The sequence below is a fragment of the Shewanella sp. AC91-MNA-CIBAN-0169 genome (assembly GCF_040310165.1).
Taxonomy (GTDB): Bacteria; Pseudomonadota; Gammaproteobacteria; order Enterobacterales; family Shewanellaceae; genus Shewanella.
Genome location: NZ_JBEOPM010000016.1, coordinates 1 through 115,343, shown reverse-complemented (window position 1 = coordinate 115,343; position 115,343 = coordinate 1). Strand labels below are relative to the sequence as shown.

Sequence of the window (115,343 nt, the reverse complement as noted above, 5' to 3'; positions counted from 1 at the left end):
TATCGGTACCCGGTATTTACGCCAAAGTTGACCGTGCAGAATTTGTCACCTTAAAAGCGCTAGATCGTCACGGTAAAGAGTTTACTGTTGAAGCTGATGAGTTGTTTGCTATTTGTATTCAACACGAAATGGATCACCTTAAAGGTAAGCTATTTGTCGATTATTTATCGCCTCTAAAACGTCAACGCATTAAAACTAAGCTTGAAAAAGAAGCTCGTTTAGATGCTAGAGAAGCATAGGAAAAAATTTGAAACCGTTAAAAATTATCTTTGCCGGTACTCCGGATTTCGCAGCTCGACACTTACAAGCACTCATCGACTCTGAACACGATGTGATTGCGACTTATACTCAACCAGATAGGCCTGCTGGTCGAGGTAAGAAACTCACCGCAAGCCCAGTAAAAGCGTTGGCTTTAGAGCATGCTATTCCGGTATTTCAGCCTGCATCATTACGTAATGAAGAGGCACAAGCGGCATTAGCAGCTCTTAATGCAGATATTATGATTGTTGTGGCTTACGGGTTGATTTTGCCAAAGGTAGTGCTTGATACCCCACGTTTAGGCTGTATCAATGTGCACGGTTCAATTTTACCTCGCTGGCGTGGAGCGGCCCCAATACAGCGCGCTTTATGGGCCGGTGATACCGAAACCGGTGTCACCATTATGCAGATGGATATTGGCCTAGATACTGGCGACATGCTGCTCAAAACGCACTTACCGATAGAAGCTACGGATACCTCGGCTAGCCTTTATGAAAAGCTGGCAGAACAAGGGCCAACAGCCCTAGTACAAGCGCTGATTGGTTTAAGTGATGGAAGCCTCAAAGCACAAAAGCAAGATGAAACGCTGGCTAACTACGCTGAAAAACTGTCCAAAGAAGAGGCTCGTCTTGATTGGAATAAAAGCGCGAAACAGCTTTGGCAAGACATTCGCGCCTTCAATCCATGGCCAGTAAGTTATTTTGAACACCAACAAAGCGTGATTAAAGTGTGGCAAGCCGATTACAGCGCAGAACTCTGCTCACAGGCCCCAGGGACCATTATTGCCGCGACCAAGCAAGGTATTGAAATTGCCACCGCCGACGGCAAGTTAATGATTAAAACCATGCAACTGCCCAACAAAAAGCCGCTTGATGTGGCCGATATTCTTAATGCTCGTGGTGATTGGTTTACCGCAGGTGTGTGTTTAAACCAAGAGGCTAACTAGCATGAATGTTCGCGCACTGGCAGCTAAAGCGATATATGAAGTCCTTGAAAAAGGCATTTCGTTATCGGTGGCTTTACCCGATCAACAGCAACACTTACAAAATGGCAAAGACAAAGCCTTATTAGCTGAATTATGTTACGGCGTTATGCGTCAATTACCACAACTAGACAAGTGCGTGAGTGACTGCTTAGCAAAACCGTTTAAAGGTAAACAGCGTATATTGCATCAATTGCTGATCGTAGGTTGTTACCAACTCTACTTTACTCGTATTCCAGCGCATGCGGCGATTTCAGAAACGGCAGAAGCTTGCAGACAATTACGTTTTGATGGTTTGGTGAAAGTGGTCAATGGCGTATTGCGTAATATTCAGCGCCAAGACAGTGCATTAAATACTGACTCAGACACGCTACGTTTTAATACTCCAGCTTGGTTTATTAAGCGTTTACAACAAGCGTATCCAGATAACTGGCAAGACATTATTGAGCAGAGCCACCAGCGTCCACCTATGTGGCTTCGAAATAATCAGCAATCGCAAACTCGTGATGCTTATTTAGCGGCACTAGCTCAACACGATATTCCAGCCCAAGCCGGTTCAAGCCAAGATGCTATATTGCTCGAAAGCGCAAAAGATGTCGCAGCATTACCCAACTTTATGGAAGGAGCTGCATCGGTGCAAGATGGCGCGGCGCAATGGGCTGCTACCTTACTTGCTCCTGCAGCAGATGAACTCGTTTTAGACGCTTGCGCCGCACCTGGCGGAAAAAGTTGCCATTTACTAGAGCTTGCTCCCACTATCAACTTAGTCGCTGTCGACTTTGATCAAAAACGCCTTGCTCGAGTACAACAAAACCTGGACAGGTTGCATTTAAAAGCGCAACTTATTCACGGCGATGCGGCAGATATTCCATCATGGTGGCAAGGGCAACAATTTGATCGAATCTTGCTTGATGCGCCTTGTTCTGCAACTGGGGTCATTCGCCGTCATCCAGACATAAAATGGTTACGCAAAAATAGCGATATTGAAGAGTTAGCCAACTTACAAAAACAAATATTGGATCATTGTTGGCAATGGCTTAAACCGGGTGGCACCTTATTATATGCAACCTGCTCTATTTTACCGCAGGAAAACAGCCAACAAGTTGAACAGTTTCTAGCACGGACACCCGATGCGAGTTTAGTACCGATAGAGCAACAAGCTCATATCAGTGATATCGGTTGGCAAATTTTGTCTGGGCAAGACAACATGGACGGCTTCTATTACGCGCGCCTAGTTAAAGCAATTTAAGGATGTACCTCAAGCCATGAAAATTATTATTTTAGGGGCTGGGCAAGTAGGCGGCACGTTAGCTGAAAACTTAGTCGGTGAAAATAACGACATCACACTCGTCGACAGTGATCGCGCTCGGCTAAGGCTATTGCAAGACAAGTTTGACTTACGTGTTGTTGTCGGTCATGGCGCTCATCCGAGTGTATTAAAAGAAGCGGGTGCAGAAGATGCTGACATGCTCATTGCGGTAACCAATAGCGATGAATGTAACATGGCAGCTTGTCAAATTGCTTACAGCTTATTTGGTACACCAACAAAAATTGCTCGTATTCGCTCAGAAGCTTATTTGGAGCTGCAAGATAAACTGTTTATCAGTAGTGAAATTAAAAGCGGTGACGCTAAGCCTCGGGGCGGTTTTATTATTGATGAGCTGATTGCACCAGAGCAGTTAGTGACCGCTTACATACAAAGATTAGTAGAATACCCCGGCGCACTCCAAGTACTTGAATTTGCTAAAGGTAAACTAAGCCTCGTTGCGGTTAAAGCTTATTATGGCGGCCCATTAGTGGGTAACGCATTAGCCACATTACGTGAGCACATGCCCAATATTGATACCCGCGTTGCCGCTATTTTTAGGCAAGGCCGGCCTATCATGCCGCGCGGCACGACCATTATCGAAGCCGATGATGAGGTGTTTTTCGTTGCCGATAGTCGTCATATTCGTGCAGTAATGAGTGAGATGCAAAAACTGGATAATTCGTACCGCAATATCATGATTGCGGGTGGCGGTAATATTGGTTTTGGTCTTGCGCAAAAGTTGCAACGTACTCATTCGGTTAAGTTAATTGAACACCGTCAAGAACGCGCGGAGTTACTTTCAGAAAAACTGGAAAAAACCACTGTGTTTTGTGGCGATGCTTCAGACCAAGAATTATTGTTGGAAGAAAACATCGATCAAACCGATGTGTTTATCGCTGTCACCAATGATGACGAAGCCAATATTATGTCTGCCCTGCTTGCCAAACGCATGGGGGCGAAAAAGGTCATGGTACTTATTCAACGTGAAGCCTATGTTGATATTGTGCAAGAAGCTAACATTGATATTGCCATATCTCCGCAGCAAGCCACTATTTCGGCGTTACTGACTCATATTCGCCAAGGTGATATATGTAATGTTTACTCATTACGCCGTGGTGCAGCAGAAGCTATTGAAGCGATTGCCCATGGCGACTCAAGCACGTCAAAAGTTGTCGGTAAACAGATTGGCAACATTAAACTCCCGCCAGGCACGACTATTGGCGCCATTGTACGTAATGATGAAGTGTTAATGGGCCACGATAAAACGGTAATCGAACAGGGTGACCATGTTATTTTATTCTTAGTGAATAAGAAGTTCATCGGTGACGTAGAGAAATTGTTTCAACCAAGTGCTTTTTTCTTTTAATTTTCTATGTTTAACGTCAAACAAATCATTTTTATCCTCGGTATTTTTCTCTCAATACTGACAGGATTTATGTTAGTTCCAATGGCTTTTGCGCTATTTTATGGCGAAGAAACCATTGGTGACTTTATGATGTCCGGTTTATTTGCCGGCTTTATTGCTATTTTGTGCATTCAAAATGGTCGCAACCATCATTTTAGTCTTAATATTCGCGATATGTTTATGCTGACCAGTATCACTTGGTTTGTCGTGAGCTTATTCGCCGCGCTGCCCTTCACGCTTTATCACGGTATTAATTATACCGACGCTTTTTTTGAAACCATGTCAGGCATAACCACCACCGGTTCAACGGTATTATCCGGATTAGACAATATGGACCATAGCATTTTAGTCTGGCGTTCATTATTGCAATGGCTTGGCGGCATTGGTTTCATTGTGATGGCAGTAGCAATCCTGCCATTTTTGAACGTGGGGGGAATGCGCTTATTTAGAACTGAATCATCAGACTGGAGCGACAAAACGATTCCTCGCACCCAGCACATGGCCAAACATTTATTCCTGATTTATGTAGTCTTAACACTACTGTGCACATTGTCCTATCACCTTGCGGGCATGCATTGGTTTGAAGCTATCAACCATGCCATGACCACATTATCAACGGGTGGATATTCCACTTCAGACAGTTCAATGGCGGCCTTTTCACACGAGACACATTGGGTTGGTATTGTGTTTATGTTAGCGGGTGGATTACCGTTACTAATGTTTGTGCAAACCATACAACAACGCAGCTTACGCTTATGGAATGATCAACAAGTGATAGGCTTTTTACGCTTTGTGTTACTGGTGTCATTCTCATTAGCCTTTTGGCTGTGGCAACATCAGCAAATAGACTTTTTAGATGCATTAAGACTTGCTAGCTTCAATGTTATTTCTGTCATCACCACAACCGGTTACGGTCTAACAGATTATCAATCTTGGGGCTCTGTCGCCAGTGTCGTATTTCTGTTTTTAATGTTTATTGGTAGCTGTTCAGGCTCAACATCTGGTGGCATAAAAATATTTCGTTTTCAAATCGCATTCTCAATTATGCGTCAGCAGATTAAACAGCAATTCCATCCCAATGGCGTGTTTAAAGACAAATACAATGGCCACCGCATTCAAGATGACATTGTCCGTTCAATAATGGCTTTTTTTATGCTGATGATAGTGGTGATATTATTACTGTCGATCACACTCGTACTGACCGGATTAGATCCAATGACCAGCTTTACCGGAGCAATAACCGCAGTGGCAAACGTAGGACCAGGCCTTGGTCCTATTATTGGTCCTGCAGGAAACTTTTCCTCACTTCCCGACGTCGCTAAGTGGGCTTTGGCAATAGGAATGTTATTAGGGCGTTTAGAAATACTGACAGTCGCAGTGTTGTTTCACCCTAAATTTTGGCGTTTTTAATACAGGCTGAGTCGATGGTTAACTTAGCGATGGTTAACTTAGCTTAACCATCTGTTGGGTATAATCACTACGCAGGCACGACAGTCGCTAGTTTGGCAATATGATCAGCATAAACCTTCACATCATTCCAATCGGTATAATCAATAATGGCTGTTGGGTCGGTGGGGCCATCGGTCATTTTCATAATAAGGCGGATCATCAAGCTGTCATACCAAGGCCAAGAAGGGTAATCGACTTTACCGGCAATAATTTTCACATCTTGCGGTTGCCACTCAGATAAAGTTAAAAACTTCTGTAGATATTTATTGTTTTCAGGAATGCGTTTTTCAGGATTACGAGCCACAACGTTGACGCAAAAAAAGCTGTTTGGCAGTTGCGATAAATGCTGCTGATTTTCACGCACAAACTCAAACACCGATTTATGATACGAGCCATATAATACACAAGCCCCTAACGCAACAGCTTGGTATTTAGACCATTCAATTGGCGCTTTATCTTGAAGATTAACCACATCACAATGATCGCCTTTAGATTGAATTTGTTCTGCTATTGCACGGCTAATATGTGCAGTATGGCCACCTCGGGAATAATATAACACTAAAATATTGGCCATTTTGCGATTCTCATTGTTGGATTATTTGCCTCAGTTTGGCAAAAAAAGCCTTTTTAAACCTCTGCAATGATCACAAATTAGAAATAGCTCATATATTTAATAGTTAAAATTGAGATCTCCATGATGCAGAAGTATGATAATGAACAAAACACAGCAAAATCCAACCAGATCGTAATTTAAGGTTATATAAGGACACTCATGAAGCAAGATATCGATGTCGCAACCATGCTTAATAATGCAGAAACGGCAGCACAATGGCTAAAAGCCATTGCGAATCCTTACCGCTTAATGATTTTATGTTTATTGTTAGAACAAGAACTAAGTGTCACAGAGCTAAATGAGACTGTGCCTTTGAGCCAATCAGCTTTGTCACAGCATTTAGCGGTACTGCGCACCCAAGATTTGGTCAACACTCGTAAGAGCTCACAAGTGGTTTACTACACGCTTAAAAATGAGCAAGTCACCGAAGTGATCTCGATACTACATCGACGCTATTGTGCCTAAACAGCTATTATGGCTAAGCAACAACTGTGACTAAACAACATAGGATTTAAACATCATAGGCGCTTAAGTCACACTGAGAATAAATGGCGTTTCCAATAAGGTATATTAAGCACGCTATTGGGTTTATGAGGCTATTTTTGCGCTGCTATTTGTTTAGCATAGTCATCTACTTTACCCCAATCAGTAAACTCAAACGTTCCCTGAGTATCTGTCGGTCCCTTAGTCATCCACATGATAAATCGGATCATAAACTTATCGAAAAATCGGTAACGAGGGTAATCAATCTTACCGGCAAAAACGCCTAATAACTGAGGTTTCCAGGCAGATAAATTTGAAAATTTCTGCATATATGGGTTGGTTTCAGGGGTGTTTTTTTCAGGCTTTCTTGCCACTACGTTTACGCTAAAAAAACTGTTGAGCTTGGTGTCGAGCAGTGCTTGGTGTTGCTCAACAAACTTGAATAATTCTGGTCGATGTTTGCCATATCGAATACTGGCACCAATAACGACTTTATCAACACTCGCTAAATCATCAGCCTGAGCTTCAGCGAGATTAACCACATTAACTTGCTCACCCTGTTCAACTAATATTTGCTTAATTTTCTGACAAATTGCCAATGTTTGCCCATCGATCGTTGAATATAAAATCACAGTATTTAACATTAATTCTTCCAAAATGTGGGGGTAAATAGCACCAATAAGGTGAACACTTCTAACCGACCAAATAGCATTGCCATCACGAGTACCCACTTAGCACCGTCTGAAATACTGGCATAATTTGATGCCACATCGCCCAAACCTGGGCCTAAGTTATTTAAGCTGGCTGCCGTTGCACTAAATGCGGTAATGGCGTCCATGTCCATTGCCATTAAAATCACCATACACACCACAAACACTAAAGCATAAGCAGAGAAGAATCCCCATACCGCATCAATAATTCTGTCGGGTAATGCCGTAGAGCCAATTCTAATGGAATACATAGCTTTAGGATGAACAAGTCGTTTCAGTTCACGCGACCCTTGTAGTACTAATAGTATTAAACGAATTACCTTCATGCCGCCGCCTGTCGAGCCAGCACAACCACCAATAAAGCTTGAGAATATTAATAGAATAGGTAAAAACAGCGGCCAAGAATGGAAGCTTTCTGTACCGAAACCTGCCGTTGTTGAAATCGAGACCACTTGAAAGAAGGCGTAATCGAGTGTTTTCTCTGGAGAGTCGTATATTCCAGATTGATACAAGGTAGCGAAACAAATTGCGGTCAATACTACCTGTACAGCGATAAGCACCTTAAATTCTGCGTCTTTTAAATATACTTTGACGTTAATGCCACGACGAGTAAATGCGGCAAAGTGTAAGCTAAAATTGACTGCCGCAATCAACAAGAAAAATGCACAAATCACATTAATCAGCGGGCTTTGAAAGTAACCAATACTGGCATCATGAGTCGAAAAACCACCAATAGCAATAGTCGAAAACGAATGGCAAATAGCATCAAATGCATCCATACCGGCAAAGTAAAATGCCAATGCACAAGCAGTAGTAAGTAAAAAGTAAATGTACCATAAGGCTTTGGCCGTTTCGGCTATACGAGGAGTCACTTTAGTGTCTTTAACCGGACCAGGCACTTCAGCTTTGTATAGCTGCATACCACCAATACCGAGTAGAGGTAAAATGGCCACTGCGAGTACGATGATACCCATACCGCCCATCCACTGCAGTAAATGGCGATAAAACAATATTGACTTAGGCAAGTCATCTAGCCCGACTATCACGGTCGCACCTGTAGTCGTTAAGGCCGAAAACGATTCAAAAAAACTATCGGTCCAACTTAAATCAGGGTTATTAGAAAAAATAAATGGCAGTGCACCTATCGATCCAAGCACCGTCCAGAACAACACCACAATCAAAAAGCCTTCACGCGTTCGTAGATCACCTTTTTGATGACGGTTGGGATACCATAATAAAAAGCCTAGAAAAATACTGACAAAAAAGGCCTGAATAAATGCAGTACCACCACCATCTTTATACAAGATAGCCACCAATGCTGACGGCAGCATGGTGATTGAAAATAATCCCATCAGCAAACCGGTGATTCTAATAATTGTTTTATATTGCATTAAGGGTTCTGTTTAAGTTGTGCTGCGTCGAATTTAACAATTGAGTGACATTTTGGCATAAGTTCGTCATAGCTCAAACAGTAAACTTTACTTGTAGCTGACCCTGCGTCTGGGTAGCTAATGCTTGATTAAAAGCCTGATGGTGCGATTTAGCCAGTTCAAAGTGTATTTCAACTTTTTCGGTAAACTCTTTATCCATCACCACACCATCATATTGAGCAATTAAATACTCAACATCTGTGAGTTGAGCATAATGACATACCAAGCGTGCAGGATACCTTAAATGCTTAACCTGAGTCTGTATTTGCGTTAACCCTTGCTTTATACCCGAAGTATAAGCACGCACTAAACCGCCCACACCCAATTTAGTGCCACCAAAATAACGCACTACAATAACCCCTAGCTCACCAATGTTTGCGCCTTGTAAGCATGCTAGCATGGGTTTGCCGGCGCTACCTGACGGTTCGCCATCATCGCTAGCGCCCATATCAATGGTATTTTCTGGGCTGCCGGCTACAAATGCATAGCAATAATGGTTGGCTCCTGGATATTGTTGCTTTACGTCAGTAAGCGCTAACTTCATATTATTAGGATGTGGGCAATGAAATAACAAAGAGATAAAGCGGCTATGCTTTATCTCTTCTTCTATCAGTACGTTAGCTTGTGGTATTAAATATGACTCAATCAACTAGACCAAACTCTCTCGTCATATTTTCTACTCGGTCTTGATGCACAATGACGTTATCTTCAATGCGAATGCCTCCAAATGGACGCATCTCATCAACCGTAGTCCAATTAATAGCTTGCTTAGCGGTAGCAGATAACTGATTAAGTAAGGTATCGATAATATAAAAGCCTGGCTCAATAGTCAGTACCTGATTAGCGGCTAATACTCTTGTACAGCGTAAAAAAGGATGCGCCTCAGGTGCAGCAATATGGGTTCCGCGCTCATCGTGGGAATAACCGCCCATATCATGAACTTGTAACCCCAACATATGCCCTAACCCATGCGGGAAAAAGGCACTCGTTACGCCTTGGGCAACTAACTGTTCAGCAGTGCCATTAGCCAAGCCAAAATCAATCAGTAACTGACCTATATAATGGTGTGTCGCGATGTGCAGATCGACGTACTTAACCCCTGGCTTCATCTGCTCAATAATGGCTAATTGCACTTTATCCAAGGCGACGATTAATTCGTAAAAACGATTTTTCTCGAATGAGTAAGTACGGGTAATATCTGCGGCATAGCCATGATAACTGGCCCCAGCATCAATCAGAAAAGATAAACGCTGCGCAGGCTTAACATGTTCTAAAGCGGTGTAATGTAAAATAGCGGCATTTTGATTTAATGCCACGATATTGCCGTAAGGCACTTCATTTTCGCCTTGGCCAATTTCGAGCAAATAACGTTGCTGAATTTCAAACTCACTGGCACCATCATAAAACGCATTTTTGGCAGCCAAATGTCCTTTTACCGCAATTTGGTTGGCTCTGCGCATGCACTCAAGTTCATACTGAGTTTTGTCTGCACGATGATAATGTAGATAGTTCATTACTGCATCAGGGTTACGAGCCGCAAAGCCCAATACATCAGCCACATCTAAGTGTTCACCAATATACGCCCACGAGGCTAAGTCTTTAGGTAAAAAATCAGCAATTCGATCTGGCTTGGTCAGTAATTGAATATCGAAATGCTCAGTCCAGAAGGCTTGCGGTACATCATTCACCTTATGCCAAAAATCAACTGGGCGATAAAACACTAAAGTAGGCTTATCTTGACCATTAGCGATAACCCAACAATTTGGCGTATCTAAAATAGGTAACCACGCTTTAAATTGCGGGTTCACTTTAAAGGGATAGTTAAGGTCATCTAAAAACTGTCGATGAGGTTGTCCCGAGTGAATCACTAAACCCGAAAGATTTTCACGCTGACAAATTTCGCCTACTCGGCGATTTAATTCCGCCATGTGCGCATGATACAGATGTGCTAACTGATCCATTGACTATCCCTTTGCATGAGTTTTAACCCAATAAGTCTATCACAAACAGAAAAAGACCTCGCTAGATGATAAAAAATTAAACGGCCGTTTAAATTGGGTGTTGTAATTTATCTCATTTAGTCGCACACTGAGAATTAGCTGGTCAATAGATGGCCGAAACTGCTGTGATTCAAGCTTGATAACTGCACAGTAAATAAGATGTGGAAGTCGCTTTTAAGCAATAAGGAAGCAAGCAATGATTTACCAAAGCCCTACCATTCAGGTTGAGTTACTTGAAGATAATATTGCCAAACTGTGTTTTAACGCACAAGGTTCGGTAAATAAATTCGACAGAGAAACAATAGCCTCTCTTGATGCCGCCCTAGACAGCATCAAACAAAATACCAATATTAAAGCCTTGCTGCTGACATCAGCAAAAAGCACCTTTATTGTTGGCGCAGACATTACCGAATTCTTAACGCTATTTCAGCAAGACGATGCCACGTTGCTAGCTTGGGTTGAACAAGCCAACGCAGTATTCAATAAGCTAGAAGACTTGCCGTTTCCGACAGCATCAGCAATTAACGGTTTTGCGTTAGGCGGTGGTTTCGAAACCATTTTAGCGACTGACTTACGCGTTGCTGATACCAATGCTCGCATCGGTTTACCAGAAACCAAATTAGGTCTTATTCCTGGTTTTGGTGGCACTGTGCGTTTACCTCGAGTAATCGGTGCAGATAATGCACTTGAGTGGATTACCACAGCTAAAGACCAACGCCCAGAAGATGCGTTAAAAGTAGGCGCTATTGATGCCGTTGTCGCACCAGAAAACCTAGAAGCTGCTGCGATTCAAATGTTGCATGATGCCCTTAATGGTAGCCTTGATTGGCAAGCTCGTCGCACCAAAAAGCAATCACCATTACAGTTACCAAAACTTGAAGCCATGATGTCTTTTGCAACCGCAAAAGGGATGGTGTTCTCAGTTGCAGGCAAGCATTATCCAGCGCCAATGGCCGCTGTGAATGTTGTCGAACAAGCAGCTGGTTTGGATCGTGATGGCGCATTAAAAGTAGAAGCACAGGCGTTCATTAAATTAGCTAAAACAGATGTAGCCCAAGCGCTAATTGGTATTTTCTTAAATGACCAGTTCGTTAAAGGTAAAGCAAAGAAAGCCGGTAAACTCGCTAAAGATGTTAACCAAGCAGCAGTATTGGGTGCAGGTATTATGGGCGGCGGCATTGCTTACCAAAGCGCCAGCAAAGGCACACCAATTGTAATGAAAGACATCGCTCAGCCAGCATTAGAGTTAGGCTTGAACGAAGCGGCTAAAATTCTGACAACACAAGTTGCGCGCGGTCGCTCTACGCCAGAAAAAATGGCTAAAATATTAAACAACATCACCCCTTCTCTAGATTATGCCGCTATCAAAAATAGCGACATCGTTGTAGAAGCGGTTGTTGAACATCCAAAAGTTAAGGCCACTGTACTAGCTGAAGTAGAAGGTTACGTATCAGAAGATGCCATTATTGCATCAAATACCTCGACTATCTCAATCAACTTACTGGCTAAAAGCCTTAAGAAACCTGAACGTTTCTGCGGTATGCACTTCTTTAACCCTGTGCACAAAATGCCATTAGTTGAAATTATCCGTGGTGAGCACAGCTCTGAAGAAACCATCGCAACGGTAGTGGCTTACGCCAGCAAAATGGGTAAAACCCCAATCGTAGTGAATGATTGCCCAGGCTTCTTTGTTAACCGTGTATTGTTTCCATACTTTGCTGGCTTTAGTGGTCTACTTGCTGAAGGTGCTGACTTTGCCGCTGTCGATAAAGTCATGGAAAAGCAGTTCGGTTGGCCAATGGGCCCAGCCTACTTACTTGACGTAGTCGGTTTAGATACCGGTCATCACGCTCAAGCAGTAATGGCTGAAGGCTTCCCAGAGCGCATGGGTAAAAATGGCAAAGACGCTATCGACATTATGTTTGAAAACAAACGTCTAGGTCAGAAGAACACTAAAGGATTCTATGCCTATTCAGTTGACCGTCGTGGTAAGCCGAAAAAAGACATTGATCCAACTAGCTATGAATTATTAAGCGCTGAGTTTGGTGAATTAAAGGCATTCGAGTCTGATGACATCATCGCTCGCTGTATGATCCCTATGATCATCGAAACGGTTCGTTGTTTAGAAGAAGGCATTATTGCATCACCTGCTGAAGGCGACATGGGTCTAGTTTACGGTATTGGTTTCCCTCCATTCCGTGGCGGTGTATTCCGTTACTTAGACACCATGGGCGTAGCAAACTTTGTTGCCCTAGCAGACAAATACGCACATCTTGGTGGCTTATATCAAGTTACTGATGCAATGCGTGCACTTGCAGCCAACAACGGTAGTTACTACCAAGCCTAATTAGTGGGAAAGGAATTAAATCATGAAACAAGCTGTTATCGTAGACTGCATTCGTACCCCAATGGGCCGTTCTAAGGCTGGGGTATTTAGAAATGTACGTGCAGAAACATTGTCTGCAGAATTAATGAAAGCACTGATGTTGCGCAATCCACAATTAGACCCTAACGACATTGAAGATGTGATTTGGGGTTGTGTGCAGCAAACACTAGAGCAAGGTTTTAACATTGCCCGTAATGCATCATTGTTAGCTGGCATTCCTAAATCGGCTGGCGCAGTAACGGTAAACCGTTTATGTGGTTCGTCAATGGACGCCCTTCATCAAGCGGCTCGTGCCATTATGACTGGCCAAGGCGACACCTTTATTATTGGTGGTGTTGAGCACATGGGTCACGTACCAATGAACCACGGGGTTGATTTTCACCCTGGCTTGGCAAACCGCGTAGCTAAAGCATCTGGCATGATGGGCTTAACTGCTGAAATGTTAGGTAAAATGCACGGTATTACTCGCGAACAACAAGATGCGTTTGCGGTACGTTCTCATCAACGTGCACATGCAGCAACTATCGAAGGTCGTTTTGCCAAAGAGATTTGGGGCATTGAAGGCCACGATGTAAATGGCGCACTGATCAAAGTGATGACTGACGAAGTTATCCGTCCAGAAACAACACTAGAGTCACTTGCCGGTTTACGTCCAGCATTCGACCCAGTTAACGGTACTGTGACTGCCGGTACATCATCTGCATTATCAGACGGTGCTTCTGCAATGTTGGTGATGGAAGAATCTAAAGCTCGCGCTTTAGGTTTAACCATCCGCGCACGTATTCGTTCAATGGCCGTTGCCGGTTGTGATCCTGCAATTATGGGTTATGGTCCAGTACCAGCAACCAAAAAAGCATTAGCACGCGCTGGCTTATCTGTTGCCGATTTAGATCTTATCGAATTAAACGAAGCGTTCGCGGCACAATCATTACCTTGTGTTAAAGATCTTGGCTTACAAGATGTTGTCGATGAAAAGATTAACCTTAACGGTGGTGCAATTGCATTGGGTCACCCACTAGGTTGTTCTGGCGCACGTATCTCGACAACATTGATCAACTTGATGGAAGAAAAAGATGCAACGCTTGGTCTTGCCACTATGTGTATCGGTTTAGGTCAAGGTATCGCAACTGTATTCGAACGCGTTTAATCGTTCTCATACCAAGCTGATACTTTTCAGTTGTATCAAGTGAGTTGTAAAAACGAGCCAAATTGGCTCGTTTTTTTTATTTTAAAATTTTCCTACTTTGGCTAATGTTCCACGTGAAACATGTTTTATGAAAATTAAAAAATAATAAAAAAACTCAATATAACTTTAAAACCAAGCAAACTTGGCAAGCTTAAATGACAAGAGTAACATTAGCGCTAATTAGATAGGTAAACATAGACAGCATTTCATGAACAATATTTATACCCAAGCACAACACCAACTCGATGCTCTTGGTCTTCGATGCCCAGAACCTGTAATGATGATTCGAAAAACAGTACGCAAAATGGCAGAAGGTGAAACCTTATTAGTCATTGCAGATGATCCTGCCACCACTCGTGATATTCCAAGTTTTTGTGAATTTATGGATCACACGTTAATTGCCAGTGATATCAGCAAGACTCCTTACCACTATTTACTCAAAAAAGGACTGTAATGAATGACCATCACATTGGAAGCCATCGCGTATAAAACAGCAAAACGCGGCATAATGAAGTCAGCCTTTTGTGCCAATGTGACCTTAGAGCGAGGCGTCGAAAACGATATTTTTGGCAGACCAGGAAAACGTCAAGTAACCGTCATGTCTAAACAGCAGTGGCACACAGCCTGCCAAAAAATTAATGCCGATTTAGACTGGTTAACTCGAAGAGCTAATTTATTGATCAGCGGCTATGAATTTAGCGCAGCAGATGTCGGTAAAACGATCACCATAGGTACTGAGCTTAAACTACAAATCACAGGTGAAACCGATCCATGTAAGAAAATGCAACAAGCATATTCAGGTCTAGAGCAGGCATTAACGCCCGACTGGCGTGGCGGAGTCACCTGCCGCGTGATTCAAACTGGATTAATACAACTAGATGACTCAGTAAAAATAGATTAGTAAAACCGATAAATCATTTTCGTTTAAGCCTTTCATAATAAAATCTAACGCTATAGCACTCATTGTCTATTAATCGATAACAGACATATGTGTTAACGTCTGTCATTAATTGATACAGATTTGTTGTACACCTTATCGGTAATTTATGCGATAAAGGAACTATTCAAACCGACAAACGCAGTAAAGCCAAATACTCATTAGGTCATCTAATCATGCAAAATGACATTTCCTAAACGGGTATTGGGCTTGATTAAATCCACTGAAAATAAAAACGACAACGGATAATCTACTCTATGTTGACTCAAAAACTCACTCCACTTTACACCGCAATGGCACTTACTCTAGGTATATCTAGCTTTGCCTATGCCGAAGATGACAAAGTAAAATGGCACGTAAATGCTCCAGAAAATGCGCCATTAAGTAAAATTGATATCAATGTAACCGAAGGCACATGGATGAACGTCAATGTATCGCCAGATGGTGAACACATTGTATTTGATTTATTAGGTGATATTTATCAAATACCGATAGCAGGAGGCGAAGCCAAACCACTGGCACAAGGTATCGCTTGGCAAATGCAGCCAGTATATAGCCCTGACGGTAAGTATATCGCTTTCACCTCTGATGAAGATGGTGGCGACAATATCTGGATAATGAATGCCGATGGTACCAATCCACACGCTATCACTACTGAAACATTTCGTTTACTCAACAGCCCTGCCTGGAGTCCTGATTCACAATACCTAGTAGCACGTAAACATTTTACCGGCACCCGCAGCCTCGGAGCGGGTGAAGTGTGGATGTTTCACGTTGCTGGTGGCGAAGGCGTTAAACTAACAGAGCGCCCTAACGAACAAAAAGATTTGGGTGAACCGGCCTACTCGCCAGATGGACGCTATATCTACTTTAGCCAAGATGCGACCCCAGGCAAGACCTTTCATTACTCAAAAGATTCGGTCAAAGGTATTTATAAAATTAAGCGCTATGACACCCAAACGGGAGATATTGAAGTATTAATTGAAGGAACTGGTGGTGCTATCCGCCCAACACCAAGCCCTGATGGCAAAACGCTTGCTTACATCAAACGCGATGGATTCCAATCGACACTATATTCACTGGATTTAAAGTCTGGTGAAGAAACTAAGCTGTATGACAAACTCGATCGTGATATGCAAGAAACATGGGCAATTCATGGCGTGTATCCAACAATGTCTTGGACCAAAGACAATAAGCACATCGTATTTTGGGCTAAAGGTAAAATTAATAAACTTGATGTCGACAGTAAAAAAATATCTGACATTCCATTCAGTGTTAAATCTCAAAGAGATATTCAGCCATCGGTCCGCTTTACTCAAAACTTAGATCAAGATGAATTTGATGTAAAAATGCTGCGTATGGCACAAGTGTCACCGGACGGCGAAAAAGTGGTATTTGAAGCCTTAGGTAAAATTTGGATTCGTGATATTAAAGATGGTAAACATAAACGATTAACCCGTTTAGATGATGACATCAATGAGCTGTTTCCACAGTGGTCACGTGACGGTAAAGACATCGTATTCACCACTTGGAACGACCAACAGCAAGGCACCGTCAGTGTGGTTAGCGCCAGAGGTGGTAAAGCCAAGGTGTTGACCAACGAGCCAGGCAAATATGTCGAGCCAACCTTCTCGCCTGATGGCGAATATGTTGTTTATCGAAAGGCTCGCGGCGGTTACATGACACCACGAACTTGGTCACAAGAACCGGGTTTATATAAAGTCGATATCAAAGGAAAGCAAAGCACTAAACTAACCGCCAGTGGCCATCAGCCACAATTCGGTGACGACTCAGACCGAGTTTACTTTATGGATTCAGGTGAGACACCAGAGTTTGCATCAATCGGCATGAACGGTTTTGAAAAGCGTACCCATTACACTAGCGACCATGCTACCGAGTTTCGTTTATCACCAAACGGTGAGCACTTGGCTTTTGCTGAGCGTTTTAGAGTGTACGTTACTCCTTTTGCTAAACACGGTGAAACCATTGCGATTGGGCCTAAAGCAACCAACTTACCCATTACTCAACTGAGTGCTCGTGCAGGTGAAAGCATTAGCTGGAACGGTAAAAATAACCAACTGTATTGGACATTGGGCCCTGATTTATATCAAGCCGATGTAGACACTCAATATGTAAAAGCAGAAACCAAGGTCGATCCTAAAATAACCTCTATTGGCTTTAAAGATAAAGCCGATGTTCCACGTGGAACAGTAGTCTTTACTGGCGGTAAAGTGATCACCATGGAAAATGATCAGGTGATAGATAATGGTGTTGTTATCGTTAAAGACAATAAAATTGTCACTGTCGGTGATGCCAACACGTTGATCCCAAAAAATGCCCAGATTATCGATATTAGTGGTAAAACCATTATGCCGGGCTTATTTGATGCTCACGCCCACGGAGGACAAGCGGATGATGAAATTATTCCACAACAAAACTGGGCCTTATATTCTGGGCTGTCACTTGGGGTAACGGCTATTCACGACCCATCGAATGACACTACCGAAATTTTTGCTGCTTCTGAACAACAAAAAGCAGGCAATATTGTTGGCCCTCGTATTTTCTCAACGGGGACTATTTTATACGGAGCCAACTTACCAGGCTATACCTCGCATGTAGATTCACTTGATGACGCAAAGTTCCACTTAGAGCGCCTTAAAAAAGTCGGTGCATTTAGTGTTAAGAGTTACAACCAACCACGCCGGGATCAACGCCAGCAAATTATTGCTGCTGCACGAGAGCTCGAAATGATGGTAGTACCTGAAGGTGGCAGTTTGCTGCAACACAATTTATCGATGATAGCGGATGGCCACACCACGGTAGAACATTCGTTACCAGCAGCATCTATATACAATGACATCAAACAATTCTGGAGCCAAACTGAAGTACACTACACACCGACCTTAGTTGTCGCTTATGGTGGTATTTCTGGCGAGCATTACTGGTATGACAAAACAGACGTTTGGGCTCACCCTCGTCTAAGCATGTATGTTCCGCATGATATTCTTGATGCCCGTTCAATGCGCCGCACTACCGCGCCAGATGAACATTACAACCACTTTAATGTTGCCCGCGTAGCCAATGAGTTAAACAACATCGGCGTTAAACCTAATATTGGTGCTCATGGTCAACGAGAAGGATTAGCTGCACATTGGGAAATGTGGATGTTTGCTCAAGGCGGCATGAGTAATATGGAAGTATTAAAAACCGCGACAATCAATCCGGCGACAACCTTTGGTATGGACCATCAACTAGGTTCTATTAAAGTGGGTAAATTGGCTGACTTAATAGTGATTGATGGCGATCCATTAGCCGATATCAGAACGACGGATAAAGTCACTTACACTATGGTTAATGGTAAGCTGTTTAATTCAGAAACCATGAATCAACTCAATGGTGATAAACATAAACGTAAGCCTTTTTTCTTTGAAAAAATCTAACGATTAAATTAATCCAATAAAAAGGGTGTTCCACGTGGAACACCCTTTTTTTATATAAATATCAAAATCAATACTGGCTGTAACAATGACAGTCAGTCGTGTGGTCATTCACCATGCCTACCGCTTGCATAAAAGCATAACAAATTGTTGGGCCAACAAAGTTAAAACCAAGCTTTTTTAACGCTTTAGACATAGCTTCAGATTCTGGTGTTTGCGCAGGAACTTGGCTTGATGAACTGAAGTTGTTTGCTCTCGGTTCACCGCCGACAAAACTCCATAAAAACTTAGAGAAATCATCACCCTGCTCCACAAATGCTAAATAAGCTTTAGCATTTCTGATGATCGAGTTTATTTTAAGACGATTACGTACAATACCTGGTTCAAGCATTAACGCTTCCACTTTAGCTTGATCGTACTGAGCAATAATACTCGGCTCAAAATTAGCAAACAGTTGTTGGTAGTTTTGTTGCTTTTTAAGAATCGTAATCCAAGATAATCCAGCTTGTTGACCATCAAGACAAAGCTTAGTAAAAAGCTGTTTGGCATCAAACTCAGGACGTCCCCATACTGTATCGTGGTAATGCTGATATAAAGGGTCTTCACTTACCCAGCCACATCGGTTAACTTGCATGGTATGGTTCCATTAACGTTTTTAGTAGTACGTTAAAAAATAACCTACATCTGCCTTGCTCTACAAGGTATAATCATTAACATTTTCTATTAATAGCCTGACAGTAGTAGACATGACGACGAAACACGACGTAAAGACATTTCAGGGTTTCATCCTAACCCTTCAGGAATATTGGGCGCAGCAAGGTTGCGCAATTGTTCAACCTCTAGATATGGAAGTTGGCGCTGGTACTTTCCACCCGCAGACGTTCTTACGTTCATTAGGCCCGGAGCCAATGAGCAGTGCATACGTGCAACCGTCTCGCCGTCCTACTGATGGACGTTATGGTGAAAACCCAAACCGCCTGCAACATTACTACCAATTTCAAGTAGTGCTAAAGCCATCTCCAGATAATATTCAAGAGCTATATTTGGGCTCACTTGAAGCACTTGGCATCGACACCAAAGTACATGACATTCGCTTTGTTGAAGATAACTGGGAGTCACCAACATTAGGTGCTTGGGGTTTAGGCTGGGAAATTTGGCTTAATGGTATGGAAGTCACTCAGTTCACCTACTTCCAACAAGTTGGCGGAATTGAATGTAGCCCTGTTACAGGTGAAATCACTTACGGGCTTGAGCGTTTAGCCATGTACATTCAAGAAGTTGATAGCGTATACGATCTTGTTTGGACTGACGGACCACTTGGTCGTGTCACTTATGGTGACATTTTCCATCAGAACGAAGTAGAACAGTCTACCTATAACTTCGAACATGCCGATGTCGATTTTATGTTCACCCTATTCGATCAATGTGAAAAGATGTGCATGCACTTATTATCACTAGAAAAGCCATTACCACTACCTGCTTACGAGCAAGTAATGAAAGCATCACACGCTTTTAACTTACTTGATGCTCGCCATGCTATATCAGTCACTGAACGTCAGCGTTATATCCTTCGCGTTCGTACTATGGCAAAAGGTGTTGCAGAATCTTATTATCAAGCACGTGAAGCTCTTGGCTTCCCAATGTGTAAGTAGAGGTAACGAATGAATTTTGAAAACTTACTCATTGAAGTTGGTACCGAAGAATTACCACCAAAAGCGCTGCGCACGTTAGCTGAATCATTTTTAACGAGCTTTACAGATGAATTAACTAAAGCTGATTTACCTTTTGAGTCTGCAGTTTGGTATGCCGCCCCTCGCCGTTTAGCGATTAATGTGTTGGGTCTTGTATTAGCACAAGCTGATAAAGTCGTTGAAAAACGCGGCCCCGCAATTAGCTCGGCATTTGATGCCGACGGTAACCCAACTAAAGCAGCACAAGGCTGGGCTCGTGGTAACGGTATTACGGTTGAGCAAGCAGAGCGATTAGTCACCGATAAAGGTGAATGGTTAGTCCATCAAGCTAAAGTGGTTGGCGTTGAAACTAAAAGCTTAATAGCTGACATGGCACAACGCGCACTAGATAAATTACCGATCCCTAAACCAATGCGTTGGGGTAACAACAAAACTCAGTTTATTCGCCCGGTTCACACGGTGACTATGCTATTAGGTAGCGAATTAGTTGCAGGTGAATTGCTTGGTATTAAATCTGACCGCATTATTCGTGGCCACCGCTTTATGGGTAAAGCCAGCTTTGAGTTAGATCATGCCGACAATTATTTAGCCGCGCTAAAAGAGCAAGGTAAAGTCCTAGCAGATTATGAATTACGTAAATCGCTAATCAAAGCTGATGCTGAAGCAGCTGCAGCAAAATTAGGTGGTATTGCCGATATTCAAGATGGACTACTTGAAGAAGTGGCTTCACTGGTTGAATGGCCAATAGTGTTAACAGCTAGCTTTGAAGAAAAGTTTTTAAATGTGCCTTCAGAAGCCTTAGTTTACACCATGAAAGGTGATCAAAAATACTTCCCAGTATTTGATAAAGCCGGCAAATTATTGCCTAACTTTATCTTTGTTACTAATATCGAATCTAAAGATCCGCAGCAGATTATTTCAGGCAACGAAAAAGTGGTTCGCCCACGTCTTGCTGATGCGGAGTTTTTCTTTAACACCGATAAAAAGCAAACATTAGCATCTCGTATTGCCAGCTTAGAAACCGTGGTGTTTCAAAAACAATTAGGCACATTGAAAGCGCGTGTTGAACGTATTTCGGAACTTGCAGGTTTCATTGCTACGCAAATGAACAACAACGGTGTTGAAACCAACAATGTAGATGCTAGTCGCGCCGGTTTATTGTCTAAAGCAGACCTTATGACCAACATGGTCATGGAATTTACTGATACTCAAGGCACTATGGGCATGCACTACGCCCGCTTAGATGGCGAAACAGAAGCTGTTGCTATCGCACTTGAAGAGCAGTACAAACCTAAATTCTCGGGTGATACAGTACCAACAGCCAGCGTTTCATGTGCGGTTGCTTTAGCTGAAAAGTTAGATACGCTTGTGGGTATTTTTGGCATTGGCCAAGCACCAAAAGGTGCCGCCGACCCATTTGCACTTCGCCGTGCAGCCATTGGTATTTTGCGCGTTATCGTAGAAAACAAACTGCCACTGGACTTAGTTGAGTTAATTGCTAAAGCACAAGCTTTACATGCGACTAATATCACTAACACTAATACTAGTGAAGATGTACTTGAGTTTCTTCTCGCACGTTTCCGCGCTTGGTACCAAGATAAAGGCATTCAAGTTGACGTTATTTTAGCTGTACTAGCTCGTCGTCCAACCAAACCTGCTGATTTTGACAGTCGTGTTAAAGCTGTATCGCATTTCCGTAGCTTAGAAGCTTCTACAGCGCTAGCAGCTGCAAATAAGCGTGTTTCTAATATACTGGCTAAAGTTGAAGGCGAATTACCCGCAACCATCAATTCAGCTCTATTAACAGAACCAGCAGAAAAAGCGCTAGCTGATAAGCTTGTACAATTACAACCACAGTTAGCCCCGCTGTTTGCTGATGGCGATTACCAACAAGCATTAACGCTATTGGCTGACTTACGCGAAAACGTCGATCAGTTCTTTGAAGATGTGATGGTAATGGCAGATGATGAAGCATTGAAAAATAACCGTTTAGCGTTATTAACCAATCTTCGTGAGCAGTTCTTGCACGTTGCAGACATTTCGTTGCTGCAATAATGTAAATTAGCTGTAGTTGAGATAAAAGCGCCGCAAGGCGCTTTTTTTATGGATTACTTCTTATGACTTACTTTTTATGGCTTAAGAGTATCAGCCACAACGTGGGGCTATAAAAGGTTAAGGCAGACACCTTACCCGCATTGATATCAATTTAAAACTGGATAAGCTTTTGATGCAAAACGATAAAATCTTCTTCACTACACTCAACCTGAGCTAACAACACGGCTAGTGCTGGTTGAGGCAATTTGTCGACTTGCTGCAACATTGAACACTCACTAATAATATTGGCTTTCCAAATAAGCAGTGTCATGCCATCAGTAGGTTTAATATTGGTATTGGCCAATAACGTTAACGGTGTTTCAAAGTGCAGTGGTAATTGCCAACAGCGCGCTAACAGTGCACTTAAGGTCAACGATTTTGTGGTCATCACCTGCTTAAATAGTATTGAATTAGGCTGCTCTCCAGGTTCTGCTTGATAAAAAGCATCCACCAGCATTTTAAAAATCGCAATTTTACCTACATCATGCAGTAAGCCCACTAAAAAAGCGCTGTCTCGTTGCTCGGGGCTCGCTAACTCGCTGGCCAAAAAAGCAACTTGCATAGAATGACGCCAGATTACAGCCCCAAAGCGTCTAAAATAAATAGGCTTTATATCAATTAACTCACGGGCTAAGCTCGCGGTAATAAATTGCCTTAATTGTTGTCGCCCCACTTGTACTAGCGCTTGTTGAATACTGCTAACATCATTCTCAGCTCGTTTAAAAGCAGGCGAATTACATAACTTAAGTACTTCAACACACAACAGAGGGTCTTGTTCAATAAGTTGTATTAGTTCTTGGGTTTCAATACTGTCGTCGGCTAGTTTTTTATCTAGCTCGAGTATTTTGCTGGGCAGCTTTAATACATTTTCCGCAATCGACTGAGGTGAGCTTAATGCCAGTTCAATATTGTGCATCACGCTTCGCTCTAAATTATTCGCTATTCCTGTTGTTGTAGTTTGTTGGTTTGCAAATAATAAACTGTAAAATAAAGCCGACAGATCTAACTGCGATTCAACAGCTTGATGTTGCGTAACCTCTATTGCAGGTACTGGTGCTTTGGATTTGGTTTGCTGACGTTTCTCTGCAGTGCTAATGCCAGTGAATTTGGCCTGCTCATTGCGGTCTCGAACATTAAACAATTTTTTAAAGAAACCAATAACCACTGTAAATAGCCTTATTAAATGTTAAGTAAATACTATTATAACCATAGCACTAAAAACAAAAATGGGTGCCAAAGGCACCCATTTATACACTAAAATTTTGTTATACGTCTAAGTTGGCCACATTAAGCGCGTTAGTTTCGATAAACTCACGACGCGGCTCAACTTGGTCACCCATCAAACATGTAAATAGCTGATCAGCAGCAACCGCATCTTCAATAGTAACGCGTAACATACGACGTGATTCTGGATCCATTGTAGTTTCCCACAATTGTTCAGGGTTCATTTCACCCAATCCTTTATAACGTTGAATATATAGGCCGCGTTTAGCTTCACTGATGGTCCAATCTAACGCTTCTAAGAAGCTTTCAACTTCTTTAACACGTTCGCCACGTTGTACATAACCACCTTCTTCAATCATACCCTCTAATGCAGCACCTAGCTTAGCGATACGCTGATAATCAGATGATGTGAAGAAGTCATAACCAAATAGATAGTTAGTATCAATACCGTGCTTGCGGATTGTCACGCTAGGAGTGTAAACCTTGCGCTCAGGGTCAAGCATTACATTAGCTGTAAAAATAATACCGCTACTTTCACGTTCAACTAGATCTGCAATGAAGCCATTACACCATGCCGTCATTTGCGCTTCGTCACTTAACACTGCAGTAGTCACTTCTGGGTGATACAACATACGGTCAAGTAGGTTAGTTGGGTAGCGTTTTTCTAAGCGCTTAATAATGCGCTCAACTTCACGATACTGCGCCACTAAACGCTCTAATGGCTCACCAGACATACCAAAAGCACCTGGGCTTGGATAAATATTGGTGCCATCGAGTGCTTGAGTGGTTAAATACTCAGTTAATGCTGGCTCATCTTTCAAATACTGTTCTTGCTTACCTTTTTTCACTTTGAAAAGTGGTGGTTGAGCAATATAAATATAGCCACGTTGGATCAATTCTGGCATTTGACGGAAGAAGAAGGTCAACAGCAAAGTACGAATGTGTGAGCCGTCGACGTCAGCATCGGTCATGATGATGATGTTGTGATAACGAGTCTTATCTGGGTTGTATTCATCGCGGCCAATACCACAACCTAATGCAGTAATCAGCGTTGCCACTTCTTGTGAAGATAACATCTTGTCAAAACGCGCTTTTTCTACGTTTAAGATCTTACCTTTTAGTGGAAGAATTGCTTGGTTTTTACGATTACGTCCCTGCTTGGCTGATCCGCCAGCAGAGTCCCCTTCCACTATGTATATTTCAGAAAGACCAGGATCTTTCTCTTGGCAGTCAGCTAACTTACCTGGCAAACCACCTAAATCTAGTGCGCCTTTACGACGAGTCATTTCACGGGCTTTACGCGCCGCTTCACGAGCACGTGCTGCATCAACAATTTTACCCACAATTAATTTGGCATCTGCTGGGTTTTCTAATAGATAATCGTTTAACTGCTCACCCATTGTTTGTTCAACAGCGCTTTTCACTTCACTAGACACAAGTTTGTCTTTAGTTTGCGAGCTAAACTTTGGATCAGGTACTTTTACTGAAATAACGGCAGTTAAGCCTTCGCGCGCGTCGTCACCTGTCGCGTTAGTTTTGCCTTTTTTGTTAAAACCTTCACGTTCCATGTAGTTGTTCAAGTTACGTGTTAAAGCGCCACGGAAACCGGCTAAGTGAGTACCACCATCACGCTGAGGAATATTATTAGTAAAACAGAAAATATTCTCTTGATAACCATCGTTCCACTGCATCGCAACTTCAACGGTGATACCATCTTCGCGCTCATGAGAAAAATGGAAAACATCTTTGTTAATCGGCGTTTTATTACGGTTTAAGTAATCAACAAAAGCACTAATACCGCCTTCATACTTAAAGAACTCATCTTTACCGTCGCGCTCGTCAACTAAACGAATGCCGACACCAGAGTTCAAGAACGATAGTTCACGTACGCGTTTGGCTAAAATTTCAAAATGAAATTCAACATTGGTAAACGTGTCACCACTTGGCCAAAAGCGGAGTTCGGTACCGGTTTTAACCGCATCACCAATTTCTTTGATAGGCGCATCGGGTACACCATGAGTATAGAACTGCTCATAGACTTTACCTGCTCTACGAATGGTTAACTGTAGTTTTTTCGATAACGCATTAACGACCGAAACACCCACACCGTGCAGACCACCAGAGACTTTATAAGAGTTATCATCAAACTTACCGCCAGCATGAAGTACGGTCATAATAACTTCAGCGGCAGAGATACCCTCTTCTTCATGTATCGAAACAGGAATACCACGACCATCGTCTTTTACTGAGACTGAACCATCTGAATGAATGCTAATGGTGATATCACTACAATGGCCTGCTAAAGCTTCATCGATAGAGTTATCGACCACTTCGAATACCATGTGATGAAGACCTGTGCCATCATCAGTATCACCAATGTACATACCAGGTCTCTTACGGACTGCATCAAGGCCTTTTAATACCTTGATACTCGAAGAATCGTAACTATTCTCTGACATATTTATCTCTCGTTGTTATTCAATAACCGTTACCAACCCTTGTTCCACATGAAACATCCTGTTTGGAGGGCTAGATAACGAATCGACTATTGCTTGCGGTTCGATCGCAGTGACAAAAATTTGTGCACCGGTTTCGGTTAACTGCTGTAGCAATAGCTGCCTATGCTGTGCATCCAACTCCGACGGTAAATCGTCGACTAGATAAATACTGTTTTTATCTAGTTGTTGTTTGAGCAACTTTCCCTGTGCAATACGCAGTGCACAGACTAATAATTTTAATTGTCCACGGGACAACGCATCCTGCGCCGGTAAATTACCCACGCGCAAACGTAAATCTGCTTTGTGGGGGCCGCTGCCCGTATTTCCAGCGGCTAAATCTCTTGAGTATTGGTTTTCAAGTAATTGGGCAAAATCCGTTTTACTGTCCCATCCTCGAGTAAAAGAAACCTTAATATCAATCTGAGGTAAAAACACTCCGATTATACCCTTTAGTAGCACATTTAACGAGTCTACATATTGATTTCGTATATCGGTAACCTGTTCAGCATACCGCACCAACTCCTTATCCCAAAACTGTATTTGGTTATAGGGAGAGTGATTTCTAAGTAATTGGTTTCGTTGCTTTAATACCTTTCTAGTATTCACCCAAGCTTGATAAAAATGTGGGTCAGAATGAAATGCACCCCAATCAATAAATTGACGGCGGGCTTTAGGTCCCTCGAACAACAAAGAAAAACTTTCGGGAGTAATAACTTGAATGGGTAACGTTTCGGCCAGGGTTGATAAACGCTTTACTTTCTCGCCATCAATTTTTACTTCGATCTCACCGCTTCGATGACGACGTAAGCCAATTTTACAATCTCTGTCAGCATCAATTAAATGCGCAAACAAAGTCAGTTTATCGTCATCATGGTTGATCACACGTTGGGATAAATGGCTTCTAAACGAACGGCCCATACCCAAAAAATAAATAGCTTCGAGAATACTGGTTTTGCCACTGCCATTTTGACCGTAAATCAAATTTAAGCCATCACCCGGTTGTAATGATGCTGAGGTAATATTACGAAATGAACCTATGGTAATACGCGATAAACTCATGAAGACCTATTGTGATAACCCAATAAAACGGTAGAAACAAAGAAGGTGCTTTGCAGCACCTTTCATATAGCAATAACACAATAACGCATTACAGACGCATTGGCATCACGACATACATAGAATCTTCTTCTTTGTGGTTCTCAATCAAGGCACTTGAATTGCCATCAATTAAAGTAATTCGTACTTCATCACTGGCTAAGTTATTTAACACATCAAGTAGATAACTGACGTTAAAACCAATTTCTAGCTTGTCAGAGTCATATTCAACATCGATGATCTCTTCAGCTTCTTCTTGTTCAGGATTATTGGCAGTAATTTTCAATAAGCCAGATTCAAGCTGAATACGTACTCCACGGAATTTCTCATTCGAAAGAATAGACGCACGAGTTAACGCTTGTTTTAATTGGTTACGACTGGCGATAACCACCTTATTGCCACCCTTAGGTAACACTCGGCGGTAATCAGGGAAACGGCCATCGACAAGCTTACTGGTAAATACCGCGGAACTGGTAATCGCTCTAATGGCATTATCACCAATGGCAATGGTAATGTCCTGGTCGTCACTGTCGAGCAAGCGCGCCATTTCAACCACCCCTTTACGAGGCACAATCACTTGTTTTTCGGGTAATGAAACATCAAGCGTACGATGACTTAAGGCTAAACGGTGTCCGTCGGTGGCAATAGCACGTAATACATTACCTTCAGTTTCAAATAACAAACCATTGAGGTAGTAACGTACATCTTGGTTAGCCATTGAAAACTGAGTTGAATCAATAATCGACTTCAACACGCCTTGCTTTAAGCTAAATTCGATATCCGCTTGGAATTCTTCAACGTTGGGATAATCTTCGGCGGGTAATGTTGCCAATGAAAAACGGCTGCGACCTGAACGCAATAACCATTTATTATCTTGTTGCTCGACCTTTAATTCGCTCTGCTCTGGTAATGACTTAACAATATCCAGTAACTTTTTAGCCGGAACCGTCGTACGACCGATATCAATGTCACCATGAATAGCCGCTTGGCCCACCAACTCAACCTCTAAATCAGTGCCTGTTAGCTTAAGTGATGACTCACTAACTTCAACTAATAAGTTGGCTAAAATAGGTAAGTTGTGTCTGCGTTCTACCGCGCCGCACACTAGCTGCAACGGCTTTAATAGGGCATCCCTATCAATTGAAAATTTCATCGTGTCAACATTCCCTGAATTAAGAAGACAAAGTTCTAATCAAGTTAGCATAATCTTCTTTAATATCATGACTTTCTTCGCGCAATTGGGCGATTTTACGACAAGCATGTAATACTGTCGTATGGTCACGACCACCAAAAGCATCACCAATTTCCGGTAAACTTTGGTTAGTAAGTTCTTTAGATAGCGCCATCGCCACTTGTCTAGGCCTTGCCACACTGCGAGAACGGCGTTTAGACAGCATATCTGCCATTTTTATTTTGTAGTATTCAGCAACAGTCTTCTGAATATTATCTATAGTGACTAATTTTTCTTGTAGTGCCAAGAGATCTCTTAATGCTTCACGCACAAAGTCGATAGTGATTGGGCGGCCAGTAAAGTTAGCATTAGCAATCACGCGGTTTAGTGCTCCTTCTAATTCACGTACGTTTGAACGTAAACGCTTGGCAATAAAGAATGCCACTTCATCAGGTAGGTTTATTCCGCTCTCTTGTGCTTTACGCATTAAAATCGCTACGCGGGTTTCTAATTCAGGTGGCTCAATAGCAACCGTTAAGCCCCAACCAAAGCGAGATTTTAAGCGATCCTCTACCCCGTCGATCTCTTTCGGATAACGGTCTGAGGTTAAAATAATTTGATGATTACCTTCTAACAATGCATTAAAGGTATGGAAAAACTCTTCTTGTGAACGATCTTTATTGGCAAAAAATTGAATGTCATCAATAAATAGCGCATCAACACTACGGTAATAACGCTTAAATTCTTCGATCGCGTTATTTTGCAGCGCTTTAACCATGTCCTGAACAAAACGCTCAGAATGCATATACACCACTTTGGCATTGGGATTATTTTTAATAATGCCATTACCTACAGCGTGTAAAAGGTGAGTTTTACCTAAACCAGTGCCGCCATATAAAAATAACGGATTATAAGCACCACCAGGATTTTCAGAAACTTGCAATGCAGCAGCTTTACCTAACTGGTTTGATTTACCTTCAACGAAGTTATCAAATTGGTAAGTAGGATTAATATTGCTGCGATGATTAGGGTTAATAATCGGTTCAGCCTGGGTATTAAAGGACGTGGTTCCTACCTGGGCTTTAGTTTGGCGATTAACAGGCTTAGCCGCTACAGGAGCTGGCGCAACCGGACGAGCTGAAGGACGGCTACCAATATCAAAACGTAACTTAGGTGCATTACTGCCCATTTGTTCAGTAAAAAATTGATTAATGATATTGATGTATTTATCGCGTACCCAATCCAGCACAAAACGATTTGGCGCATACAAAACCAAAGTATCACCATCCATTTCAGCCTGTAACGGACGGATCCACATACTGAACTGCTGTGCTGATAACTCGTCTTGCAGTCTGCCGATACATTGTTGCCAAAGTGAAACCGCCACTTATTTATCCCCAAATATCTTTAATCAAAGGAGGTGTATTCTATAGGGAGATCACAATGATCGCTATCCTTTAAAGAAGAATTATCCCCAGCGGGATCATTCTGTGTATATATCTGAGATCAGCGAAGATCAAAATCGATCCATTAATTGCAAGATTCAAGCAAATCCAGCTTTATTAACCGATCCACCTTGATCTATAATAGCATTTCTTTGATCTACTGAAACAACGAAAGATCCACAAGATATAGTGTCTGTACACAGACTTATCCACATCTTCTGGTGCTTAATCGATAGTAGCTTCAAATAAAGATTGGCAGAAATTTGTCATATAAGTACTTTCGTTATTGACGAGGCTACTTAAAGTGATTACAATTCGGCCTCTTTTTTGCCCTTACCTCTAATGTTGGAGATAAGGTAAATTCACTAACAAAGACGGATTGCCATCATGAGTAAACGTACTTTTCAACCTAGCAACCTGAAGCGCAAGCGTTCTCACGGCTTCCGCGCTCGTATGGCTACTGTAGGCGGCCGTAAGGTCCTTGCACGTCGCCGTGCGAAAGGTCGCGCTCGTTTATCTGCGTAAGTAGATAACTAGGTGACTAGCTATACCTTTTCGCGGGAGTTACGTTTGTTAACTCCCGCGCAATTTAAATCTGTATTCTCCAATCCAATCAAAGCATCCTCTGCTGAAATAACTCTGCTCGCAATTCCAAATTCAGAGCAACATCCTCGTTTAGGATTAACTGTGGCCAAACGTTTTGTTAAACGTGCAAACCAACGTAATCGTATTAAACGTGTGATAAGAGATAGTTTTCGTTTACATCAACACGACATCCCAGATATAGATATCGTTGTATTAGTCAGAAATGGCGTGATGGAAATGGAAAATGCAGAACTACACAAATTAATAGAAAAGCTATGGCGCAAACTCAGTCGCCGTTACAATGGCTAGCAACTACGGTTATCCGTGGTTACCAAATTCTTATCAGCCCTTTATTGGGACCGCGGTGTCGGTTCAATCCAACTTGTTCTTATTATGCTATCGAAGCAATAAAAACACATGGAACAGTGAAAGGTAGTTGGTTTGCAATGAAACGCATATTAAAATGTCACCCTTTACATCCCGGCGGTAGTGATCCCGTCCCCCCTAAAAATGACAGGTGTAATAAATAGGCTATGGAATCTCAACGCAATATATTGCTAATCGGTCTGCTGTTTGTCAGCTTTTTAATGTGGCAACAATGGCAAACAGATAAAGCACCAAAACCGGCAACAGCTCAAACTGTTAGCCAAACTAACGCCGCCTCACAACACAGTGCTGACGTTCCAGAAGCAGATATCTCTGGGGAACCAATAGAATTACCTGCAAATAAAAACCTTATTAGCGTTAAAACTGATCAGCTTGATATTAAAATCAGCCCGATTGGTGGTGACATAGTTTATGCCGCATTAGTGGAACATAAACGCGAAATTGACAGTAGTGACCCATTTGTCATTTTAGAACAAAAGAACAATTTCACTTATATCGCCCAAAGCGGACTTATTGGACGTGATGGTATTGATAGTAGTGCCAATGGTCGAGCTGCTTATAGTGTTCAAACCAATTCATATTCTTTAGCTGAGGGTAAAGACACATTAACCGTGCCATTTACTTATACAGCAGACAACGGTGTCACCTACGTAAAAACCTTTACGTTCACCCGTGGTCAATATGATGTCGGCGTAGATTACAGCATCAACAATACTTCGGCTGCACCGTTACAAGTGCAAATGTATGGTCAAATTAAGCAAACGATTAAAGAATCTGAAAGCAGCATGATGATGCCAACCTATCGTGGTGGTGCTTTCTCGGCTCAAGATACTCGTTATGAGAAATATAACTTTGACGATATGGCTGACAAAAATCTTGCTAAAGTAACACAGGGTGGTTGGGCAGCAATGCTACAACATTACTTTGTGTCAGCTTGGGTGCCGCCAGCAACAGATTCAAACACCATTTTCTCAAGTATGAGTGCTGGTGGAATGGCTAATATTGGTTTCCGTGGTGCGGTATATGATATTGCTCCTGGCGCAACTCAAGAAATTAGCTCACAGTTTTATGTTGGCCCTAAAAACCAAAAAGAGCTTTCAGCTATTTCTGAAACCTTAAACTTGGTTGTTGATTACGGTTTCTTATGGTGGTTAGCGATTCCAATCCATTGGTTATTGATGTTCTATCAATCATTTGTGGGCAATTGGGGTGTGGCTATTATTTTGATCACTCTCACCGTCCGTGGTGGTCTATATCCGCTGACTAAAAAGCAATATACCTCTATGGCCAAAATGCGTAATCTACAGCCTAAATTGGCAGAGATGAAAGAACGCTTTGGTGATGACCGTCAAAAGATGGGTCAAGCTATGATGGAGCTGTATAAGAAAGAGAAAGTAAACCCTATGGGCGGTTGCTTACCTATTCTATTACAAATGCCAATCTTCATTGCACTATATTGGGTACTACTAGAAAGCTATGAATTACGCCACGCGCCATTCATGCTTTGGATTAATGATTTATCGGTCCAAGATCCATACTATGTATTGCCATTGTTAATGGGCTTATCAATGTTCTTAATGCAGAAAATGCAACCGGTAGCGCCAACAATGGATCCAATGCAAGTAAAAATGATGCAGTGGATGCCAGTTATCTTTACCGTATTCTTCTTATGGTTCCCAGCAGGTCTAGTACTTTACTGGCTAGTGGGTAACTTAGTTGCAATCACACAGCAGAAAATTATTTATGCTGGCCTTGAGAAAAATGGCATAAAATAAGCCTAAGCTCAATGTTGTATAACTGATTAAAAAGGCGGCTGATTAGCCGCCTTTTCCTTTATCAATTTTATAGGTAATACCGTGACAACAGACACTATTGTGGCACAAGCCACCGCCCCTGGACGAGGTGGCGTAGGCATCATTCGTATTTCTGGTGATTTAGCCACTAATGTCGCGACAGCGATTATTGGCCACATACCCAAAACGCGTTACGCAGAATATTGTGACTTTAACAATGCTGACGGTCAGGTGATTGATCAAGGGATTGCACTATTTTTTAAAGGACCAAATTCATTTACCGGCGAAGATGTCCTAGAACTGCAAGGTCATGGCGGTCAAATAGTACTCGACATGCTAATTAAGCGAGTGATGGAAATAGACGGTATTCGTATTGCTAGACCAGGTGAATTTAGCGAACAAGCCTTTATGAACGATAAACTCGACTTAACTCAAGCAGAAGCGATTGCTGACTTAATTGACGCCACCAGTGAACAAGCAGCAAAAAGTGCCTTGCAATCACTACAAGGTGAATTCTCAAAAGAAGTTCATGAGCTTGTCGACCAAGTCACCAACCTGCGTTTATATGTAGAAGCCGCGATTGATTTCCCCGATGAGGAAGTCGACTTTCTATCCGATGGTAAAATTGCCAACGCCTTATATAAAATCATCGATAAGCTAGACACAGTGCAAGCCAGCGCCAAACAAGGTTCAATCATCCGTGAAGGAATGAAAGTTGTGATTGCCGGCCGTCCTAATGCTGGTAAATCAAGCTTACTCAATGCATTAGCCGGTAAAGAATCGGCAATTGTGACTGAAATAGCAGGCACAACTCGTGACGTATTGCGGGAACATATCCACTTAGACGGTATGCCACTGCACATTATCGATACGGCTGGGTTACGAGACACTCTAGACACTGTTGAACAAATCGGCATAGAACGCGCATGGGCAGAAATAGCCAGTGCCGATAGAGTCTTGTTTATGGTCGATGGCACCACAACTGACGCCATAGATCCGCACGAAATTTGGCCTGACTTTATCGACCGTCTACCAGTAAAGCTGGGAGTGACAGTGATACGTAATAAAGCTGACCTAACCGGTGAAACCTTAAATAACACCGAAGAGCAAGGTTACAGCGTTTATAGGATATCAGCTAAAACAGGTTTAGGGGTTGATGAGTTAAAGCAACACCTCAAATCATTAATGGGTTACCAAAGTAACTTAGAAGGTGGTTTTATTGCCCGCCGCCGCCATTTAGAAGCACTCGATCTTGCTGCAAATCACTTACAACTGGGTAAAGAACAACTTGAAGTGTATTTAGCTGGAGAGTTACTGGCAGAAGAACTGCGCATGACACAAATGGCCTTATCTGAGATCACCGGTAAATTCACCTCAGATGATTTATTGGGCAAGATTTTTGGCTCATTCTGTATTGGTAAATAGTGTATCGGTAAATAGGTGTAAATTGATGAAACTCGCCAATCACGTCGTGATACTCGACTTTGAAACCACAGGATTATCACCAGATAACGGTGACCGAGCCATAGAAATTGGTGCGGTTAAGTTAGTTAATGGTCAAATAGTCGATACTTTTCAGGAATTGATTAATCCTGGTCGGCGAGTCAATAGTTTTATTGAGCAATACACCGGTATTAGTAACGATATGCTTAAACATGCCCCTGCGTCCAAACAAGTCATGGGGCAGTTTGCTAAGTTTATTGATGGTTTTAATTTGGTGGCACACAATGCCAGCTTTGATAAAAAGTTTCTCGATGCTGAGTTTAGCCATAGCAAACTGTATTACACTGGTCAGTTTGCTTGCTCGTTATTATTATCAAGGCGGATAAGCCAAGATGCCCCCAACCATAAGCTTGGCACGCTTGTAGATCATCACCAGTTACCTAACGATGGTGTGTTTCACCGCGCTTTAGCCGATGCCACCATGACCAGCCATTTATGGTTACATCAAATAGATCTATTACAACTACAGCTGCCCAAGCAAGCTATTACCATTGATATGATCAATAAAATATCCAGCCTACCAAAAGCTCAAATTGCGCGTTATTTGCGAACGATGAGCTAGTTACAACTCTTGCGATAACTTATCGACCAGCAATCTCACTTTGGGTGATAAATGGCGATTATGCGGATACAAAGCCCAAATACCTTCTTTAGGTTGTTGAAAAGGTGCCAGCAATACCACTAACTCCCCTTCAGTAATAGCATCATTGACGTAATATCCCGGTAACTGCACAATCCCCAAACCACAAATAGCCGCATTTAATAAACTTAAACCACTACTACAGGCTAAAGATCCATGCACTTTTACCGCCTTGGGTTTACCTTGCTCAACAAAATGCCAATGAGACTGACTGCCGATTAAACAATTATGCTGACTTAACTCCGATAACGCATAAGGCGTACCGTATTTAGCGATATAACTCGGGGCTGCGCACACATATTGGCTGCGACTCGTAAGCCGCTTTGCCATCATAGTAGAATTAGTTAACCGCCCTAACCTAATAGCCAAATCATAACCACCATCCACTAAGTCAAGTTGCTGATTAGTCAGCTCACAAATCACTTCAATATCAGGATATTGCTGCATAAAATCAATCACTATCGGCATGATAAACTTTTCACCGTAAGTCACTGGTGCAGTAATTCTAATCAGTCCTTGTGGCTTATCTTTTAAGCTTGAAATAGCACGTTCTGCTTCATCAAGACTGTTTAATACTTGGCGACAATGCTGATAATAAACCGTACCTTCTTCGGTTAACGATACTTTGCGGGTGGTGCGATAAAATAATTTGGTGTTTAAACGGTTTTCAAGCTGACTAATCTGTCGACTCACTTGCGCGGTAGAAATACTCAAACGCTTGCCAGCCACTGTAAAACTGTCAGTTTCGGCCACAGCCACAAATTCAAAAATGCCTTCCCACTTCATCATTATTACATTCTCGTAAAAGTCATTTGCAAAATAAGCTAATTATCATTCTATGATAAACAAATACAATGGCTAAATACACTACACTGTAGTAAAACCACTTAACCATGTTGACCATGGTCGTTAATGTTAAGGAAATCATTTATGTCAGTACAATTTATTAAATCCAAAGCCGCTATTGCTTGGGGACCTGGCCAACCACTATCGGTAGAAGAAGTCGACGTAATGTACCCAAAAGCGGGTGAAGTCATGGTACGTATTGTGGCATCTGGCGTTTGTCATACCGATGCTTTCACGCTTTCAGGTGATGATCCTGAAGGGGTATTCCCGGCGATTCTTGGTCATGAAGGCGGCGGTATTGTTCACATGGTCGGTGAAGGCGTTACTAGCGTACAAGTCGGCGATCATGTTATTCCGTTATACACAGCAGAATGTGGAGTATGTAAATTCTGTACTTCTGGTAAAACCAACCTTTGCAGCGCAGTGCGTGAAACTCAAGGTAAAGGGTTAATGCCAGACGGCACCACGCGTTTCTTTAAAGATGGTGAGCCAATTTTTCACTACATGGGTTGTTCAACATTTTCTGAGTACACTGTATTACCGGAAATATCATTAGCAAAAGTCAGTAAAGATGCGCCATTAGAAGAAGTATGTCTATTAGGCTGTGGTGTGACTACCGGTATGGGCGCTGTCTTGAAAACAGCTAAAGTTCAAAAAGGTGATACTGTCGCTATTTTTGGTTTAGGCGGTATTGGTCTATCGGCAATTATTGGTGCCACCATGGCTGGCGCCAGCCGAATTATTGGTATTGACCTTAACGAATCAAAATTCGAACTTGCCAAAAAATTAGGGGCAACAGACTGCATTAACCCTAAAAACTTTGATAAGCCGATTCAAGAAGTGATTGTAGAAATGACCGACGGTGGTGTCGATTTCTCATTTGAATGTATTGGTAACGTCAATGTAATGCGCAGTGCATTAGAATGCTGTCATAAAGGTTGGGGCGAGTCCGTCATTATTGGTGTAGCAGGTGCAGGCCAAGAAATATCAACCCGTCCATTCCAATTAGTTACTGGTCGCGTATGGCGTGGCAGTGCATTTGGTGGCGTTAAAGGACGCAGTGAATTACCTGGTATTGTTGAGCAATACCTAGCTGGCGAATTTAAACTTGACCACTTTATAACTCACACCATGGGTATTGACGGCATTAATGATGCATTTGATTTAATGCACAAAGGTGAAAGTATTCGCAGCGTGATCCACTTTGCCAAGTAACACTTAATTTATCATGACAGATGCAGTTAAGTGTAAAACGACTTAACTGCGGTTTGACAAATAAGGACACATCATGACCATTGAAAGTATCAGCAGTACCAAAGCATTTGGTGGTTGGCATAAACAATACAGTCATCAATCAAGTACGCTTAATTGCACCATACGGTTTGCTATTTACTTACCGCCACAAGCCGAAAGCCAAAAAGTGCCGGTTTTATATTGGTTGTCAGGGCTCACTTGTACTGATGAAAACTTTATGCAAAAAGCAGGTGCACAACGCATAGCAGCAGAGTTAGGCATGGCTATTGTCGCACCCGATACCAGCCCTCGAGGTGAAGGTGTTGCAGATGATACCGACGGCGCTTATGACTTTGGTTTAGGTGCAGGCTTTTATCTAAACGCCACCAAACCACCATTTAGTCAGCATTACCAAATGTATGATTATGTGGTAAACGAATTGCCAGCACTGATTGAAGCCCATTTCCCAGTAACAGAGCAACGCAGTATTAGCGGCCACTCAATGGGTGGACATGGCGCGTTAACCATAGGATTAAAAAATCCGCACAGATATAACAGCCTGTCAGCATTTAGTCCTATTTGTCACCCAATGGACTGCCCATGGGGCATCAAAGCATTCCGTGGTTATTTAGGTGATGATCAGCAGCAATGGCAACAATACGATAGCTGCGAGTTAATGGCCAATAGCCAACAATTTGTGCCCACGCTGGTGGATCAAGGCAGTAATGACAACTTTTTAGACGAGCAGTTAAAACCACAAGCCTTAGTTCAAGTAGCTAAAGACAAAGGTTATCCGCTTGAACTAAGAATGCAGCCAGGTTATGACCACAGCTATTATTTTATCGCAACGTTTATTGAAGACCATCTGCGTTTTCATGCTAAACACTTAGCACTTAAATAAAATACAATATTTGATAGTTGTAATGAATCAATAAAAATGAAAACGAGCCATTTTGGCTCGTTTTTTTATACATTACAGTTAACGATTAGCATCTAACCGAGAGAAATAATCTTTTGCTGCAGCCCTAACTTTAGGAGCTAACAATAAAGCAGACGTCATCGTCGGTATCGCCATCAATGCATAAGCAGCATCAATAATATTCACAATTTCTTGCAAGCTGGCTGTCGCAGCAAACAAAATAGCTAATAAATAAAAGTACTGATAAAAACGAATACGTTTACGACCAAATAAAAAGGCAAAACATTGGCCACCATAGAATGCTTGAGTAAAAATGGTGCTAATACTAAAAAACACCACACATAAAATAAGCAAATATGGTCCAATACCTGGCATCGTAATTTCAAATGCCTGCGCCGATAAATTTACCCCTTCAGCATCAGTACCTTGCCACACACCCGAGATTAAAATAATCATCGCTGTTGCAGTGCAGACTAATAATGTATCAATAGCAGGGCCTAACATGGCCACTAAACCTTCTTTTACTGGTTCATTAGTTTTGGCACTGCCATGAGCCATAACCTCTGTACCAATTCCGGCCTCATTCGAAAATGCCGCTCGGCGAATACCAATTAACATTGTCCCTAAAATTCCGCCGCCAACCGAATTTAACGAAAATGCTTCAGTGAAAATAAGACTAAAATAGCCAGGTACTTGCTCAATATTTGACACAATCACATAAGCAGCACAACTCATGTAAATTAAGATCATCATCGGCACAACTTTAGATGCTACGGTCGCAATACGCTTAATTCCACCAAGAATAACGCTTGCCACTATCACCATAACAACGATCCCTAAACTCAAATCAAGCCAAAAAGTCGATTGATCCGCCGGAAAATGACCCGGTTTAACAAATAACCACTCTCGGATTATCTGTACTAATTGATTTGAGTTAAACAGCGGGAAATTACCAATTAAGCCAACAACACAGAAAAATACCGCTAAAAAATGCCATTTTTTAGTTAACCCTTGAGTAATAATGTACATAGGGCCACCCTGTACATCACCATTTTCATCTTTACCACGATACATAATAGCCAAAGTACATGTAAAAAACTTGGTCGCCATACCAACAATAGCGCTGATCCACATCCAGAAAATAGCTCCCGGACCACCGACCATAATAGCCACAGCAACACTACCAATATTTCCCATTCCCACGGTACCGGCCATAGCACTGGATAACGCCCCAGCATGGCTGATATGCCCTTCGGCGCCATCATCAGGATATTTACCTCTCACGACATTAATAGCGTGACCTATGTACCTAAAAGGCACAAAACGAGAATAAATAAGGAAGAATAAGCCACCGCCAACGAGTAAAATAAGCATGTGAGGACCCCATGCAAGGTCAGCTAGCTGTTTAGTAATATCAGCAAGATTCATTAAAACCTGTTGTTTTATTGTTAAATAGTAATTAAGAAAATACTGATATTACTCGCACAGCGCAATGAAAAATAAGCGTAAAATAGATGAATAAATTTAATAATTCGGAGTCAAGATGGCAAAAGTAGCATTATTAGTAGGCACAACATTAGGCGGTTCAGAATATGTTGCCGATGAATTGGCAGCTCAACTTGATGAGTTAAACCATCAAACAAAGGTATTTATTGAGCCTAATATAGATGAATTAGCAGATTTTCCAGTGTGGATCCTTGTATGTTCTACTCATGGAGCAGGCGATCTTCCCGACAACATAGTGCCATTTCATAAGCAATTAATGATCGAAATGCCCGATCTTAACCATATAAAGTTCGCTTTATGTGCAATTGGTGACTCTAGTTACGATACTTTCTGCCAAGGGCCAGAAAAAATAACCGCACTACTTTTGCAAAATGGATCTAAAGCCATTGTGGATAAGATCCAAATAGATGTGCAACGAGACCCAATACCAGAAGAACCTGCTCTAGCGTGGTTATTGCAATGGCAACATCTTATCTAAGCATATAGATATCCGATCATTGTCTGCATAAATCGTGATCAACTCACAGATTAGATCATACTTATCCACAATATATTACTTATAAGTATAAGTTTGTGGATAAGCTATTATTTTTAGCGATCATAACTCTGTACTATTCACAGTCCGATCTGCTCAATGATCACCCTTGTGGATAACTACCCGATCTATCCCCATGTTATCTTGAGTTTGATCGCGATCAGATCACAGGTTAGTTTTAACTTTACCGTATGATTTTAAACAGAAATAAAAGTTATCAACAGAAAAGTCCGATCCTAATAATAAACATAATAAAAAGATCTATATAAAGATCTTAAGATCTATTAAGCAAACCGCATCTTGATCAATCAATGAAAAATGATCGTTCACGTTCAGACGAGCAAGTGCTAAAATGATCCAATCGAAAAAAGAATAAATTCGAATTTAACTTTCTTAGCTATCAAAGGTCAGATAATGCATTTTCATGAACGGTTTGATGTAATTGTTGTTGGTGGTGGTCATGCCGGAACTGAAGCAGCACTTGCAGCTGCAAGAATGGGCTCAAAAACATTATTGTTGACCCATAACATCGACACACTTGGCCAAATGTCTTGTAATCCTGCAATAGGCGGGATTGGTAAAGGCCACTTGGTAAAAGAAATTGACGCCTTAGGTGGAGCAATGGCAACCGCCACTGACTTTGCAGGTATTCAATTTAGAACATTAAATTCAAGCAAAGGTCCTGCTGTTCGTGCAACACGTGCCCAGGCAGACAGAGCGCTGTATCGTCAAAAAATCCAACATATATTACAAAACCAACCTAATTTACGTATATTCCAACAGGCTGTTGATGACCTAGTTGTTGAAAGCGATAAAGTTGTTGGTGTAGTAACACAAATGGGTTTAGCTTTTGAAGCACCAGCAATTGTGTTAACAACCGGTACATTCTTAAGTGGTAAAATCCATATTGGTATGCAGAATTACAGTGGTGGTCGCGCAGGTGATCCACCGGCAATTGCATTAGCGAATAGATTACGTGAATTAAATATCCGTGTTGGCCGTTTAAAAACTGGGACACCACCACGTATCGATGCTAATACCATTGATTTTACACAAATGACTGAGCAAAAAGGTGACACACCACTGCCAGTAATGTCATTTGTTGGTAATGTTAGTCAGCATCCAAGACAAGTTTCATGTTTTATCACTCATACCAATGAGAAAACCCACGACATTATTCGGGGAGGACTTGATCGTAGCCCTATGTATTCAGGTGTTATAGAAGGGATTGGACCGCGTTATTGTCCGTCTATCGAAGACAAGATCCACCGTTTTGCAGATAAATCATCACATCAGATATTTATTGAGCCTGAAGGCCTAAGCACTAATGAAATTTATCCAAACGGTATCTCAACCAGTTTACCGTTTGACGTACAGTTAAATTTAGTCCGTTCAATTAAAGGCATGGAAAACGCTGAAATTATGCGTCCTGGCTATGCTATTGAATATGATTACTTTGATCCACGTGATCTTAAAAACTCATTAGAAACTAAAGCCATCGAAGGACTTTATTTCGCTGGTCAAATTAACGGTACTACTGGTTATGAAGAGGCCGGAGCTCAAGGTTTACTTGCTGGAATGAATGCATCACTGCAAGTTCAAGGCAAAGCAGCTTGGTGTCCTCGTCGTGATGAAGCTTATTTAGGTGTTTTAGTTGACGATTTATCAACCTTAGGTACAAAAGAACCATACCGCATGTTTACCAGCCGTGCGGAATATCGTTTATTACTTCGTGAAGATAATGCCGATTTACGTTTGACTGAAAAAGGCCGTGAATTAGGCTTAGTTGATGATAAGCGATGGGAATCATTTATTGCCAAAAGAGAATCGATCGAATTAGAACTTCAGCGCTTGCGCAGCCAATGGGTTCACCCAAATTCAGCTTTATTAGGGGTACTTAATCCACAATTAAACACCCCTATTTCACGTGAAGCATCATTTGAAGACTTGCTACGCCGTCCTGAAATGGATTATGCAAAGCTTATGTCATTAGAGGGTTTTGGTCCTGGACTTGAAGATCAACAAGCAGCTGAACAAGTACAAATTCAAGTTAAGTACTCTGGTTACATTCAGCGTCAGCAAGATGAAATTGATAAAGCGATCCGTCATGAAAACTCATTATTGCCACTTGATCTGGATTATCAAGAAGTGCCTGGTTTATCAAATGAAGTGATCGCAAAACTCAATAATCATAAACCTGACACAGTTGGACAAGCATCACGGATCTCAGGCATTACTCCTGCAGCGATCTCAATTTTGCTAGTACATTTGAAAAAACGAGGATTATTGCGAAAAATCGCATAAATATAGTTATTTTTTCAACTCAATACCACAAGGGAAGCCATAAGGCTTCCCTTAGTGCTTTTACGGCTTCATAATAACTGCCGTCTTTATCATGCAACCTACGAGGCTTTCTGTGTTATCTGCCCAACTTAAAACCTATTTAGCTGAAATGAATATGTCGGCCACTGAATTACAACAAAAACAATTAATAGGTTTTGTTGAAATGCTTGATAAATGGAATAAGGCTTATAATCTCACCGCCGTTCGTGATCCTGAGCAAATGTTAATCCGTCATGTTATGGACAGTTTAACCGTTTCTCCTTATCTTGAAGGACAACGTTTTATCGATGTGGGAACTGGCCCTGGTTTACCCGGGATCCCATTAGCGATTATGAATCCAGATAAGCAGTTTGTGTTGTTAGACAGTTTAGGTAAACGGATCCGTTTTCAAAAACAGGTTCAATTTGAATTAAAAATTAATAATATTACCTCGGTAGAAAGCCGTGTTGAAGCTTATAACCCAGAGATTAAATTTGATGGTGTGTTAAGTCGAGCATTTGCATCTATTCAAGATATGCTCAGTTGGTGTCATCATTTACCGACTGAGAAAGGCACTTTTTATGCGTTAAAAGGCCAGTTAAATCAGCAAGAATTACAAGATATGCCAACAGGATTTTTGTTGGTAGAAACCATTGTATTGCATGTACCAACGTTAGATGAACAGCGACATTTATTAAAAATTGCTAAGCAATAACTCGCATTTCTTTCGCTAATTAAGCTAACCGGACATCAATAACTTTAAGACAGGATGACATTGTGGGTAAAATCATTGCCGTAGCCAACCAGAAAGGTGGCGTTGGAAAAACAACAACTTGCGTTAATTTAGCCGCATCACTTGCCGCCACAAAGCGTAAAGTGTTGTTGATCGATTTAGATCCTCAAGGTAATGCGACTATGGGCAGTGGTGTCGATAAATATGAAGTCGATAACACCGCTTATGAATTATTAGTCGAAGAAAAACCCTTTGCCGAAATAGTCATTAAAAATACCATAGGTAAATATGATTTGATCGCGGGTAATGGTGATGTCACTGCTGCTGAAATTAAATTAATGGAATTTTATGCGCGTGAGATCCGTTTACGCAACGCATTAGCACCGATCAAAGATGATTATGACTTTATCTTTATTGACTGCCCGCCATCACTCAATATGTTAACTGTAAATGCCATGTCGGCTGCTGATTCTGTACTCGTGCCAATGCAATGCGAATATTATGCCTTAGAAGGCTTAACGGCGTTAATTGACACTATTACAAAGTTAGGCGCCATGGTTAACCCTACATTAAGCATAGAAGGCATTTTGCGGACTATGTATGATCCGCGAAATCGTTTATCTAATGATGTATCTGATCAACTCAAACAGCATTTTGGTGAGAAAGTGTATCGCACTGTGATACCGCGAAATGTTCGTTTAGCTGAAGCACCTAGTTTTGGTGCACCTGCCATGTATTACGACAAATCAAGTGCCGGAGCTAAAGCCTATTTAGCCCTGGCAGGTGAAATAATCCGTCGTGCAGAACAGCAAACTCAACCCAAACAAGCGTAGGATACAAAAATGACCATAAAAAAACGCGGTTTAGGTAAAGGCTTGGATGCCTTATTAAGCCACAGTAATACTGCTAGTCGTAAAAATGATCAAGTAGAAGAGCAGCAATCTGCAACGTTAAATGACTTACTACACCTTGATCTTGATTTATTACAACCAGGTAAATATCAACCACGTAAAGATATGTCGCCAGAAGCACTAGAAGAGCTAGCTGAATCAATTCGTGCTCAAGGTGTTATACAACCTATTATTATTCGTAAAATATCTGCAACTAATTATGAAATTATTGCCGGTGAACGTCGTTGGCGTGCAGCTCAACTAGCCAAACTTGATAAAGTACCGTGTATTGTAAAGCAAGTAGCTGATGATGCTGCGGTCGCTATCGCGCTAATTGAGAATATTCAACGTGAAGATTTAAATGCAATGGAAGAAGCCATTGCCTTGCAACGATTATTAGAAGAATTTGAATTAACTCATCAACAAGTGGCTGATGCAGTTGGTAAATCCCGTGTTAGTGTGTCTAATTTATTGCGTTTAAATAGCCTTAATGAGCCTGTTAAACGTTTGTTGGAAAATGGTGATATCGACATGGGCCACGCGCGGGCTTTATTGGCGGTAGAAGGCGATGAACAGACTAATTTAGCTCGATTAGTGGCCTCAAAAGAAATGACTGTTCGAGAAACTGAACGATTAGTTAATAAAGCCCTAAATCCGGCTAAAGACGCCGAAACACCAGCTAAAGATCATGATGTTAGTCGTTTAGAACAAGAGTTAATTGAAAGACTCGGTGCCAAGGTTGCAATCAATCATGGTAGTAAAGGTAAAGGCAACATTGTAATAAATTACCAGAATCTAGCTGAATTAGACGGAATTTTAAGTAAAATCCGCTGAAATGTGCAACAAACCAATTTCATTAGTAAGTTTGTGACATAGCTCTAATTTTAGTTTTTGATTATTTAGCGCTGAATCGTGCGTAAAATCGTTGTTTTACTATCATCAAAGTTGCAAACAAAGCGCGAAAAGGTATACTTTGCAGGCTTTTTGAATCTTAAGGCTAGTTTAATATATTAAATTTAACATTAGGACCGCGAAAGGCAATAATGCGGAGATATGAAGTTGGGTAATGTTTTAGCGCGTCGTGGCAGGTTAGCAGCCTATAAATTAGTGCTGGTACAAGCGACAGTCGCGTGTATTATTTCAACACTATTTTTCGTTATGTGGGGAGCACAGTATGGCCTATCTGCGCTAGCAGGTGGCGTAATTGCTGTACTTCCTAATTTTGTATTCGCAACCCTAGCTTTCTCACATAGTGGGGCAAGCTCTGCAGCAAAAGTGATTAAAAGCTTTTACTGGGGGGAAGCGGTAAAGATGCTATTAACCATTGCATTATTTTCGTTAGTGTTTATCAATATAAAAGTTGGATTTATGCCGCTTTTTACCTGTTACTCATTAGTGTTAGTTGTACATTGGATAGCACCTTTATATTTCAAGCAAAGTTAAGTGGGATGAATCATGTCTGCAACTGGTGAAGAAATGACACAGCAGAGCTATATCCAACATCACCTTACCAATCTAACAGTTGGTGAAGGATTTTGGACTTGGAACATTGATTCGTTGCTCTTTTCGGTTGGGCTTGGAATGTTGTTCTTATGGCTGTTTTACCGTGCCGGCAAAAAAGCGACCACAGGCGTTCCTGGCAAATTTCAATGTTTTGTCGAGATGATTGTTGAGTTCGTTGATAGCAGTGTGAAAGAAACTTTTCACGGCCGCAATCCTGTTATTGCGCCTTTAGCTCTGACAATTTTCGTCTGGATTTTCATGATGAACTTCATGGATATGATCCCAGTCGATTGGTTACCTTCACTGGCTTTATTAGCTGGTGTTCCATACCTAAAAGTTGTCCCGACTACAGACGTTAACATTACCTTCAGCTTAGCTCTTGGTGTGTTTGTGCTGATTATTTATTACAGCATTAAAGTCAAAGGTGTTTCAGGTTTTGTTAAAGAACTAACATTTCAGCCTTTTAACCATTGGGCAATGATACCCGTCAACTTATTATTAGAAACAGTAACTTTAGTTGCGAAGCCGATTTCATTGGCTCTACGACTATTTGGTAACTTGTACGCTGGTGAGTTGATATTTATCCTTATTGCATTGATGTACGGTTCTAACGTGGCGTTATCTGCTCTAGGTGTAGGATTACAACTAGGTTGGTTAATTTTCCATATTTTAGTTATTACTTTACAAGCATTTATTTTCATGATGTTGACCATTGTTTATTTAAGCATGGCGCATGAAGATCACTAAGGGTAACCGAAAATTTTTTTGACCTAAATCATTAATAACAACGATTTAGAATATTGGAGATAGATATGGAAACTGTATTAGGAATGACGGCAATTGCTGTTGCTCTACTCATTGGTATGGGTGCATTAGGAACAGCTATTGGTTTCGGCCTTTTAGGTGGAAAGTTTTTAGAAGGTGCAGCTCGTCAGCCAGAAATGGCGCCTATGTTACAAGTTAAAATGTTCATCGTAGCGGGTCTTCTAGATGCCGTAACTATGATTGGTGTAGGTATTGCGCTATTTATGCTATTTACTAACCCATTGGGTGCAATGCTTTAACTAACGCTTCTGTCTTTAATCTAACTAGGAGGCTGTTGTGAATTTCAACGCTACCCTATTCGGTCAGACGGTTGCCTTTATTCTCTTCGTGTGGTTTTGCATGAAGTTTGTATGGCCTCCGTTGATGAATGCCATCGAAGAACGCCAGAAGAAAATTGCTGATGGTCTGGCTGATGCCGGCCGTGCAGCAAAAGATCTAGAGTTAGCACAAATTAAAGCTACTGAGCAACTAAAAGAAGCAAAAGTAACTGCCAACGAAATTATTGAGCAAGCTAATAAGCGTAAGGCTCAAATCGTTGAAGAAGCTAAAGTTGAAGCGCAAACTGAGCGAGCTAAAATTATCGCTCAGGGTCAAGCAGAAATTGAAAACGAACGTAATCGCGTGAAAGATGATTTGCGTAAGCAAGTTGCTCTACTAGCTATCGCTGGTGCAGAGAAAATTCTTGAACGCGTGATAGATCCAGAAGCCCACAGTGACATAGTTAATAAACTTGTTGCTGAAATTTGATTAAGGGAGTTGAGTTATGGCTGAATTAAGCACCATCGCTCGCCCTTACGCAAAGGCAGCTTTTGATTTTGCTGTTGAGCATAAAGCAGTAGAAAGTTGGACAGAAATGTTAACTTTCGCTTCATTGGTAAGTGAAAACGAATCAATAAAGCCACTGCTTAATGGTACTCTCGCGAGTACACAACTTGCCTCACTTTTTATAAAAGTATGCGGTGAGCAAGTCAATGAGCAAGGTCAAAACCTGATAAAGGTAATGGCTGAAAACGGTCGTTTAGGGATACTGTCAACAGTATCGCTACTTTTTGCTGAATACCGTAATGAGTGGGCAAAAGAAGTTGAAGCCGATGTGGTTTCTGCTACTGAGCTAAGCTCTGAGCAACAGCAGCAAATTAGTGTTTCTTTAGAGAAACGTCTCGCACGCAAAGTTAAGCTGAATTGCAGCATCGACGCATCGCTTATTGGCGGTGTAATTATTAAATCAGGCGACCTAGTCATTGATGGCTCGGTAAGCGGTAAGTTATCGCGTTTGTCTGAAAAGCTGCAGTCGTAATTGGGAGTTTGAGCATGCAACTGAATTCCACTGAAATCAGCGATCTGATTAAGCAGCGGATCCAGCAGTTCGACGTCGTTAGTGAAGCTCGCAACGAAGGTACAATCGTTGCAGTAAGTGACGGCATCATTCGCATTAACGGCCTAGCCGATGTAATGCAAGGTGAAATGATCGAACTGCCTGGTGGCTGTTTTGCAATCGCGTTGAATTTAGAACGTGATTCTGTCGGCGCCGTAGTAATGGGGCCTTATGCTAATTTAGCAGAAGGCGATAAAGTAAGAACCACTGGTCGTATTCTTGAAGTACCGGTGGGTCGTGGTCTACTTGGCCGCGTTGTTAACACTCTAGGTGAGCCTATTGACGGAAAAGGACCTATCGACAACGATGGTTTCTCTCCTGTTGAAGTGATTGCCCCAGGTGTTATTGAACGTAAGTCAGTATCACAACCAATTCAAACTGGTTATAAAGCCGTTGATGCCATGATCCCTATTGGTCGTGGTCAACGTGAATTGATTATTGGTGACCGTCAGACTGGTAAAACAGCGATGGCAATCGATGCAATTATCAACCAGAAAGAGTCAGGCATTAAGTGTGTCTATGTAGCTATTGGTCAGAAAGCTTCTACCATCGCTAACGTAGTACGCAAGCTTGAAGAACATGGTGCATTAGCTAACACTATTGTTGTTGTTGCCTCAGCTTCTGAAGCTGCCGCACTACAATATTTAGCGCCATATTCTGGTTGTTCTATGGGTGAATACTTCCGTGACCGCGGTGAAGATTCTTTAATCGTATATGATGATTTGTCTAAGCAAGCAGTTGCTTATCGTCAAATTTCACTACTATTAAAGCGTCCACCAGGACGTGAAGCATACCCAGGTGATGTTTTTTATCTACACTCTCGTTTATTAGAGCGTGCTTCACGCGTAAACGTGAATTATGTAGAAAAGTTCACTAAAGGTGCAGTAACAGGTAAAACCGGTTCGTTAACCGCTTTGCCTATTATTGAAACCCAAGCTGGTGATGTATCAGCGTTCGTACCGACTAACGTAATTTCTATTACAGATGGTCAAATCTTCCTTGAGACTGATTTGTTTAACTCTGGACTACGTCCAGCAGTTAACCCAGGTATTTCAGTTTCTCGTGTTGGTGGTGCTGCGCAGACTAAAATCATCAAGAAACTGTCTGGCGGTATTCGTACTGCACTTGCACAGTATCGAGAGCTTGCTGCGTTCTCACAGTTTGCGTCTGATTTAGATGATGCAACTCGTGCTCAACTTGAGCATGGTGAGCGTGTAACCGAATTAATGAAGCAAAAGCAATATGCTCCTATGAGCGTTGCTGCCCAGTCTGTGTCTATTTTCGCAGCTGAAAAAGGCTACCTTAAAGGTGTTGCTTTAAATGAAATCGGTCGCTTCGAGGCCTCTCTGCTTTCATACATGAACAGTCAACATGCTGACCTAATGAACACCATCAATGCTACTGGCGATTATAACGCTGATATCGAAGGTGAGTTAAAGGCAGGCATGGACAAGTTCATTGAAACCCAAACCTGGTAATAATGAACACGGGGTGTCATTAGGCACCTCAGGTCCCAGATTGGAGAGTAGAGATGGCCAGCGCTAAAGAGATTAAAACCAAGATCGCGAGTGTTAAAAATACTCAGAAGATCACTTCCGCTATGGAAATGGTTGCCGCCAGCAAAATGCGCAGAGCGCAGGAACGCATGGCAGCTAGCCGTCCATATGCAGAAAATATGCGTAAGGTGATCGGTCACGTAGCGCAAGGTACTCTCGAGTATAAACACCCCTATTTAGAGGTGAGAGATGCCAAGCGGGTTGGTTACATTGTTGTAGCAACCGACCGTGGCCTTTGTGGTGGTTTGAACGTCAACCTCTTTAAAAAGGTTGTGTCAGACGTTAAAAAATGGAAAGAACAAGGTGCAGACGTTGAGTTTTGCCCAATTGGTGCCCGTTCTGTTCAGTTTTTTAAAAGCTTTGGTGGTGAAGTTTCCGCCCATGCATCAGGTTTAGGCGATGCGCCAAAACTTGTTGATTTGATTGGCACAGTACGTGTCATGTTAAAAGCTTACAACGAAGGTAAATTGGATCGTCTGTACATTGTGTTTAACAAGTTTGTTAATACAATGACCCAGACTCCGGTGATCGAACAGCTGCTACCTTTACCTAAGTCAGATGAAGAAGTAGCTAGTTATCCTTGGGATTATATTTACGAGCCAGATCCAAAAGAAGTTTTAGATCTATTGTTAACTCGTTATGTAGAGTCTCAAGTATATCAAGGTGTTGTTGAGAATATTGCCTCTGAACAAGCTGCCCGTATGGTAGCTATGAAGGCGGCAACAGACAACGCTGGCGAAATGATCGATGATTTGCAACTCGTCTATAACAAGGCCCGTCAGGCTGCGATTACGCAAGAACTGTCGGAAATTGTATCAGGCGCTGCAGCGGTTTAGGTTTAGGTAACGAAATCAAGTTTAGAGGATTAATCATGAGCACAGGTACTGTTGTCCAAGTAATTGGCGCGGTTGTGGACGTAGAGTTTCCACAAGATTCTGTACCTCGAGTATATGACGCTCTGAAGATCACTGGTGAAGGCGCCTGTAATGGTTTGGTGCTGGAAGTTCAGCAGCAACTAGGTGGTGGTGTTGTTCGTACCATCGCTATGGGTTCTTCTGATGGTCTGCGTCGTGGTCTAGAGGTAGCAAACTCAGGTTCACCAATTACTGTTCCGGTAGGGGTTGCAACCCTTGGCCGTATTATGAACGTATTGGGTGAGCCTATCGATGAAGCGGGTCCTATTGGTGAAGAAGAGCGTTATGTTATTCACCGTGCAGCCCCTTCATACGAAGATCAGTCAAATTCAACTGAGCTATTAGAGACGGGTATCAAGGTTATCGACCTTGTTTGTCCTTTCGCTAAAGGTGGTAAAGTCGGTCTGTTCGGTGGTGCTGGTGTTGGTAAAACAGTCAACATGATGGAACTGATTAACAACATCGCTAAAGCTCACTCTGGTCTTTCTGTTTTCGCTGGTGTTGGTGAGCGTACCCGTGAGGGTAACGACTTCTACTACGAGATGGAAGATTCAGGCGTATTAGACAAAGTAGCCATGGTTTATGGTCAGATGAACGAGCCTCCAGGTAACCGTTTACGCGTAGCGTTAACTGGCCTGAGTATCGCTGAAAAGTTCCGTGACGAAGGTCGTGACGTATTGTTGTTCGTGGACAACATTTACCGTTACACCTTAGCGGGTACTGAAGTATCTGCACTACTAGGTCGTATGCCTTCTGCAGTAGGTTATCAGCCAACACTAGCTGAAGAGATGGGTGTTCTTCAAGAACGTATCACTTCAACTAAGTCTGGTTCGATTACTTCTGTACAAGCAGTATATGTACCTGCGGATGACTTAACTGATCCGTCACCAGCAACAACCTTCGCTCACTTAGATGCGACTGTTGTATTGTCTCGTCAAATTGCATCTTTGGGTATTTACCCAGCGGTTGACCCATTGGATTCGACTTCACGTCAGTTAGATCCACAGGTTGTTGGCCAAGAGCATTATGATGTTGCAAACGGTGTACAAACTGTATTACAGCGTTATAAAGAGCTGAAAGACATTATTGCTATCTTGGGTATGGATGAATTGTCAGATGATGACAAAACCATGGTATTCCGAGCACGTAAGATTGAGCGTTTCTTATCTCAACCTTTCTTCGTAGCAGAAGTCTTCACTGGTTCTCCAGGTAAGTACGTTTCTCTTAAAGACACAATTCGTGGCTTCAAGGGTATCTTGGAAGGTGAGTTCGATCACATCCCAGAGCAAGCGTTCTACATGGTTGGCTCAATCGATGAAGCTGTCGAAAAAGCTAACAAAAAGAAATAACTAGGCCGTAAAGCTTAGTTCTTTAAGGAGAACTTGATGGCAGCCAAAACAGTCCAACTTGATATTGTTAGTGCCGAAAACAGCATCTTCCATGGCCAAGTTAGCTTTTTAGAAGTTAATGGTGCTGAAGGTGAGTTAGGTATTATGCCTAACCATGTTGCGTTACTGACAAAAATCAAGCCTGGTATGGCGCGCTTTATCAAGCAAGATGGCAGTGAAGAAGTGTTGTATTTATCAGGTGGTTTACTTGAAGTACAACCTACTGCAATTTCAGTGCTTGCTGATGTAGCATTACGTGCCGATGATATTGATGAGAAAGCTGCTTTAGAAGCCAAAGAACGTGCAGAGCAAGCAATTGCTAATGCCGGCACTGACTTCAATTATGAAGCTGCTGCAATCGAATTAGCCAAATCTATGGCTCAATTACGTGTTGTTGAATGCATCAAGAAAAATATCACCAGATAATCTGATTATTTGACGCTTAAAAGGCGACTCTTACGAGTCGCCTTTTTTATTGCCTATTACTGGCTAACTTAGCGCCTTTATTTTCACTTTGGTTCGTATTCCGCTAAAATGTCTGCAAATCTCTATCTGTTCATTAAAGGAATGCTCAATGTCGTTAAATGTTGTGATCTTAGCTGCAGGAAAAGGAACTCGGATGCGCTCAGATCTGCCTAAAGTGCTGCATCCCATTGCCCATAAAAGTATGGTGCAACATGTTATTGATACTGCCAATTCATTAGGCTCATCGGCTATTCAATTAGTGTATGGCTATGGTGCAGATAAATTACAAGCAGCTTTAGGTGAGCAAGCATTAAATTGGGTATTGCAAGCAGAACAACTAGGTACTGGCCATGCCGTTGCCCAAGCTAATCCAAATATTAACGACGACGACACGGTATTGATTCTTTATGGTGATGTGCCACTAATTCAACAATCGACCTTAGAAGCATTATTAGCCGTTCGTCCTGCTAATGGTCTTGCTATCTTAACGGTCAATTTACCTAATCCAACAGGTTATGGTCGTATTGTGCGTGAACAGGGTAAAGTCGTCGGAATTATTGAACAAAAAGATGCTAATGCTGAGCAGTTAGCCATTAACGAAGTGAATACCGGCATTATGGCGGTACCCGGTAAGCAGTTAAAAGCATGGTTAAATCGTTTATCTAATAATAATGCTCAAGGCGAATACTATTTAACTGACATTATCGCCATGGCTAATGCCGATGGTGTTGAAATTACTACCTCACAACCACAATCAGCTATTGAAGTTGAAGGTGCTAATAACCGCGTACAACTTGCGCAGTTAGAGCGAGCTTACCAAGCTCGAGCTGCTGAAAAAATGATGCTTGAAGGCGCTAATTTACGCGACCCTGCCCGTATTGATATTCGCGGTAACGTGACTGTTGGTATGGATGTGATGATTGATGTTAACGTTATTTTTCAAGGTCAAGTGACCTTAGGTAATAACGTCACAATTGGTGCTGGTGCTATTTTGATTGATTGCGACATTGCCGATAATGCCGAAATTAAACCTTATACTATCGTTGAAGGCGCTAAGCTTGGACAAGCTTCGAGCGCAGGACCTTTTGCTCGCTTACGCCCAGGGGCAGAGCTTAAAGAAGATGCTCATATAGGCAACTTTGTTGAAATTAAAAAGAGTGTATTAGGTAAAGGTTCAAAAGCAGGCCACTTGGCTTATTTAGGCGATGCACAAATTGGCGCAGGCGTTAATATCGGTGCCGGTACTATTACCTGTAACTATGACGGTGCCAATAAGTTTATTACTACTATTGAGGATGGTGTATTCGTCGGTAGTGATACCCAGTTAGTTGCGCCTGTTACCATAGGCAAAAATGCCACGTTAGGTGCCGGCTCAACCATAACCAAAGATGTAGCAGAAAATGAACTGGTGATTACACGCGTTAAACAGCGCCATATTACCGGTTGGCAACGTCCAGTTAAAATAAAAAAATAAGCTTTAATATTCTAAAATCTAAAAGCCTCTGCATATGTCAGAGGCTTTTTTTGTACTTTTATTTCAATTTTTGAGCGATAAGATCTAGATAAAGTTTCATTTGGTGCTAAAATATCTTTCGTTTCGAAACTTATATGAAAGATAGTTAATTTAAATGACTAAACGTAACACCCAGCAACGTCGCCATTCGATTATTAAATTGGTTAATGAACAAGGCGAAGTCAGTGTCGATGAGCTAGCAAATCTATTTGCCACTTCAGAAGTCACTATTCGCAAAGACTTAGCCATGCTTGAAACTCATGGGCTATTGTTACGACGTTATGGTGGGGCGGTGCCTGTACCTCAAGAAATGACTCAAATTACCAATGAAAAACTGTCTTTAAACAAGCAAGCTATTGCAGCTAAAGCCGCTGAGCTTATTCGTGATCATAACCGAATTATTATTGACAGCGGCAGTACGACTTCAGGTCTTGTGCAACAGCTAAATGACAAGCGCGGCTTGGTGGTGATGACTAATTCATTGCAATTGGCAAACGCCATTCATGAACTTGAAAATGAGCCGACATTATTGATGACCGGTGGCACCTGGGACCCTCACTCAGAGTCTTTTCAGGGCCAAGTGGCAGAGCAAGTATTACGTTCATATAACTTCGACCAACTTTTTATCGGTGCCGACGGCATTGATCTCGATCGTGGCACCACCACATTTAACGAACTAACCGGCTTAAGTAAAGTAATGGCTGAAATGTCTCGTGAAGTCGTGGTGTTATTAGAGTCGACTAAAATTGGCCGACGGATCCCTAATCTAGAATTACCTTGGGATGTGGTTAATGTCTTAGTTACCGACGACAACATCACCCAAGAAGCCGTTAACACTATTTCAGCGCATGGCGTCAGAGTCATACTCGCGCCATACACTAAGTAAACAAAATTAAATTGAAACAGTAAAGGAAACAACTAACATGTGTGGAATCGTAGGCGCAGTGGCGCAAAGGGATGTTGCAGAAATTTTAGTAGAGGGCTTACGTCGTCTAGAATACCGTGGTTATGACTCAGCTGGCATTGCTGTTATCCATCAAGGTGAGTTAAGCCGTACTCGCCGCGTTGGTAAAGTACAAGAGTTGTCGTCTGCACTTGATGCCGCACCGTTAAGTGGCGGCACCGGTATTGCCCATACTCGTTGGGCAACTCATGGTGAGCCAAGCGAACGCAATGCACACCCACATTTATCTGAAGGTGATATTGCCGTTGTTCATAACGGTATTATTGAAAACCACGGTAAATTGCGCCAGATGTTAAAAGGTTTAGGTTATGTATTTTCATCAGACACCGACACCGAAGTTATTTGTCACCTTGTTCATCATGAACTAAAGACAGCAGCGACATTATTAGTGGCAGTACAAGCGACAGTAAAACAGCTTGAAGGTGCCTATGGTACAGTTGTTATCGACCGTCGTGATAGCGAACGTATGGTTGTTGCCCGTAGCGGAAGCCCATTAGTGATTGGTTACGGCTTAGGTGAAAACTTTGTTGCCTCAGATCAATTAGCATTACTACCTGTAACACGTTCATTTGCCTTTTTAGAAGAAGGTGACGTTGCTGAAATTACACGCCGTGAAGTTAACATTTTTGACGTTAATGGCAACGCAGTTCAGCGCGAAATGAAAGAGTCGGAAGTGACTCATGATGCCGGTGACAAAGGTGAATACCGTCACTACATGCTGAAAGAGATTTACGAGCAACCAACCGCCATTGCACATACTCTAGAAGGTCGTATTGCGGGGGGTAAGGTTTTAGATTCAGCTTTTGGTGAAAATGCTGCTGAATTTTTAAAAGACATTAAACACGTGCAAATTATTGCCTGCGGTACCAGTTATCATGCAGGCATGGCCGCGCGTTACTGGTTAGAAGATTGGGCTGGCGTATCGTGTAATGTTGAAATTGCATCTGAGTTCCGTTATCGCAAGTCGCACTTATTCCCAAATAGCTTATTAGTGACTATTTCACAGTCTGGTGAAACAGCAGATACATTAGCGGCAATGCGCCTAGCAAAAGAAATGGGCTACAAAGCCACCTTAACTATTTGTAACTCAGCTGGTTCATCGTTAGTACGTGAATCTGACATGGCTTACATGATGAAAGCTGGCGTAGAAATTGGTGTTGCATCAACTAAAGCCTTTACCGTTCAACTAGCTGGCTTGTTAATGTTAACAACGGTTATTGGCCGTCATAATGGCATGTCTAGCGACATGGAAGCCGCTATTACTCAAAGCTTGTTATCAATGCCAGCAAAAGTGGAACAAGCACTTGGCTTAAATGATGCAATTGCAGAATTAGCAGAAGACTTTGCCGACAAACAACATGCATTATTCTTAGGCCGTGGTGATCAATACCCCATCGCTATGGAAGGTGCATTAAAGCTAAAAGAGATTTCATATATTCACGCAGAAGCTTACGCATCTGGTGAGTTAAAGCACGGTCCATTAGCTTTGATTGATGCCGATATGCCAGTTATCGTGGTTGCGCCAAACAATGAATTACTCGAAAAGCTTAAATCGAACGTTGAAGAAGTGCGTGCTCGTGGCGGACTAATGTATGTGTTCGCCGATGTGGATGCTGAGTTTGAATCAGACGACACCATGAAAGTTATCCAGGTACCACATTGTGATCAGTTCATGGCACCGTTAATTTACACTATTCCATTACAGTTATTGTCATATCATGTGGCATTAATTAAAGGTACTGATGTAGACCAACCACGCAATTTAGCTAAGTCAGTTACAGTTGAATAAGGTTTTGATTTAATTATTAATGTGGAAGTTAAATAGAGTTCGAAACTAGTCATAAAGATAGCTACTAACTGAAAAGTTAGAAACTAAACAAGTTAGCTACTGTGAAATGTTCGAAACTAAGAAAAAGCGACTGACTCATTGAGTGGTCGCTTTTTTTTTAAGATAAAAAGTTATGTTAATGCAATAGTCATGGGTAGTTAAATTCCAGGACGATAGCGTTTGTAACGCAAAACTATTTACCCGGTTTATGTTTATGCGTATCTAAACTTGGATGTTTAGATTTATTCTCAGGGGTAACACTACGTCTTTGATCTGTTTTACCTGTTGATTCAGCTTTTGGCTTAGGGCCTGGTTTTATGCTCATGACGCTCACCTCATGTATAAGTTTATATAAGGCCATTATTTTAAGGCGTGTAGTTAGTTGCTTCGCATTTAGGGCAAGGAGGAAGTGTATCGGAGTTATCATCTAAAATGACTTTTTGCCCACACTTTTTACATGTATAAACACCTTTCCCTGGTTTTTCGCCTGTGCTCGACATAAATATATCTCCTTGATAACTGAATTCAATAATACAAAATGTATTATTGAATCCTATATTGGGTCAAAAAAAGAACAATGCAAGAGTTATTTTTAAGCAGATTCTTAATAGAAATCATTCCAATGATTATGCATTAAGGGCATCATCATATTTCGTTTGATATTAAACTTTGTTAAAACGTTTTTGCCCTCAAAATGTGTTAAAAAATAAATTTATAGGGGCTGTGTTGAACGAGAAACAGACAGTCTAGAAATTGTCTGATAGTCTGAGCAATGGTCATTTTTTGACGAAAAAAAGGACAATTAAATGCGAATTTATAAAAATCGGTGAGTTTTATTTAGGAAAAACTCAGCTATGCATAAAATCAAAAGGACAAAAGGATTTCCCAATTGAAAATTTCCCATATTGATATTCAGAACTTTCGTAAATTAAAAACATGTCGAGTTGAGCTGGCGGATAAAAGTACAATTCTAGTTGGAGCGAACAATAGCGGGAAAACCTCCGCTATGGATGCGCTGATTATGTTTCTAAAAAAATCTAAGCGCAAAGAAGTTTGCACCACAGACATCACATTATCTAATTGGGCTGAAATTAATAAAATTGCCAATGATTGGCTTTCTCGTACTACCGAAGGAAAACCGGCAGATCTATCACTAGATTCTTGGCGATCATTATTACCGGCCATAGATGTTTGGCTTAACGTAGACGAATCGCAAATACACTACGTTAGTCACATTCTACCAACTCTAGATTGGGATGGAGGCCTATTGGGTGTTAGATTAATTCTAGAACCGAAAGATCCAGAAGCTCTTTATAAATCATTTATGGCCGCTTATTCAGCAGCCAAAGAAACCTTAGCTGCACGCAGAACCGAAAAACAAAAAGACAAAGACAAGACTCCCGATTTTGTATCAGCTTTGACCTTATGGCCTACGTCGATGCATGACTTTTTGGATAGAAAGCTACAAGATTTCTTCGCTGTTAATGCTTATGTGTTAGACCCCACACATGCAAAATTAGATCTACCACAGTTGTTTACAGAATTGATGGAACCACTTGAAAGCGACCCTTTTGATGGCCTCTTCAAAATAGACATAATCAACGCTCAAAGAGGATTCTCTGATCCGAACTCAGGCGAGGGAACTGCGAATACAGACCGCCGCCTTTCGTCGCAATTACGACATTACTTTAATGAGCATTTAGACCCAAGCGAGCTTCCAGATGCAAGCGATTTGGACGCTCTTGAGGCCATGGAAGCTGCGAGAACAGCGTTCGATCAGAAATTGAAGAGCAGTTTTAGTGTCGCAATTGGTGAACTGGAAGATCTGAATTATCCAGGCTTTAGTGATCCACAGATTTTATTAGCGAGTAAAGTTAACCCTATTGAAGGGCTAAATCATGACTCAGCCGTTCAATTTAAAGTTGTACGCAGTGATGACTCCTCGGTCAATAATCTATGTCTGCCCGAAAAGTACAACGGCTTAGGTTATCAAAACCTGATCTCTATGATTTTTAATCTGATCCGCTTTCGTGATGAATGGATGCGTGTTGGAAAAGTAGGTAAGCGGGTAAACATTAGTAATACGTCGATAGAACCTTTGCACTTAATGCTTATTGAGGAACCAGAGGCACACCTGCATGCACAAGTGCAGCAGGTCTTTATTAAGAAGGCATATGGCGTATTGCGCAACCATACCGACTTGAAGGATAAGCATCAATTTTCTAGCCAGATGGTAGTAAGCACACATTCAAGCCACATTGCGCATGAGACAGACTTCACAGGTTTACGTTATTTCCAGAGAAAGAGGCTGGCAAGCGTGCTAGAAATACCTTTTGCCTCAGTCGTTAGCATGAAAACAATATTTGGTGATAGGACTGATACGTCAAAGTTTGCAACTCGATACTTAAAAACGACACATTGTGACTTATTTTTTGCTGATGCTGCAATTCTTGTTGAAGGTCCGGTAGAACGTATGCTGGTTCCTCACTTCATTAGAAATCACTATCCAGAGTTAGAGAGAAGCTATATCTCTCTTTTGGAGATCGGCGGTAGCCACGCGCATAGATTACGCCCGTTAATTGAGGCCTTGGGTATTCCCACGCTTGTTATCACCGATCTTGATTCAATTGATACAGAATCCACTAGTAAAGTACGACCGATGAGTGGGCAAAACCTGAGAACAGGAAACGATACATTAAAAAACTGGGCGCCCCAAAAAGCTACTTTAGATGAAGTCTTGGAAGCATCACCTGAAGAAAAAATAACTGACAAAGGATTGGTTCGGGTAGCTTATCCCTGTAGTACAAAGATTCAATATCTCTCAGGAAAAGATGAGGATGCTATTCCGTATACGTTTGAAGACGCTTTAGTACTAGAAAATCTCATGATGTTTAAAGCAATAACTGATAGCACTGGCCTCGTAAAGAAAATGGCCGCAGCCGTAAAAAAAGCAACGCTTGATGAGGCCTGCAAAGACATGTTTAATGCGCTCGATAAGAATGCTAAGAAGGCTGAAATGGCTCTGGAGTTGCTTTACACCACCGATCCAAATTCACTTAAACCTCCCACATATATTAAAGAAGGCCTTGATTGGCTTAAAACTATGCTAATCAATGATGCATCTTTGATAACTCCGTCGTTAGTTATGCCGGAGGATGTGTAATGACAGATGTAACCGACGCAAAAGCTGTTGATGATGAAATCTATAGCTGTCTTGACCTCGACCAGCCTAAAAGTTTTTTTCTATTTGCAGGTGCAGGATCAGGGAAGACTCGTTCATTGGTCGAAGTACTAAAACGGTTTCGTAAAAATAATATTCATCGCTTACGAGTTAATGCACAACAAGTGGCAATTATCACCTATACCAATGCAGCCTGTGATGAAATAAAACGACGGCTGGATTTTGACCCTGCGTTTAATGTATCGACTATTCATAGCTTTGCTTGGGAGTTGATTAAGCCACATACACATGATATTAAGGTTTTGCTTAAAGTACGCCTTCAAAATGACATTGATGAACTTGAAGTAGCGCAAAGCAAAGGACGAGCAGGATCAAAAGCGGCTGAAGATAGGCCTAGGCAAATAGCGTCAAAACGAAAACGGCTTGAGTCACTCAATACAATTCGAAAATTCACCTACAACCCCAATGGAGAGAACTCGGGCAAAGATTCGCTTAATCATGCAGAGGTAATAGCATTGACAGCGGAATTACTCGCAAGTCGTCCGCTTCTGCAAACAATTTTGACGCGTAAATTTCCAGTTTTACTACTGGATGAAAGCCAAGACACGAAAAAAGAATTAATCGAAGCACTTTTTACAGTTCAGCAAATGCATAAAACTCAATTTTCACTTGGGCTTTTTGGCGACACCATGCAGCGCATCTACATGGATGGAAAGGTAGACCTAGGACGGGATTTGCCTGATGATTGGCTGACCCCTAAGAAAATCTACAATTACAGAAGCCCACGTCGAGTCGTCAAACTCATCAATAAAATTCGAGAGGATGTTGATAAAAATCGGCAAGAACCTGCTAAAGAAAATGAAGGTTTTGTAAGGCTATTCATTGCAGATACCAGCCAGCCCATTGATAAAACCTCATTTGAAGACGCTGTTTGCAAAAAAATGGCTGAATTTACTAATGACAAGCTCTGGGCCGATCCAAAGGAAAATAAAACTCTGACCTTAGAGCACCATATGGCGGCTCAGCGTGGTAGTTTTTCAGATTTCTTCAACGCTCTGTACGTCGGTAAACTGAGAACTGGCTTACTAGACGGGACTCTATCTAGTATTACTTTTTTTTCTGAAAGGGTTCTGCCGTTAATTAACAACATAGAAGTTAATAATCAATTTTCGGTATCACGAATACTCAACAAACACTCTCCGTTAATGTTCAAGGAACAATTTGAAAATAGTGAAAACCCCAAAATTGAATTTAAAAAAGCGAAAGAAGCAGTAGATGCGCTTTACGCCCTATGGGAAAACGATTCTAGTCCAACGTTACAAAGTATTCTCAAAGAAATTAATCGCAGTGGATTATTCAAAGTACCCGACATTCTAGTAACAATTGCAGACAGACAAGAAAAAGACTTCGAGATTGCCGACGAAGATATTGACCCCATCATTGATGCTTGGGATAAGGCATTAACATCTTCCTTCAGTGAATTCAAAGAATATGTAAATTACATCTCTGATAAATCCCGTTTTGGGACGCATCAGGGGATAAAAGGACTCGAGTTTCCGCGCGCCATAGTAGTTCTTGATGATGAGGATGCCGGTGGAAATTTTTTTAGCTATGAAAAGTTATTCGGTGCTAAATCCCCTACAAAATCAGATGTTGATAATCAGGTAAATGGCAAAGAAACTAGTATTGACCGCACTAGACGATTATTTTATGTGACTTGCAGTCGAGCAGAAGAAAGTCTGGCAATAATTGCTTACACAAGTGAACCTAATAAGGTGAAAGAAAATGCCTTAAAGCAAGAATGGTTTACGGATGAGGAAATTGTAATGTTGTAGCGATTGATATTGTATTAAATAAATTTTATTGGTGATTTCATAAACATTTTATTTAGGATATCTCGGTTTGTTATTAGTTTTTGCTAATAATTTATCCTCTTATATCAATAATATAGCGTATTTAAGATGGTATTAATCAATAACTTAAGCGGCCGACTTTATTTGGCGAGCAGTTCCATAAGCTGTTAGGCAAAACCATATGCTTTGAGTTTCATGTAAAGTAGAATGGCATAATTTAAACGAAGACGAAAATATATGATGTATATAACAATTGATGGTGATGATATTGGTCAGATGATTACATCATCATATTTGAAAAATGACGTAAGTGAGCTTTCAAGAATCAACCAAGTGGTAAATGAAAAAACGTCATTAATCTCTGACTTTCTAAACTCTCGAGGTTTCAACATCATATTTTGTGCCGCAGATGGCGTTGCTGGCTATTCAGAAGATGAAACTGTTGATGAAATAATTTTATTTGAAGAAATTAAATCTATAGCAGAACCTGAATTACGTTTCTCTGCAGGTCTTGGGGCAACGTTACAGGAGTCATACATAGCACTACTTTCGGCTAAAAGCAGTGGTAAGTACTGCCTGCATAACTTTTCGGTTTTAAATAAATATGTTTAGGATTATTGATTTTAAGTCACTGTTAAAATACGTGGCAATGATAACAACAATAATAAGTATCGGTGCTTATGAGTTTTTACAAAGCTATTGGATCAACGACCTATCGATTATAAAGGTAGTCAGCATAGCCCCATGGGTGGCATTTCTTATAATCATTGTTATTACAACTAACTTTTTTGCTAGGCCAATTTGGAAGTTATTCAAAAAGTTAAACCCTTCTTTATACCCTGATCTAAACGGTACATGGGAAGGTGAAATTACAACTCAAACAGGATTGGTAATATCTGTTCGAGTGCTAATTAAGCAAACACTTTTGGAAACACAAATAAATATCCATACTGAAACGTCAAAATCTATTACTTTAGAAACGACTCCAACTATCGAGGGAGGAGAACCTAAACTTTATTATATGTATCGATCCGTCCCAAAGAACCCTGACTGGAGTTCATATATAGGTTCTACTATTTTTGATATTCGTAAAGTTGATAGTAATTCTCAAGGTGCACTGGAATTGTCAGGGTGTTATTTTACAGATAGAAAAAGTACGGGAAGAATTAGGTTTAAACAAATGAGCACTGACGTAGATCAGGATATATCCTTCTACTGATCGGAATTTTTGCCTAATCGGATAACCGAAGGTGTTTAACCTCCAGCCCCACAGTAGAGGCCAATTTAACTCGACCACTACACTCTTACCCTGGCAGGTTAAACTAGGCAAGGCGTAGTTTACCGGACGCTTACCGCGAAGGTTTTAAATCGTTAGATGAAGCGTGTAAATGGGTCAATGAATTTGTTTATTGGTCCAACAGCGAGCATCGCCATAGCAGGATTAAGTTTGTGACACCAAACCAGAGACATGATGGTCTTGATGTTGGAATACTGGCGAAGCGAAAAGCGTTGTATCAGACAAAAAGAAATGAACATCCAGAGCGGTGGTCAAAAGAAGAGCGAAACTGGCAGCCAATAGGCGCTGTGGCGTTAAATCCAGAGCAACATAAAAAAGCTACTTAACAATTTAGGCGACAACTGTCTTGAAAAACGCCGTTAACCGCATAAGGTAATGCTCTGCTAATTCTGGTCTAGAAAAATTCCAATCACTTATTGTTACCTCCAATTACACGCAATTATCTAGCTCATGTATAATTACACGCAAGACAGGTAAATATGTGTAATTTAATTTACGGGTTTATTCCTATTCAATTAATTATTGTCTGAAGGCGAAGGTGACAAATGATATTCTCACTATCGCTTCCTCACCTTGGAATAGTGGTTCTGTAGTGGCGAAGTGAAGATGGCCACTTGCTTAGACGTTTTCAATACAAAATTTTATCTGGAGAGATATAAACAGAACTAGCTTTTTAAATCGTTGATGTCCAATTGTGAGTTAGTGAAAATCCAGTTTTAACTTTGTTAAAACGTATTTATTTCAATATTTTTATTGGCTTACATTATAGTAAAATTAAACAACCAACCTTCTAGCGTTCACCTTCAGCCACTCTTTGTGCTCGGCATAATCTGGCATCACTCGCTCAACTTCCTTCCAAAACTTAGGCGAGTGATCAAGTTGCTTTAAGTGGCAAAGCTCATGCAAAACCACGTAATCAACGACTCGATTTGGCGCCATAACGATAATCCAATTAAAGTCGAGTTCACCTATAGGGCTGCAACTTCCCCAGCGACTCTTAAGTGTTTTAATGCTTACTGATTTAGGTTCTAGCCCCATGATTTTTGAATAACGTCTTACTTTTTCTTTAATCTTGCGTAACGCATTGAGCTTATACCAACGAATAATCGCGTCTCGAACCAGATTACTGCGCTTAGCTCCATCAGGTAAGGTCGCAACCAAGCGCCCCTGGATTAGTTTTACGGGAATATAAGCCCCTATAACAACCTTTAAGCGATAATTTCGCCCAAGATAAGCATAGGCCTCGCCTGAAACAAATTCTCTGTCACTGGCAGGTTTGGACTCTTCATGCAGCGCAACCTTCTGCATTATCCATTGATATTTATCTTCCACCAGCTGCTTGATACGCTCAATAGCCAATGCTTTCGGAACAACCACAGAAACGAGGCCGTCATCGACCTTGATTGAAGCCGTTTTAGCCCTACTGGTTCTAACCACACCAACATAAAGCCCTTTAACTTGTATTTGTTCAGGTTTAACAGCACTCACTATGACTTATTCCCAAACTTAGTCTTTGCCAATTCCATAAATCGCTCTTGAAGAATAGCCACCAACGCTTTATCACCAAAAGGTTGATCCAATACTGCACGCTTAATCTCTTTCTTCATCCGTTTAACTTCATCATCTTTTCTGAAAAAGTCGATAATCTCTGTCGCCTCTTCTAGCATCGACACCAATACTTGAGTGGTCGTTTTGATTGCATCGTGAATGCTTTCATCAATCACATCACCATCGCTCGCTTGAGTGACTTCAGCCATCAAAATGCCATAGAAGGCAAACTCAGTTTCAGTTAAGCCGACATCACGGGCCGCTTGCTGGTGGGCGTGACTAATATCATCAGTAAACTCAAATAGTAATTCAAGCTGCTCTGCCCACTTGCCGTGAGTTTTCTCAATAATGTCACGGAGCCTTAAGCTCAAAGAGCGGTAATATTCAGGATCGTCATCAAGATTAATCGTAATGTGGTGCTTAATCGCACTTTCAATTTCAGATGCCTTAGACTCATCTGACTTCGTCGGTTTAATACTGTCTTTAAAGTTCGCAGCCAGTAAATCCACTGGTGGAATTTTAGGGTCTACGCCCATACTCAAAATATGCTCATCCACTAATTGACGAACTTTCTCGCCAATCTCATGCATGTCTAAACCTTCATCACGATAAAGCGTCTTAGTCGCGTTATGGATTTTGCCCAACAACTTCATATCAGCAATAAAAGGGATAGCGGCAACATCAGGCAAAATCACATTTAACTGTTTGGCAAATTGCTTAAAGGCCATATCAAATTGCGCACGGATCGACTCATCTTTTAATGCCAATACATAGTCATCAATATTTGCACTTGGTTGGCCATTTACCGTTACATTTTTAAAGAATGACATCGCCCGAGTATGCTTGGCTTTTACCTTAGGTATTTCATCTTTTAAACTTTGGTAAGTCCCTTCAACATCTTCACTGCTAAACAGATCTAATGCATCAGTTAGGTAATTGGATAAACCGTGATAGTCCACAACATAGCCACACTCTTTGCCTTTATAGGTCCGGTTAACGCGAGCTATTGCTTGCATCAACGTATGATCTTGCAGCTTACGGTCGATATACATTACTTGCGCTATGGGTGCATCAAAGCCTGTTAGCAGCATATCTTTCACAATAAGAAAGGCGGTGTTATCAAACTTTTTATTTTTGTCTTCTGTACCCTGCTTATCAATACCAAAGGGTTTCTTAAAGTTATTGATAATCTGTTTCTGGCGTACTTTGTCCGTGTATTGAGCAATGTAAGCCTTGTCATTATGATCACCTGAAATGATTACTTCCGAAGGAGGTGCGCCTAACTCATCTAAGGTCTTTTTAAAGATGGCGGCGGCATGACGACTCCCAACCACAATCATGGCTTTAAAACCATCAGGACGAATACGTTCCTTATAATGCTTAATCAGATCTATACACACCCAGCGAATACGGGCAGGCGCTTCACGCACGGCTTTCTCTACACCATACTTTTTCTTAATTTCACGCTGCTCTTCTTCTGTGTAATCACCAAAATATTCTTCAAATAGCTTATCCAGTGACTCGCCAGCAACCTCAGAAATCACTTCACGGCCTTCGTACAATAGTTTAACGGTTGCACCATCTTCTACTGCTTGGTTAATTCTATACTCGTCAATATAACCACCAAATGCTTGGCCCATTTTTTGGGTTTTAAGCAAAGGCGTACCAGTAAAGCCTATCTTGGGTGCATTCGGCAGGGCTGCATTAATGGTCATCGCCAAACCACCAAACTGGGTTCGATGTGCCTCATCAGCCAATACAATAATTTTGTCGCTCGGATTAAGGTCGACAAACCCAGCAGCAACACCCTTTTGTTTTTCTTGTTCTTTCTCAAGATCAGAAAACTTCTGCACCATGGCAGTCACTAAATCAGAGCTGTCTTTTTTAAGCAGTTCTTTAAGCTGCGCCACTGAACCTGCGTTATAAACGGTTTCACCTTGGGCATCACGGAACGTATTAGATAGCTGCTCATCAAGTTGGGTACGGTCGGTAATAAACACCAACTTGTACTTTTTAAGCTCCGGATCACGGCGCATTTTTACTGCTAGCATCACCATGGTCAACGACTTACCACTGCCTTGGGTATGCCAAACTACACCGGACTTTTCTTTGCGATCGTTACCAGACTTTAAACGCTCAATGACTTTGTTTACCGCACGATATTGCTGATAACGCGCCACCTTCTTAATCACACGGCCATCATCGGTTTCAAACAATATAAAGTTCTGCAAAATATCTAAGAAGTTTGCTCTACTGAACATACCTGCTAATAAACGCTGCTGCGCCGTCACCTTAGTCAGTGCATCATAATCTTGAGTATGGCTGTCATTTGAGGGGGTGAAGGAAGATTGAGCGGGTGCAATCGTATAACTAGCGGAAGACTCAGCAACCTGTGGCAGCACAATATGGGTGTCAGTGTCAGCAAGTACATCTTCGGGCAACTGTATATCCACAGGATGATTAAGGCGGACAATATTATTCTTAAGTGATTGTTCAGATAGCTGTTTCTCAGTGAAAGGGTAAGCATCTTTCCAATCGCCATAATGTGACGAGTTTGAACTAATCGTACCCACTTTGGCTTGATCACGACAGCTAGATACCATCAGCTGATTATACCAAAACAGTTTTTCTGCCCCTTCATGATCTTCACTCTGGCGCAAATTAGCATAACGACGTAACTGGTTTATCCCTTCGCTCATCGGGCTGGAAATATACGGCGACTTACACTCAATAACAGCCAATGGGATACCATTCACAAAGCAAACAATATCAGGGATGATGTTCTGGTTAACGCCTTCAATTTTGAATTGATTAGTACAAACAAATTCGTTGTTTTCTGGCTTATCAAAGTCCACCAGCTTAACGGTTTGCCCCTTACGTCCCTTACCTAAATCTTGTTCGACTGATAAATAACTGACTAAGGTTTGGTAGAACGCGTGGTTATACTCCATTAAAGCCGCAAAATTAGGGTGGGTCACATCACGTGATACCTTTCGCAGGTTCTCATCACTGATCCACGGGTTAATACGCTTAATTGCCGCTTCAAGTCGCTTTACAAGTACCACATCACGCAAGTAAGTTCGCTCGCCTTTACCATCAGCATAAATATGCTCTGGTGATTCATTTACAGAGGGATTACTAGATGGTGATAGATCCTTCCCAGAGATGTACTCCCAACCTAAACTCACTAGTTGCGCAATGGCGGGGGCTTCTACTTTATCGAACTCATCTTGATTCATAACTGAGGCTCTGTCCGTACAATTAAAATACTAAAAGCGCTAAAAACGAATGCGGCTTAAATTCCTTGTTCATCGATATTACAGATACTTAGCTTCATTAACAGCTCATATGTTCACGTTCATCGTAAAAAAGTACCCATTAATTCAAATTTGGACAATCTCCCCCCCACTGCAACAACAAAATACTCAGATATTATTCCCTCCGTTGGCAGAGGCTTCTACCAACATCACTTTTAAATTGGAGATACAAAATGAGTAATAACAAAACACCAATGACACCACAAGCAGCCGCTCGCATTCAGAGTGCTAATGCAAAGCAAGGTAGTGGCAATGTTGCTAAAGGCAGCTTTGCTGCAAAAGCACAGAGTGCAGCGGCTAAGAATTCTGGCAATGGCAAACAGGGAGGTAAATAACATGTCTAAGCATGACGATGATAACCATAGCAATCAAATGAATCCTAATAATGACGCTTATTGGGAAAGCCGCGGTGAAGATGAACGCCCTGATGATTGGCAAGAGCAGTTAGACGATTAAAATATTAATGACTAGCTTGTGCAGTCCTTTAGGTCAGTAACAAGTTTTGCCTATCAACTCAACCGCTTTAGTCAATGGCTAGGCGGTTGAGTCTATTCTCCATCATTTATATCAATGTGTTATATTTTTAATTGCTTGCTGCTTGAAATGTTCAAAATATTTAGGATAACTCGCCAGTACTTCAGCAATAATAGGCAAAACTTTCTTATCATTTTCTACTTCTTTAAACATTCTCCCAACCATAGTATCAATGCCTCTAGCTATACGCAGATATATCAAGGTAGGTTCGATGTCATAGTCACCTATAGGATCAATAATATCGGCAACAAATTTTCGCAGTTTTTTATCTGATGGCATATTCACACCATTACGCCAATCTTTAAGCTGCTTATATTGTTTATCTTTCAATTTATCTTCACGAGTGCCAGACTCTTCAATCGATATATATGATGCTAATGCTCGCCAACTTGATTCTTGCTTATGGTGTGAGAGAATCTTTCTTAACTTCATCAACATCGCCCCAAAGCAAGTACACTCTTCGTCAGTAACGGCATAAGAGTGTATAACCGATGAAAACACGCCATCATATGACTCAAAGTTAATATCTGAGCCCTGTCTAATCTCATAAAGCGCTGTACCGACGTCATAAGTTGCTATTGCCGCAAGGTAAAAATCGAGTCTCATCCAAAAAACGGCACGAAGAGCTTGAGTCTTTTGCTCTACAGCTTTTAACTTATCGGCGCTATTGAGTTCAACATAGTGCTTGTAAGCCGATAATAACTCCAAAGGAACTAGGCTTGCTCTAGACCATGTAGACTGCTGATGAGCCCAGTGCGCAATCTCATCGTCACTTTTTAACAGGCCTAATTTTACTGACTTTTTATAGTTTCGCAGAAGCAAATAATCGGTATTTGATCTCTCATTAATAAATGCCATAAATGGAGGGAGCTCACTATCGTGACTAGACTGCTTAAGGCCATGAACAAGGGAGAACCAGCTTCCTGCATTTGAGCGCACATTTAACGCACGTCTTACTTTTATGTGCAAAGGTAATGAATACAGCAGCATAAAAGGTATAGGAAGTTGTTTCATCCACTGCGATATTTTATTGATTGTTGGCTTAGCAGCCCCTTTTTTCGCTAGATTAGCTCTACAACTGCTGCTGACGTTGAGATTATGATTATAAAATGACTCTAAGTACGGGATCGTCTTAACTATATTTTCAGGTAAGCCCAATAACTCCGCAACCACTGAAGGCGCAGGCAAAAATATGCTATCGAATGTTGGAGGTTTAAAAAAGTATTTCCCATATCTATAGGGTTTCATCTGCGGTCACCATGACTAATTCTCGCTTAACACAACGTAGGTAATATTTAGGGTATTGAGCCAAGACATCCCTACATATCGCATTAAATTCATCTGCAGAATATACTTTATCTTTGTGTTGTGCTTTTAGTTGAGTCAACAGCTTATCTAGTCCAAGCGATATACGTGCATAAGAATAAATCGTAACTAAAAAATCTAACTCTTCAGTACCTACTAAATTAACAAAAAAACTCTGAAGCTTGGCATTTGATATAGCGCCGTCACCGTTACGCCATTTCTTTAAACGTGCATATTGTTTATCTTCAAGCGAATCACCTGAGGCAGCGTTTTCATCTTCATCAATTTCAATATACCGAGCGAGTCGTCGCCAACTTACCTTGCCCAACTTAATGGTATAAGCACGTTTCAATTCATGTAAAAAGCCATCAAAACAATTTTTAACTTTGCCATTGCCATCGGCATAAAAAAGCAAACCACGCGTCAAAACGCCATTCGGCTTGGTTAATTCACTTTTGTCTGCATGCATTGTTAGCATACAACCAACTTCATAGTGCGCAATCGCTTCTAAATAAAAATCTAACTGTAATGACACAATGCACTTTGCTACTTCAAGGATCTGCTGTTTATCTTTTAGCTTGCTTGTAGCATTCTCAATAAGCAACGCAGTGAATTTGAGCCAAACAGTATTATCAAGATTAGAATGGGTCAGCCAAAGAGTGTCTTGTAACGACAGCTTACAAGCTAAGTTTTCGTTATCAAACTCTTTGCTCAATAGTGTTTTATTTACTTGCTGTTGCATAACAATGTCGGCTTCGCAGCGCGCCATTAAAAACCGAAGAAGCGGCTTAAATTGCGTCATGCTTTCGCTACGGCTAGCTTCACAAAGGTCTTCAGAGTGATTGATTACTGAATACCAAGCATTTGCGTTAGAGTTAACTTGAAAGGCCTCAGACATTGTGCTTTCTGAAATAACAGATTCAGCACTAAATGTTTGATCAAGTACTTTACTCAGCCATACTATAAACTTTTTTGAAGAAGGAAATCCCACACCTGTCGATGTGAGTTTATGCCGGCTGCTTCGCTTTATATCCAGAGGTAACGCATAAATTTCTTCAGATGCAGCAATACCTGTAAGTAAAGGGTTACTCACACCAAGCATTTTCATTGTGGTATTGATGGTAGGTAAAAATAAGTTATTTTCAAACCCTGAACCAAGCACGAAAGGCTTCCCAGCTTGAGATTCAGTTTTAGCTTGTTCAAATGATTCATTTAACAATGCAGAAAACGATTTTTGCAGCGAAGCATCCTTGCTCATGATTATCCTTTTGTTTAATTAGTTTCTGGCCAGTTCATTTATATGGTGCCTCTGATAAGCTAATTTGGTTGAGCAGCAATATTTAGTTGACCGTGCAGTGGGCCAAGTTCATCAAGGAGTTCCACATTGTTCAAGGTGTTATCTTCTGTATTGGCGATTAACTTGAACGGTGGCTTGTGGCTCATCAGCTTGCCTCCAGCTTAACGCGTACTTTGCCTGTGAGTAGATCTTGCATCAGGGCTTTTTTGGTATTGTATAAAGTCGACAATTTTTTTTGCTTTTTCAACATAGAAAATTGCACACTTTGTATCGCATTTGATATTTCTTGTTGTTCACTTAAGGGAGGAACGACATATGGAATTCTCTTAATATCTTCAATATTTATCCTGCTTACCGTTGTCCCAATAGAAAGAGAGTATATGGCCAATGCAGCTACTTCTGAGGTCAAAAACAAAGAGAAAAAATTTGGTAAAATAACATTAGTATCAGGGCGAAGAAGCACCATGCGTTGACCCATACAGACCTTTGTATTCTCTGGCATGAGACAAGATTCTCCAGCAGGAGCTTCCCTAGTGAACAGTACATCACCCAGTGAAGGAATAGCTCTTTTCGTCCACTCCGCATAACCATCCGCATGAGTGTATTTCATGTCATCTAAAACAAGTTCGCCATGTCGAACATTACTTGTTCTAACCACTAAGTACTCAGACTTATCAACATAAGGTGCAGTCTTGTGTTCACAATCGATAATTTTGTGAACAACCGAATCTAACAGCTTAACCTCCCAACTTTTCGGGATTCTGCCGACGGGTGAGTCTTTGAACTCGGTGTGGGGGATGTAACCCTTTCTATTGTTAAGAGCCCCATCAGCTGAGGCTTGCTTAGTGCCAACACCATTCGTCAGCAGCGTTTGCATCATGGCTGTTTTGAGGTCTTTAAGCTTATCGATTTGCGCCTGTGTTTTTTCAATCACCTCATCCACAGACGTCAAAATCGCGGCGATCTTTTGTTGCTCTAGGAGAGGGGGGCGTAAGAACTTAATGTCCCTCATATCTGATTGGTTCAGCTTTGCACGTGTGCCACCATTAATATGTTTTAAAATGTCTTTGTGAACCAAGCTATAGTGAATAAACTTAGTTTCATTATCAAATTTTGCTTTTAGAATGTGAGCATGATTATTGACCCAGAACTTCCCTTTAACTAAATAAGAAATAGGTCGCTGTTCCCACTGGTCAAAATTTCCTCCATCTTCAGCAAGCAATACATATTCACCTTCAAAGATGAAACCATCAATCCATCCTTGAACACCGTTAGCTCCATAGTATGGATATTCCCCTTTCCTAGAAGCTCGCTCTTGCGAATTTAATGGAATTCTCTTTGAATCGAATACATCACAGGTTTGGGAAATATTTGTTGTTTCCCAACCATCAGGAACCAAATTATTCATAACCCAACTCCTTTAGATAATCTTGCATCACTTGCTCTGCTGTCGACACCTCAGCATCGAGCTGGTGCAGTGATACATGGTATTTATCCCACCAGCGTTCAAGCTGTGCTAACACAAGTGCCATTGCTGATGCTTGCTCAGTCGCATCACCATCCGACGTCACTAAACTTGCTTCAAAACTCTTTTCTACAAGCGGTCTAATTTTCTCTTTAGTATCAATTTCTGCTTTGAAGTCATAATAATCAACAGGCTGTGGATCCCCGCCTTCATTTGAATAACGCGGGGTGAAGACACAAGACACATCAAAACCTTTAAGGACTTCGTCCCTAATGTAAGCATCTTCCACTTCACGAACTGGAATGCCGCCATGCAAAATGGCACGCACATCAAAAATCTCTGCTGGTGGTGAGGTGTCGGCATAGCGGCGAATGTTGAGGTTGTAATCGTTATCCGCTACTTCGCTTAATTCAACCACTTTTGAGTAGCGTGATAGTTCGGCGTAGTTGTCAAAGGTTTCGACAATTTTGGTGATATCTTGCTCACGCAATTTGTTTTGGTTTTTACCTTCTTGATACTCTAGCTCGCTGTTGATAAACAGGACTTTTCTTTTTCGAGCTGCTGGCTTTTGCTTATTAATAATCAGCAAGCACGCTGGAATACCCGTACCGTAAAATAAACCTGCTGGCAGACCGACAACCGCTTCGAGTAGGTCATCTTCCAGTATGCCTTGGCGAATGGCTTTCTCGCTTGAGCCACGGAATAACACCCCATGTGGCATAACCACACCGACCATACCGTCATTATTGGTACTGGCAATCATGTGCTGTACAAAAGCTAAGTCACCAGCATCTTTTGGCGGTGTGCCATAAGGGAATCGACCAAAGCCATCGTTGTCGCAATCCTCTTTACCCCACTTACTTAATGAAAATGGCGGATTGGCGATAACGCGGTCAAAATGCATTAACTCACCACCGAGAGTGTGTTTAGGGTCGCGCAAAGTATCGCCTTTACGAATGTCAGCATTATGCACCCCATGTAAGAACATGTTCATCTTACAAATGGCCCACGTATTTAGGTTCATCTCTTGGCCAAATAACGACAAGTTAGCGGCGTTTTCACCCTGTGCTGCCAGATGATTGCGCATTTGCACTAACATTCCGCCCGAGCCTGAGGTTGGGTCATAAATACGCATACCCGCATGGGGCTTAAGTAAGGCCACCAGCAGTTGCACTACTTCACTTGGGGTATAGAATTCACCACCCTTTTTACCCGCACTGTCGGCAAACATCTTAATCAAGTATTCGTACGCTGTGCCGAGCATATCTGGACGCTCAAAATCGGCATTGCGTAACCTATGTTTACTGAAGTGCGATAACAAATCTTGGAGTTTTTTATCAGACAACTTATTTTTAATGTTGAAGTCGATAGTGACTAACACGCCCTCAAGGCTTGAGTTATGTTCTTCAATCGCTTCGGCGGCGGTATTAAGTGCTTCACCAATGTTATGCTTCAAATCTTTAAGCACTGACCAACGGGCAATAGCGGGCATAAAAAAAGTATCGTCGTACTCATCTTCATCATCGCTAAGCTCTTGCGCTTGCGCCTGAGTTTTACCTTTATCGAGGTAATACTGAACGACCCTTTCACGCTCTTCATCGAAGGCATCCGACAAGCGCTTTAGAAACATCATGCCAAAGATGTAGTCTTTAAATTCAGACGCATCCATATTGCCACGCAGAATATCGGCCGTTTCCCACAAGAATGATTCAAGGGTTTGCAGGGAGAGTTTGTTAGTCATTGAATTACCTAAAATGAAGGTGTGGGTCTGTATTGATAACAGGCACTTTATATTGCATGTGATTCTACGACTTTGTTGCAGGTGGAGCAATGAAGGCATGTTAGTTGTTTGATTTTGATACAAATGAGATTGCTTGTTATGGCTATGAAATTAACTATAGAGCTGTTTCTTAGCCGCGAGCTTATGGCTCTAAATGGTTGGACATAGGCAGTTAGAAAGTGTTTAGTATTTCTAGGGGCTACCACTCAGCAAGATTTATTAGAGCAGTTATTCATGTTCTACGATAAGCTTGAAGAGGATATTAAAGCAGAGCTGCCACTCAAGTGTATTTTGACGGTAGCGACAGCAGAGTAGTATCCATTGTGATAATTAACTTCCCTTTTTGGTGGTAGTAACTATAATTCCCTTGGTGGGAACTTTGAGGTGTAATGAAAGTCTTAGGAAGAGACAAACTTACAAAGTTTAGTCAAAAGCATGCTGACGCAAAAAAGGCACTTGAAGCTTGGTTTTCAGAAGCGAGTGCTGCTGACTGGAAAACCCCACAAGATATAAAGAATAGATATCGAAGCGCTGATTTCTTAGCTGATAATAAGGTTATCTTTAATGTGAAAGGTAACCATTACAGATTAGTTGTGAAAGTTAGGTATCAAAATGGCATTGCTGTTATTGAATGGGTTGGAACTCATTCGGAGTATGATAAGCAAAGCTTTTAGGGAGGTATTATGGGCCACATTAAGTTAATTAAATCAACTCAAGATCATGAGCAAGCGTTAGCTCGCTTAATGCTATTAATGGATCGCGATCTTGCTCCGAACACAGCAGAAAATGATGAGTTGGATTTGCTTGCATTCTTAATCGAAAAGTATGAAGAAGAGGCCTTTCCTATTGAGTCTCCTGATCCTATTGAAGCGATTAAGTTTCGAATGGAACAACAAGGATTGATTAAAAAAGATTTAGTTCCATATTTTGGCTCTGCGTCAAAAGTAACGGAAGTACTAAACGGTACGCGAAGTTTAAGTCTTAATATGATCCGTAAGTTAAGCCCCGGTTTAGGGATATCTGCTGATGTCTTGATAAAAGAGCCTTGCCAAAAAGATACCATTTCCAAAGATGTTGATTGGGATGCTTTTCCTATATCAGAAATGCGCACCCGGGGTTATTTCGAAGGTTTTAAGGGCTCAATAAAGGAATTAAAAGAGTATTCAATTGAAAAGCTCAATCTGTTTTTAAAGTCTGTTCCCAATGGCTTTTCTCTAAAACCAGCATTATTAAGAACCACTGCTCATTTACGTTCAAATGACAAAGAGACTAATAGTTACGCTTTATGGGCGTGGCAAGTCAGGATTTTACAGAAGGCGCAAGAAGAGCAGCTACCAGCTAAATATGTTAAAGGTACAGTTGATGCTAACTGGATGAAAAAATTGGCTCAGTTATCATGGTCTGATCAAGGGCCTAAGTTAGCGAAAGAGTTTTTAAACCGCCATGGTATTCATTTAATTATTGAAGCTCATTTACCAAAAACTTATCTAGATGGCGCGGTATGTGTTTCTGCTAGTGGTAACCCTGTCGTTGCACTTACATTACGCTACGATAAATTAGATAACTTTTGGTTTTCGTTGATGCATGAATTAGCACATATTGCGTTGCATGTGGATGGTACTGAAACATGGTACTTGGATAATTTAGATGCAGAAGGCGCCGACGAAGTTGAACAAGAGGCAGATGCATTAGCCCAGGAAAGCTTAATTCCATCAGGTTCTTCGAGTTTACTTGAAGTGAAAGATGTTGATTGCGTGCAAAAACTTGCAAGTAAGTTACACATATCACCATGCATTGTTGCTGGTAGAATCCGTTATGAGCGTAATGATCACTCTACATTTGGTAAAGCGTTCCGAGATAAGGTAAGAAGTCACTTTTAGTATGTAAGTTTCGCGTTTGATTGAAGTTTTTTTAAAATGATTCTTAGCTCTGACATCGCATCGAGTTGTAAGCTCGTTCTCGTATCCACAAAGCACTGGAATAGCCTTTGACTGCGTTTGCGCTTTGAAGTATCCCTCACTATTTTAGCCAGCATTTTATGATGGCAATCACACGCTAATTTTTATAAAGCAGCATCAACATCACTCGCTAAGTCCAAAATATTCCCCCGTTATTTTCAGTAAAAACCAAAAATCATGAGTCAAATTTAGTCACAAAACTAAGTTTTTTGCATTTATTTTCACTTTTTTTTATTCAAAAAAAATATCTAACTGTTTGAATACTATAGACCCCATTTATCCAGATTGTTTTTTGCTTTGTTATGATATCCAGTTTTGTTATTTGTTATCAATAGCTTACATTTACTAGTTTGTTTTTTGTGCTAAGATTGTTTTAGAAGTAATCGCTCAGGATGATGCGATGTATGTTGAAAAGGAATTTGACGATGTTGAGTAAAAATTTTGGTTGCGCTGTTCATGAGGGGCCAACACAAATGGATTTATACGATGGATGCAACAGTGAACATAATTCAATAGATGAATACAAGCCAGGCGTCACGATACAATCGTGTTCGTCACAGGGGCAAATGTGGCGTATTAAAAGTAGAACCACTGGTCGTGTATGTCATCTTTTATCTAAGCTTGAGTATCAAGTGTTTCTTCTCTTAGATATTCACCCGAATATCATTGAAATCAAAGAACAATATTCACACGACTTACCGTTGTCACTTAAAGTAGCTTTTGAGCTTGGCGTTAATCACCCTCCGCAAAACAATCAAGAAAAATTACCGTTAACGACCGATTTTGTTGTTACTTACCAAGGGGTTGAGGCTAAGCAGATTGGCATATATGTTAAATATGCTAAAGATCTTAATAACTACAGAACAGTAGAAAAATTGTTGCTTGAGAAAGAAACACTAGCAAAAAGAAATATCCCGCTGTTAGTGATCACTGAAAAAGATATTGATACTAATGTTTTGAGAAATATAGAGTGGTTCTTAACGGCGGATGCATCTCAATATCAATTAGATGATGCTAAATCTAGAGCATCAAATATCTATGAGCAGCTTCAAGCTTCATCATCAGAGAAACTGACACAAATTCTAGCTCGTTTCGATGACGAGAATCAAATGCCAGCAGGCACACACTTAAACGAGTTGAAATGCTTATTGCAACTCGGATTTTTACATTTTGACTTAAACAAGGAATTTCATGAATTCTTAGGGCAAGATATAAACTTGTCTAAGGCGGAGTTATGATTGAGTTTCTACGCCCGAATGCTGTTTATTTGTGGAATGAACGTGCTTGTCGTCTTTTAAAAAATTTAGACTATTGCTGTATTTTTATTGATATAGAAAGCACTAGTGCTCTTCCATTTAAAGTCGATGCCGAAGATATCGACTTACATGACGAAATAGTTGAAATTGATGATCCATGGATTGAAATTATCAATCGGGCATATACGGCTGGTAGCGTTTACTTGAATAAGAGAGACAGCAATTACGAAAGGATAATACCACTGATTCAAAATGATGAGTTTTACGACAAAAATGTTAGAAGCGCAATAGTCGAGATATTAACTGCTCAAAGTTTTGGTTCTAAAAGTACGATATACCGCTATGCGAGGCGATATTGGCAGCGAGGACAAAGCATAAATACTTTATTGCCAGATTACTGTTATTGCGGAGGAAAGGGCAAGAAAAAGACTCGAAACGGTGTTCGTCTAGGGCGTCCGAAAGAATTCGGTGATTTACCTAATTCACTTTGGTCACCAGAGTTAGAAAGAATGATGCATTCCGCACTCTTAAGTACCATTTTTTCAGGGCGTTATTTGATTGATAAAAAAGGAAAAAAGGTTAACAGTTGTGATTTAAATGCTGCATATACTGACTTGTTAGCGCGATTTTGTGATGGTGATATAAGTCTTTTGAGCAGTGGAAAACCCAGTAAGTCTATGTTGAAAGCTTATTACAACAGTCGTTTTACTGTTGAGCGAAGAGCTCAAGCAAAACATGGTGAAATCTACTTTAAAGCTAACAATAGTCAGCTAACATCGAGTGTTAGAAAAGATATGGTAGGCCCAGGATCATCTTATTCAATAGATTCTACGCCCTTTGATATTGGAGCCGCAGGTGATGATCGACTGTTGCTAGGGCGACCGGTTTTATACCTATGTGTTGATGATTACTCATCTGCAATTACTGGCTTTTTATTAGTGTTAACACCTGCATCATACTTCAACGTAGTTAATGCGATGACGAGTGCTATTTCTAACAAAGTAAAGTTATGTGCAAAGCATGGAATGGATATTCAACAGAATGAGTGGCCTATGGAGGGCCTTCCCAAGGCTTTTTTTGCGGATTTAGGCTCCGACTTTAGAACTAAAAATATTGAAGCCGCGACATCTATGCACAATATTTCAATAATAAATAGTGGCGCAGGACAACCAAACAAAAGAGGGGATGGCGAGCGTGTATTTGGTCGTATACATGCTGAGTTAAGGCACCAGTTACCGGGATTAGTATCTCAATATACTTCAAAAAAATCAGGCGGAATGAGCAGCCAGAAGAACTATACCATGCTCCTTGATGAGTTAAATAAAATCATCTTGAAAGCCATTCTTGTACTCAATCACAAGCCGTTAAATAAGTGGGATAGTGATAACGACTTCCCGGCCGAATTAGCCACTACACCGAATAATATTTGGAAATGGGGTGTCGCTCATAGGACTGGTTCTCTTCAATTGATAAACAAAGATTTTTTTTGGTTTTCATTACTTGAACAAGAAACCGCGACAATTTCAAATAGAAATATTTTAACAATCGATGGTGTTAAATATGTGCATCCGGAATTGTCTGGTCTTCGCGTTAAAGTTAATAGAAGTCAGCAGAAGCAAGTTGTTGTACGCGATAAAAGTGATGCTACAGCTATTTTTATAGTACCTAGTGAAGGTGCGCATGAGTATCTTCGATGCGAGCTTGAACCACATTTTCGACGGTTTAAAGGTCTGCCTTGGGCTGATGTTATCGATGATCTTAAAAAACGTAAACATAGTAATGCAAATGCACAACATTCTTATGAAGTGAAAAGAACCGCTGATTTTATTGAAAATGAAAAAGTCACTGAGGTTGCTACATGTGAGCGAAAAGAAGCTATAGATGGCTTATCGAAATCAGAACAAGTAGCTAATTTGGGCGATAAAAGTGAGCAACGCAGGCAGTCTCAAACTGTTTATAATAAATTAAAGCCAGAATTGGCTGTTAGTAATGCATGCATAAATGAGCCAATGATATATGAACAGGCGAATTCAGATGCAAGAGTAAAATTTTTCATGGATGAAGAGGATTAAAAATGGAGTTTAGTAATCAACGGCTATTAGTACCCGAAATACCACCCAGGGCATTTGAAGCTTGTTATATTGATGAAGCACATCCTTCATTTTGCGGTGTTCCATTTGTTGATGCGCTTATGCCTACTTTTAATGCAGCACAATTAAAAGAGAGCTTTAATAAAACAAATTATCGACAAGCATCGGTTGGTGACAGTGATATTGAGCGAAAACGTTGCGTTTATTCTCTTAAAGATGAATACACCGTTCTTGTACCAGAATTTCAAGATGTGTATGACAAGATAGATTTAGCTATAAAAAGTGGTTATCTATCGAGAGAGGACACTCTATATAACTATGAGCAACAGCGACAAAACCTGCATTATGCTATGAGTAACGATACTGTTCCATGGCGTGATTTAAGCGCGCCACGTCCTGTACGAAATGTTACATCTATAATTGGATGTAAAGGTTCTGGCAAAACGTTGGTGATGCAGCAATGTTTGTCAATGTACCCTAGTGTTATTTGGCATGCTAATAAATCTGAACAAGTTCAGATTGTTTATCTGTCAGTCAATTTAAAAGGAGCTACAAGCCCGATTGAGTATTGTAGTATTTTTTTACAATCGTTGGAAAACGCTATTGGGAAACAAAAGTATGCTAGCGAAGTTGTTGTTTCTCCAAATCTTAGAGCCGCATTGTTGAAAATACGAAGTTTGTTAATTACTTACAATGTCGGACTTGTTGTAATTGACTCTCTTCAAGTAATCGAAAAATGGAAATATGATGATCGTAACATTTTTCTAGAACATATCGACGGTTTGGGTGATCTGGTGCCGTTGCTACTGATAAGTAATTCGAATGCGATATATGAGCTCAGTGATATTAGTCAGAGTAATATTGATTGGGATCCACTGATGCGTTTTTCTGGTAAAGATGATCTAATCGTTGAGCGTTGGTCTTTATTTAGCAAGAAGCTTTGGAAGCGGAATTGCTTAAAAAATCAATCACTAGAGCTCTCTGCTGAGTTAAGCTCTGAATGGTTTGATGCATGCGAAGGGGTTATCGGTCTTGCCGTCCATTTTTTTGTAGCATGTCAAATAGAAGCAATTAATTCAGGGGTAGAGCAGATTACGGTTAGCTTGATGAAGGACGTTAGGAGAAAAGAGTTTAGATTAAAAGAGGGTTTTTTATCAGCTATTAAGTCAGATAAAAATAAGGTCTTCGAGCGTCTTGTAAATTCTCATGATAAGAGAAGAGTAAAACTCAAAAGCAACAAATCAAATCAAGCTCTAGCAAAGCCCCAAAATCCAGAAAAATTACAGCGTAATGACTTTAAACGCATCAGCAGAAAGGATTGGTCCAAGCTACCTCTCGATGACCTGAGGTATTTATTCTCACAAGATAAAAATGGCAGTTTTTATCACGTTCTAAAAAATGAAAAGCTTATCTTGTCTATGAGCGATTTGATTAGCTATGCTGAACTTCCCAGCGCCTTACCCAGATGAGTTAGTATATGGCATATTGAGCCGGGCCAGAGTACGCTTTTGCGTAACAAGTCCTAAGCGTTTACTCAGCGGTGTCATTGGCAGTCGCTCGGCTATTTCTTCAGTAAACTTTCCCTCTCGGCTTAACGATTTCACCTCGATTAATTCGTTAAATTTACCCTCGCCCATAGATCTTATTTATGGGCACACTCTATTCCCATTGTATAGTCCATTTCTACCCGAAAATAGAAGGTTAGAATGTTTAAACCATATGCAATTTAAGAGCTTTGGCTCGGTTCACCTCGCTTCTGGCTATGTCGCATCACTAATACCTAAATTACATGTGATGAGAGCTTGTCGGGATTGTATTGAAGAGCAACTGAATACAGTCGGTGAACCCTACTGGAGAAGAATACATCAAATTGTTGGAATAAATCATTGCTGTATACACGGAACTCCCCTAGTAAATATTCAACCCTACCATTCAATGCAACATAGGCATGAGTATTTTCCTCTGCAAACTCAACAAATAGAAACATTTTCACCTCAGATATTGATATCCAATCCTAAGTGGTTAGACGAGCAAGTGTGCTGGCTGCTTTATCGAGGAGAGCAGCAATCACTCAGTTTTGAGCAATGGACAAATCTGTATAGATATTTACTTGTTAAAAATGGATTCGCAAAAGGTTGTTTTTGTAATTACCCATTACTGAAAGAGGCTGTTGAGAGTGCCTGGTCAGAGGAATGGCTACGTTCGATGAATTTATTTCCAAATGAAACAGAGTCTAATTGGTTACATAAAATCACCAGAAAACATCGAAAATCCTTCAGTTATTTAGAGCATTTAGTCGCACTTTATGCCATTCAAAAAGATATCAAGCTCTCTGAGGTTATGGATAGAGGAAGGTCTTTAGTTAAATCAAATATCAAAACAGTTAAATTAACGACTTTCTCAAAAACAAAAATGCGAGAAAACCAAAAAATATGGCTAAATCAAGTTAAACAATTCGGGGCCAAAGTCGCTAGGGAAAATGGCTATGGAGGTACATATCTTTGGTTGTACCGCCACAATAGAGATTGGTTACTTAAAATTAATAACAAGTATAAGCGCCCTATTCCCGTAGTAAATAATAGAGTTGATTGGAAGAGAAGGGATATGGAAATTGTTAGAGCCCTTATTCGTATAATCGATAAACATTTTGATGATGTTTCGGGACCTCGATTATCGATTAAATGGCTTGTTTCTCAATTAGATACTGGAACGTCAGTGGAGAAATATCTATATAAACTGCCCTTGGCTTCAATCTATCTTGCCCGTTACTCTGAAAGTATTACTGATTATCAAATAAGAAGGATTACTCAAGTCATGATTATGACTAGACCAAATATACTTCCTAGATGGCAGATACTTAGATTGTCGGGATTAAGTGACGAGCGGATGACTCAAATGACATGTGAATTTTTGGATAGTCTACTAGCAAATTTTTGGGCTTTAAGAGGACTGTAACTAAAATGAACGAACAACAAAAATTAGAAGAATTACTAGGCCATTATTTTTCAGAACAAGATATAGCGTATATTTTCTCTTTACTACTGCCTTGGGCAGGAGACTACGAAGGCATTTCTAATTGGTTAGAAAAACCAATTTCAGCATTTGGTGATATTACTGCGATTGATGTTTGTGAAAGAGGGTTATCTAAGGACTTTATTGTATATTTAGCTGGGATTAATTGTGGTGGTTTTGCTTAATTAATGAGCTTGAATATCAGTTTCTAACATCACTATTATCGTACTATTTTAACCGCTTTTTAGTTTCTAACATTATTAATTTTCAGGATCGCACTTTGTTATAAAGATCATACATTTAGTTTATATTTTAGTTGCGTACTTTATTTAACTTCCACAATTAATCCCAATAAAAACGGTTTCTTAGGAAGCCGTTTTTATTGGGTGAAATAATATTATAGCGTAATGGGATAATTGACCATTAATAGTCTGGTTGTTAAATCTGTCTATTTCGATAGGGGCATTTTATTCCCGACGAAGATTATCGCCGCCCCAGTTTAAAATGGGGTTTAGCTAATTAAAGATACTATTGGAGTCGTTGAAGGCTATTGAGGATTGTTTAAATATGGTTATTAAGCTGTCTTGGCAGCCAGTTAACTAATTCATAAGTAAGGTATTATCAGTTACTATTGTGTGCTGGCTTAAATCGTTCAGCACAACAGAATCGGGGGCGTGGAATGTATCCTATGCCCCCGACAGTGATTAATTGCTTAGTAATTGCTTAGTAATTACTTAGGTAGTAGCACTGTGTCAATCACGTGGATGACACCGTTGCTAGCGTTAACATCTGTCATGATAACTTTTGCATTGTTTACCATCACATTACCGTCTTTTACTTCAATGGTAACTGTTTGTCCTTCAACTGTTGTTGCGCTATCTAGCTTAACTACATCAGCAGCTAATACTTTGCCAGCTACAACATGATAAGTTAATACCGCGACAAGCTTATCTTTGTTCTCTGGTTTTAGTAGCATTTCGACAGTGCCTTCAGGCAACTTTGCAAATGCATCATCTGTTGGTGCAAATACCGTAAATGGACCTTCACCTTTCAGCGTCTCAACAAGTCCTGCCGCTTTAACTGCAGCTACGAGAGTGGTAAACGAGCCATTTTCAACCGCTACATCAACAATGTCTTTTTTCATACCATGATGTTCGGCATAAGAAACAGATGAGAACGCTAAACTAGCCACTACAAGAGTCAGTATCGTAGATATTTTCTTTAACATTTTATCTTCCTTTTAGGTGTGTACCATTTTGAGTTCAGCATTAGTTACGCAGTAGTTAATCAACTAGATCAATTTTGTTTCAATGAACTTGTGAGATGATGTTGTGTGCACTTAGGGGGGCAATATCACTAAAATAAGTCTAATTGCATAAAGCTGACAGGAAGATATAACAATGGTGATATTCATCATGGATGTTTTTACGGGTCGATATTCTGAATATTGTCTTAGCTGTACTTGGTTTAGATACCATTTCAGCGATAGTGAGTCTTGCGCTATTAGTTCCAAGTCTTAGTATTGCAGCTAGAAGGTTACATGACACTGGGCGCTCTGGCTGGTGGCCATTAATATTATTAATCCCAATTATTGGTTTAATTGTTCTGATTGTTTTCTTAGCTCAAGACAGCCATGATGTAAATGATTACGGTGTTAACCCTAAGTTGGGTGTTCCAACATAAAACCGATCAAGATATCGTGATGCGGCTAATACTCATGTTGACTTAAACGCGTTTTGATTGCGTGACTGATATTATCGGCATAAGACTTCGTAGAGCTTACAGTGATTTTACCCAACAAAAAGGGAACAGATACTGTTCCCTTTTTGATTTGGTCAAACTTAGCTATTACCAAACACGAGCGACGAGTCCTTTCAGGTAATAACCTTCAGGGAATGCGCTGCTAATTGGGTGATCGCTGGCTTGGTGCATGCGTTCAATAAATTGCACTTCACGCTTAGCATCAAGTGCGGCATCGGCAACCACTTTTTGGAATAGGTCTGACTGCATTAAGCCTGAACACGAGAACGTCAGTAATATTCCACCTGGATTAAGTAATTGCATAGCAATCATATTGATGTCTTTATAACCGCGACATGCGCCATCGAGTTGCGACTTATTGTCGGCAAACTTAGGCGGGTCTAAAACAATAACATCAAAGGTTTTACCTTCATCTCGGTACTGGCGTAGTAATTTGAATACGTCAGCTTCGTTATAGCTTACATGGTCATCATTAAGGTTATTAATGGCCATATTATCGCGAGCAGTTTGTAGGGCTAAGGTTGATACATCGACGTTTTCAATACTCGCAGCGCCTGCTTTGGCGGCATATAAGCCAAAAGTACCGGTGTAACAGAAACAGTTAAGTACTGACTTACCTTTGACGAAACGAGCCGCCATAGCACGGTTGTCACGCTGATCCAGATAGAAACCTGTTTTATGACCTTTAACAACATCGACGGCAATCTTAATACCGTTTTCTTCGATGATGACGGGCATAGCAGGTAACTCCCCGTGTAGTAATCCTACAACCGGAGTCAGGCCTTCTTTCTTTCTAGAGTCGACATCTGAGCGCTCATAGACAGCGCAGTCCGGATATTGAAGAACCAGTTGCTCAACGATAGTGTCGCGCCATTTTTCAGCACCAGTGCTTAACAGTTGGCAAACCAATACGTTGGCATAACGGTCTATGGTAATACCGGGTAAACCGTCCGATTCAGCGGCGATTAAGCGATAACCCGTTAGACCTTGTTCGCGAATCAAATCATCACGTCCTGCTTGGGCTCTTTTTATGCGTCGGGCGAAGAAGTCGGCATCGATAGTTTCGTCTTTGTCGAAAGTCCATATCCGCACTTGGATTTGAGATTCTGGCGACCAGGCACCGCGTCCGAGCCAATGCCCGTCGTGCGCCACTACTTCAACAGTGTCACCAGCTTGCGGTTTTCCGCCATTGACGTTGTGAATTCCATTGGAAAATATCCAAGGGTGGCGACGCTCTAATGAACGTTCGCGGCCAGGTTTAAGTTTAATTCTGATAGCCATGGTATTGCCTAATGTAAAGTATAAAAGGGGTAAAAAGAGTTATCGCGCATCTAATAACGATGCCATATAAGCCTAATCGAAATTGAATATAGGCTTGGGGTAATGCCTCAATAATTGAGTGCATTAGCCAGGGGGCGACAAAATGGGATCATAGCCTGTTTTGAGCCTAAAAACCTGACAAATAATTAAATGGTTGGCTTAGTATGGTGTGGTTAATGTCTATTCTGGCGGTTGAGTCGGTAATTATTGCTTATTCCATCCAGCATTAAAGGTATTTTGTTGCGTTATAGCGAGGTTAAACGGTGCTGGTGGTTGATGCACAATCAAATATGCCTACAGACTTGTGATGATGTTTTTAGATCGAGTGATTAACGTGATGCTTTTACTAACCGTCAAACACAACGCCACAAGCATTCGGTAGCAATTATACCAAGCGTTGCTGAATCGCAGTATTTGAACACACTGATTACTCGTACTCGATAATGGCAATAATACTTGATTAGGTAACGATATTACCACGTGAAAAAACCAGAATGTAGCCTTTAAAGGGTAGAGCTAAATAGTCGGTGTGTATTGGTTTAAAATGGCTGCTGATGAAACCGAACTCAGCTAATTTTACACTGAGTTTATTCTTTCTACCTCTACCGGGGTCTACAATGATGACGTCACATTTTTTACTGGCATGGTTTTTAATAAAATAAGCCAATAACTGCACATGCTCATCTTCATAGAGTAAATCGCTGCCAATGATGACGTCAAAAAGTCCCAGCTTACTGGTGTCATTGGCCCAATCTACTTGCTCAAAAGCAATGTTTTTACCATTGTTGAGTTTTGTATTTCGGTTAAGGAACTGCTCAACTTCTGGGTGATAGTCGGTTGCGGTAATATCGGCATGTTTTTCGTTGAGGAGTAAGCTTGATAATGCGATTCCACAGCCTATTTCTAGAATTCTTTTACCTTCGGTTTTGTAATCCAACATATAGTTTGCCAGCACTAAGCTTGATGGCCATACAATGCCAAAAATAGGCCAGCTTGCAGAGGATATTCCGAGTTTTTCAGCAACACCTGTAGGGTCATAAAATTCTTGATTATTACGTAAGGTGCATAGATGAACATCTATGTCACCAAATTCAACGGTTTGGTAGCTTAAGCGAAGAGCTGTCATTGCGCCGTCTCAAAAATTGAGCGCTCAGCCAGCTATCGAGGACAAATAAATGACAAAACGAAGAGGTTTTAGTTAGGTTATAGCAGTTCGTTAGAAAGGCAATGTATTTAACTAACTGTTAGGTTTTGTTAGACTTAGATCTTTGTTAAAAGTATTATAGTATTGTATTTTTACCTGCTCGATGGAACTCAGTTGGATTAATGTTCTGTGCAGATATTAACTCATCTATAACTGATAATGTCGGCGCGAAAAGTTGGTTTTTACTCACTCCGGCACCAGATTAGCACCTCTATTTGTATTTCAATAAAACCCCGTTTCTACCAATTTATAACATCATTCTGGCCCGTCATCAGTGTTAACTCTTTTTATCAATATTTGTATCTGTTGTGACATTTCACTGTTATTTGTGATTGTTAATAATGTGACATGCGTATCACAAACTTAATGATAATGGTTTGCATTAACATGTTCGTTATGTATAATTCACGAAAATTTACATTGGTTTACACAACACAGTAGTTGTTTACATTGTCTAATCGGGATGAGATATGAAAAAAACGTTAATTGCTGCAACACTATTTAGTCTTTTGGCTAGCAATCAAGCTATGGCTTCTGACGAAACGACTGAACTACGTCAGATTATTGAGCAGCAGCAGAAAGTGCTTAAAGATCTTGAAAAGCGTCTTGAGCAAACTGAAAAGCGTGTAGAAACTACTGCAGATGTAGTAGAAGCGAGCGCATCAAGTAAGTCGGCTACCACTATTGGTGGTTATGGTGAATTACACTATAACAATATTAGCAATAACCAAACCGGTACCGACAAAAAAGAATTCGATTTTCACCGTTTTGTATTGTTTGTGGGTCATGAGTTTAACAGCACCACTCGTTTTTTCTCTGAACTAGAAGTTGAGCACTCAATTGCCGGTGAGAGTCAAAATGGCGAAGTTGAGCTAGAGCAAGCTTATATCGAGCACGATTTTAATGAGATGCTTACCGCTAAAGCAGGTTTATTCTTAATGCCAGTAGGTATTATCAACGAAACTCACGAACCAACGGTATTTTACGGTGTTGAGCGTAACCCGGTAGAAAAAGATATTATTCCTGCGACATGGTGGGAAGGTGGTTTAAACCTTAATATTAAAGCCGCTCCAGGTTTAGCTTTTGACACTGCAGTGACTTCTGGTTTGTATTTGGACGAAAGCTCAGGCTATAAAATCCGTAACGGTCGTCAAAAAGTATCTGAAGCGAAAGGCGAAGATTTAGCTTATACCGGCCGCGTAAAATATACTGCAGTACCGGGTTTAGAATTAGCTGCCACGGTTCAGTATCAGTCTGACTTAACTCAGGGGACTGCTGGTGTTGATAGCGCTTCTGCTACATTGTTAACAGCACACGCTATTTACAGCATTGAAAATTTCACTGTTAAGGCATTATTCGCCCAGTGGGATATTGATGGTAAAGAAGCTGAAGCATTAGGTCGCGATAAGCAAAATGGTTTCTATATTGAGCCTTCTTACCGCATTAATGAACAGTTTGGTGTGTTTGCTCGTTATAACGAGTGGGACAACAATGCGGGTGATAGTGCCGATACTAAGAAAAAACAAACCAACGTGGGTGTTAACTACTGGTTACACGAAAACGTAGTGTTTAAAGCTGATTACGAAAACATTGGTGGCGCTGCAGATTCAGACGGTTTCAACCTAGGTGTTGGTTACCAGTTCTAATTGCTGAGCATTCAGTAAAAGCACGCATCGATGAAACAGATTATCGGTAAAATTTTGGGTGCCAACAGTGTATATTGTCGGCACCCTTATTTTTGTTCTTGGCTAAGGATTGATATGCAGGCAATATTACGATCATATTTGATGTTATTTATGATGGGGTTAGCTGTTTATTTTTCGGCATTTAGCGCTGTAGCAACACAGTATCAGTCAAATGACGCCTTTATTAGCCAAGCATTTAATGGCAATGCTGGCGAGTCTAAAGTGTTGTGGTTAGATGATGATCTCAAACAAGCCGTAGAAGCTATTTTAGCCCATCGTTTTAATAAAATGCGTATGCGTTACTGGCTACACAATGATGAAACCGTTTGGATAATGGACGAAATAGGCAAGGAATCGCCGATTACGGTGGCTATTCATATTAAAGACCATCAAATTATGCGGACTAAAGTGCTAATTTATCGTGAAAGTCGCGGTGACGAGGTTCGTCATGATTTTTTTACAGACCAATTTAAGCTGGCCAAGTTAGATGACCAACATCAGCTTGATAAGCATATAGACGGGATTACTGGTGCAACATTATCAGTAAGAGCGTTAACTAAGTTATCGCGCATTGCATTGTTACTTCATGCGCATGTGGTGCAATAAACCACGTTTTAATTCTAGCGGATCATTTCAAGCAGGTTAGTGTGACAAAAACATCTCGACGTAACCGTTTTAGACTTAAGATTTTGCGAGCCCTTCGTCCTTGGCACCGTCGCTTAGGATTAGCGAGTGCGTTATTTATCTTATTGTTAGTGCTGACTGGCGTAGCGATAAATCACAGTGATGATTTTGGTTTAGACCAAGCACCGGTTACCCAGTCGTGGTTGCTTGATTATTATGGTATTGCTCCTCCTTCTCATGTTGCTCAGTTTGGTGTTGCACCTACTGCATTATATATTACCGATAATCTATTGTGGCAAAACCAACATATGATTTTAGAGTCCAATGCGACCTTAATTAGTGCCAGCTATGTCGGTAACATGCTGGTGGCCATAGATGCACAGCAACTGTATTTATTTAATGATCTTGGTCAGTTACAAGAAATTCAAAATGCCAGCACCGGACTTCCGTCTGGTTTGTTAGCGCTAGCGATTGTTGATGGCCGGGTGTGGTTAAATACTGAAGATGGTGTATTTCAAGCAGATGAGCAACTCATCGATTGGCAAGCTATTGCGCCGTTAACAGCACCTGTTTGGCTGAGTGAAAGTAAATTTGTGGATAAAGAGGTTGTTAATCTTGCGCGCAGCGCTAACTTACATTGGCAACGCGTAATGCTAGATCTGCATAGTGGTCGCTTATTTGGATCATTAACGGTTTGGCTGTGGGACTTATTCGCGCTAGCATTACTAATGGTATCTCTCAGCGGCTTTTGGATTTGGTTAAAACAAAAACCACCGAGATAATCTATTCAATTACCATTTTTAGCGTTCAAACTGATCGACTGTGTCGGTTAGCTTATCGGCTAAATTACTCAACTTATTACCTGCCTCGCTAATTTGATGATTCCCCTCAGATACAGATTCACCTAATAGCGTAAAGTCTTGTACTTTAAGCTTAACGGTATGAGCCTGCTGCTGTGATGCTTGTGCTAGCATGGCTGATTCTTGGCTTACTGTGGCAAGAGACAAAATAAGTTGGCGGCTCTGTTCAAGTGTTACTACTAACTGATTTGCTAATGATACTGAGTGTTGTGCTTTTTGTTGGTTGGATGCCATATTGTCGACCGCAGATTGAATTGAATCAACGATATTAGCGAGCATTTTATTTATTTCTACAGTTGAATTATGTGTGCGTAAGGCTAACGTTCTAACCTCATCTGCAACTACCGCAAAACCTCTTCCTGTTTCACCGGCTCTAGCCGCTTCAATAGCTGCGTTCAATGATAATAAATTAGTTTGTGAGGCGATATCGGCAATGGTTTTTACCACGGTAGCCACTTGTTTACCTGAATTTTGCAGTGTGAGTAGCATGCTGGCAGTCGTTTCAATGTCTTGGGCTAATACGCTAATGCTGTCAGCTGTTTGTTTAACTTCTTTTTGCCCTTCAACCATGCTCTGCGCACCCTGTTGAGCAGAATCTGATGCACTTTGTGAATGTTCGACACTTTGCTCCATTTGCTGCTCAAGTTGCGACATCACATCTACTAAACTCACAATAGTGTGTTGAAGCTCATCCACAGAGGCTGATGATTTACCTGTTGTGTTACTTAACTGGGCAACGGTTTGGCTAATACTGGCGATAGCGTCATGTACTTCATTCATTCCTAAACGGAATACGTTAATTAAGCCATTAACACTGGTGGCCACATTACTAATTTCAACAATGCATTCATCAGACAGTTTGGCTTTTAAATTACGATTTTGCGCAATGCGGGTGAGGTCGTTTGACAGTTGCTGTATAGGAGTGGCTATTTGTTTTTGTGCAGCTAAGTAGGCCCCAACTGCAACAACCAACATGAGTCCAACTAATACAAAAATGAGCATAGTATTGTAGCCAAGTTCGCTTTGAATGTTCATTGCATTTTGGTTGGCTTGAGTCGAAATTTCTTCGGCGAGAATGTCTAGACGATCTTTGAGATCGTTAGCACTATCATTTAATGTACCTAAATGATTGCGGGCATTGTCCCAATCTACCGATGATTTACTCATGGTGTTTTCAAGTGCCGATAACGCCGCGTTAAGCGCGTCAATTTGCGGCATTAATTGGGTAGATGTTACGGTATTTAATTGTTGATACTGCTCGTTAAGACTTTTTTCTAGTTGAACTTTATTCTGGTTAAACTCTGTAACGTCGATGGTTGTACCGTATAAAGAATAACCCATTAATACCAGTTCTTTGGCAAGACTTTGTACCCGTGTAATGCTGTTAAGCGCAGGTAATGTGCCATCGACAAACCCGCCAACTTCTTGTTTTACGGTTTGGTTGCTGTTATTGAGTAAAACAGCCGCCACTAGGGTCATTAATAAAATAGCTGCATAGCCTAGTAGAATACGAGCTTTGATAGTATTAAAAGCGTTAAACATGGGTTAATACCTTAATCGGGTCATTTTTTGATCTCAGTGTAACTAAGACCGGAGACAAGAGAAGTTATATTCATTTTTTTCTAATGCTAATCATATCGGCACAGTACTAACATTCTTGATTAGTAAGGCCTAAATTATCATTAATTTAGATTTTTAGGGTAAAAAAAAGAGCGAACATTTTGTCAATGTTCGCTCCGGTATCGATGTTACCTACTAAGCCGTTTCTATCTCGTCGCCTTTGGCAAATTGAATCGTGTTGCCAAACACAAAGCGGTTTGAGACTAACGCAAAGGTGATGCAGGCGGCTAATGTGACTGGCATTAAGTGAATGTAGTGCCAGCTTGAATAGAATGGGGAAAATTCAAATGTTAGTGAGGCATATAGCATTACTCCAAATATAACCGCACCGATCCCCGCTCTGGCATCTATATTTTTAAACACTAAGCCTACAATAAATATCGACAGAATAGGCATGCTGAGTAAACCATTTAACTGTTGTAATAAGTTGATGATACTTTCGGCTTGTTGATAAATGGGCACTAATGCAAGAGTTAAAATACTGAGTAATAATGTAACCCAACCGCTTAAGCGCACCACGTTAGGGTCTTTTTTAATATAGGCTTCGTGAATGTCACACACATACAGCGCCGTCGCTGAGTTTAGTAAACTGTTGTATGTCGATAATACTGCCGCAGCCATTGCGGCGGCAAATACACCCGTTAACCACGTTGGCATGAGGTCACCTACAATTCGCCCGTATGCAGCATCACCAATATCACCATACAGTTTGTATGAAACAATCCCAGGAATAACCACGATAGCCGGTACGATTAGAATACGAATACCTGCTGCAGCAAATACGCCTTTTTGAGCTTCTTTTAGTGTGGGTGCGGCCATGGCACGTTGAGTAATGGTTTGGTTGGTACCCCAATAGAACATTTGGATGAAAATCATTCCGGTTAGTAGGGTGTGCCAAGGTAAAGGCGAATCATCACCACCAATGAAGGTGAGTCGTTCTACCGGAATATCAGATAAGTCATAATTAATCGCATTTAGGGCTAGATACACCACAAAAATGGCCATGCCCAGTAATAATACTCCAGAGTAGGTGTCTGATACGGCTACCGCGCGTAACCCTCCGAAGAAAGCATAAACTGCGCCTAGCGTCGCAAATGCAACAGCAATATACATAAGTGGAATGTCGACATTAAACATGGTCTGCATAAACAGAGAGCCTGAATAAATCACTGCTGGCATGTAGATAAAAGCATTACCTAAAAAAAATATAGACCCAATAACGGCTCGTATATGCTTGTTATTGTATCTTTTTTCCAACAACTCAGTTGTGGTGGTACAGTTATACTTGTAATAAACGGGTAAGAATAATTTAGCCAGAATAATCAGGCCAATCACAGCAGAGAACTCCCACCATGCTAGCAGTGCCATTTGGTTACCGTTCATGCCCACCAGCTGATCAGTACTTAAATTTGTTAGGGTGATAGACCCTGCCACAAACACCCAACTTAAGCCGCCCCCAGCGAGAAAATATTCTTTATTTTGTGTGCTTTGTTGACGGTTGCTGCCACGACATTTTATGTACGTTAATAACCCAATCATTGCCGTTACAATGGTAAATACGGATATTTGAATAATATTTTCAGACATTATTGTTCCCTTTCCCAAGTTTTTATTGGGTATTGTTATGCCGCAGCTGAATTTTTACTGACTTCTAATTTGATGCTTTTTATTGGGTTCAAGCCTGGGGTTTTATTGTGCTTTTTGATCAGCGCATTGAGTTGAAATAATGACATTAGCATGGCTTGTAATGGCGCAAGATAACCTTTCTGGTGTAGCTCAAAGAGTGCTTCTTGGCTGAGGGCTTGTAGTTTGTCTTCATCAATAGTGAATAAACCCGACAAACTAGGTGTTGAGCCATCTTGATGCTGGATTAAAATACTAATTGGGCGTAGCAGGCCAAGTTGGCTAATATGCTGATTAAATGCTTGGGTCTGGAGATCATTGTTAATGTCAGATTCAAGCAAAGCTTTTACTCTAGATAAATGCAGCGATGCTTTGCCGTTGGTTTCAAAAATGGCTTGTCCTGTTGTGGCAGAAAACACCCCATGTTGTTCGTCAATACCAATGGTGTAACGTTGTGGGTCGTCAGGTGACATCATCAAAAAAAATGGAAAAGTTTGCATGTTAGTTGGCGTGTGTAGCGCGGTCCACTTACCTTGTTCGACAAATAGGTTGCTACCTTGCTCGAAGCTAGTAAATGCCGTTAATACCCATTGACCATTGTTACCATCACGGACATAAACAATTGGCATACTGCAAGCCGTTTGGCTGACTTCAGATACCCGCAGGTTCATGATGTTTTGTTGATGAGCAAATTGGATGGCGCTGTCGTTTGCTAATCGTAAGTTTTGGTGCTGTTGAGGCGTTAATTCTGTTAGTTTTTTCATATTTTTATTCTATTGTTGAGAATGAGTTAACCATTGTTCAATGAAGTCTCGATGAGGCGGCAATGTATTGAGCATCTGCTGCGTAAGCTGAACATTACGGTTAAGTATCTGAGTGGCTTGGGCCTGTTGTTGGTATAAGTGCGCATGTTGAGAATAGTCAGGGCTGAAACCCATACCATAAAGTACATATTGATAACTAGCGGCTGGAAATAACTCATTTGGGCCATTGAAGTCTTTGCTGGTGGGGCCTCGATAAGCCCAAATGCTTAAGTCTTCTTGTAAGCTCTGTGGAATAGAGTCGGGATGACAATGTGCTTGCCAATAGGGTTCTGGTCTTTTCGTCAGCATGTAATGTAGTTTTAAAAAATCAACAATACGTCCCCAGCGATATTCCATTTGTTGGTTAAACCGTTTGGCCGTTAATGCCATGATGGTATCGTTAACCGGTAGGTTGTCGGCAATGTAGCGTGCAGATATTTCGACTAGCATAATCGCAGTGGCTTCTAGTGGCTCAACAAATCCTGCCGCCATACCAACAGCAACACAATTTTTTTGCCAATAGCGTTCACGATGACCACTTTGATAGCTGATTTTTTTTACGCTTAAACCTTCGGCTTGGGGGCCAATATAACGGCGTAAATTGGCTTCAGCCTGTTCGTCGGTCATATAACGGCTTGAATACACATGACCGACACCGCGGCGATGTGTTAAGCCAATATCCCAAATCCAACCTGAGTCCTGCGCTGTGGCGATGGTGTGCGATGCAATCGGGCTATGCTGATCTGTATAGGGCACTTGCATTGCAATGGCGCGGTCGTTAAATAGCACATGATCCAGTTTAACAAACGGCACATTAAGTGTTTTACCCAGTAATAAAGATGCAAAACCGCTGCAATCGATAAATAAATCACCGTCAATTGAACCTTGGTCAGCAAGTGAAATATGGCTGATGTTACCTTGGCTATCGACATGGGCTTGTTCTACTGTTCCGATGACATGCTCTACTGCTAGCTTGGCTTTACAATGCTGTTTTAATAAGTCGGCAAAGGCGCCAGCATCAAGATGGTAAGCATAATTGCAGCTACCTTGATATTCGCCTTCTGCCATGCTGCGAGGAGCAAGGCCTGACTCACAAATAGCATGTTGGAAGTTGGTGTGTTCGGCATAGTCTTTGATGTTGTCGATATAAGGTGCTAAGTCGATACGACCATAACCTAATGGAACCGTAAATGGATGGTAGTAAAAGTCGCCATTTCCATGGACCCAGTTAACAAACTTGCCGCCTTGTTTAAACGTTGCGTGACAAGCCTTAAAGACTTCGCTTTCGCTTAAACCTATTTGTTGTAAGGTATTTTTCATGGTTGGCCAAGTGCCTTCACCAACACCGACCGTGGGAATGTCTGATGATTCCACTAAAATAATTGTTAAGTCATTACCTGTCTGGCTTTTATGATGCGATGCAATGATAGCTGCGGTTAACCAACCCGCTGTACCTCCACCCACAATGATTATTTTTTTAACTGCTTTTGCCATTGGGTTAACATCCTATTTGCAATGAAATGTGCTTAATTACCGGCGTAGTTAAACACTATCACAAGGTGTGTTTTATATATCATAAACAAAAAAGACAGGTGCTAAGCACCTGTCTTTTATTACTTATAATTTAAAACTTGCCTCTAACGCCTAGAGAATAGCGCGATCCGTTATCTTCAACCGAATAAATTTGGTTGGCGAAACGACCTGTTTGAACGAGCTCTTCTTCAGTGATGTTAATGCCTTCAACAAACACCGATACATGTTCAGTGATGTCATAGCTGGCGCTAATATCCCACTGGCCAAACGTTTCGGTATTGATTGGTTCACCATTAAAACCATTGTCTAGCTGACGTAAGAAGCCTTCGCGGTTGTTAAATGCAACACGGGCTTGGAAGTTATCTTGCTCATAGAACACGATTAGGTTTTGTGAATTACCTAAACCTTCAAGTGCGAAACTTTGAGTGCTGTTAGCATCTACTGTCACATTGCTATCAACCACAGTCGCGTTGGCGGTAACACCAAAGCCGTTGTCGAAGATATGAGTTAAGGCAACTTCATAACCAGTAATACGTGCTGATTCACCGTTACGAGGGCGGGTTACAGTGTACTGTTCTGACTGACCATTTAACTCTTCTGTTGTGCCAACAACTGGGTCAGAACATAAGTCTGAGTTAGCCGTGCTACAGTTAAAGTCTGGGCCAGTTCGGTCAGTCATTTGGTAAGTTTCATCACCCGTTAACGTCACGATAAAGTCGTCAACTTCTTTACTGAAAAATGCAAAGCTGAAGATGCTGGCGTCATCGTAATACCACTCGTAAGAGATATCCCAGTTTTCAGAACGGAACGGTTCAAGTGATGGATTACCACCGCTAGCTGTTAAGTTCTGACGACGTGGCTCGTTAAAGTTAGTCGCTGGAGATAGCTGTGACATGGTTGGACGGGTTAACGAGTCATACATGGCAAAACGTAGCACCATGTCGTCTTGTAGGTCTAACTTCACGTTTACGCTTGGCAACAAGTTTGAGTAAGTTGTGCCTTGAGTAATATTTGTCGCTGGACCGTATATGTTTTGGAACAATGTCGCATCACTGGTCGGTACTACGTCAGAAATATAACTCTGTACGGCACTGACTTCTACATCAGTCGTTGAGTAACGAGCCCCTAAATCAACCGTTAATGGCATATCACCTACGTCATACACAAACGTGAAGTTCATGTATAAGCTGCTGACATCTTCATTAATGGTATAGCGATTGTTTTGCAGTGTTGGGGTGATTGGATAACCTTCAGCTGCTAAATAATCGACCATAGCATCACCATCATAGGTGTAGAAGGTGTCGATTAAACCAGAGAAATAGTTATTCGCAGTATAGGGTCTGAAGTTAATGGCTTCATTGGGTGCAGGAGTACCATAACCACAGAATTGACACTGACTACCAAAAATCTGGTAACTGGATTTTTCACGCTCTTGACGGTATAGACCAAATTTCGCTTTCGTGAACACCAATGAATCAGGTGAATATTCGAAATCAGCTTTAAACTCAGTAATTTCATCTTCGTCAGTAAATTGATTACCTTTTTCGTTATAATGTAAACGAGAAAGGCCGGCATCAGGTAAGTTGCCATTTTCAAAACCACCATGGATAACGGTAGGGGTTCCACCCGTGCCATCAAATTCATAGCTGTTGGTCATACCGACAACGTTGAAACGGTCGCGGCCAGCACGATCGTTTTCAGCATTTGAGTTTGAAACATCAAAGTTAGCTTTTAATTGGTCTGTAATATCCCATTTAACATTTAAGCCGACACCGCTGTTTGTCACGTCGCGAGAGTTGCGAGTGTGCGACACAAAGTCAGTTGCTGGGTCGCCACTGCCTTGATGTAAACCAACATCTTGGCTAAAGGTTAATAAGGTGCCTGTTGCAGGGTCGATAGAGGCATTGCCAACGCGGTCTGGCTCAAACCATGATGCTAAATCGGTAACTTCAGAATCCACTTCAAATTTTGAAATAAAACCATCCAAGGTAATGCTGACGTCGTCAGACGGAGCATACTGGAATACTAAGCTACCGTTAGTACGAGTTCGGTCCTGTTGATCAACGATTTGGTCCCAGTTACGCGGAATATAAGCATTGGTAAACAACACGCCATCACGTGAATTGGAAATAGTTTGACCGCCACGCCAACCGGCGGTGTTGATTTGGTTAATTTGAACTTGGCGCTCTTGATGGCTTACGGCAAGTAATACACCCATAGTTTCATCATTGAAGGTGTTACTGATCAAACCTGAGACAGAAGGTGAAATTTCTTCTGAAAGACTTTCATACATTCCTTTCACAGAACCGACAAGTTGGAAGCCTGAATAATCAAAAGGACGCGCGGTAGTGACGTCGACCGTACCGCCAATACCACCTTCTTGCATGCTGGCACTGCTGGTTTTATAGACGTTAGCACCCGTAATTTGGTCAGCGGCTAAGATGTCGAAATTAAACTCACGACCAGCGCTATCTGTCGCTAATTGACGACCGTTAACCAATACTGTATTGAATTGTGGGCCAAAGCCACGAACCGTTACTGCCTGACCTTCACCACCACTTCGGTCAATCGATACACCAGTAATACGTTGTAATGATTCGGCTACGTTTAAATCTGGAAACTTACCTAAATCTTCGGCTGAAATACCATCCGACACAACCGAAGCAGATTTCTTATCGGCCATTGAATTTTTTAAACTGCTGCGTATCCCCTTTACAGCAATAACTTCTATTGTTTGTTCATTAGCTTGAGTTTCTGCTTCTGCTGCAGAGACGCCGTTAACACTTCCTAATGCCCCAGCAATGGCAAGTGCTATCGTTGTCCTCTTACCAAAAGTTGTGATTCCTTTTGTCGACATTTTTCTTCCCCCAGTTGATGTTGTTGCTTTTTTATAAAATCTTTATTTTTAATTAAAGCTTATTTATCTTATAAATATATTAATTGAGCTTAAATATCAACCTTTTCTTAACAAGTATGGTGTAATTTAATGATGAATTTTTAGACTAATCACTGACATCATGGTGATATACATTGCAATAAATAGTACCAAAACCTAAGGTTGTAAATGAATTTAGTCTTTGTAATTTAAAGATATTACTGTCATCGCTCAATGTTTATTCAGACAGTAATCAGACTGTATTTTTTGTGTTTATTACACTTTGGTATAGTTCATTTCTTGTAAAAAAAAACAGTCTGATAACAATCAAAACAATTTCAAAATGGTTATTTATTGCGGTGCAGATTTCATATCCCATGACATGCCTGTGGCATAGCGGTGGGCAAAACCTTTCCAGGCTGTCGTTGGATTGCCTTGTTGATCTTGCTCATTAGACTGAGCGCTTAATTGTAGGTATGAACACTTATCTTGTTGATTTTTAACATGGCAATCCATCATAGCTAATGCAAAGTGTTTATTGATGGTATTAAGCTGTGTCGTATTCCAGGCGGGTTCAAAATAGTGGCCTAAATCTATTTCATTTTGGTAAGCCACTTTAGGTGCTGGATGTGGGGCAATATTATGGCGAGCATTATGATAGGTGAGCATATAGGTATGTTCACCGCCAGTTTGCTGGTATAGCGATTGAATTCCTTTATAACCAGAAATATCATCAAGATCGCCAGCAACATACAGTGTTGGGACGGTTATTTTTGCTAATGCTACTGGGTCAAATAGTTGATGATTGCCTCCCCAGGGGGCCATAGCAATCATGGCTTTCCATTTAGGATCTACCGTTACAGGGGCTGTTTGGCCACCAGCACAGGTGTTGAGTAAAGTAATGGCACCATTGATAACATTTTGGTCTTTGCTGCCGGTAAAGGTAGCGGCAGTTTGTGGGTTAAATTGATAACAGCCGCCCACAGTGTTGACCGCACCATAGCCGCCCATTGAATAGCCAATTAAGCCTGATCGTTTCGTGTCGATAATGCGACTGACAAAATTGTCGCTGCCGGTAAAATAATCAAGGGCAAATTGTTGATCACGCGAACGATTTAATAATGTGCTAAAAAAACCGCTAAACGGAGCATTAACCATATCGACATCAGCATTAGTCGAGTCGGTGTGATCCAGTGCCGCAACAATATATCCGTGTGACGCTAGATGCTCAGCTAAGTAAAACATAATGGTGCGATAGCCAGTATAACCATGGGATAACACGATGAGTGGAAATGGCTGATCCGTTAATGCGGCCACTTCTGCGTCACGAGTGGCATTGCCTTGCAGTGAAAATGGTAATCCTAAACGGGTTTCATCATTATAAACGGCATTTAATACTGCCGGTTGGTTTTGCTTGGTCGCGGCAGTTTTGTTACTTGGGTACCACACCTCAATGTTGAGTTTTCGGTCTTCAGCTATTTGGGTTTTGGGATTAAATTGATTTTTATGAATCAAGTTAACAGTTTTAACACCGACTTGATAAAACCCTGTTTGCGCTAGCTCTGGCAACGCTTCCTTTGGCAGTGTGTTGGGGTAAAGCTGTTCGGCGACTAGAATGGTATTTTTTGTGTCACTGTCTGTTGCGTTTGCGGCAATGGCGCTTGAGTGGGTGCCTAAACATAACAACGCGATAGAAATAAGTGATTTGGTCATCATTAATGCTGTCCTTTTCAGTAATGCATGCTCTTCAGCATGGGCTGTAGTACTTGGTCATTTTTATTATGTAATGCGGGCGGGTCCTCAACCCACATCATTTTTTGTTATCGACTCATTTACAGAGTTACTGCGGAAACGTTTCTACGGTTAATCCTTTGCCTGCGGTGCAAACATAAATGTCCGCTTGCAAATTAAACTGCGCAAAATAGTGTTGCTCAACCGCTTGCTGAATAGCGGCTACGTCTTCATTACGGCATAAACACACTATCGCGCCGCCAAATCCACCACCGGTCATGCGTACGGCGCCTCTGTCTGCTAAAGCTTGTTGGCAAATTTGCACTAAACCATCGGTGGCAGGTACGGTCACTTCAAAGTCATGCTTTAACGATTGATGTGATGCGGTCATTAAAATGCGCAGTTGTTCGATGTTATTACTGGCTAAGGCTTGGGTTGCGGCAATGACTCGGGCATTTTCGGTGATCACATGGTGAGCTCGGGAGAATTCATTTGCGCTCATTTGTGGCTTAGTTTGCATTAACAACGCTAAGTCAGCATCGCGCAGGGTGGTTAAGCCCATTTTACTGGCGGCTTGCTCGCAGTCGATACGGCGTTGGTTGTATTCGCTGTCGACTAACTTTCTAGGGTAGTTAGAGTTAACAATAACAATCGATAAGTCTGTTGGAATGGTCACCGATTTTGTGTGTAAATTTTGGCAATCGATTAATAACGCTTGGTCTTGTTGACCTTTAGCTGAAATTAACTGGTCCATTATGCCGCACTGGCAATCCATAAAATCATTCTCGGCTTGTTGACCGAATAAGGCGATTTGCTCTTCGGTTAAATTTAGGCCGCAAACATGATTAAACATCCCTGCAATCGCCACTTCTAGTGCCGCCGAAGATGACAAACCACTGCCTTGCGGCACATTACTTTCAATTAATAAATCAACACCTTGTAGCTGGTGGCCAGCACGGTTAAGCACAAATGCAACCGCACGGATGTAGTTGCCCCATTGTGACTGACCAGCACTAATTGGTTGATTAACGTCAAAGCTTTCTTTTTCATTCGGATACATGGTTGATAGTACATTAACCGTGTTGTCATTTCGTATATGGTAAAAAACTTGAGTGCGGAAAGTGAGTGCGCAAGGTAATACGAAACCTTGATTGTAGTCGGTGAATTCACCAATTAAATTAACCCTACCAGGAGCACTAACTACCCCTTGTGGTAATGATGAAAACTGCTGCTGATAGAATGCCTGTAGCGCGTCGTTATTCATTATTGTTTCCTTGAGAGTAATGGATGTCGCTGGCATTTTGTAAAATTTTTGCAGCTGTTTCTGGGCTTAAATCGCGTTGACTTTCGGCGAGCATCTCGTAGCCGACCATGTGTTTTTTTACGGTGGCTGAGCGTAATAGTGGTGGATAAAAATGGCCATGTAAGCGCCAGTGACTATTGTCGTCAAGTTTGCTTGGTGCACAGTGCCAACCCATTGAGTACGGGAAGCTACAATTAAACACATTGTCGTATCGGGTGGTGAGTATCTTAATCGCTTGGGCTAAAGCAGTTGATTGCACATCGGTTAGCTCACCAAAATGGCGTACATCATCTTTGCATACGAGTAAGGTTTCAAAAGGCCATGCAGCCCAAAATGGTACAACCACAAGCCAGTGGTCATTTTGATAAACAACTCGCTCACCGTCGGCAATTTCATGTTTAACATAATCGCCGAGCAAATTGCCGCCATGATGTTGTTGGTAGTTACGCTGGTTGTCTTCTTCTAATTGTATTTCGGTCGATAAATGATTGTGAGCCCATACTTGTCCGTGGGGATGAGGTTGTGAACACCCCATGACTTCACCTTTGTTTTCAAAAATGTGTACACATGCATACTGAGCAGATAATTCGATGTAGTTCAGTTTCCAGGTATTAACTACATCATTGATCTCAGCCACGGATAATTCTGGTAAGGTTTTATTGTGCTTAGGTGAGAAACAAATCACTCGGCATTCACCCGTAGCCTGCTCTATTTCAAATAATGGATTGTCATGATTGAGCGCGGCGGAATGTTCGGTCACTTGTGACGTTAGTGCGCCAAAGTCGTTAGTAAACACAAAGGTTTTATCATAAGCAGGATTGATACTGTCGTTTGCACGATGATTGCCGGGGCATAAAGGGCATGTGTTATCGTACTCTGGTAAATTCGAAGGGGCATTTTTTTCTGTCGCACCTAACCAAGGACGATTATTTCGATGTGGCGACACTAGCACCCAATTACCTGTTAACGGATTTTTTCGTCTGTGGGTAAATTCAAACTGACTCATGGCAATCCCTTTCATCTATATGTGTCTGGAGCAATAACCAGAAAATGCATATTATTATCTCAATTGTACTGTTGATAAATGCTGCAAATTTAATTTATATGATAAATACTACTATTAAGTATTTTATTTAACAAGATGTAATCAATTTCGACAAGATCTTTCTAATTCAGCTTGTCAATTGACCGTCTGTCACTCTATGATGTTGCTAATATATATTATTTATCATATTTATTTTAGTGGTGGGATACGTAAATGGAAGCCGATAGAGAAATTGTTGATGTTGTCGTGATTGGTGGCGGCATAAACGGTGTTGGAATAGCGGCCGATGCAGTGGGGCGTGGTTTACGTGTCTTGCTGTGTGAACAGAATGACTTAGCGTCTGCAACCTCATCAAATAGCAGTAAACTGATCCATGGTGGACTTCGGTATTTAGAACATTATGAGTTCCGTTTGGTTAAAGAAGCATTAGCAGAGCGTGAAGTGTTGCTTAAAAAAGCCCCTCATTTGATCACTCCGTTGACATTTAGGCTTCCCCATCAGTCTCATTTACGTCCAGCGTGGATGATCCGTCTTGGGTTATTTTTATATGACAATTTAGCATCACGCGTCACTCTGAATGCGTCTAAAAAAATTAACTTCACACAAGATAGCCCATTAAAACCTGAAATTACTCAAGGGTTTGAATATTCTGATGCTTGGGTCGATGACTCTCGTTTAGTGGTATTAAATGCCCTTGCAGCGAAAGAGTTAGGGGCACAGATTTGTACTCAAACTCGCTGTATTACTGCCGAACGCGACAATGGTATCTGGAAACTCACCTTACAACATCAAGGGGACAAGTCATTACGTCAGGTGCATGCAAAAAGTATTGTTAACGCTTCTGGACCTTGGGTGTCGAGCTTATTTTCAAATGTATTAAAGCAGCCTTCACCACAAAAAATTCGTTTAGTAAAAGGTAGCCATATTGTGGTGCCTAAAATCCATCAACAGCCACACGCATATATTTTGCAAAATGTCGATCAGCGGATTGTGTTTGTGATCCCATTTGAAGATGACTTTTCTCTGATTGGTACCACTGATGTTGATTTTACCGGCGACCCTAAAGATGTGCGTATCGACCAGCAAGAAATTGATTATCTGATTAGCATTACCAATCACTATTTTAAAAGCACCATTAGCGAACAAGATATTGTGCATACGTTCTCAGGGGTGAGACCATTAATGGATGACGAGTCAGATTCGGCGCAGTCGGTGACCCGTGATTACACCTTTATTGTCGACGCCCCTAAAGATAAGGCGCCGCTATTGTCAGTGTTTGGCGGCAAAATTACGACATATCGAAAACTGGCCGAAGCGGCAGTCAATCGATTAAAACCTTTCCATCCTCAAATGGGGAAACCTTGGACAGCAACTCAAACGCTACCTGGTGGTGATTTTACTGATTTAGGTGATCTTAACCGGATTTATCAGCAACAATATCCTTGGATAAATACACGATCTATTAATCGTTTATTACGAACTTACGGAACCCGTACCCAATCCATTTTAAATGATGCTGCGAGCCGCGAGGCATTGGGGATTGATTTTGGTCATGGTTTATATCAAGCGGAAGTCGATTATGTTATTGCCAATGAATGGGCCAGTTGCAGTGCAGATATTTTATGGCGACGGACTAAGCTAGGTTTGCATTTTACTGAGGAACAACAGCAAGTACTGAGTGATTATGTCGCCAGTAAACAGGAAGTTGCACCGGCGGTTGTTTCTGATGTGAGTTAACCTTAACGTGTTAACACTAGCACCCAAAATGATAAAAAGTTTTTGGGTGTGTTTTATCTGCCATTGCTGTGATTTATGCTTGGTTGATATTGATACTACAAGGTGTGTCGACGATCCCAGTAACGTGATGCAACTGATAAATAAACACGTTACCCGATAATGGATAATCAACGAGTTGCTGTTGAGTCAGTTCAATACGTGATGTTGTCACAATTAACCAATCTAAATTTGGGCCACCAATGGCGACACTAGAGGGTTGTACAGCAGGTAAGATTAACTTTTCGACGATATGACCATCTGGATGATAACGTACCACGCTATGATCGCCCCATTGGGCATTCCACATAAAGCCATGCGCATCAATAGTTGAACCATCAGGAAATACATGATCTTCGGTGGTCGCAAACAAGGTTTTATCCGTTAATGTTTTGTGTGTTGGGTTATAGCGATATTGATGGATGCAATGTTTTTCAGAGTCTGCGTGATACATAATGTTACCGTCAGGGCTCCAACACAAACCATTAGAGATCAAAATATCTTCAATGGTTTTATGGCATTCACCGTGGTTATCTATCCGGTACAAGTTGCCTTGTTGATGTTGATCATGACGGGTTTCAACCATGGTTCCCGCCCAAAAATGTCCACTGCGATCGGTGCGGCCATCATTAAAACGGTTACCTTTCTGTGCAACTTCAGGTTGGCTAAGCCATGTTAATGCATGTGTATCGAGATGATACAGTGCAAAACCTTGCTCAAAGGCGACAATTAACTGAAATGTTTGCTGTTCTGCTAAAAACGCAAAGCTGCCAATACGATAGGGTAAACTGTATTGATCGTGCAGCTGAGTCTCGACACTGTATTTGTGAATTTTTCCTTGTATGATATCGATCCAATAAATGGCTTGTTGTTGTGGGTGCCATAAAGCATTTTCACCCAAATCATTTTGTGATGGGATAACCTGTATAAGATCGCCGATGCTCTGGGTTAGTGTATTATTCATCTGTCGAATGATGTGCGTGTTGGTACACAACATTAAATCCTGCCAATGTCGCGTCTGTAACATCCCATAATGTTGTGTTGATATTACAGTGATGTAACACTTCAACAAAACATTGGCTTAAGTGAGGTGGACCAATAATCGCCACTGATTCTAATTCTGTTAATTGCCACTCTTGCGCGCTCATCGCTGCGCGAACATCACTTCCTATCAATAGTCCTGATAAATACGCATGTGCTTGTTTGGTTGAGAAATCCTCAAAAAGCTGTTTACTGCGGACGCTATATAATCCGTGATAAAAATTATCGTTAGTAGATGACAAGATAAAATCAGCACCGTCAATAAATGCGCCAAAATCAAATTCTAAATCTGATACTTTTTCTTGGATCAATACGCTGTTAGATGACAATAGGTCATACAGTTCACCGGTTAGCGCAGTTTTGAATAAAATGACTTTACCTTCTTCAATTAGCACCCATTTAGTATGGGTTCCAGGCAAGCATACAAGATGTCGACCAACTAGATGCTGTGGAGCCATCGCAAGCCAGCCCAGTAAATGAAATTCTTCTCCACGCATCGAGTCATGGAGTTGGTTATAAAGCTGGCAACTTAATCCTGGGAATATGGTGACTTGATGACCTTGACTGTCAAAGCGCGCCCCGGCAGAGATCACCTCTTGGGGCGAAATAGGACAAGCAAGATATTGGGTTTCTTTCCAGCCAATGCTTGAACCTATTTGACCTATCATCAATATAGGTAGTTTTCCAAAACGATTAGCCCAAGGCGCAATACTGTCCATTAGTGTGGTTTCAAAATCAGTTTGAATTTTCTTCACGCCGACATTATTGGCTTGTTCAAGCACTATTAATGGTTTACCGACTTCGGCTAAACATAGATAAGCACGTAAATGGCTTGTGCCCCAATCGACAGCAATAAAATGTTGATATTTAGCAAGCAAGCTAAGCTCTCCCACCGTCAATATTGATACACTGACCGGTGATCAATTCACTATTGTTTGAGGCTAAAAACAGGGCGAGTTTGGCAACATCTTGAGGGGTGATTCGGCGTTTTAATGCCATCGCATCAGTCCATTTTTGCTCTTCTTGTTCTGTTAGCCAACTGGCCAGCTGCTTTTCGGTGGCGACCCAACCGGGCAAAATGGCATTGACACGAATACCAGATTCTCCAAACTCACGCGACAATGAGCGTGTCATACCAATTAAGCCTGCTTTTGCTGTCACGTAGCCAGTCATTTGTTGTGAGCCTAATAACGCGGTGATTGAACTGAAATTAATAATGCTACCGGAATGCTGTTGCTTCATTAAAATATAAGCCGCTTGAGATGCAAAAAAAGCAGGGTCTAAATTAATTTGCATGCACTTATGCCAATCATGGGCTGAAATCGTTTCGACATCTTGGCGCGCATCATTAGCGACATTATTTATCAGTACGTCAAAACGGCCAAAGTGTTGACCAACATCTCTAATGGCTTGTTGTAATGATTCGGAATCGGTGGCATCGACAGCGCGAAACCAAATTGATGAAGCATCAATTTTGGCCATTTTGCTAAGTAGATTGGCTGCTGTTTTATGATCGATATCAATAAAAGCCACTTTAGCTTGTTGATGTATGAAGGCTTCGACCATAGATGCGCCAATACCACTGGCGCCGCCGGTAATAAAGATGACTTTGTCTTTCAAGTCTTGATATTGGGTTAACAAACTCACTTATAACGCTCCAAACCTACTTTTTATGATTATGGTTAACTAGCGGTATTTGTTGGATTTAATGATTAATCCGAAAAATAATGATGATTATTATGTCTATTTCTAACATTAACACCACTGAAAACAAAGTTATATCGTAATTGCGTTTAAATATGATATAACAGATTTATGTACTGAATATTGGACAGTAAAAGCATGAATAATTCTCCACGTCAAAATTTAACACATCAATTAACTCACGATTTGGGCATTGCCATTGTAAAAGGGGTTTACCCTGTTGGCGAAGGTTTACCCTCTGAAGCTGATTTGTGTATTGAATATGATGTTAGCCGTAGCTCAACGCGTGAAGCGGTAAAAATGCTGTCTGCAAAAGGCCTTATTTCATCTCGGCCTAAACAAGGCATTCGGGTGTTGCCTGAAAGTAATTGGAATATGTTTGATACCGACGTATTAAAATGGATTTTAAGCAGTAAACCGTCATTGTCTTTACTGAAAGAGTTTACTCAAGTGAGGGTTGCGCTAGAACCGCAAGCGGCGGCACTTGCAGCAATGAACGCATCTGATGAGCAATTAGCGTCTATCGAGAAGGCACTCGAACGTATGGTTGAAGCTGAACAAGGTTTAGATGACCCGTTAGAAGCTGATATTGCATTTCATACCAGCATCCTAATCGCCAGTGGTAACCGTTTTTTTGTGCAATTAACCGAGTTTATTGGTACCGCACTCAGGGTGAGCATTCGTTACACCAACAAGATAAAAGGCGTGCCGGGTGCGGATGTGAAAAAGCATGCCGAAATTTTTAATGCGATTAAAGCGCGCAATCCTGAATTATCTAAAGCAGCTGTTTCAATGATTTTAGATGAAGCACTTGAGCTGATTGAGTTGAAGTTGTAGTCGGTCGAAACAATCATAAAAAGAGCACCTAAAGGGTGCTCTTTTGCTTAATGGGGATAAATAATGTGCGCTATAAAGAGGCGCGCGATAAAGTATTATTTCACTTCATTTAACTCAAAAATCAACGACGTTTGTGGGAAAGTAATCGGCAACTGCATGCCAAAGGTCATTAATGCTTCACCACTAAAGGTTTGATTGTCTGTCATGGCTAATACAGACGGTGAGTAGAATGAAAATCCGGCCGGCCAAATTAGTGATAGTTGATAATCTCTGTCGGCATCTAATCCTGCAAAATGATATTTTGGCGGATTAGTTCGTTGGGTCTCTTTGACGCTGTTGTAAGCAAACAAAGCTTGGGTTTGGTTTGTATTAACAATACCAAAGTTGATTGAGTCGCCATCGCTGTTTAATCGTACCAACTTGCCACTGTGAATTAACTGACGATGCTGTTTGTGCAGTTTGATTATTTGCTGTAACTGCTCACGTTCATCATGGGTTAACTCTCGAGGATCCATTTCAATCCCCATGTGGCCAAAGAAAGCGACCGCGGCTCGCATGGCAATATTGATGTGTCGCCCGGTAATGTGACAATCGCGCGGGCCAACATGCGCCCCCATCACTTCTGCTGGGAAAAAGAATGAACAACCACGTTGAATGGTGAGTCGATCTAATGCGTCATTTGAATCTGAAGTCCATACTCGATCAGTGTGTTGTAATACACCGTAATCAACTCGCGCACCACCAGAGGAACAACTTTCAATTTCAATGTGTGGATGACTATCTTTAAGGCGCTTGATTAAAGCATAAGCGGCTTTAGTTTGTTGATGTACTGCCGGCTTACCCAATAAATTACCTGCATGATTGAGGTCGCGGTTCATGTCCCATTTGAGGTAGAGAATTTGTGGGTATTCAACCAAGATATCGTTAATCGCATTAAACAGATAGTCAGTCACGTCTGGGTTCGTCATGTCTAGCACTAGCTGTTTTCTAAATTGTAGCTGCTCGTTACCTTGGGTTTGCAGCGCCCATTCAGGGTGGTTGCGATATAAATCGCTGTCTGGATTAACCATTTCAGGTTCAAACCATAAACCAAATTCCATGCCCACGTTATTAACATGATCAATCAGTGGTTGCAGTCCGTCTGGGTAAATTTCACGATCAACAGTCCAGTCACCTAAACCGGCAAAGTCACCACGGCGACCTTTAAACCAGCCGTCATCGAGTACAAATCGTTCTGCGCCAATGTCAGCCGCTTGGGTCGCTAATGATTGTAAAACAGCAACATCATGGTCAAAGTAAATTCCTTCCCAAGTGTTGTAGTGCACTGGGCGTGGCTTTAGGCGTACCTTTTCAGTGATAAGTGATTGACGAACATACTGATGGAAGCAATGAGATAAGCCACTAAAACCGTCATTAGAATAGGCTGTATATAACGTTGGGCTGATATAAGACTCGTTAGGCGCGAGTATCATTTCACCAGGCATTAATAATTCACCTAATTGGGCATAACTGCGGCCTTCTGCAAGTAACTCCGCTCGCATTTTATGGTTGCCACTCCAACCTAAATGAAAACCATAACACTCACCGCCTTGTTCATGGGTGAGTTTGTTGTGCATTACCATGCCTGGGAAATTGTCGTGTGAGGTTTTACCTTTACGGTTTTCACGCACAAAGCTGCCTAAGAAGGTATCAAAAGACTTGCGTTGGAATTCGTTCGACCAACGGCCTTCAAACGACATTACTTGGTCAATATGCAGAGGCATTGGAATGGTTGGCGCTGCACACCAATTCACATTAACTGAGGTTTGGCCTAAATTGGTTAATTCTGTTGTCGCACTGAGTACGTCACTGCGTGGGTTAAGCTGTAAGTGATGCTTAACGCTTAGCTGACGTAGGGTATCTACTGACTCGAAATACACTTCGTTTTCATTCGGTTGGTTCACTTGTGTTAGTGCACCACCAATTGACCATGCAATGTTGTTATCAAAAATTTCAATGCCAGGTGCACCGGTAAAACCTTCACCCATTAACGGCGATAATGAAATAGGCGCTTCAACAACAACTGAGCATTTAGCTTCTTGTCTGGTGCTTAACCGTTTCATCATGTCAAAGCTGGTCTTTTCAGATAACTTTTTACCAAAATACAAAATGGCAGGAGTCTTGTTTAAGCAATCAACGATCAAGCTAGTATGTTGGCCATTAAGCAAAACGAACTGGGGATGTGACATGATATTGTCCTTGATTGACGTTTTTGTGTTTATACACACTGATTAAGCATACATATTCGAATGTGTTGGATTGAGCCAGCAACATTCTGCAGTGTGTTAATGATGTATTCGGATTATTTTAAAATACTATATATCATATAAATACTAGGTTAGTATATTGATCGTCATTAAAAATTGGTTAAATAACCCCGTAATTTTGCTTATGACAGTAGGGTAGAACCTTAACAATATCCTATGTTCGAGCCAACGGTTTTACGCACTATATATTGGAGATTAACATGTTAGGAGTTTGCTACTACCCTGAGCATTGGCCTGAATCTATGTGGCAACAAGACGCAAAAGAAATGCGTCAGCTTGGATTACAGTATGTGCGTATTGGCGAGTTTGCGTGGTCTAGAATTGAGACCCGTGATGGCGAGTATTCTTTTGAGTGGCTGGATCGTGCCATTGAAACGTTAGCTAACGAAGGGCTGCAAGTGATTATGTGCACGCCAACGGCTACGCCTCCTAAATGGTTAATCGACAAATACCCAGACATTTTACCTGTCGATATTAAAACAGGTACTACCCGTGGCTTTGGTTCGCGCCGTCATTATGATTTTTCAAGTGATAACTACTTTCGTGAAGCAATGCGTATCTCTACCGTTATTGCACAACGCTATGGTAAACATCCTGGCATCTGTGGCTGGCAAACGGACAACGAGATTGCTTGTCACGATACTACTCATAGTGGCTCATTGGTGGCTAAGTCAGCATTTCAACAGTGGTGCAAAGCCTATTATCACAACGATATTGAAAAGCTCAATACTGCCTGGGGTAATGTTTTCTGGTCGATGGAATATCAAGATTTTGAACAAATCGAATTACCTATTCTAGCGGTAACTGAAACCAATCCTGCTCATCAACTGGCTTACCGTCGTTTTAGTTCTGACCAAGTGGTGAAATTTCATGATGCAATGGTTGAGATCATTCGTGCTCATGCGCCAAATCGTTTTGTAACCCATAACTTTATCCCGTTAGTCGATACTCAAGCCGATAACTTTGCATTAGCCAAAAACCTCGATTTTGTCAGTTACGACAATTACCCGCTCGGTCGTTCAGATATGTTTTTTAAACATATGCCAGCAGAACAATTTAAACCGTACATGCGTACCGGACACCCTGACTTTTCAAGTTACTCGTTTGACCAAAGCCGTGGTGTGAGTAATAAAAACTTTTGGGTAATGGAGCAGCAACCTGGTCCAGTAAATTGGGCGCATCACAACCCTCGTCCTGAAAAAGGCATGGTTAGACTGTGGTCATGGCAGGCGTTTGCCCACGGTGCAGATTGCGTTTGTTACTTCCGTTGGCGCCAAGTGCCATTTGCGCAAGAGCAAATGCATGCAGGCATTAAACGTAACGATAATTCGAAAGCTGCAGCTTGGGCTGAAGTTGAGCAAATGCGTGACGAGTTGGCCAAAGTCGATTTTACCATTAGCGATCCAGTACAAGCGAAAGTGGCTATCGTGACAGGTGCTAACAGTCAGTGGGTGACCGAGATTGAACGCCAAGGTGACAGTTACAATCATCAACGCGTTGAGTTTGCTTATTACTCGGCATTACGTCAGTTAGGGTTAGCTGTAGATTTTGTCTCTGTAGATCATGATTTGACACAGTATGCTTTAGTTGTCGCACCGTGTTTACCGATTGTGCCGCAAGCCTTTGTTGATAAATGTCAGCAAGCCAACGTACATTTGGTTATCGGTCCTCGCTCAGGCAGCAAAACGGATGAATTGTCATTAGTGTCTACGTTAGCACCGGGAGCATTCCAAGTTTTAGTTCCTGTAAGAGTATTATCAACTGAAACCATTCGTCCAGACTGCAGTGAAGTATTGCATTTTAATGGGGTTGAGTTTGAAAGCCAGTGCTGGCGAGAAGAGCTAGAACTCGGCGATGGTGTTGATGTGGTGGCGACGTATCATGATGGTAGTCCTGCTGTGGCTCGTCATCAAAATACTAGCTATGTAGCGACATTGACCTGTGATGGATTCTTACTCGAGTACTTTAAAATACTAGCAGTAGAGTTAGGGTTAACCATATTAGCGTTACCTAATGATATGCGTGTGGTTAAGCGTGGTCAGTATGCTTACTTGTTTAACTATGCCGGTTATCCGCAAACTGTGCCTAGTGAGTTACAAGGGCAATACGTTTTAGGCAGTGCAAACCTTGCTGCTTACGATGTTGCTATCATGAAACTCGCATAGTGTAGCAACAAGTATATGTTAGTAAGATTATGGCCATCAATCTGGCCATAATCTTAGCTCACAAGCTGAATTGACTCTGTTGTTATCTCAGCTTGTTGCATCTTTTTCAACTCAATGTTTTTCCACACCTTGTCATGAAAGTAGAACACAACTGTATTAACGGCAGGTTCAAGCAGGGCAATGGTACCACCGATAATAATGCTACCGGTTAATAGGTAGGTAATCGTAAAAGCGACACTGAAGTGTAAAATGGCAAAGCTAATAGTCTTTTTCATGATGAATCCCCTGTTTGATTTGTTTAAATGATAACAGTTATCATTATCAAGTAAAGAGGGTTAATTCGATTATTGCAAATGAAAATTTCGATTACGTTTATTATTTTTAATCTTGAAAAAAATAAAGACCCTAAGTAGGGTCTTTCATAAAGTTAATCACATGAATAAATGCAGTCTATAACATCAGGTGTTGAGATTAGTAATGCCAAGGAAAACGTGAAAAGTCTTGATCTCGTTTTTCTAAAAAGGCATCGCGACCTTCTTGAGCTTCTTCACTCGCATAGGCTAAGCGTGTTGCTTCACCAGCAAACAGTTGTTGGCCTACTAAACCATCATCAGCCATATTGAAGCCATATTTAAGCATACGCATTGCCGTGGGGGATTTAGAGTTAATCTCTTTGGCCCAAGCTAAGGCTTCAGTTTCTAGTTCGGCATGTGGAATGGCACGATTTACCATACCCATGTTAAATGCCTCTTCTGCAGAGTAATTAAACCCAAGAAAGAAGATTTCGCGGGCTCGCTTCTGACCAATCATCTTGGCTAAATAAGCACTGCCATATCCGGAGTCAAAGCTACCTACATCAGGGTCGGTTTGCTTAAAAACAGCGTGTTCTTTTGACGCCAATGTTAAATCACAAACCACATGTAAACTATGTCCACCACCCACAGCCCAGCCAGGTACAACCGCAATGACCACTTTAGGCATGAAGCGGATCATTCGCTGCACTTCTAATATATGTAGGCGCCCCATTCGAGCTACATCAGGAGTACCTTCTTCAGCACCTTCATATTTATAGCCATCTTTACCACGAATACGCTGATCGCCACCTGCGCAAAATGAGTATTGACCTTTTGCTGATGGTCCATTTCCTGTAATAAGTACACAACCTACATCGGACCATTGTCTAGCGTGGTCTAGAGCCATATAGAGTTCATCTACTGTTTTAGGACGAAATGAGTTAAGGCAATCAGGCCTGTTTATTGCGATACGCACCGTGCCTTGGGATTTTGCCCGGTGGTAAGTGATGTCTTCAAAATTGAATCCTTCGACAAGATTCCATAACTCAGGGTCAAAGATGTCAGATACTGATTCAGTTTGTGATGGTGTCATAAAAAAACCTAGCCCCTATTGCAGATATTACACAAAGGCTAGGCTTATTTGATACTTAGGTCAATTCGTTAGCATAAAATCGTTAACGAGCACAAGTTATTAGATTTTATCGCAAATAAATTGCAAATTTTCTGTTGAAAAAACAGGGTGGCGAGCACTACTATGGCAGTATTCGATTTTAAACTCACTAATGGCTTCGTTACTGGTAAATACACCATCTAATTCACGAATTTCAATTGTCGATAAACGCTTATAAATTTCCTCTTTAACTTGTGGAATGTGCTTATCGATTTTAATGATTTTTGTACCCGTCATCGAATCAAGCTTTTTATCTGCCTTAGTAAACATCGTTTTAATGTCATTAATTGGCTTATCAAGCTTGTCTGTTTCTGTCGCGGAATAATAAATAATCCCCGCGATTATTGCTAATCCTATCCAGCCTCTCATCTTTTTATCCAATAATGTGTTATTACCTATATAATAAGCTAGTTATCGTTCAATATTAAAGCAGTAAGGCTGTAACATGACGACAGAATCCAACTCCAAGGACTTTTCCAAACAACAACGTATTCAAATCCATCAACCTGATGCTAGTAAAGCAGACAGCTTCAATCCGCGCAACCGTATTTACGTAAGAGCTGTCGATGGCTTATGGACAACCTTACGACGTTATATGGGTTGGATAGCCATGTTATTTTTCTTACTTCTGCCTTGGTTACCCTGGGGAGACCGTCAAGCCGTTTGGTTTAATCTTGCTGAGCAAAAATTTCACGTCTTTGGTTTAACTATTTGGCCACAAGATCTCACCTTGCTTGCCGCACTCTTTATGATAGCCGCATTTGGGCTGTTTTTCGTTACCACTTATCTCGGTCGAGTGTGGTGTGGCTATACTTGCCCACAAACCGTGTGGACCTTCATCTTTATCTGGTTTGAAGAAAAATTTGAAGGCGCGCGTAATAAACGTATCAAGCTTGACCAAATGCCGTGGAGTGTCAATAAACTCTGGCGTAAAACAGCAAAACATACTTCTTGGTTATTAATATCACTATTAACAGCCACTACGTTTGTATCCTATTTTGTTCCAAGTCGTGAACTCTATATTGACTTCTTTACCCTTAATGCTGGTGGCGGGATATATTTTTGGGTGGTTTTCTTCACTATTGCTACTTACGGTAATGCCGGATGGATGCGTGAGATCATGTGTATTCACATGTGTCCCTATGCCCGCTTCCAAGCTGCCATGTTTGATAAGAATACCTATATAGTAGGCTACGACACCCAACGCGGTGAAACCCGTGGTCCTCGTACACGTAAACAAGATCCTAAAGAGATGGGTTTAGGCGACTGTATTGACTGTGACTTGTGTGTACAAGTGTGCCCAACTGGAATCGATATTCGTAATGGTCTGCAATATGAATGTATTAACTGTGGTGCTTGTATCGATGCATGCGATAACACAATGGAACGCATGGGATACGACAAAGGGTTAATCAGTTACACAACAGAAAACAAACTTGATGGTGTGCAAGAAAAGGTATTGCGACCTAAGTTAGTGGGTTACGGTGTGGTACTCACGGTGATGATATTAATATTCATATATGCCAGCGCAACGATTGCACCTGTTCGTATGGATGTTATTAGAGATAGAAACTCACTTTATCGAGAAAACAACCAAGGCAATACAGAGAATACCTTTACGATTAAAATTCTCAATAAAACAGAACAGCCGCAAGAATATGAGCTAAGCGTCGAAGGATTGCCTAATGCCAGATGGATTGGCCCACAGCATGTATCGATAGAAGCGGGTGAAGTATTAACCTTACCAATTAGTATTGCTGTTGATCCTATTGAGTTGAAGAGAAGTATCACCAAAATCGATATCAAAATAACTGCGCAAATAGATGGCAGCCCAATAGAAATAAAACAGGAAACTCGATTCTTTGGTGATTAGAACTGAGTGAAATAGCCGAAAAAGGGACGGATAGTCCCTTTTTTGTTCTTTTCGATTGAAAAAGCACCTCTCGGTCATGTTTTTGCAATATTTAGCCTATTTATGCTTGCACAAATAATTAAGCTCCCTATAATGCGCAACCACTGACACGGCATACGTCGCTGGCAGGTTGTAAGGTTCAAATTGAAGTTTACAACGGCGAAAAGAAAGTTTGAAAAAACACTTGACGCCAACCCGGGAAAGCGTAGAATACGCACCCCAAGCCAACGACCTA

98 protein-coding genes and 1 pseudogene (1 of these 99 running past the window's edge) are annotated in these 115,343 nt (G+C 41.2%); 59 read left to right on the top strand and 40 right to left on the bottom strand.

The window, feature by feature from the left end:
- The 5 genes in view from def to AAEY98_RS14585 are tightly spaced (at most 16 nt apart) and all read left to right on the top strand, a layout consistent with a single transcriptional unit that may run on beyond the window.
- Nucleotides 1–239 carry the end of a peptide deformylase gene (gene def / locus AAEY98_RS14605; RefSeq protein WP_101087380.1) on the top strand. 274 nt of this gene lie to the left of the window's left edge, so 239 of the gene's 513 nt are visible here — the last part of the coding sequence; its start codon lies off the left edge, out of view; the stop codon is at nucleotides 237–239.
- 8 nt (nucleotides 240–247) lie between these two features.
- Nucleotides 248–1,204, top strand: coding sequence for a methionyl-tRNA formyltransferase (fmt, locus tag AAEY98_RS14600; RefSeq protein WP_351017798.1), 957 nt, complete (start codon nucleotides 248–250; stop codon nucleotides 1,202–1,204).
- Nucleotide 1,205: 1 nt separating this feature from the next.
- Nucleotides 1,206–2,489, top strand: coding sequence for a 16S rRNA (cytosine(967)-C(5))-methyltransferase RsmB (gene rsmB, locus AAEY98_RS14595; protein WP_351017796.1), 1,284 nt, complete (start codon nucleotides 1,206–1,208; stop codon nucleotides 2,487–2,489).
- Nucleotides 2,490–2,505: 16 nt separating this feature from the next.
- The gene (gene trkA, locus AAEY98_RS14590; RefSeq protein ID WP_101087377.1) at nucleotides 2,506–3,915 is read left to right on the top strand and encodes a Trk system potassium transporter TrkA; all 1,410 of its coding nucleotides are present in this window, start codon (nucleotides 2,506–2,508) and stop codon (nucleotides 3,913–3,915) included.
- A 6-nt stretch (nucleotides 3,916–3,921) separates the two neighbouring features.
- On the top strand, nucleotides 3,922–5,364 hold the full coding sequence (locus AAEY98_RS14585; RefSeq protein ID WP_351017793.1) for a TrkH family potassium uptake protein: 1,443 nt from the start codon (nucleotides 3,922–3,924) through the stop codon (nucleotides 5,362–5,364).
- Between the two features lie 67 nt (nucleotides 5,365–5,431).
- Here AAEY98_RS14585 and hemG (AAEY98_RS14580) read toward each other — a convergent pair whose 3' ends face one another.
- Nucleotides 5,432–5,977, bottom strand: a complete 546-nt coding sequence (gene hemG / locus AAEY98_RS14580; RefSeq protein WP_101087375.1) for a menaquinone-dependent protoporphyrinogen IX dehydrogenase — start codon at nucleotides 5,975–5,977, stop codon at nucleotides 5,432–5,434.
- Between the two features lie 198 nt (nucleotides 5,978–6,175).
- Here hemG (AAEY98_RS14580) and AAEY98_RS14575 point away from each other — a divergent pair, with 198 nt between their 5' ends.
- Nucleotides 6,176–6,481, top strand: coding sequence for an ArsR/SmtB family transcription factor (locus AAEY98_RS14575; protein WP_011635510.1), 306 nt, complete (start codon nucleotides 6,176–6,178; stop codon nucleotides 6,479–6,481).
- 131 nt (nucleotides 6,482–6,612) lie between these two features.
- Here AAEY98_RS14575 and hemG (AAEY98_RS14570) read toward each other — a convergent pair whose 3' ends face one another.
- The 4 genes from hemG (AAEY98_RS14570) to pepQ form a co-directional block, all read right to left on the bottom strand.
- A complete protein-coding gene (gene hemG / locus AAEY98_RS14570) occupies nucleotides 6,613–7,143 on the bottom strand; it encodes a menaquinone-dependent protoporphyrinogen IX dehydrogenase (RefSeq protein WP_162021962.1) in 531 nt (176 codons plus the stop codon).
- Nucleotides 7,143–8,600 carry a TrkH family potassium uptake protein gene (locus tag AAEY98_RS14565; RefSeq protein WP_059746096.1) on the bottom strand — a complete coding sequence of 486 codons (1,458 nt, stop codon included), beginning with the start codon at nucleotides 8,598–8,600 and terminating at the stop codon, nucleotides 7,143–7,145. Before AAEY98_RS14565 ends, hemG (AAEY98_RS14570) begins: the two co-directional genes overlap by 1 nt.
- A 73-nt stretch (nucleotides 8,601–8,673) precedes the next feature.
- Nucleotides 8,674–9,288 (bottom strand): YigZ family protein, encoded by a 615-nt coding sequence (locus AAEY98_RS14560; RefSeq protein ID WP_101087373.1) that lies wholly within the window; start codon nucleotides 9,286–9,288, stop codon nucleotides 8,674–8,676.
- Nucleotides 9,281–10,600, bottom strand: a complete 1,320-nt coding sequence (pepQ, locus tag AAEY98_RS14555; RefSeq protein WP_351017790.1) for a Xaa-Pro dipeptidase — start codon at nucleotides 10,598–10,600, stop codon at nucleotides 9,281–9,283. The genes AAEY98_RS14560 and pepQ overlap by 8 nt, the downstream gene beginning before the upstream one ends.
- Before the next feature lie 235 nt (nucleotides 10,601–10,835).
- On the opposite strand from pepQ, the gene fadB reads away from it, so the two are divergent.
- The 5 genes from fadB (at nucleotide 10,836) to AAEY98_RS14530 (ending at nucleotide 18,588) form a co-directional block, all read left to right on the top strand.
- On the top strand, nucleotides 10,836–12,986 hold the full coding sequence (gene fadB / locus AAEY98_RS14550; RefSeq protein WP_351017787.1) for a fatty acid oxidation complex subunit alpha FadB: 2,151 nt from the start codon (nucleotides 10,836–10,838) through the stop codon (nucleotides 12,984–12,986).
- A gap of 22 nt (nucleotides 12,987–13,008) precedes the next feature.
- Nucleotides 13,009–14,172, top strand: coding sequence for an acetyl-CoA C-acyltransferase FadA (gene fadA / locus AAEY98_RS14545; RefSeq protein ID WP_101087370.1), 1,164 nt, complete (start codon nucleotides 13,009–13,011; stop codon nucleotides 14,170–14,172).
- A 247-nt stretch (nucleotides 14,173–14,419) separates the two neighbouring features.
- Nucleotides 14,420–14,665, top strand: coding sequence for a sulfurtransferase TusA (gene tusA / locus AAEY98_RS14540; protein ID WP_335692831.1), 246 nt, complete (start codon nucleotides 14,420–14,422; stop codon nucleotides 14,663–14,665).
- Between the two features lie 3 nt (nucleotides 14,666–14,668).
- Nucleotides 14,669–15,112 carry an MOSC domain-containing protein gene (locus tag AAEY98_RS14535; RefSeq protein WP_059746101.1) on the top strand — a complete coding sequence of 148 codons (444 nt, stop codon included), beginning with the start codon at nucleotides 14,669–14,671 and terminating at the stop codon, nucleotides 15,110–15,112.
- Between the two features lie 293 nt (nucleotides 15,113–15,405).
- Nucleotides 15,406–18,588, top strand: coding sequence for an amidohydrolase family protein (locus tag AAEY98_RS14530; protein ID WP_351017783.1), 3,183 nt, complete (start codon nucleotides 15,406–15,408; stop codon nucleotides 18,586–18,588).
- Between the two features lie 67 nt (nucleotides 18,589–18,655).
- On the opposite strand, the gene AAEY98_RS14525 is transcribed toward AAEY98_RS14530, so the two are convergent.
- Nucleotides 18,656–19,219, bottom strand: a complete 564-nt coding sequence (locus AAEY98_RS14525; RefSeq protein ID WP_351017780.1) for a DNA-3-methyladenine glycosylase I — start codon at nucleotides 19,217–19,219, stop codon at nucleotides 18,656–18,658.
- A gap of 112 nt (nucleotides 19,220–19,331) precedes the next feature.
- Between AAEY98_RS14525 and glyQ the strand changes: the two genes are divergently transcribed.
- Together glyQ and glyS are read left to right on the top strand one after the other, a co-directional pair.
- Nucleotides 19,332–20,237 (top strand): glycine--tRNA ligase subunit alpha, encoded by a 906-nt coding sequence (gene glyQ, locus AAEY98_RS14520; RefSeq protein ID WP_011635499.1) that lies wholly within the window; start codon nucleotides 19,332–19,334, stop codon nucleotides 20,235–20,237.
- Nucleotides 20,238–20,246: 9 nt separating this feature from the next.
- A complete protein-coding gene (gene glyS / locus AAEY98_RS14515) occupies nucleotides 20,247–22,331 on the top strand; it encodes a glycine--tRNA ligase subunit beta (protein ID WP_351017777.1) in 2,085 nt (694 codons plus the stop codon).
- A 151-nt stretch (nucleotides 22,332–22,482) separates the two neighbouring features.
- Here glyS and AAEY98_RS14510 read toward each other — a convergent pair whose 3' ends face one another.
- From AAEY98_RS14510 to dnaA, 5 genes are all read right to left on the bottom strand, one after another.
- Nucleotides 22,483–23,535, bottom strand: a complete 1,053-nt coding sequence (locus tag AAEY98_RS14510) for an HDOD domain-containing protein (RefSeq protein WP_162021955.1) — start codon at nucleotides 23,533–23,535, stop codon at nucleotides 22,483–22,485.
- A 100-nt stretch (nucleotides 23,536–23,635) separates the two neighbouring features.
- Entirely contained in the window at nucleotides 23,636–26,053 is a 2,418-nt protein-coding gene (gyrB, locus tag AAEY98_RS14505) for a DNA topoisomerase (ATP-hydrolyzing) subunit B (RefSeq protein ID WP_101087365.1), read from the bottom strand.
- A 15-nt stretch (nucleotides 26,054–26,068) separates the two neighbouring features.
- Nucleotides 26,069–27,151 (bottom strand): DNA replication/repair protein RecF, encoded by a 1,083-nt coding sequence (gene recF / locus AAEY98_RS14500; protein ID WP_162021954.1) that lies wholly within the window; start codon nucleotides 27,149–27,151, stop codon nucleotides 26,069–26,071.
- Between the two features lie 88 nt (nucleotides 27,152–27,239).
- The gene (gene dnaN, locus AAEY98_RS14495; RefSeq protein ID WP_101087363.1) at nucleotides 27,240–28,340 is read right to left on the bottom strand and encodes a DNA polymerase III subunit beta; all 1,101 of its coding nucleotides are present in this window, start codon (nucleotides 28,338–28,340) and stop codon (nucleotides 27,240–27,242) included.
- A 19-nt stretch (nucleotides 28,341–28,359) separates the two neighbouring features.
- Nucleotides 28,360–29,745 (bottom strand): chromosomal replication initiator protein DnaA, encoded by a 1,386-nt coding sequence (dnaA, locus tag AAEY98_RS14490; protein WP_011635493.1) that lies wholly within the window; start codon nucleotides 29,743–29,745, stop codon nucleotides 28,360–28,362.
- 445 nt (nucleotides 29,746–30,190) lie between these two features.
- Here dnaA and rpmH point away from each other — a divergent pair, with 445 nt between their 5' ends.
- The 6 genes from rpmH to AAEY98_RS14460 all read left to right on the top strand — a co-directional run bounded on the left by rpmH (nucleotide 30,191) and on the right by AAEY98_RS14460 (nucleotide 34,633).
- Nucleotides 30,191–30,328: a 50S ribosomal protein L34 gene (rpmH, locus tag AAEY98_RS14485; RefSeq protein ID WP_006083827.1), complete on the top strand. Its 138-nt coding sequence runs from the start codon at nucleotides 30,191–30,193 to the stop codon at nucleotides 30,326–30,328.
- A 12-nt stretch (nucleotides 30,329–30,340) separates the two neighbouring features.
- Nucleotides 30,341–30,697: a ribonuclease P protein component gene (rnpA, locus tag AAEY98_RS14480; RefSeq protein ID WP_011639470.1), complete on the top strand. Its 357-nt coding sequence runs from the start codon at nucleotides 30,341–30,343 to the stop codon at nucleotides 30,695–30,697.
- The gene (gene yidD, locus AAEY98_RS14475; protein ID WP_011639469.1) at nucleotides 30,664–30,918 is read left to right on the top strand and encodes a membrane protein insertion efficiency factor YidD; all 255 of its coding nucleotides are present in this window, start codon (nucleotides 30,664–30,666) and stop codon (nucleotides 30,916–30,918) included. Before rnpA ends, yidD begins: the two co-directional genes overlap by 34 nt.
- Nucleotides 30,919–30,921: 3 nt before the next feature.
- The gene (gene yidC / locus AAEY98_RS14470) at nucleotides 30,922–32,550 is read left to right on the top strand and encodes a membrane protein insertase YidC (RefSeq protein WP_162024243.1); all 1,629 of its coding nucleotides are present in this window, start codon (nucleotides 30,922–30,924) and stop codon (nucleotides 32,548–32,550) included.
- Nucleotides 32,551–32,631: 81 nt separating this feature from the next.
- On the top strand, nucleotides 32,632–33,993 hold the full coding sequence (mnmE, locus tag AAEY98_RS14465; RefSeq protein ID WP_351010602.1) for a tRNA uridine-5-carboxymethylaminomethyl(34) synthesis GTPase MnmE: 1,362 nt from the start codon (nucleotides 32,632–32,634) through the stop codon (nucleotides 33,991–33,993).
- Between the two features lie 25 nt (nucleotides 33,994–34,018).
- A complete protein-coding gene (locus tag AAEY98_RS14460; protein WP_101087360.1) occupies nucleotides 34,019–34,633 on the top strand; it encodes a 3'-5' exonuclease in 615 nt (204 codons plus the stop codon).
- Here AAEY98_RS14460 and AAEY98_RS14455 read toward each other — a convergent pair whose 3' ends face one another.
- Nucleotides 34,634–35,500: a LysR substrate-binding domain-containing protein gene (locus AAEY98_RS14455; protein WP_192116444.1), complete on the bottom strand. Its 867-nt coding sequence runs from the start codon at nucleotides 35,498–35,500 to the stop codon at nucleotides 34,634–34,636.
- A 141-nt stretch (nucleotides 35,501–35,641) separates the two neighbouring features.
- Between AAEY98_RS14455 and AAEY98_RS14450 the strand changes: the two genes are divergently transcribed.
- Both AAEY98_RS14450 and fghA read left to right on the top strand, forming a co-directional pair.
- Nucleotides 35,642–36,772, top strand: coding sequence for an S-(hydroxymethyl)glutathione dehydrogenase/class III alcohol dehydrogenase (locus AAEY98_RS14450; protein WP_351017773.1), 1,131 nt, complete (start codon nucleotides 35,642–35,644; stop codon nucleotides 36,770–36,772).
- A 73-nt stretch (nucleotides 36,773–36,845) separates the two neighbouring features.
- Nucleotides 36,846–37,691: an S-formylglutathione hydrolase gene (fghA, locus tag AAEY98_RS14445; protein ID WP_350999760.1), complete on the top strand. Its 846-nt coding sequence runs from the start codon at nucleotides 36,846–36,848 to the stop codon at nucleotides 37,689–37,691.
- Nucleotides 37,692–37,769: 78 nt separating this feature from the next.
- Here fghA and AAEY98_RS14440 read toward each other — a convergent pair whose 3' ends face one another.
- Nucleotides 37,770–39,137 (bottom strand): alanine/glycine:cation symporter family protein, encoded by a 1,368-nt coding sequence (locus AAEY98_RS14440; RefSeq protein WP_162024241.1) that lies wholly within the window; start codon nucleotides 39,135–39,137, stop codon nucleotides 37,770–37,772.
- A 115-nt stretch (nucleotides 39,138–39,252) separates the two neighbouring features.
- On the opposite strand from AAEY98_RS14440, the gene mioC reads away from it, so the two are divergent.
- The 17 genes from mioC (at nucleotide 39,253) to glmS (ending at nucleotide 55,987) form a co-directional block, all read left to right on the top strand.
- Nucleotides 39,253–39,693, top strand: coding sequence for an FMN-binding protein MioC (gene mioC / locus AAEY98_RS14435; RefSeq protein WP_335692778.1), 441 nt, complete (start codon nucleotides 39,253–39,255; stop codon nucleotides 39,691–39,693).
- 471 nt (nucleotides 39,694–40,164) lie between these two features.
- Entirely contained in the window at nucleotides 40,165–42,054 is a 1,890-nt protein-coding gene (gene mnmG / locus AAEY98_RS14430; RefSeq protein WP_351017768.1) for a tRNA uridine-5-carboxymethylaminomethyl(34) synthesis enzyme MnmG, read from the top strand.
- A 112-nt stretch (nucleotides 42,055–42,166) separates the two neighbouring features.
- Nucleotides 42,167–42,787 carry a 16S rRNA (guanine(527)-N(7))-methyltransferase RsmG gene (gene rsmG / locus AAEY98_RS14425; RefSeq protein ID WP_101087354.1) on the top strand — a complete coding sequence of 207 codons (621 nt, stop codon included), beginning with the start codon at nucleotides 42,167–42,169 and terminating at the stop codon, nucleotides 42,785–42,787.
- Between the two features lie 62 nt (nucleotides 42,788–42,849).
- Complete coding sequence (locus AAEY98_RS14420; protein ID WP_101087353.1) at nucleotides 42,850–43,638, top strand: ParA family protein; 789 nt, start codon at nucleotides 42,850–42,852, stop codon at nucleotides 43,636–43,638.
- Between the two features lie 9 nt (nucleotides 43,639–43,647).
- Nucleotides 43,648–44,529, top strand: coding sequence for a ParB/RepB/Spo0J family partition protein (locus AAEY98_RS14415; protein WP_351017765.1), 882 nt, complete (start codon nucleotides 43,648–43,650; stop codon nucleotides 44,527–44,529).
- A gap of 225 nt (nucleotides 44,530–44,754) precedes the next feature.
- Complete coding sequence (locus AAEY98_RS14410) at nucleotides 44,755–45,138, top strand: ATP synthase subunit I (RefSeq protein WP_101087392.1); 384 nt, start codon at nucleotides 44,755–44,757, stop codon at nucleotides 45,136–45,138.
- Between the two features lie 12 nt (nucleotides 45,139–45,150).
- The gene (atpB, locus tag AAEY98_RS14405) at nucleotides 45,151–45,945 is read left to right on the top strand and encodes a F0F1 ATP synthase subunit A (protein WP_101087351.1); all 795 of its coding nucleotides are present in this window, start codon (nucleotides 45,151–45,153) and stop codon (nucleotides 45,943–45,945) included.
- Between the two features lie 65 nt (nucleotides 45,946–46,010).
- Nucleotides 46,011–46,262 (top strand): F0F1 ATP synthase subunit C, encoded by a 252-nt coding sequence (gene atpE / locus AAEY98_RS14400; RefSeq protein ID WP_011639455.1) that lies wholly within the window; start codon nucleotides 46,011–46,013, stop codon nucleotides 46,260–46,262.
- Nucleotides 46,263–46,299: 37 nt separating this feature from the next.
- Nucleotides 46,300–46,770, top strand: a complete 471-nt coding sequence (gene atpF / locus AAEY98_RS14395; protein ID WP_101087350.1) for a F0F1 ATP synthase subunit B — start codon at nucleotides 46,300–46,302, stop codon at nucleotides 46,768–46,770.
- 16 nt (nucleotides 46,771–46,786) lie between these two features.
- On the top strand, nucleotides 46,787–47,320 hold the full coding sequence (gene atpH / locus AAEY98_RS14390) for a F0F1 ATP synthase subunit delta (protein ID WP_101087349.1): 534 nt from the start codon (nucleotides 46,787–46,789) through the stop codon (nucleotides 47,318–47,320).
- Between the two features lie 14 nt (nucleotides 47,321–47,334).
- Nucleotides 47,335–48,876 (top strand): F0F1 ATP synthase subunit alpha, encoded by a 1,542-nt coding sequence (atpA, locus tag AAEY98_RS14385; protein WP_101087348.1) that lies wholly within the window; start codon nucleotides 47,335–47,337, stop codon nucleotides 48,874–48,876.
- 53 nt (nucleotides 48,877–48,929) lie between these two features.
- On the top strand, nucleotides 48,930–49,790 hold the full coding sequence (gene atpG / locus AAEY98_RS14380; protein WP_101087347.1) for a F0F1 ATP synthase subunit gamma: 861 nt from the start codon (nucleotides 48,930–48,932) through the stop codon (nucleotides 49,788–49,790).
- Between the two features lie 35 nt (nucleotides 49,791–49,825).
- Nucleotides 49,826–51,217, top strand: a complete 1,392-nt coding sequence (gene atpD, locus AAEY98_RS14375) for a F0F1 ATP synthase subunit beta (RefSeq protein ID WP_101087346.1) — start codon at nucleotides 49,826–49,828, stop codon at nucleotides 51,215–51,217.
- Between the two features lie 36 nt (nucleotides 51,218–51,253).
- Nucleotides 51,254–51,682, top strand: coding sequence for a F0F1 ATP synthase subunit epsilon (locus tag AAEY98_RS14370; protein ID WP_101087345.1), 429 nt, complete (start codon nucleotides 51,254–51,256; stop codon nucleotides 51,680–51,682).
- Nucleotides 51,683–51,830: 148 nt separating this feature from the next.
- The gene (gene glmU, locus AAEY98_RS14365; RefSeq protein WP_351017762.1) at nucleotides 51,831–53,195 is read left to right on the top strand and encodes a bifunctional UDP-N-acetylglucosamine diphosphorylase/glucosamine-1-phosphate N-acetyltransferase GlmU; all 1,365 of its coding nucleotides are present in this window, start codon (nucleotides 51,831–51,833) and stop codon (nucleotides 53,193–53,195) included.
- A gap of 154 nt (nucleotides 53,196–53,349) precedes the next feature.
- Nucleotides 53,350–54,120 carry a DeoR/GlpR family DNA-binding transcription regulator gene (locus AAEY98_RS14360; RefSeq protein WP_101087343.1) on the top strand — a complete coding sequence of 257 codons (771 nt, stop codon included), beginning with the start codon at nucleotides 53,350–53,352 and terminating at the stop codon, nucleotides 54,118–54,120.
- 37 nt (nucleotides 54,121–54,157) lie between these two features.
- The gene (gene glmS / locus AAEY98_RS14355; RefSeq protein ID WP_101087342.1) at nucleotides 54,158–55,987 is read left to right on the top strand and encodes a glutamine--fructose-6-phosphate transaminase (isomerizing); all 1,830 of its coding nucleotides are present in this window, start codon (nucleotides 54,158–54,160) and stop codon (nucleotides 55,985–55,987) included.
- A 232-nt stretch (nucleotides 55,988–56,219) separates the two neighbouring features.
- On the opposite strand, the gene AAEY98_RS14350 is transcribed toward glmS, so the two are convergent.
- Together AAEY98_RS14350 and AAEY98_RS14345 are read right to left on the bottom strand one after the other, a co-directional pair.
- A complete protein-coding gene (locus AAEY98_RS14350) occupies nucleotides 56,220–56,351 on the bottom strand; it encodes a hypothetical protein (RefSeq protein ID WP_257984938.1) in 132 nt (43 codons plus the stop codon).
- Between the two features lie 40 nt (nucleotides 56,352–56,391).
- Complete coding sequence (locus AAEY98_RS14345; protein ID WP_182723708.1) at nucleotides 56,392–56,526, bottom strand: zinc ribbon-containing protein; 135 nt, start codon at nucleotides 56,524–56,526, stop codon at nucleotides 56,392–56,394.
- A 389-nt stretch (nucleotides 56,527–56,915) separates the two neighbouring features.
- On the opposite strand from AAEY98_RS14345, the gene AAEY98_RS14340 reads away from it, so the two are divergent.
- The 5 genes and pseudogenes from AAEY98_RS14340 to AAEY98_RS14320 all read left to right on the top strand — a co-directional run.
- Nucleotides 56,916–59,189 carry an AAA family ATPase gene (locus tag AAEY98_RS14340; RefSeq protein ID WP_182723709.1) on the top strand — a complete coding sequence of 758 codons (2,274 nt, stop codon included), beginning with the start codon at nucleotides 56,916–56,918 and terminating at the stop codon, nucleotides 59,187–59,189.
- Nucleotides 59,189–61,042, top strand: coding sequence for a UvrD-helicase domain-containing protein (locus AAEY98_RS14335; protein WP_351017757.1), 1,854 nt, complete (start codon nucleotides 59,189–59,191; stop codon nucleotides 61,040–61,042). Before AAEY98_RS14340 ends, AAEY98_RS14335 begins: the two co-directional genes overlap by 1 nt.
- Before the next feature lie 255 nt (nucleotides 61,043–61,297).
- Nucleotides 61,298–61,672 (top strand): mCpol domain-containing protein, encoded by a 375-nt coding sequence (locus AAEY98_RS14330; RefSeq protein ID WP_182723711.1) that lies wholly within the window; start codon nucleotides 61,298–61,300, stop codon nucleotides 61,670–61,672.
- Nucleotides 61,665–62,279 carry a Cap15 family cyclic dinucleotide receptor domain-containing protein gene (locus AAEY98_RS14325; protein ID WP_182723712.1) on the top strand — a complete coding sequence of 205 codons (615 nt, stop codon included), beginning with the start codon at nucleotides 61,665–61,667 and terminating at the stop codon, nucleotides 62,277–62,279. The genes AAEY98_RS14330 and AAEY98_RS14325 overlap by 8 nt, the downstream gene beginning before the upstream one ends.
- Before the next feature lie 137 nt (nucleotides 62,280–62,416).
- Nucleotides 62,417–62,683: pseudogene (locus AAEY98_RS14320) on the top strand (IS3 family transposase); the annotation flags it as partial.
- 448 nt (nucleotides 62,684–63,131) lie between these two features.
- On the opposite strand, the gene AAEY98_RS14315 reads toward AAEY98_RS14320, so the two are convergent.
- Both AAEY98_RS14315 and AAEY98_RS14310 read right to left on the bottom strand, forming a co-directional pair.
- Nucleotides 63,132–63,845, bottom strand: a complete 714-nt coding sequence (locus AAEY98_RS14315; protein ID WP_351017753.1) for a M48 family metallopeptidase — start codon at nucleotides 63,843–63,845, stop codon at nucleotides 63,132–63,134.
- A complete protein-coding gene (locus AAEY98_RS14310; RefSeq protein WP_351017750.1) occupies nucleotides 63,845–67,144 on the bottom strand; it encodes a type I restriction endonuclease subunit R in 3,300 nt (1,099 codons plus the stop codon). The genes AAEY98_RS14315 and AAEY98_RS14310 overlap by 1 nt, the downstream gene beginning before the upstream one ends.
- A gap of 251 nt (nucleotides 67,145–67,395) precedes the next feature.
- Here AAEY98_RS14310 and AAEY98_RS14305 point away from each other — a divergent pair, with 251 nt between their 5' ends.
- Nucleotides 67,396–67,557 (top strand): hypothetical protein, encoded by a 162-nt coding sequence (locus AAEY98_RS14305; protein WP_351017747.1) that lies wholly within the window; start codon nucleotides 67,396–67,398, stop codon nucleotides 67,555–67,557.
- Between the two features lie 232 nt (nucleotides 67,558–67,789).
- Here the strand turns inward: AAEY98_RS14305 and AAEY98_RS14300 are convergent, their stop codons facing one another.
- Genes AAEY98_RS14300 through AAEY98_RS14280 form a run of 5 tightly spaced genes read right to left on the bottom strand, consistent with a single transcriptional unit; the run spans nucleotide 67,790 to nucleotide 73,564 of the window.
- Nucleotides 67,790–69,004, bottom strand: coding sequence for a hypothetical protein (locus AAEY98_RS14300; protein WP_351017744.1), 1,215 nt, complete (start codon nucleotides 69,002–69,004; stop codon nucleotides 67,790–67,792).
- Nucleotides 68,991–70,319 carry a hypothetical protein gene (locus AAEY98_RS14295; RefSeq protein ID WP_351017742.1) on the bottom strand — a complete coding sequence of 443 codons (1,329 nt, stop codon included), beginning with the start codon at nucleotides 70,317–70,319 and terminating at the stop codon, nucleotides 68,991–68,993. Before AAEY98_RS14295 ends, AAEY98_RS14300 begins: the two co-directional genes overlap by 14 nt.
- 59 nt (nucleotides 70,320–70,378) lie before the next feature.
- Entirely contained in the window at nucleotides 70,379–70,504 is a 126-nt protein-coding gene (locus tag AAEY98_RS14290; protein WP_351017740.1) for a hypothetical protein, read from the bottom strand.
- Nucleotides 70,504–71,766, bottom strand: coding sequence for a restriction endonuclease subunit S (locus AAEY98_RS14285; RefSeq protein WP_351017737.1), 1,263 nt, complete (start codon nucleotides 71,764–71,766; stop codon nucleotides 70,504–70,506). The genes AAEY98_RS14290 and AAEY98_RS14285 overlap by 1 nt, the downstream gene beginning before the upstream one ends.
- The gene (locus AAEY98_RS14280; protein WP_351017734.1) at nucleotides 71,759–73,564 is read right to left on the bottom strand and encodes a type I restriction-modification system subunit M; all 1,806 of its coding nucleotides are present in this window, start codon (nucleotides 73,562–73,564) and stop codon (nucleotides 71,759–71,761) included. The genes AAEY98_RS14285 and AAEY98_RS14280 overlap by 8 nt, the downstream gene beginning before the upstream one ends.
- A gap of 428 nt (nucleotides 73,565–73,992) precedes the next feature.
- On the opposite strand from AAEY98_RS14280, the gene AAEY98_RS14275 reads away from it, so the two are divergent.
- From AAEY98_RS14275 to AAEY98_RS14245, 7 genes are all read left to right on the top strand, one after another.
- Nucleotides 73,993–74,277 carry a type II toxin-antitoxin system HigB family toxin gene (locus AAEY98_RS14275; protein ID WP_102036380.1) on the top strand — a complete coding sequence of 95 codons (285 nt, stop codon included), beginning with the start codon at nucleotides 73,993–73,995 and terminating at the stop codon, nucleotides 74,275–74,277.
- A 9-nt stretch (nucleotides 74,278–74,286) separates the two neighbouring features.
- The gene (locus tag AAEY98_RS14270; RefSeq protein ID WP_351017730.1) at nucleotides 74,287–75,483 is read left to right on the top strand and encodes an ImmA/IrrE family metallo-endopeptidase; all 1,197 of its coding nucleotides are present in this window, start codon (nucleotides 74,287–74,289) and stop codon (nucleotides 75,481–75,483) included.
- 503 nt (nucleotides 75,484–75,986) lie between these two features.
- Complete coding sequence (locus AAEY98_RS14265) at nucleotides 75,987–76,799, top strand: TnsA endonuclease N-terminal domain-containing protein (protein ID WP_180957079.1); 813 nt, start codon at nucleotides 75,987–75,989, stop codon at nucleotides 76,797–76,799.
- Entirely contained in the window at nucleotides 76,796–78,889 is a 2,094-nt protein-coding gene (locus tag AAEY98_RS14260) for a TnsB C-terminal domain-containing protein (protein WP_351017726.1), read from the top strand. The genes AAEY98_RS14265 and AAEY98_RS14260 overlap by 4 nt, the downstream gene beginning before the upstream one ends.
- A 2-nt stretch (nucleotides 78,890–78,891) precedes the next feature.
- Nucleotides 78,892–80,376, top strand: coding sequence for an AAA family ATPase (locus AAEY98_RS14255; RefSeq protein ID WP_351017723.1), 1,485 nt, complete (start codon nucleotides 78,892–78,894; stop codon nucleotides 80,374–80,376).
- Nucleotides 80,345–81,862, top strand: a complete 1,518-nt coding sequence (locus AAEY98_RS14250) for a TnsD family Tn7-like transposition protein (protein WP_351017720.1) — start codon at nucleotides 80,345–80,347, stop codon at nucleotides 81,860–81,862. Before AAEY98_RS14255 ends, AAEY98_RS14250 begins: the two co-directional genes overlap by 32 nt.
- Before the next feature lie 5 nt (nucleotides 81,863–81,867).
- Complete coding sequence (locus AAEY98_RS14245; RefSeq protein WP_182723727.1) at nucleotides 81,868–82,104, top strand: hypothetical protein; 237 nt, start codon at nucleotides 81,868–81,870, stop codon at nucleotides 82,102–82,104.
- Nucleotides 82,105–82,649: 545 nt separating this feature from the next.
- Here the strand turns inward: AAEY98_RS14245 and AAEY98_RS14240 are convergent.
- The gene (locus AAEY98_RS14240; protein WP_162024236.1) at nucleotides 82,650–83,147 is read right to left on the bottom strand and encodes a fasciclin domain-containing protein; all 498 of its coding nucleotides are present in this window, start codon (nucleotides 83,145–83,147) and stop codon (nucleotides 82,650–82,652) included.
- Nucleotides 83,148–83,338: 191 nt separating this feature from the next.
- Between AAEY98_RS14240 and AAEY98_RS14235 the strand changes: the two genes are divergently transcribed.
- Nucleotides 83,339–83,602 (top strand): DUF805 domain-containing protein, encoded by a 264-nt coding sequence (locus AAEY98_RS14235; RefSeq protein WP_351017717.1) that lies wholly within the window; start codon nucleotides 83,339–83,341, stop codon nucleotides 83,600–83,602.
- Between the two features lie 165 nt (nucleotides 83,603–83,767).
- On the opposite strand, the gene AAEY98_RS14230 is transcribed toward AAEY98_RS14235, so the two are convergent.
- Both AAEY98_RS14230 and AAEY98_RS14225 read right to left on the bottom strand, forming a co-directional pair.
- Nucleotides 83,768–84,961: a class I SAM-dependent rRNA methyltransferase gene (locus AAEY98_RS14230; RefSeq protein WP_101087339.1), complete on the bottom strand. Its 1,194-nt coding sequence runs from the start codon at nucleotides 84,959–84,961 to the stop codon at nucleotides 83,768–83,770.
- Nucleotides 84,962–85,460: 499 nt separating this feature from the next.
- Entirely contained in the window at nucleotides 85,461–86,126 is a 666-nt protein-coding gene (locus AAEY98_RS14225; RefSeq protein ID WP_101087338.1) for a class I SAM-dependent methyltransferase, read from the bottom strand.
- A gap of 548 nt (nucleotides 86,127–86,674) precedes the next feature.
- Here AAEY98_RS14225 and AAEY98_RS14220 point away from each other — a divergent pair.
- The 3 genes from AAEY98_RS14220 (at nucleotide 86,675) to AAEY98_RS14210 (ending at nucleotide 89,295) form a co-directional block, all read left to right on the top strand.
- Complete coding sequence (locus tag AAEY98_RS14220) at nucleotides 86,675–87,850, top strand: porin (protein WP_101087337.1); 1,176 nt, start codon at nucleotides 86,675–86,677, stop codon at nucleotides 87,848–87,850.
- Between the two features lie 114 nt (nucleotides 87,851–87,964).
- Nucleotides 87,965–88,495 carry an FMN-binding protein gene (locus tag AAEY98_RS14215; RefSeq protein WP_101087336.1) on the top strand — a complete coding sequence of 177 codons (531 nt, stop codon included), beginning with the start codon at nucleotides 87,965–87,967 and terminating at the stop codon, nucleotides 88,493–88,495.
- Between the two features lie 41 nt (nucleotides 88,496–88,536).
- Nucleotides 88,537–89,295, top strand: a complete 759-nt coding sequence (locus AAEY98_RS14210; RefSeq protein WP_351017714.1) for a PepSY-associated TM helix domain-containing protein — start codon at nucleotides 88,537–88,539, stop codon at nucleotides 89,293–89,295.
- An 18-nt stretch (nucleotides 89,296–89,313) separates the two neighbouring features.
- Here the strand turns inward: AAEY98_RS14210 and AAEY98_RS14205 are convergent, their stop codons facing one another.
- The 8 genes from AAEY98_RS14205 to AAEY98_RS14170 form a co-directional block, all read right to left on the bottom strand.
- Nucleotides 89,314–90,915, bottom strand: a complete 1,602-nt coding sequence (locus AAEY98_RS14205; protein ID WP_162024233.1) for a methyl-accepting chemotaxis protein — start codon at nucleotides 90,913–90,915, stop codon at nucleotides 89,314–89,316.
- Between the two features lie 213 nt (nucleotides 90,916–91,128).
- Nucleotides 91,129–92,580, bottom strand: a complete 1,452-nt coding sequence (locus AAEY98_RS14200) for an SLC5 family protein (protein ID WP_101087333.1) — start codon at nucleotides 92,578–92,580, stop codon at nucleotides 91,129–91,131.
- 35 nt (nucleotides 92,581–92,615) lie between these two features.
- Entirely contained in the window at nucleotides 92,616–93,380 is a 765-nt protein-coding gene (locus AAEY98_RS14195; RefSeq protein ID WP_101087332.1) for a SapC family protein, read from the bottom strand.
- A 9-nt stretch (nucleotides 93,381–93,389) separates the two neighbouring features.
- On the bottom strand, nucleotides 93,390–94,913 hold the full coding sequence (locus AAEY98_RS14190; RefSeq protein WP_162024230.1) for a tryptophan halogenase family protein: 1,524 nt from the start codon (nucleotides 94,911–94,913) through the stop codon (nucleotides 93,390–93,392).
- 130 nt (nucleotides 94,914–95,043) lie between these two features.
- Entirely contained in the window at nucleotides 95,044–97,809 is a 2,766-nt protein-coding gene (locus AAEY98_RS14185) for a TonB-dependent receptor (protein WP_351017711.1), read from the bottom strand.
- A gap of 369 nt (nucleotides 97,810–98,178) precedes the next feature.
- Entirely contained in the window at nucleotides 98,179–99,540 is a 1,362-nt protein-coding gene (locus AAEY98_RS14180; RefSeq protein WP_502959649.1) for an alpha/beta hydrolase family protein, read from the bottom strand.
- Between the two features lie 127 nt (nucleotides 99,541–99,667).
- Nucleotides 99,668–100,822, bottom strand: coding sequence for a galactokinase (gene galK / locus AAEY98_RS14175; protein ID WP_351017705.1), 1,155 nt, complete (start codon nucleotides 100,820–100,822; stop codon nucleotides 99,668–99,670).
- A complete protein-coding gene (locus AAEY98_RS14170; protein WP_351017702.1) occupies nucleotides 100,815–101,867 on the bottom strand; it encodes a UDP-glucose--hexose-1-phosphate uridylyltransferase in 1,053 nt (350 codons plus the stop codon). The genes galK and AAEY98_RS14170 overlap by 8 nt, the downstream gene beginning before the upstream one ends.
- Nucleotides 101,868–102,119: 252 nt before the next feature.
- Here AAEY98_RS14170 and glpD point away from each other — a divergent pair, with 252 nt between their 5' ends.
- The gene (glpD, locus tag AAEY98_RS14165) at nucleotides 102,120–103,643 is read left to right on the top strand and encodes a glycerol-3-phosphate dehydrogenase (RefSeq protein ID WP_101087326.1); all 1,524 of its coding nucleotides are present in this window, start codon (nucleotides 102,120–102,122) and stop codon (nucleotides 103,641–103,643) included.
- A gap of 73 nt (nucleotides 103,644–103,716) precedes the next feature.
- Here glpD and AAEY98_RS14160 read toward each other — a convergent pair whose 3' ends face one another.
- The 3 genes from AAEY98_RS14160 to AAEY98_RS14150 are packed head-to-tail and all read right to left on the bottom strand — an operon-like array spanning nucleotide 103,717 to nucleotide 106,367.
- A complete protein-coding gene (locus tag AAEY98_RS14160; protein WP_101087325.1) occupies nucleotides 103,717–104,643 on the bottom strand; it encodes an SMP-30/gluconolactonase/LRE family protein in 927 nt (308 codons plus the stop codon).
- On the bottom strand, nucleotides 104,636–105,598 hold the full coding sequence (locus tag AAEY98_RS14155) for a 2-dehydro-3-deoxygalactonokinase (RefSeq protein WP_351017699.1): 963 nt from the start codon (nucleotides 105,596–105,598) through the stop codon (nucleotides 104,636–104,638). Before AAEY98_RS14155 ends, AAEY98_RS14160 begins: the two co-directional genes overlap by 8 nt.
- Before the next feature lies 1 nt (nucleotide 105,599).
- Nucleotides 105,600–106,367 carry an SDR family NAD(P)-dependent oxidoreductase gene (locus AAEY98_RS14150; RefSeq protein ID WP_254439841.1) on the bottom strand — a complete coding sequence of 256 codons (768 nt, stop codon included), beginning with the start codon at nucleotides 106,365–106,367 and terminating at the stop codon, nucleotides 105,600–105,602.
- A gap of 195 nt (nucleotides 106,368–106,562) precedes the next feature.
- Here AAEY98_RS14150 and AAEY98_RS14145 point away from each other — a divergent pair, with 195 nt between their 5' ends.
- Entirely contained in the window at nucleotides 106,563–107,261 is a 699-nt protein-coding gene (locus tag AAEY98_RS14145; protein WP_101087323.1) for a FadR/GntR family transcriptional regulator, read from the top strand.
- Between the two features lie 95 nt (nucleotides 107,262–107,356).
- On the opposite strand, the gene AAEY98_RS14140 is transcribed toward AAEY98_RS14145, so the two are convergent.
- Nucleotides 107,357–109,489 (bottom strand): alpha-galactosidase, encoded by a 2,133-nt coding sequence (locus AAEY98_RS14140; protein ID WP_192116424.1) that lies wholly within the window; start codon nucleotides 109,487–109,489, stop codon nucleotides 107,357–107,359.
- Nucleotides 109,490–109,767: 278 nt separating this feature from the next.
- Here AAEY98_RS14140 and AAEY98_RS14135 point away from each other — a divergent pair, with 278 nt between their 5' ends.
- Complete coding sequence (locus AAEY98_RS14135) at nucleotides 109,768–111,732, top strand: beta-galactosidase (protein WP_351017696.1); 1,965 nt, start codon at nucleotides 109,768–109,770, stop codon at nucleotides 111,730–111,732.
- Nucleotides 111,733–111,785: 53 nt separating this feature from the next.
- Here AAEY98_RS14135 and AAEY98_RS14130 read toward each other — a convergent pair whose 3' ends face one another.
- From AAEY98_RS14130 to AAEY98_RS14120, 3 genes are all read right to left on the bottom strand, one after another.
- On the bottom strand, nucleotides 111,786–112,007 hold the full coding sequence (locus AAEY98_RS14130; RefSeq protein ID WP_101087320.1) for a DUF2061 domain-containing protein: 222 nt from the start codon (nucleotides 112,005–112,007) through the stop codon (nucleotides 111,786–111,788).
- A gap of 196 nt (nucleotides 112,008–112,203) precedes the next feature.
- The gene (locus tag AAEY98_RS14125) at nucleotides 112,204–113,118 is read right to left on the bottom strand and encodes a 1,4-dihydroxy-2-naphthoyl-CoA synthase (protein ID WP_101087319.1); all 915 of its coding nucleotides are present in this window, start codon (nucleotides 113,116–113,118) and stop codon (nucleotides 112,204–112,206) included.
- Nucleotides 113,119–113,217: 99 nt separating this feature from the next.
- Complete coding sequence (locus AAEY98_RS14120; protein WP_335692757.1) at nucleotides 113,218–113,565, bottom strand: hypothetical protein; 348 nt, start codon at nucleotides 113,563–113,565, stop codon at nucleotides 113,218–113,220.
- 76 nt (nucleotides 113,566–113,641) lie between these two features.
- Between AAEY98_RS14120 and ccoG the strand changes: the two genes are divergently transcribed.
- Nucleotides 113,642–115,069 carry a cytochrome c oxidase accessory protein CcoG gene (gene ccoG / locus AAEY98_RS14115; RefSeq protein WP_101087317.1) on the top strand — a complete coding sequence of 476 codons (1,428 nt, stop codon included), beginning with the start codon at nucleotides 113,642–113,644 and terminating at the stop codon, nucleotides 115,067–115,069.
- Nucleotides 115,070–115,343: the final 274 nt, after the last annotated feature.

Excerpts from the sequence above, each read along its gene's own strand:
- hemG (WP_162021962.1), bottom strand. The coding sequence starts at position 7,143 with ATGTTAAATACTGTGATTTTATATTCAACGATCGATGGGCAAACATTG.
- trkA (WP_101087377.1), top strand. The coding sequence starts at position 2,506 with ATGAAAATTATTATTTTAGGGGCTGGGCAAGTAGGCGGCACGTTAGCT.
- atpE (WP_011639455.1), top strand. The coding sequence starts at position 46,011 with ATGGAAACTGTATTAGGAATGACGGCAATTGCTGTTGCTCTACTCATT.
- ccoG (WP_101087317.1), top strand. The coding sequence starts at position 113,642 with ATGACGACAGAATCCAACTCCAAGGACTTTTCCAAACAACAACGTATT.
- AAEY98_RS14440 (WP_162024241.1), bottom strand. The coding sequence starts at position 39,137 with ATGAATCTTGCTGATATTACTAAACAGCTAGCTGACCTTGCATGGGGT.
- AAEY98_RS14250 (WP_351017720.1), top strand. The coding sequence starts at position 80,345 with ATGCTGAACTTCCCAGCGCCTTACCCAGATGAGTTAGTATATGGCATA.
- mnmG (WP_351017768.1), top strand. The coding sequence starts at position 40,165 with ATGCATTTTCATGAACGGTTTGATGTAATTGTTGTTGGTGGTGGTCAT.
- pepQ (WP_351017790.1), bottom strand. The coding sequence starts at position 10,600 with ATGGATCAGTTAGCACATCTGTATCATGCGCACATGGCGGAATTAAAT.
- fadB (WP_351017787.1), top strand. The coding sequence starts at position 10,836 with ATGATTTACCAAAGCCCTACCATTCAGGTTGAGTTACTTGAAGATAAT.
- atpD (WP_101087346.1), top strand. The coding sequence starts at position 49,826 with ATGAGCACAGGTACTGTTGTCCAAGTAATTGGCGCGGTTGTGGACGTA.
- AAEY98_RS14225 (WP_101087338.1), bottom strand. The coding sequence starts at position 86,126 with ATGACAGCTCTTCGCTTAAGCTACCAAACCGTTGAATTTGGTGACATA.
- AAEY98_RS14245 (WP_182723727.1), top strand. The coding sequence starts at position 81,868 with ATGAACGAACAACAAAAATTAGAAGAATTACTAGGCCATTATTTTTCA.
- glyQ (WP_011635499.1), top strand. The coding sequence starts at position 19,332 with ATGACGACGAAACACGACGTAAAGACATTTCAGGGTTTCATCCTAACC.
- yidC (WP_162024243.1), top strand. The coding sequence starts at position 30,922 with ATGGAATCTCAACGCAATATATTGCTAATCGGTCTGCTGTTTGTCAGC.
- AAEY98_RS14125 (WP_101087319.1), bottom strand. The coding sequence starts at position 113,118 with ATGACACCATCACAAACTGAATCAGTATCTGACATCTTTGACCCTGAG.
- AAEY98_RS14140 (WP_192116424.1), bottom strand. The coding sequence starts at position 109,489 with ATGTCACATCCCCAGTTCGTTTTGCTTAATGGCCAACATACTAGCTTG.
- AAEY98_RS14585 (WP_351017793.1), top strand. The coding sequence starts at position 3,922 with ATGTTTAACGTCAAACAAATCATTTTTATCCTCGGTATTTTTCTCTCA.
- glmU (WP_351017762.1), top strand. The coding sequence starts at position 51,831 with ATGTCGTTAAATGTTGTGATCTTAGCTGCAGGAAAAGGAACTCGGATG.
- glpD (WP_101087326.1), top strand. The coding sequence starts at position 102,120 with ATGGAAGCCGATAGAGAAATTGTTGATGTTGTCGTGATTGGTGGCGGC.
- dnaN (WP_101087363.1), bottom strand. The coding sequence starts at position 28,340 with ATGAAATTTTCAATTGATAGGGATGCCCTATTAAAGCCGTTGCAGCTA.
- AAEY98_RS14170 (WP_351017702.1), bottom strand. The coding sequence starts at position 101,867 with ATGAGTCAGTTTGAATTTACCCACAGACGAAAAAATCCGTTAACAGGT.
- AAEY98_RS14295 (WP_351017742.1), bottom strand. The coding sequence starts at position 70,319 with ATGAGCAAGGATGCTTCGCTGCAAAAATCGTTTTCTGCATTGTTAAAT.
- AAEY98_RS14145 (WP_101087323.1), top strand. The coding sequence starts at position 106,563 with ATGAATAATTCTCCACGTCAAAATTTAACACATCAATTAACTCACGAT.
- AAEY98_RS14565 (WP_059746096.1), bottom strand. The coding sequence starts at position 8,600 with ATGCAATATAAAACAATTATTAGAATCACCGGTTTGCTGATGGGATTA.
- yidD (WP_011639469.1), top strand. The coding sequence starts at position 30,664 with ATGGCGCAAACTCAGTCGCCGTTACAATGGCTAGCAACTACGGTTATC.
- fadA (WP_101087370.1), top strand. The coding sequence starts at position 13,009 with ATGAAACAAGCTGTTATCGTAGACTGCATTCGTACCCCAATGGGCCGT.
- fghA (WP_350999760.1), top strand. The coding sequence starts at position 36,846 with ATGACCATTGAAAGTATCAGCAGTACCAAAGCATTTGGTGGTTGGCAT.
- AAEY98_RS14190 (WP_162024230.1), bottom strand. The coding sequence starts at position 94,913 with ATGGCAAAAGCAGTTAAAAAAATAATCATTGTGGGTGGAGGTACAGCG.
- recF (WP_162021954.1), bottom strand. The coding sequence starts at position 27,151 with ATGAGTTTATCGCGTATTACCATAGGTTCATTTCGTAATATTACCTCA.
- AAEY98_RS14240 (WP_162024236.1), bottom strand. The coding sequence starts at position 83,147 with ATGTTAAAGAAAATATCTACGATACTGACTCTTGTAGTGGCTAGTTTA.
- AAEY98_RS14270 (WP_351017730.1), top strand. The coding sequence starts at position 74,287 with ATGGGCCACATTAAGTTAATTAAATCAACTCAAGATCATGAGCAAGCG.
- glyS (WP_351017777.1), top strand. The coding sequence starts at position 20,247 with ATGAATTTTGAAAACTTACTCATTGAAGTTGGTACCGAAGAATTACCA.
- atpA (WP_101087348.1), top strand. The coding sequence starts at position 47,335 with ATGCAACTGAATTCCACTGAAATCAGCGATCTGATTAAGCAGCGGATC.
- AAEY98_RS14305 (WP_351017747.1), top strand. The coding sequence starts at position 67,396 with ATGAGTAATAACAAAACACCAATGACACCACAAGCAGCCGCTCGCATT.
- AAEY98_RS14130 (WP_101087320.1), bottom strand. The coding sequence starts at position 112,007 with ATGAAAAAGACTATTAGCTTTGCCATTTTACACTTCAGTGTCGCTTTT.
- AAEY98_RS14160 (WP_101087325.1), bottom strand. The coding sequence starts at position 104,643 with ATGAATAATACACTAACCCAGAGCATCGGCGATCTTATACAGGTTATC.
- rsmB (WP_351017796.1), top strand. The coding sequence starts at position 1,206 with ATGAATGTTCGCGCACTGGCAGCTAAAGCGATATATGAAGTCCTTGAA.
- tusA (WP_335692831.1), top strand. The coding sequence starts at position 14,420 with ATGAACAATATTTATACCCAAGCACAACACCAACTCGATGCTCTTGGT.
- AAEY98_RS14575 (WP_011635510.1), top strand. The coding sequence starts at position 6,176 with ATGAAGCAAGATATCGATGTCGCAACCATGCTTAATAATGCAGAAACG.
- AAEY98_RS14275 (WP_102036380.1), top strand. The coding sequence starts at position 73,993 with ATGAAAGTCTTAGGAAGAGACAAACTTACAAAGTTTAGTCAAAAGCAT.
- hemG (WP_101087375.1), bottom strand. The coding sequence starts at position 5,977 with ATGGCCAATATTTTAGTGTTATATTATTCCCGAGGTGGCCATACTGCA.
- AAEY98_RS14230 (WP_101087339.1), bottom strand. The coding sequence starts at position 84,961 with ATGGCTATCAGAATTAAACTTAAACCTGGCCGCGAACGTTCATTAGAG.
- AAEY98_RS14260 (WP_351017726.1), top strand. The coding sequence starts at position 76,796 with ATGATTGAGTTTCTACGCCCGAATGCTGTTTATTTGTGGAATGAACGT.
- AAEY98_RS14215 (WP_101087336.1), top strand. The coding sequence starts at position 87,965 with ATGCAGGCAATATTACGATCATATTTGATGTTATTTATGATGGGGTTA.
- AAEY98_RS14285 (WP_351017737.1), bottom strand. The coding sequence starts at position 71,766 with ATGAATAATTTGGTTCCTGATGGTTGGGAAACAACAAATATTTCCCAA.
- AAEY98_RS14535 (WP_059746101.1), top strand. The coding sequence starts at position 14,669 with ATGACCATCACATTGGAAGCCATCGCGTATAAAACAGCAAAACGCGGC.
- AAEY98_RS14290 (WP_351017740.1), bottom strand. The coding sequence starts at position 70,504 with ATGAGCCACAAGCCACCGTTCAAGTTAATCGCCAATACAGAAGATAAC.
- AAEY98_RS14370 (WP_101087345.1), top strand. The coding sequence starts at position 51,254 with ATGGCAGCCAAAACAGTCCAACTTGATATTGTTAGTGCCGAAAACAGC.
- AAEY98_RS14525 (WP_351017780.1), bottom strand. The coding sequence starts at position 19,219 with ATGCAAGTTAACCGATGTGGCTGGGTAAGTGAAGACCCTTTATATCAG.
- AAEY98_RS14220 (WP_101087337.1), top strand. The coding sequence starts at position 86,675 with ATGAAAAAAACGTTAATTGCTGCAACACTATTTAGTCTTTTGGCTAGC.
- AAEY98_RS14345 (WP_182723708.1), bottom strand. The coding sequence starts at position 56,526 with ATGTCGAGCACAGGCGAAAAACCAGGGAAAGGTGTTTATACATGTAAA.
- AAEY98_RS14200 (WP_101087333.1), bottom strand. The coding sequence starts at position 92,580 with ATGTCTGAAAATATTATTCAAATATCCGTATTTACCATTGTAACGGCA.
- AAEY98_RS14300 (WP_351017744.1), bottom strand. The coding sequence starts at position 69,004 with ATGAAACCCTATAGATATGGGAAATACTTTTTTAAACCTCCAACATTC.
- AAEY98_RS14350 (WP_257984938.1), bottom strand. The coding sequence starts at position 56,351 with ATGAGCATAAAACCAGGCCCTAAGCCAAAAGCTGAATCAACAGGTAAA.
- AAEY98_RS14450 (WP_351017773.1), top strand. The coding sequence starts at position 35,642 with ATGTCAGTACAATTTATTAAATCCAAAGCCGCTATTGCTTGGGGACCT.
- AAEY98_RS14360 (WP_101087343.1), top strand. The coding sequence starts at position 53,350 with ATGACTAAACGTAACACCCAGCAACGTCGCCATTCGATTATTAAATTG.
- AAEY98_RS14455 (WP_192116444.1), bottom strand. The coding sequence starts at position 35,500 with ATGATGAAGTGGGAAGGCATTTTTGAATTTGTGGCTGTGGCCGAAACT.
- AAEY98_RS14330 (WP_182723711.1), top strand. The coding sequence starts at position 61,298 with ATGATGTATATAACAATTGATGGTGATGATATTGGTCAGATGATTACA.
- AAEY98_RS14195 (WP_101087332.1), bottom strand. The coding sequence starts at position 93,380 with ATGAAAAAACTAACAGAATTAACGCCTCAACAGCACCAAAACTTACGA.
- AAEY98_RS14310 (WP_351017750.1), bottom strand. The coding sequence starts at position 67,144 with ATGAATCAAGATGAGTTCGATAAAGTAGAAGCCCCCGCCATTGCGCAA.
- atpB (WP_101087351.1), top strand. The coding sequence starts at position 45,151 with ATGTCTGCAACTGGTGAAGAAATGACACAGCAGAGCTATATCCAACAT.
- AAEY98_RS14255 (WP_351017723.1), top strand. The coding sequence starts at position 78,892 with ATGGAGTTTAGTAATCAACGGCTATTAGTACCCGAAATACCACCCAGG.
- mioC (WP_335692778.1), top strand. The coding sequence starts at position 39,253 with ATGGCAAAAGTAGCATTATTAGTAGGCACAACATTAGGCGGTTCAGAA.
- atpG (WP_101087347.1), top strand. The coding sequence starts at position 48,930 with ATGGCCAGCGCTAAAGAGATTAAAACCAAGATCGCGAGTGTTAAAAAT.
- AAEY98_RS14235 (WP_351017717.1), top strand. The coding sequence starts at position 83,339 with ATGTTTTTACGGGTCGATATTCTGAATATTGTCTTAGCTGTACTTGGT.
- AAEY98_RS14185 (WP_351017711.1), bottom strand. The coding sequence starts at position 97,809 with ATGTCGACAAAAGGAATCACAACTTTTGGTAAGAGGACAACGATAGCA.
- AAEY98_RS14325 (WP_182723712.1), top strand. The coding sequence starts at position 61,665 with ATGTTTAGGATTATTGATTTTAAGTCACTGTTAAAATACGTGGCAATG.
- glmS (WP_101087342.1), top strand. The coding sequence starts at position 54,158 with ATGTGTGGAATCGTAGGCGCAGTGGCGCAAAGGGATGTTGCAGAAATT.
- AAEY98_RS14135 (WP_351017696.1), top strand. The coding sequence starts at position 109,768 with ATGTTAGGAGTTTGCTACTACCCTGAGCATTGGCCTGAATCTATGTGG.
- AAEY98_RS14205 (WP_162024233.1), bottom strand. The coding sequence starts at position 90,915 with ATGTTTAACGCTTTTAATACTATCAAAGCTCGTATTCTACTAGGCTAT.
- gyrB (WP_101087365.1), bottom strand. The coding sequence starts at position 26,053 with ATGTCAGAGAATAGTTACGATTCTTCGAGTATCAAGGTATTAAAAGGC.
- AAEY98_RS14265 (WP_180957079.1), top strand. The coding sequence starts at position 75,987 with ATGTTGAGTAAAAATTTTGGTTGCGCTGTTCATGAGGGGCCAACACAA.
- AAEY98_RS14415 (WP_351017765.1), top strand. The coding sequence starts at position 43,648 with ATGACCATAAAAAAACGCGGTTTAGGTAAAGGCTTGGATGCCTTATTA.
- galK (WP_351017705.1), bottom strand. The coding sequence starts at position 100,822 with ATGAATAACGACGCGCTACAGGCATTCTATCAGCAGCAGTTTTCATCA.
- AAEY98_RS14460 (WP_101087360.1), top strand. The coding sequence starts at position 34,019 with ATGAAACTCGCCAATCACGTCGTGATACTCGACTTTGAAACCACAGGA.
- rpmH (WP_006083827.1), top strand. The coding sequence starts at position 30,191 with ATGAGTAAACGTACTTTTCAACCTAGCAACCTGAAGCGCAAGCGTTCT.
- AAEY98_RS14335 (WP_351017757.1), top strand. The coding sequence starts at position 59,189 with ATGACAGATGTAACCGACGCAAAAGCTGTTGATGATGAAATCTATAGC.
- AAEY98_RS14530 (WP_351017783.1), top strand. The coding sequence starts at position 15,406 with ATGTTGACTCAAAAACTCACTCCACTTTACACCGCAATGGCACTTACT.
- AAEY98_RS14180 (WP_502959649.1), bottom strand. The coding sequence starts at position 99,540 with ATGACCAAATCACTTATTTCTATCGCGTTGTTATGTTTAGGCACCCAC.
- AAEY98_RS14120 (WP_335692757.1), bottom strand. The coding sequence starts at position 113,565 with ATGAGAGGCTGGATAGGATTAGCAATAATCGCGGGGATTATTTATTAT.
- atpH (WP_101087349.1), top strand. The coding sequence starts at position 46,787 with ATGGCTGAATTAAGCACCATCGCTCGCCCTTACGCAAAGGCAGCTTTT.
- AAEY98_RS14280 (WP_351017734.1), bottom strand. The coding sequence starts at position 73,564 with ATGACTAACAAACTCTCCCTGCAAACCCTTGAATCATTCTTGTGGGAA.